Below are 113541 nucleotides of genomic sequence, written 5' to 3'. Positions count from 1 at the left end.
CGCGCATGAGGAACTCGACGTCACGGCCGAGCAGCTGGTTGAGCTGTCGCGCCATCCGCGCTGTGTCGCCATCGGTGAGGCCGGGCTCGACTACCATTACGACAAGAGCCCGCGCGAGGCGCAGGCTCAAGGCTTGCGCACCCATATCGCCGCTGCGCGCATCACGCAGCTGCCGCTCGTCATCCATGCCCGCCAGGCCGATGACGACATGATCGCGATCCTGCGCGAGGAGATGGGGAAGGGCGCCTTCCCCGCCATCCTGCACTGCTTCACGGCAGGCGAGGCGCTGGCGCTGGCCGGGGTCGAGATGGGGCTTTACGTGTCCTTCTCCGGCATCCTGACCTTCAAGACCTCGGAGGAGCTGCGCCGGATCGCGCGGCTCGTGCCGAGCGACCGCCTTCTGGTCGAGACGGATGCGCCTTACCTCGCGCCCGTCCCGTTCAGAGGCAAACGCAACGAACCATCCTATGTCGTTGAAACAGCGAAGGTTCTAGGTGAAGCGATTGGCGTCGGCTTCGACGAGATCGCTGCCCTGACCACGGCCAATGCGCGCCGTTGCTACTGGAAGATGGACCACTCCGCACCCCTGACCCAACGCTCATGAGACATCGCTTCGCATGGCGCTGACGGTCACCATCCTCGGCTGCGGCTCGTCTGGCGGTGTGCCGCGCCCCGGCTCCGGCTGGGGGGCCTGCGATCCCGCCGAGCCGAAGAACCGGCGGCGGCGCTGCTCGATCCTGGTCGAAAGCGTCGGCCCGAATGGAACGACCAGCCTGATCGTCGACACCTCGCCCGATCTGCGCGAGCAATTGATCGACGCCGGCGTGATGCATCTCGATGCGGTGCTGATCACGCATGACCATGCCGACCACACCCACGGCATCGACGACATGCGCGCGCTGGTCATGCATATGCGCCGCAGGCTGCCGGTCTACGCCGACGAGCGTACATCCGCGACGCTTGCCCTCCGCTTCGGCTATATCTTCGAGACACCGCCCGGCAGCACCTATCCGCCGATCCTGGACCTGAAGCCGATGCGGGTCGGCAGTCCCTTGACGATAGAGGGCGCCGGGAAGCCCCTGGAGGCGCTGCCTTTCGCCGTCGAGCATGGTCCGGGCTACGAATCGCTCGGCTTCCGGTTCGGCGACCTGGCCTATCTCCCGGATGTCAGCGTCCTGCCGGCGCAGGCCAAGGCTGCGATGGCCGGTCTCGACATCCTGATCCTCGATTGTCTGCGCGAGACACCGCATCCGAGCCATTTCAATCTGGAGCAGTCGCTGGCGGCGATCGCAGAACTCAAGCCGCGCCGCACGATCCTGACCAATCTGCATAGCGATCTCGACTATGCGGTACTGTCGCGGCGCTTGCCGGAGGGGATCGAGGCGGCCTTCGACGGTATGACGATCACGTCGAAGGCCGGGTAGGGCGCGTTGAAGCGTTTTCGAGCGAAGTTGAGGCTCGGGATCCGAAGCGCGTCCTATTCGGCGTTCTGCCGATGCCAGTCCTCGATCTGCGCCAGCACGGTTGCGAGATCCGATACGTCGACATAGCGGCGGCCGAGGTCGCGCAGATTGTCCTTGTGCGGCTGCTGCTCGATATCGCCGACGCAATCCTCCGGCACGATGGTGCGATAGCGGTAGCTGAAGCTGTCGATCGAGCTCGCGCGGATGCAGCCGCTGGTGTTGCAGCCGGTAACGATGACCGTGTCGACGCGTTCCTTGGTGAAATAGTCGCTGACACCGGTGTTGAAGAAGATCGACGGGCCCTTCTTGCACACTGTCAGATCATAGGCCGGATCATGGATTCGCGGATCGAGCGCGGCACTGGGGTGGTCGTGGCGGAAGGTCTCGCGCACCGCCGTGATCTTCCAATAGGGCATCTCGCGCTCGTTCAGATAGGCCGTATTGCAGACCGCGACGGGCACATTGTAGCGCCGCGCCACCTTGAGCAGCTGCTCGGTGTTATCGAGCGCCCGCATCACCAGAGGCGCGCCGCCGAGCGGGTATTGCGGGTCGGTGAAGCCGAGCTGGAAATCGACGACGACGATGCCCGGCTTCTTGCCGAAGCCGACGGGAATCTCGCCATAGCTGCGATTTGCATAGTCATCCGACATCATCTGGCTCCATCATGCGGGGATAGGAAGGTGTCCGCATGCCATCTTCCATTGCTATAAAAAAGCAAGCAAGATTGTTTTTTTAGCGGAACCCGCTATCCTGTCGCCCGGCGCATAGTGCGTGGCCGGTCATTGCAGTCGGATGGCGTCATGGAAAAATCGTCGAGACAACAGCAATTGCGTAGCGTCCTGACGCGGGAAAGGCTGATCCAGGCCACGCTCGACGAGATTTTCGAGGTCGGCTACCACGCCGCGACCACGCAAGAGATTGCCGTGCGCGCCAGCGTCTCGCGCGGCGCACTGCTGCATCACTTCCCGATGCGGGCCGACATCGTGCTCGCCGCGATGGAGGCCTTGCTCGAGGACGGCACCAGGCAGATCAAGGCCGTCGCCAGTGAGTTGCAGGACGGCAAGGTCTCGCTCGGCGATTTCGTCGAATTCCTGTGGCGGCTGTTTTCCGGCCGTTTCTTCTATCTGTCGCTGGAGATGATCACCGAGGCGCGCAACGACGCGAGCCTGCGCGAGCGCATGATCCCGGTGGTGAAGCGCTTCCACGATGCGCTGGACGAGATCTGGCTGGCATTCTGCGATCCGCAGCGCCGCTCGCCGCGCCAGGCGCGCATCGTCCTCAATCTGACCGTCTGCCTGATGCGCGGCATGGGCGTGCAAACCGTGCTGCGCCCCGAGCCCAGCTACTATCGTGAGATGATCGAATCCTGGAAAGCCATGCTGCCGCACATCATCGACGGCGCCGCGGGAGACGTCATGTTCGCCAGGCCGGTCGTCAAAGAAAGCAGGTGAGAGACATCCGGCAAGCTATTGGCAAATCGGTGCTACCAAGAGAAAGCTTGCTGCAATCGAGACTGAGCGAGCCCGGGCTCAGGATCAATTTAAGTTCCATAATATGTCTTATGCGAATCACACCAGTAGGGCTTCTTCCCTGGTATGGCCCGATCGCTGTCGTGTAGCGCGATTGATGGTTGTACGTGAGCGTTCATGGGCCGAGAAGCTGCGCCGCCCCTGCTCCGACTCGTCCGTCGCTTTTCCGCGGACGACGTCACAGCACGCCAAGGTTCGTCCGTTCGCGCTCAGCGCAACAGCGGAGCAGGCTCGCGATCACCGGCCAAGCAGCCGGCGTTCAAGCAAAGCCTGCATATCGCGGCGGCTGTCGGCGATGACGAAGATGACGACTTTGCCGCCAATCACGCGGTAGATTAGGCGATACGGATCGAGCAGAATCTGCCGGAATTCCCGAATACCTAACGCCTCAAGCTCCTTGGGAAAGCTGCCCCGTTCCGGGTAACGCTCCAGTGTGGAGATCTTCTCAATGAATGCACCGAGCAACGACTCGGCCGCTTCCATTGAACGGTGTTCGGCAAGGTAGTCGTGAATGGCTTCGAGATCATCCTCCGCGCCTTGCGTCAGCTCGACCTCAAAGCGGCCCTCCTTCATCGACTATCGGCCGCTTTTCCGCGCAGTCTTTCGACGACAGCGCGAGCTGGCTTGGTCTTGCCTGCATCGACATCCTGATTGCCGATAGCAAGCAGCTTCAACAGCGCGAGCGTCTCTTGCGTCTGTTCAAAGGAAGCAACATCCTGCAGCACCGCCTTAGCCTCGCCATTCTGCGTGATCACCAGAGGCTCTCGCCTTTCGGCGAGGTTGAGGAGGATGTCGGCTGCGTTGGCCTTCAGATAGCTGATCGGCTTGACTTGTGCAGAATACCGCAAAGGGACCTCCCGAACTAAATTCAGTCCGAATATAGTTCGGGCGTGAGCGCGCTGCAACTGCATAGGCAGCAGCCTCTATCGAAGCTGACCGTCGAGCGAGACGAACACGCCGCATCGGTACCGCCAGGATGCGATCTTCGCCCACGCCACCGCCTGCGCGCTCGTTCTCGATTGCATTGAGGAGGCGGCCATCGCCCGGCCCTCCCCCTCTTCCGAGAAACGAGCCGAATTGGCGGATCGGCCGTTACAGCATAGCGCAGCCGCGTTGCAGCGACGACACATCGGTCCTCGCCTGCGTGTCCGTTCGCTTCTGTCCCATTCAGTGTTCGCTCAAGTCCAAGTCTATCACCCGCGGACACCATAGAGAGCCGTTAGGGAATATGACGGAAATGCGGAAACAGAAGAAGACTATATCCAGTTTATTTTAATTCAAAACTGAAGACAAGGCCTCCACCCGGAGAATGACTCCGACATTGCTTTCCGCTCACAGCGACTTTCTAAAAGAGATTGACGGGCACCAAGATGACAAAGCTCCTTTCGTTCACGGCAAGCCTTGCGTTCACGGTAAGCCTCGCCGCCCTGTCAGCGGCCACCGCCGCCTTCGGCCAGGCCAGTCCGAGCCCCGTCATCAATCTCGACACGATCACCGTCACGGCGGCGCGCACCGAGCGCAGCACCGCGGAGACGCCGCAATCGGTCCAGGTCCTGGACCGGGCTCAGATAGAGGAGCAGCTCAAGTTCAGCCCGAGCGCCGCTGCCGCCCTCGGCAAGCTGGTACCCGGCTATTCGATGTCCACGCAGACGGTGTCCAGCGCCTCGGAAAACTATCGCGGGCGCGACCTGCTCGTGCTGGTCGATGGCGTACCGATGACCACGCCGTTGCGCGATGTCTCGCGCATCCTGTCGATGATCGATCTCAACTCGGTCGAGCGCATCGAGGTCGTGGCCGGAGCCTCGAGCCTCTACGGCGCCGGCGCGACCGGCGGCACGGTCAATTTCATCACCAAGAAGGCGGCGGAGGGCAAGCCGACCGTCACGGTCAACACCGCAATGCGCGCCTTCACGCAGAATATCGGCCGCTCGCTCGCTCCGGAGGCCTCCATCACGGTTTCCGGCAAGGTTCCCAACGGCTTCGACTACCTGGTCACGGCCAGCGGACGCGGCGCCGGACGCACCTATGACGGCGCCGGCCGTGAATTGCCCTCGGACGGCCTGCTCGGCCAGGGCGGCGGTGACCGCTACAAGGCCGGCAACCTGCTGGCCAAGCTCGGCTATGATTTCGACGCGAGCAAGCGCATCGAGATCAACGGCTCGCTGATCGCCCTCGACCAGGATCCCAAATATCTGACGAACTACGCCGCCTCCTACGCCCGCCCGGACCGGACGCGGCTTTATCCCGGCCAGAACGTCATCGAGGACACCAAGTCACTCTCGCTGCGCTACACCGACAAGGATTTCGCGCTCGGCAGCCTGAGCGTGCTCGGCTACTACAACGACATCAAGAAGCGCTTCAATTATTCCACCTTCGCATACCCTTACAACACGCAGGTCTACTACTCCTTCAACCCGCTTTCGCCGACGAGCCCGGACAATCAGACGACGCTCTACTCCCAGCGCGGCGGCGTGAACGTCACGATCGACACCTCGCTCGACCGGCTCCTGCCCGGCGCAAAGCTGACCTGGGGCGGCGACCTGATCCAGGACCGCACCTGGCAGACGCTGACCAACGGCCAGGACGTCTTCACGCCATTGAAGCAGACGACCACCGCGGGCTTCGGCCAGTTGCAGATCCCGATCGGGGAGCGGCTCGTGCTGCGCGGCGGCCTGCGTTACGAGCATTTCGCGCTCTCGGTCAGCGACTATGTCCGCCCGGCGGCCTATGCGGCCGTGGCCGCGAACAACGCGCTCGGCTATCAGAGCTTCGTTCTGCCCGCCCTCAATGTGACGGGCGGCAATTTCAACTATTCGGCACTGACCGGCAATCTCGGCGCGACGGTCAAGCTGTCTGACACGAGCGAAGTCTTCGGTGGCTGGTCGCAGGGCTTTGCGCTGCCCGATGTCGGCGCCTTCACCCGGCGCGCCGGTCTCTCGACCGCCTATGCCTGCACCCTGGCCAACATCAACTGCCTGCCGGCCAGCCGCCGCTCGATCAGCTTTGCCTCGATCGCGCCCGAGGCGCAGATCGTCAACAATTACGAGCTCGGGGTGCGCGGCAGCTACGGCGCCTTCAAGGGATCGCTGACCGGCTATATCAGCACCTCGGACGACGGGGTGACCTTCGATGCCGCCACCAACACGCTCTCGCAGCAGAAGGAGCGCATCTGGGGCGCGGAGGCGACGGCGGACTACGCCTTCACCGAGCAGTTCACCATGGGCTCGGTCGTGTCCTATCGCGAGGGCCGCTACGACACGAACAAGGATGGCAAGCTCGACAGCTATCTGCCCAACAACCGCATCGGCTCGCCCTGGCGCGGCATGCTCTATGGCAGCTATCGTTTCGTGAACGGCATGCAGCTGCGCCTCGAGGGCGAAGGCTTCTCGGACCGCGACGTCGCCATCGATCTCACGGGCACCCGCTACAAGCTGAAGGGCGCCGTGACGATGAACGCCGCCTTCACCGCGCCGGTCTGGGAGGGCGAGGCCTATGTCGCGGTCAACAACCTGTTCGACCGGGCCTATCAGAACCCGACCGCGACCTCGGTGCGCAACCTCGCCAACTATGCCTGGGGCCGCACCGTGACGGTCGGCTTCCGCAAAACCTTCTGACGCGCCATGGTCAGTCTCGACATCGGCGCCGACGCGATCCTGACGTTGCGTTATCTACCGCCCTATCTCGACAGCGATGAGCGCGCCTATCTCGACGCGCTCGCCAGGATCGGCGAGCGCGCCGAGCCCTACGTCCTGCTGACGATCTTCGGCGGCAGGCGGGCGCTTTCGCAGGCTGGCGAGCGCGAGCAGGCGCTCTGGTTCAAGGCGACGAAGGCACGCCTGAGCCAGTTCTGCCAGGCCTGCGCCATCATCCGGCCCGACGCGGACGAGAAGACGGCGGAGATCTTCCGCCGGCTCTGGCCCTTCCCGATCATCGCGGGGCGCGAGGAGGAGGCCGGCCGGGCCTTCCTGCTCCAGCATCAGGCGGCCGTGCCGTGACAGCAACCTCTCCGGCTGGTGCCACCGGCCTCGATGGGCGCGAGCCCATCGGGCGCTACCGCCTGTTCGGCGTTCTCGCCGGGCTCTATCTCGCCCAGTCGATCCCGTCCTATCTGTTCGTCGCGGCGATCCCGCCGATCCTGCGTGAAGCCGGCGTGTCGCGAACCGCGATCGGCTATATGAGCATCCTGCTCCTGCCGCTCGTCATCAAGCTGTTCTGGGCGCCCTGGGTCGATCGCGTCAGGCCCTTCGCGCGGGCGCACCGGGCCGGCTGGGTGCTGATCACGCAGAGCGCGACGATCCTCGCCATCCTCGCCCTGATCCCGATCGGCCCCACGAACATCGTCGGCATCGTCGCGGTCGGCTTCATCGCCTCACTGCTGATCTCGACGCAAGACATCGCCACGGACGGCTATGCCGCGAAATACCTGCCGGAGGCCGACCGTGCGATCGGCAATGCGATCCAGGGCGGCGCGATCGCCTTCGGCGTCGTCATCGGCGGCACGCTCGGCCTCGTGCTCTATCACCGCATCGGCTGGACCGGCATGCTTCTCGTCATCGCGGCCGTGTCGCTGCTGCCGCTGGCGGCCGCCGCGCTGATGCGCGAAAGCGACGCCGCCGCGCCGGCGCTGCAAAAGCCCTCATTGCGCGCCTTCCTGCGCCGCCCCGAGGCCCGCCAGATCCTCTGGATCGCGCTGATCTACCGGGCGAGCGAAGGCCTGGTGAAGGCGATGGAAGGTGCCTATCTCGTCGATGCCGGCATCCCGCTCGACCAGATCGGCTACCTCTCCGGCCTCTCGGCGACCACGGCGGGTCTCGCGGGCTCCTTCATCGCCGCATGGCTGGTGAAGCGGCGCGGCCTGTCCTTCGTGCTCGGCCTGCTCGGTGGCATGAGGACCCTGTGCTTCCTTCTCTTCACCTTTCACGCAGTCGGCGTCGTCAACGGCTCCTGGCCCTTGTTCGGCGCGGCCGGCTTCCAGACGTTGATCCGCTATATGGAGATCGTCGCGCTCTACTCGCTGTTCATGGCGGTGACGACCTCCGACCAGCCCGGCACGGATTTCACCATCCTGGCCTGCGCACAGCTGCTCGTCTATCTCGTCGGCTCGATGCTCGCCGGCAAGCTCGCCGACGCGCTCGGCTATGGCTGGCTCTTCGCGATCGCGACCGCGCTGTCGGCCATCGCCGTCCTGGCCACGCTGCGCATGCTGATGCTGTGGCGGCGGTCGAAAAGCGCGGGCGCCTGAGCAGCAGGGTCTCGGCGGCTTCTTGATCCTGCTTCGGCTCTAAGCCTGCACCGCGACGATGGCGCGCTGGTTTGCCCTGATGTCGCGCGGCGCGGCGCCGAAGCGGCGCCGGAAGGTGCGGTTGAAATAAGAGAGATCTCCGAAGCCGACGCCGAAGGCGATCTCGGTGATGCTGGTCTCCCAGGAACCGGCCGACTGCAGAAGGCGCAAGGCCCTGTCCAGCCTGCGCTGCAGCACGAATTCCGAGAAGGTCGTTCGTTCGTCCTCGAACAGCTTCTGGAGATAGCGCAGGCTGATGCCATGCCGCTCGGCGATCTCGCGCGCGGTCAGCCTGCGGTCCTCGAGCCTCGCCTCGATATCGGATTTGATCGCGTTCATCCGCTCGTCGGGGCGATGCCGAGGCTCGCGGCCCGGCAGGCTCTCCGGCGACATGATGTTGACGAGATCGAACATGAAATGCCTGGCGAGTTCGCGCAGTTCGGACGTCCTGATCGGTATCATCCCGCGCAGCAACGCCGCGCCATAGTTGCCGAGCATCTGCAAGGCGTCGTCGCCTGCCCCGAAAACGCGCAGCTCTTGCGCCGAGACACGCGCCCGCTCGCTGACCGCGTCAGTCGGGATGGTCAGGCAATCGAGACGCGAGATCTGCATCGGCAGCAGCGTTGCCTGGGCAGGCGCCATCAGGAGAATGGCCTCGCGGCCGCCGACCACGGCCCGGCGCGCGCCACAGGTCACGATCAGCGCGCCATCGGCCGGGCGCAGCAGCAGAGCCTCGCCCTCCGCGCCCAGATCCCGCACGGGCAATGAAACCGTCGCACTCGGCGCGAACAACGACATCAGGCCGATATCGGGCTCCAGCCGCAGCATGGCGCTGGCGCCGAACGGAGCCGGGCTCGCCCCATCGAAAACGAAACGCCGCTCCGCCCTCGCCCCGAGATGAAGGTCGATCTCGGATTGCGGCATCTCACTGGAGAGCAGCCAGAGCGGGCCAGGCTCCTCCACTGGGGAAGAGCGCCGCCCTCGCCCGGACACAGGAGCCGCCTCCTGAGCACTGCGTTTCAGTCCGCTAGGCATTTCGCACCAGTCCAAGAATTCATTTCCACCAGCATGCAAACAAAAGCTACAGAATTCAATTGTTACGAAAGCCGCAGAAGTCAAATATGCAGCCATTTCCTGTTTATTCTAATTTAAAACTAGCGAATACCTAAAAGTATAAATGCCTAGATACCCGAGGCTGATCCGCTTGACGGCCGATGTTTCCGCTGAATTATGAGAAATTTGGACGCGATATGCTTTCCGCAGCAATTCATCATTGCCTTTTTGCATTGGCGCGTTCCAGCGAAGCGGAGGCGGCTGGCGGCGCGCGAACTTATGGGGCCTCGCGATGATCGCGCGGCGGCTCGATATAAGCGAGCGCCAGGGCGATTGCGGCTCCGAGCCCCGCGCAGATGAGAAAGGGCGCGAGCGGCGACAGCGCGAAGGCGAGCCCGCCACTCAGCGCGCCCGCGCCCTGCCCCAGCACATGCACGCTGGCGAGCCAGCCCGCGGCGGCGGCCTGCTCCCGCGGCGCGATCCGGCCGACGAGCCAGGTCGTATAGGAGGGCGTCGCAAGCGCAATGCCGCCGCCGGCAATCATGGCGCCGAGCATGACGACGAACACCGAAGGGGCGAAGCCTGCTGCGGCGCTGCCGAGAGCGAAGACGACCAGGCCGATGCGCAAGCTGCGCAGGAGCCGGCCCCTGAGGCGCGGCACCAGAAGGAGCTGCACCACGATCATCGCCACAGCGACCAGCATGAAGGTCACGCCGCTCCAGCGGGCGGCGGCATGGGCGTCCAGGCCGAAGCGCGCCTGCAGGAAGAGACCGAGCGTGATCTGAATCTGGCCGAGGCCGAGCGTCAGAGCGAAGCCGACGCCCAGCAAGGGCAAGACGGCGCGTGCCACATCCCGCCGACGTGGAGCCTGCTCCACTTGTCGCTCGGCGGGCGCGATGTCCGGGCCGGCCAGCAGGGCGAGCGGCATGACCGTCATGACCGCGAGCGCCGGCAGCAGGCCCGCCGCACCAGGCAAGGTGACGAGCGGGCCGAGGACACGGCCAACGGACAGACCGGCGCTCAATCGCGCCAGGGCGGCATGGCGCTTCTCCGGGCTGCTCATCCGCACGATCGCGGCTTGCGCCTGCGGCATCACGCCTGCGGCCGCGGCGCTGTAGACGATGCGCGAACCAGCCAGCAGCGCGAAGGCGAGCACGGCAGGCATCGGTCCGGCCGTCAGCACGCCCAGGAACACGAGCTGCGCCCCGACCATCAGCCAGGCCAGCAGCCGGAAGCGGCTGCGCAGCCCGCCTTCGCGGTAGCCCCAGGCCGGCGCGGCGGCGAGGAAGGCGAGCGCACCGAGAAAGCCGATCGCGCCGATCGCCGGCGCATCGAGCCCCGTCGCCCCCGAGATGATCGGCACCAGCGCCAGCAGCGCCGACTGGCCGAAGCCGACGGTTGCCGCCATGAGCGAGAGTCGAGTCACATCCCTGGCCGCCATCGCAAATCCCTCGAAGCAATCAATCCAAATCACGCCGATACATGTGATGTCTTCGATATAAAAGCGAAATATACAATATAGACGAATTCTAATCTGAGAATTTGTCAGAATTATTGAGCCGTATACCTCGACAATGAAGGTCGAACCATGATCGAAACCAAACCCAGAACCCTGGAGCTCGCCAGCCGCATCTCGGCGCGCGCACTTCTCCTGAGCCTGATGCGGGATTGGCAAGGCTGGTCCATCGGGAACGGGGATGGCGCATCCGCTGCGGATTCCGGATCTCCGCGCCACGTTCTCAAGCTGCCGCTTGCCGGGCGCGAGATCCATGTTGCGCTCACCCATCTCTCCCAGGTCGGCGCCCATGGTCTGCGCCCGCCCTTCTACGAGATCGGACCCGAAGGCGCGATGCGCGTCGTCTCCTTCCCCGAGCTGTTGAACCTGATCACGGCAGAACCCGGCATTGCGGGCGCGGATTCCGACGTAAGAGGGCTCGTCTTCCTGCGTCGCGCGCTCGACAGCCTCGCCACCATCGAAGACGCCTTGCGCCATCCCTGCCTCGGCGAGGCGGTTTTCGCCGAACGCGATCCGAGCTTCATCGAGGCCGAGCAGGCCCTGCGCTTCGGCCATAACGTGCACCCGACACCGCGCAGCCGCGACCAGTTCACGCTGGAGGATACGCGCCGCTTCTCGCCCGAATACGGCCGGGGCTTCGCGCTGCACTGGTGGTCCGTCTCGCCGCAGATCGTGCTTCAGGGCAGCTCGCGCGGGCAGGCTGCCTCGGAGATGGCCGCCAGCCTCACCATTGACGATCCCGCCATGGAACCGGCCATTCGCCGGCAGGTGGACGAGGGGCGCGTGCTGCTGCCGATGCATCCCTGGCAAGCCTCGCAGCTCATGCTCGATCCCGCGATCACACGCCTGATGACGGCCGGCGACATCCGCGCACTCGGCCCGGCCGGTTCGAACTGGCACGCCACCTCGTCCCTGCGCAGCATCCATGCAGCGCATGCCGCCTGGATGCTGAAGATGTCGCTGAACCTGCGATTGACCAATTCGCAGCGCATCATCGAACCCTATGAATGCGAGCGCGGGCTTGAGATCGACAAGCTCCTGGCGGGGCCGGTGGGACAGCGGATCGCCGCGCGGTTTCCGAGCTTTCGGGTCATGGGGGAGCCAGGCTACCTCGCCTTGCGCGACGAGACCGGCGCGACGCTGCGCTCGACCATCGTCGTCTTCCGCGACAACCCGTTCAGCGGCGATCGCCAACACAGCCCCGTGGCGGTACTGGCGGCGCTCTGCGAGATCGGTCCGGATGGGCGCAGCAGCGCGCTCTCGACCACCATCGGACGCATCGCGTCGCGCCAGGGCAGCGCCCCTGCCGCGACGGCGCTGGCCTGGTTCGAACGCTTCCTGCACAACGTCGCCCTCCCCCTGCTCGGCATCCAGGCCGATCACGGTCTGCTCTTCGGCGCGCATCAGCAGAACATCGTCGTCGGCCTCGATGACGGCTGGCCCGTCACGCTGCATTTCCGCGACTGCCAGGGCACCGGCTATGTCCGCGAATTCCTGCCGGAGCTTGCGGCGCAGGCGCCGGATGTGCGGCTCGAGGCCGGGCATGTCTTCGACAGCGCCTATGCGGCCAGGCTCGCCGGCTACTACCTCATCGTGAACAGCGTTTTCTCGGTCATCGGCGCGCTCGCCCTTGCCGGTCTTGCCAGCGAAGAGCGTCTGCTCGCAGCGCTGCGCGCTGCGCTGTTGGCGCTCGCCGCGCAGCCGCTGCGCGACAGGACCTGCCTCGACTACCTCCTCACCTCGCCAACCCTCCTCAGCAAGGGGAATTTCATGATCTGTTTCCGCAACATCAACGAGAATACCGATGTGACGGACCCGCTCGCCGGCTATGTCGAGCTGCCCAATCCGATCGCGGGAGCGCGGTCATGACCATCGCTCCCAGGATCGACACTGCCGCCGTGACCCCGTTGACGAAGCGGGCAACCAGCCGGCACTTCCCGGCGCGCGGCGAGAGCGCGCTCGTCATCGAGGCCAGCGACAGCGCTGACGGCGTGCTGTTCACGGGGGGCGTGGAGCGCGGGATCGAAGCGCGGCTCACGACCGCAGTGGATGCAGCGAGCGGCCGCCTCGAGGTGACCCGGCCGGACGGCGACCATCCCGCCGATGCGGATGCGCTCGCAGCCCTGATCGAAGCGGCTTTCCAGAGTGCCCCGTCGCTGTCGCGGCTGGAGCTTCCCGGCTATGCCCGCAAGCCCGCGATCGTGGGGCTCTCGGTCGAGACCGGCCGGGCGGCTGATGGCCTGGACTGCGCGGTGATCGCCCGCAGCGTCTTCCAGCAGCTGCCGCTGCTCTGGCGGCAGGCCGGTGCGCATGCGGCCTATCCGGCGATCCGCTCCTCGCTTGGACCGGCGGAGCGCCTGCCGGTGCTGCGGCCGGCGCAGCCGAACGGGGTGATCTACCGGCGCTGGATGCCGCATCTGGGCATGACGCTCTCGCTGCGCACCATCGACCGCCGCCGCGACCTCGACCTGTTCCACCACTGGATGAACCAGCCGCGCGTCGCCTTCTTCTGGGAGCTGGCGCAATCGCGCGAGGAGCTCGACCGCTACCTCGCAGAGCAGGAGGCGGATCCGCATCTCTTCGGCGTGATCGGCAGCTTCGACGACGAGCCTGTCGGCTATTTCGAGTTCTACTGGGCCAAGGAGGACCGGCTCGGCCCGCATTACGAGGTGGAGGATTTCGACAGGGGCTGGCACGGCCTCATCGGCAATCCGCGTCATCTCGGCCGCGCCAAGACGCTGGCCTGGTTCCGCTCGCTCACGCATTATCTCTTCCTTGACGAGCCGCGCACCCAGCGCATCGTCGGAGAACCGCGCGCCTCGCATCACAAGATGCTGAGCTATTGCGCGGACGTGGCCTATGACAAGGTCAAGGAGTTCGACTTCCCGCATAAGCGCGCGGCTCTCGTCTGCTGCGAGCGCGAGCGCTTCTTCCGGGAGATCGCACTGTGACTCTCGGCCCCCTCCCCGGCGGCTGGCCGGTCGAGGCCAGGTTGTGGCGCGAGCTCAACCAGGCCCTCATCGCCCGGGCGATCAGCGAGCTTAGCTTCGAGGAAGGGCTGAAGCCCGAACCACTGGACGAGCAGCACGAGCTCTGGACGCTGCGGCTCGGCGAGACGGTGAGCTACCGCTTCAAGGCGAAGCGGCGCATCTGGGGCAATCTCGCGATCGAGCCCCGGAGCCTGTCGCGCCATGACGGCGCGCTCGCTGCCCCGGCGGACGATGTCGCCAGCTTCATGATCGATGCGAGCGCTGTGCTGGAGATCGAGCCCGACACGCTCGCCATCTACATCCGGGAATTGTCGAGCACATTGTCCTCGGATGCCAGGGTCGCGGCCATCAACGCCGCGATCGGCGAGGATGTGCTGATCACCCTGCCCGACCATCTGCTGCAGCAATATCTCGAAGGGCATCCGAAGGCGCCCGCCGCCAAGGGGCGCATCGGCTGGGGGCTCGGCGATGCCGAGGCCTATGCGCCGGAGTTCCAGGCCGAGCTGCAGCTCTTCTGGGTGGCGGCCGCGCGCGAGGCCTGCCAGATCTCGCATGATCCCGCGATCTTGGAGGAGGATCTCCTCGCCGCCTCGCTCGACCCCACTGAGCCGCGCCGGCTCGAAGAGGCTTGCCTGGAGGCCTGCCAGAAGCTTGGCCTGGACCGCTCGCGCTATCTGCTCATGCCCGTGCATCCCTGGCAGTGGGACAACATGGTCGCGCTGCAGTTCGCCGGCGAGATCGCGGCCGGCCGGCTCCTGCCGCTCGGCTCCTTCGGCAGCGGCTACCTGCCGCAGCAATCCTTGCGGACGCTCGCCAATGCCAGCGCCCCGCGTGCGCTGCACCTCAAGCTCTCGCTCAGCATCCTCAACACCTCGGCCTGGCGCGGCGTACCGGGGAAGTACATGGCGATTGGGCCGGCCTTCTCGGCCTGGCTCGCGGAGAAAGCAGCGACCGACCCGGCACTCGCTCCAGCCACCGTGCTGCGCGAACCGGCCGGCGCCTTCTATCCGCATCCGCTCTACGAGCGGATCGAGGGCGTGCCCTATCAGTTCCGCGAGATGCTCGGCGCGATCTGGCGCGAGTCGGTCGAGACCCATCTGGAACCCGGCCAGAACGCCATGATGCTGGGCGCGCTCACCAAGCTGACCGCGGCGGGGCGACCGATCGTGAGCGCGCTGATCGCCCGCTCTGGCCTGTCGCACGAGGCCTGGCTGGAGCGCTTCTTCGACGCGGTCGCCGTGCCGCTCTACCACTTCCTGTGCCGCTACGGCGTCGGCTTCATCGCCCATGGCCAGAACGTCACGCTGGTGCTGGAGCAATTCGCGCCCAAGGGTGTCGCGCTCAAGGATCTGCAGGGCGACGCCGACCTCGTCGATCAGGATTTCCCGGAGGCGGACGACCTCGCCCCGGAGATCAAGGCGGTACTGCAGCGCCGGCCCGCCGCCCATCTGCAGCAGCATCTTCAGACCGGCCACTTCGCCAGCGTCCTGCGCTTCCTCTCGGATGCGTTGGAGACGCATGACGGTTTCCCGGAGCTGCGCTTCTATGCCTGCCTCGCCCGCAGCCTGCGGCGCTATCAGGCGGCTCATCCGGAATTGGCCGCGCGCTTCGCCCTGTTCGACCTGTTCACCGCCAAGGTGCCGCGTATCTGCATCAACCGGGTGCGGCTGGCCATCGGCTATGGCGACGCCAATCGCCGTCCGGTCCCGAGCCTCGGCAGCAATCTCGACAACCCCCTTCATCTCGCCGAGCGCTCCGAAACGGAGCAGCCGCGCAGCCTCGTCGGAGCCTAGCCATGATGACAAACCACCCGCTCGACCTGGCCGGCATCGGCATCGGGCCGTTCAACCTCAGCCTCGCGGCGCATCTCGACGCGGTCGAAGGCGTCGAGGCGCTGTTCTTCGAGCGCCGCAACGCGTTCGATTGGCATCCCGGCATGATGCTGCCGGACGTGACGCTGCAGACCTCCTTCCTCAAGGATCTGGTGAGCGCCACCCATCCCTCGAGCCCCTGGAGCTTCCTCTCCTTCCTGGTGGCGAAGAAGCGCTTCTACGATTTCATGAACGCGGATTTTGCTGCAATTCCGCGGCGCGAATTCGCGCAATATCTCAGCTGGGCGGCACAGGGGCTGCCGACCCTGCGTTTCGGCGCCGGCATCGACGAGGTCGATTTCGATGGCCGCAACTTCATCCTGCGCAGCGGCAAGCGGGAGCAGCGCGCTCGCAACATCGCGCTCGGTGTCGGGCTGAAGCCGGCCTTGCCGGCCTTCGCCAACCGGCTGAGGGAGGATGACCATTTCCATTCCTCACAGGCGCGGTTCCGGCTGGGGGCCTGCGCCGGCAAGCGCGTGGCGGTCATCGGCGGCGGCCAGAGCGGCGCCGAAATCCTGCTGCACTTGCTGAACCAGACTGACAATGCGCCGAGCCATGTCGCCTGGATCAGCCAGCGTCCCAATTTCCTGCCGCTCGACGAGACGCCCTTCACCAACGAGCTCTTCACACCACCTTATGTCGCAAGCTTCCGCGATCTCCCGGAGCCGCGTCGCCACGCCACCGTGGAGCGCGAGAAGCTCGCCGGTGACGGGGTGTCGAGCGAGACGCTCACCGCCATCTATCGCCGTCTCTACGTATTGCGGCATCTGGAGCCATCTGGCCCGGAGGTCGAGCTCCTGCCGCATCGCGATGTCGTCAACGCCGAGCCGAGAGAGGGCGGCTACCAGCTCATCATGCGCAACGGCATGGACGGGATGATGGGGATCGGCCATGCGGAGATCGTCATTCTCGCGACCGGCTACCGCTACGAGCTGCCCGACTGTCTCGCCCCGCTGACTGGGCGCATCGTCATCGATCGCACGGGACGCCCCGTGCCTGACGCGGACTTCGCCGTCGCCTGGGACGGCCCAAGCGCGAACCGGATCTTTGCCCTGAATGCGGGCCTGATCAGCCATGGTATCGCCGAACCGCAGCTCAGCCTGATGGCCTGGCGCGGCGCGGTGATCGCCAATGCGCTGCTCGGCCGGCGCCAGTTCGATGTCGAGGTGCCGAATTCCATGGTGAACTGGCGCAGTCAGATGCACACAGACGCTCGCCTGGACACGGCGCGCTCGAATGGGCGGCTGTTCTCACCTTGAGCGGCTGCGGGGATCGGATGCGTTGCGCAGGGCGTCACCGAAGAGGTTGAGCGCAAGCACCGTCGCCAGATGCTCTCGTCGCGAACGTGGCAAGCAGCCTAGAGCCCATAGCAACCTCTAAGGCTGTGCCTTGCCCATGTTCCTGACGGGGATCGTGTCGAGGCCGGGGCGATACTGGCCCTCGCTGCGGACCGATAGGACGCCGTCCTTGAGCGAGAAGCTCCTGAGCAGGCCGCTGCCGTCGCGCCAGCCGGTGGTCTCGCCATCATCCTCGTAAAGCTCGCCGCGCGCATCCTTATCCGCACCGAAGGCAAGCAGTTCCCGCACCGGGCTCAACCGCTCGGCATCGCCGACCGGGATAATGGCTCCGGCACGGACGAAGACCGGCAGGCGCCCGAGCGGCGCTTCGACGCTGACCACGCCGCCACCGGGGTAATACTGGCCGCCATGCCAGTCATACCAGCCGCCGGGATGGCTGGGCAGGCTGACCTCGCGCTGTGTCGCGCCCTCCTCCAGCACCGGCGCAACCAGGATGTCGGGGCCGAGCATGAAGGCGTCATCGATGCTGCGCACCGCCGGATCATCGGGGAAATCGTAGAAGAGCGGGCGTACTGCGGGCTCATTGTCGCGGCTGGCGCGCCACATCTGGGTATAGAGATAGGGCATCAGCCGGTAGCGCAGGCCGATTGACTCGCGCACCTGCGGGATCACCTGCGGATACATCCAGGGCAGGTTGACGACGCCGTCATCGTTCCAGGAATTCATCACCATGCGCGGCCAGAGCGCGCAGAACTCGTTGAAGCGCACGAAGAGCTCGGGACCGGGCGTCGGCCCGTGGAAGCCGCCGACATCATGGCCGATGCTGAACAGGCCCGACAGGCTCATATTGAGCCCCTGGGTGAGGTTGTAGCGCAGGGTTTTCCAGGCGGTCTCGTTGTCGCCGGACCAGGTCTGGCTGTAGCGGGCAATACCGGCGCCGCCGCCGCGCGTGACCGAATATTGCCGCTTGCCGGGTTCCCGCGCGGCTTGCGCCTCATAGGAAAGCTTGGTCATCAGCAGCGCATGGGCCGGGCGCGCCAGGGCCTGCCGGAACGGGCGGCCATCGCCATGGCAGAGCGCGTCCTCATCCCAGATCTCGTATTCGTTGTTGTCGTTCCAGACGGTGCTGAAGCCGTAGTCGAGCAGTGCAGTCTCGATGCCGTTGCGCCACCAGGCCCGGCCAGCGGGATTGGTGAAGTCGATGTGGAAGCCGAGGCCATCCCAGAATTGCGCGACCGCCGGCTCCCCGGTCTTGCCGTCCTTCACCAGGATGTCCTGGTCCAGCGCCTCCTGGAGCCGTGGATGGTCGTCAAGCAGGCAGGGTTTTAGATTGGCGACCGGCTGCAGGCCCGCCTGTTTCAGCCGCGCCATCGTCGCGGCGGGATCGGGGAATTTGTCGCGGTTCCAATTGAAGGCGTAGCGGCGATGGCCAATCTGCGTGTAGCCCGAGCCGAAATGGAAGCTGTCGCAGGGAATGCGGTGTGTCTCGCATTTGCCGATGAAATCGCTGATGCGGGCATCGGCATCGGGCGCATCGGCGATCGCCATGGACGTCACGCCGAAGCCGAAGGACCAGCGCGGCGCAAAGGCCTGCCCGCCGGTGAGCCAGGAGAAGCGGCGCGTCACCGCAGGCACGGTCGGGCCAGCCAGGACGTAATAGTCGAGGTCGCCATCGTCGCCGCGCCAGGAGCGGAACAGGCCGTGATAATTGTCGAGCGTGCAGCCGAGATCGACCGAGCCGGTGGCGAGGTTGTCGTAGAACACGCCATGGGCGCCCTGCGGGCCGTCAACGATGAAGAAGGGCAGCATCTTGTAGAGCGGATCGCTCAGCTCGGCGTCGAAGCCGCAAGGGTCGACGGCATCGATGGCGAAGCGTCGGCCGGTGCGGTCGAGCGGGCCTGCCTTGTCGCCAAGGCCATAATGCCGCTCGTGATAATCCCGCGCCATATAATGCGCGACAGCGCCGGTACGCGGCGAGGTGAGATAGGCCTGGGTCGGTCGGTCGCGCAGGAACGGGGCCTCCTCGCCCTCGCGGCGCCAGGCGATGCCGAAGGGCTCGAGCGTGATCTCAGCGGAAAGGCCGCCGACTGACAGCACCACCCTACCCTCGCCCTCCGTGATGCTCGCCGTCGGGTTCGCGAAACCCGACAGATCGTCGCGCGGACGCCCCTCATAGGACGGCTCCAGTCCGCCGGGTGCGATCGACCAGCCGCGGTCGAGCCGATAGCCGTCCTGCGGCTTCAATGTGACCCTGCCAATGTCGCCTTCGAGAATGCGAACGGCGATGGTGTTGCCGAGCCCGACATCGAACAGGGCGGCTTCTCCATCGCGGCCGATATAGCGGCCTTGCGTCAGGGCTTTCATCACGGGGCTCCAGCAGGACAGATAAGAGAATGAAGGTTTGCGCGGCGGCGTTCAGGCTCGGTCGGGCCGCAGAGCTTTGCCGGCCGCATCGAACAGATGCAGATGCGCCGGCTGGAAACGCAGGGCGACGTGGTCGCCTCGGCCATGACTCGTCTGCCCGTCCAGCCGCACGGTGATCTGCGGCAGCCCGGGCGCGGAGCCGTAGAGATAGCTCTCCCCGCCGAGCCGTTCGACGAGATCGACCGTCATGGCGAGACCTGCCTCGCCCTCTCCCGCAAGAGCGATGTGCTCCGGCCTGATGCCGAGGGTCACAGAAGCTCCAGCCGCGAGCGCGGTTTCGCGACCCAGCTCCACCACTTGCCCGGTCTCCCCCACAGCGACGGTCCCCTGCCCTGCGGCGCGGGCCGGCAGCAGGTTCATGCGCGGCGAGCCGATGAAGCCCGCGACGAAGAGGTTGTCAGGCCTGTTGTAGAGCTCGAGCGGGGTGCCGATCTGCTCGATACGCCCGCTTTGGAGCACCACGATACGGTCAGCCAGCGTCATCGCCTCGACCTGATCATGCGTGACATAGATCATCGTGCCGCCGAGTTCTGCATGCAGGCCGGCGAGTTCCTTGCGCGTGGCGACGCGCAATTCGGCGTCGAGATTCGACAAGGGCTCGTCGAACAGGAAGATTTTTGGATCGCGCACGATGGCGCGGCCGATGGCGACGCGCTGGCGCTGCCCGCCCGAGAGCGCCTTTGGCTTGCGCTCGAGATAGTCGGTCAGGCGCAGCATGGTCGCGGCGCGGCGCACCCTGGCGTCGATCTCGGGCGCCTTCAGGCCCATATTCTCGAGCGCGAAGGCCATGTTCTTGTAGACGCTCATATGCGGATAGAGCGCATAGGATTGGAACACCATCGCAAGCCCGCGCTCGGAAGCCGGCCGCCCGGTGACGTCGGCGCCATCGATTACGATCGACCCCGTCGTGACCTCCTCCAGCCCGGCGATGATGCGCAGCAAGGTCGACTTGCCGCAGCCGGATGGGCCGACGAAGACGACGAATTCGCCATCCGCGACATGCAGGTCGACGGCATGGATCACCGTGGTCGCGCCGAAGGATTTGGTGATGCCGCTGAGCGTCAGTTCAGCCATGGAGAACCTGTTCCGGTCATTTCATTCCCGTATTGGCGATGCCGGTGGTGATGAAGCGCTGCAGGAAGACGAAGACCAGCGCGACAGGCGCCAGCGTCGCTACCGTCATCGCGAGCAGATAGTGCCATTGCGTCTGCAGCTCGCCCTGGAAGGCGTTGAGGCCGATCTGCAGCGTATGGACCTCGGTCTTGGTCAAGACCGCGAGCGGCCAGAGGAACTCGTTCCAGCGCCACATGATCGAGAAGATCGCGAGCACGGCGAGCGCCGGCATGGCGAGCGGCATCACGATGCGCCAATAGATCTGCCATTCCGAGGCCTTGTCCATGCGCGCTGCCTCGATCAGGTCGCGCGGCAGGGTCAGCATGTATTGCCGCAGGAGGAAGACGCCGGTCGGTGTCGCGGCGCCCGGCAGGATCACGGCCCAGAGCGAATTGACCAGGCCGAGTTCGGTGATCACCAGATAGACCGGCACCAGGATGATGGTGATCGGGATCATCAGCGTGCCGACCACCATCAGCATTGCGGCGTTCTTGCCCTTGAACTCGTAGATCGAGAGGGCATAGGCGGCCATCGAGTTGATCAGCAGCGTGATCAGCGTCGCCACCACCGTGACGAAGACCGAATTGCCGAGGAAGCGCGCGAAGGCGAAGCGTTCGAGCGGCTCGGTATAGTTCTCCATCGCCAGCTTGAATTCGCGCACCGGCGTGCGCTTGTCGATCGGTATCCGGAACTGCTGGGCCGGGTTCTCCGGATCGACCATCTGCGCGACGATGCCGATGCGCCGGACCTGGGCCAGAACCCTCGTCGAGCCGTCATCGAGCGTCGTGCTGAAGAGCGGCAAAGGCTGCGGAAAGCCCTGCACCATGACCTCGCGCTGTGACATCGGCAGCAGCGAGGGCGGGAACTCCAGCAGGCCGGCCTGCGTCTTGAAGGAGGACAGCACGAGCCAGAGCACGGGCCCGAACATCAGCACGACGCCGAGAGCCAGATAGGTGTAGGCGGCGATATCGGTCCAATGCCAGCGCCCGGATTTGCGCCGGACCAGGAGGAGGCGCGCGACACGATTCATGCCGACCTCCTGCGGCTGGCGGCCAATTGAGCCAGCGTCAGCCCGAACAGCACGATGCCGAGCACCACCGAGGCCGCTGCCGCCAGCCCGAAATTCTGCACCTGGTTGGAGAAGGCCGTCTCGTAGATGTACTGCACGACCATCAGCGTCGCCGTGCCCGGCCCGCCTCCCGTCAGCACGAAGACCTCATCGAAGGTCTGCACGCCGCGGATCAGCGCCAGCACGATGACGACGACGAGATTGGGCCAGAGCAGCGGCAAGGTGATGCGCCAGAAGGCGCGCCAGCGCGGCGTCGCATCCATTTCCGCCGCCTCGTAGAGATCCGCGGGAATCGCCTGGAGGCCGGCGAGCAGGATCAGCGTGTAGAAGCCCATATGGGCCCAGATCGAGACGAAGACTGCCCAGAACATCGCCCAGCCCGGATCGATGAAGAACAGGATCTTCTGGCCGCCCAGCGCGGTGAGACCGGCATTGAGCAGGCCGTCACGCTGCAGAATCCACTTCCAGATCAGCGCCACCACGACGGGCGAGAGCAGGACCGGGAAGAAATAGACGGCGCGAAAGAAGCCGCGGCCGCGGATGCGCATGTTGAGCACCACCGCGGTGACCAGCGAGAACAGCACCATGGCGACGACCTGGAAGGTCGTGAAGCGCAGCGTATTGGCGACGCCGCGCCAGAAATGGTCCTCCCGGCACGAGCCGGGATCGAGGAAGCTGTCGCAGTCGAAGAGATAGGCGTACTGCCCACCTCCGACATAGGGCCGCTCCGACGGGAACAGGGCCGCCCCGCCCGTCACCGAGAAGACGACGTTGATGATGAGCGGCAGGAAGACGAAGAGCGAGAAGAACACCAGGTTCGGCAGCAGGAAGACATAGGCCATCCGGCGCTCGCCGAGGAGCCGCTGCAGCCCCCGCATCGGCCAATCGATCAGCCGCATCAGCGCCGCGACGAACAGGCCGAGCCAGCGTGCGGCGCTGCGGCGGAGGGAAAGCGGAGGTGTCACCGGGCTACTTCTTGTTGCGCTCGGCGATCTGCTGCTCGACGTCGGAGGCGACCCGCTTATAGGCCTCGTCCAGCGTGGTTTCGCCCGAGATCGCCTGGCCGACACGGCTGATCACCGCATTGAAGATGATGCGGTTGTTGGCATAGCCCTGCAGCTTGTAGGCAACCGGCGACAGGCCCGCGACCTGATCGGAAAAGACCTTGAGCGAGGCCTTCGCCAACGGGCTCGCGTCCTTGTAGTCCAGCCCTTTCGCGGCGATGCCGATATGGCCGGGAACGAAGAGCGAGCGGCTGTAGAACTCGCTCAGCACTGGCTCGCTGGCGAGATATTCCATGACCCTGGCGACGGCCGCGGGATTCTTCGTCGTCTTGATGGCAACGAGCCCGGCGCCCCCGGGCATCGCCGTGCATCCGGCGGGGCCGCATGGCGTCGGCACCGCGACCCAGTCGAAAGCATTGCCGACCGTCTTGTCGAACTGGGCGATCTGCCAGGAGCCGGACATGTACATTACGACCTGGGCGTTCTTGAACTCGTCATTGGCGCCGCGATAGGCCGCCCCCGAGACCGAGCCCCAGAGCTCCTTGGCCATGACGCCGCTCTTGTGCCAGTCATAGACGAGCTGCGCCGCGCGCTTGAACCCGTCATCGATCACCGCGGGCTCACCCTTGGCGTCGAACAGCTTCGCGCCTTCCGAGATCGCCAGGCCGAAGAAGCGGTGGCCCGAACGGTCCATGGCGATGGGGAACGGCGCCTGCACCTTGGCGGCGACATCCTTCGTCGCCTTGGCCCAGTCTTCCCATGTCGCCTTGGCGCCGGGCAGTGCGATGCCGGCCTGCTCGAACAATGTCTTGTTGACGAAGGGGCCGGTGACGGTGAGCTGCGTCATGAAGCCGGGGATGGAGTTGGTGTCGCCCTGCGGACGCATCCACTCCAGGAACGGGCCAAAATTGGCGTCCCAATAAGCGGCGTCCTTCAGATAGGGCCGCAGATCGAGCGCATAGCGGGCGATGCCGCCGAGATCGACGACGCGGGCGATGTCCGGACCCTGCCCCGAGGCGAGCTGGACCGGCAGATTCTCGTTGATCGCCTTGTAGGGCACCTGATCGAGGACGATCTTGATGTCCTTGTTCTGGGCCTCGAAGCGTTTCAGGAGATCGGCGACGACCTCGCCTTCATTACCGTCGGAATACCAGCTCATGCGCACGGTGGTCTGCGCCTGAGCGACATCGACCGCCAGAAGCCCTGTCACGACGGCCAAGGCCGAAACCCACGCTCTCATTGTCATCTGCGCTCCATCCCGGGATCGTTCCTGGCATCTCAGCTGGATGCCTTGCACCTATTAGGCAAACGTTTGCCTAACTTGTCAACGGCGGCGTGACGAGGCATTGAAAGGCAGGCCTCGATGATAGCGAGAGACTGGCACATGCGCGTTTCGGCGCATCTCGCCGGCATGGAATCGATTGGAGCCCAGGAATCGATTGGAGCCGATGCAAAGACCCGTGTCTGCCGCCCAGGTTTCGCTTGCTACGGTTGCCGCCGAGGCAGGAGTTTCGGTCGCCACCGTCTCGCGGATCGTGAACGGCGAGACGCGGCGGGCCTCGGCGCAGACGGTGACGCGCGTGCAAGCCGCCGTCGTCGCGCTTGGCTACCAGCCCAACCATGTCGGGCGTGCGCTGCGTCGGCGCCAGAGCCGCGTTATCGCGATGCTCGCCCCCAACCTCGACAACCCGGCCATGGCGGCCATTGCGGTGTCGACGGAAGCGGCGCTGCGTGCGGCCGGCTACGTCATGATCCTGTGCGACACGCATGACCGCGCCGATCTGCAGGATGAATACCTGCAAGCCATGCGCTCGCAACGGGTGCAGGGCTATGTCCTGGTGAGCGCCGTCACGAGCCCAGCGCTAAGCGACGCGCTCGCACGCGGAGAGCCGATCGTCTTCGTCAGTCGCCGCAACCCCGAGGGCGGCGCCTATGTCGGCATCGACAACCACGCCGCGGGCGCTGCTGCCGCCGATTATTGCCTGGCGCGCGCGATCACCGAACCGGCCGTGATCTTTCCTGCGCAGGGCTCGTCATCGACGGCGGAGCGCGTTGCCGGTTTCGTCGAGCGGCTGATCGCGCGCGGTGTCGAGGCCGACCGCATCCGGCGCGCTTCGGCGCCTGGATTGTCGCATCTTCAGGTCGGCTATGACGCGGCGCGAACGCTCGTCTCGGCGAGCGCCGGGGGCTGGCCGAAAGGCCTGCTCTGCGTCAGCGACATGATGGCCTATGGCGCCTACAGATTGGCCGTCGAGCGTGGCGTCGCCATCCCCGAAACCTGTCTCCTCATCGGCATCGACAACAACCCGCTCAACGCCTGGATCGCGCCCTGGCTGACCTCGGTCCATATCCCCTACCCCGATTTCGGCGCGAAGGTCGTCGAGCAGCTCACCGCGCTCTGGGGCGGCACGATGCCGGAGGATATCCTGTTGCCGCATTCCCTGGAGCTCTGATCGGCAAGGAGACATGCGCCGGATCGATGGATCAGGCGCCCACGGCAACCGGCACGGAAACGGTGGTGCCCGCGGCAGCGCCTTCCTTCAGCGAGCGCCTCGCTGGCGCATGCAAGGGGGTATGCGACCTCGCCGAAAGCCCGGTATTCCTGTCTATTCGGAGCGCCCAGGAAAAGATCGCCGCGCCATGCTCATCTTCGAGACCATCCTTGCGCTCCTGCTGGGAGCGACGATCCTGTCGGCGGTGGCGAAGCGGCTGAACATCCCCTACCCGACGCTCCTCGCCTTGGCGGGCGCCGCGGTCGCGTTCCTGCCGGGCGCGCCGCGGCTCGATCTGCCGCCGGAACTCATCCTTGCCCTCTTCGTCGCGCCCGTGCTGCTCGATGCCGCCTATGACGCCTCGCTGCGCGATCTTCACGCCAACTGGGCGCCGATCCTGTCGCTCGTGCTGGCCGCAGTCGGCCTCACCACAGTGATCGTCGCGCTTGTCGCTCGCGCCATCTTCCCGGATTTTCCCTGGCCTGCAGCGATCGCGCTCGGCGCGCTGCTCGCGCCGCCCGACGCCGTCGCGGCGCTGGCCGTCCTGAAGCAAGTGGATCCGCCACACCGCATCAGGATGGTGCTGGAAGGCGAAAGCCTGCTCAACGATGCCTCGGCGCTGATGATCTACAAGCTGGCCGTGGCAGCCGTCGTGGCAGGCAGCTTCACCGTCACGGATGCTCTGCCGACCTTCGCCCTCGTCAGTTTCGGCAGTGTGCTGGTCGGCTGGGCGCTGGTGTGGCCGGTCGGCCGATTGATCGGGCTCATCGAGGATGCGCCGAGCTCCGTCATTTTTCAGTTCGTCACGACCTTCAGCATATGGCTCCTTGCCGAACATCTCGGACTTTCCGGGGTCGTGACCATCGTCGTCTATGGGCTGACGATGGCGTGGCGGTCAGGCCCGGCAATGCCGGCGCGGCTGCGCGTGCCGTCCTTCGCCATCTGGGAAACGGCGACAGTCGTGTTGAACGTATTGGCGTTCACGCTCATCGGCCTGCAGATCCGCCCCATCCTCGAGCCGCTCAGCGATGCCGAGCGCCTGCGCTATCTCGGCGCCTCGCTTGCCGTCCTGGCGACGGTGATCGTCGTTCGCATCGCCTGGGTAATGACGCATCACATGCTGGTGGAATGGAAGAACCACCTGTTCGGGGCGCCACCCCCCACATCCGCGATGCCGACGCCAAGTGCGAAGGGAGGTCTGGTGATCGGATGGTCGGGCATGCGCGGCATCGTCACCCTGGCGGCTGCCATGGCGCTCCCCGCCGGTTTTCCCTATCGCGACTTCATCCAGCTCGCCGCCTTCGTCGTGGTGCTGGGAACTCTCGTGATCCAGGGCATCACGCTGCGCCCGCTCCTCATCTTGTTGCGCCTGCCGAAGGATGCGGTCGTGGATACCGAGCTCCGCCTGGCACGGAAGGCGGCGCTCGGAGCTGCGATCACGGAGCTGGAGCGCGACGCCTCGCCTGCCGCCCGGCGCCTTGGCATTGAGTATGGCGAGGCTTTGAACCTCGCCCAGCGCGGACATGACCCGCTCGACACGCCGGAGAATGATTTGCGCCGCCGCGTTGTAGCGGTGGCGCGCGACGCGCTCGATGGGCTCCGCAACGCCGGAACCATCGGCGACGACGCCTATCGACGCGTCGAGGCGGAACTCGACTGGCTGGAGCTCAGCTCCCTACCCGCACAGGAGCGCCAATAGCGCGTGCAGCTGCCTGTTCGCCTCCTCGTCCGGGATGGCGAGACCGTCGAGGATGACGGGATCAGGGCAGATCGACGATTTCCACCCAGTTCGGGTTCTTGCCGAGCGGATATCGCTTCAACTCCTTCAATGCGCCGGATTCCGCATCGATCGCGTAGAGCGTTGCGGAATTGGATTTCTGCCCGGCGGCGATCAGGAAACGGCCCCGCGGATCGATATTGAAGCCCCGCGGCTGCGTCTCCGTCGCGAAGTTGCCGGCCGGCGTCAGCGCTCCCGTCTCGCCATTGACCCGAAAGGCGGCAATCGTGTTCGAAGTACGCTCCGAGGCGTAGAGCAAGCGACCATCCGGCGTGATCCGGATTTCGGCGCTGGCCGGCGCTCCGCCTGAGAATCCGGGCGGCATGATGCTCTGGCTGCCCGCGGCCGCGAGCGTGCCCTTGCTCGCATCGAAGCGATAGCTGTTCAGCGTGCCGTCGAGTTCGTTGACCAGATAGACGAACCGGTCATTCGGGTGGAAAACGAAATGGCGCGGACCGGCTCCCGGCTTGGTTTCGACGAAGGGCGGATCGTTCGGCGCAACCCGCCCGGTCGTGGCATCGAAGCGGTATTGCAGCAGGATATCGCCGCCGAGATTGCTGGCGAAGACATGGCTGTTGGAGCGGTCGGTCAGAATGGCGTGCGCGTTCTTGCGGGTCTGCACGACCTGCACCGGCTCGCTTTGGACGAAGCCCTGCGGGCCGATCGGGTTGATCGCGATCTTGTCGCCGGTATAGGAGGCGCTGAGCAGGAAGCGACCGCTCCGGTCGGTGGAAATATACGCCATGTTGTCGGGCAACGGCACGGTCGAGAGCAGAGCGAGCTTTCCGCTCTGCTGGTCGATGGCGAAGGAACTGACCGAGAAGGGCTGCGAGCGCAGCGAAACATAGAGCTGACGCCGGTCAGGCGAGATCGCCATCGGCATCGCGGTCCCCGTTACCGCGACCGTCTGCACGGGCTTCAACTCGCCGGCCTGCGCGTCGAGCTCCAGCACGCTGATCTCGCGGCTGTCGGCATTCGAGATGTAGACCATCGTCCTGGCGGATACGGGCCCCGCGGCCAGGATCGTGGCGAGCACGACTGCGGCGCCGATCGTTGTGCTTGGGCTCATTTCCATCCCCTGGACTTCTATGTTTTCGCCGGCCGTCTTCGCGGTGGCGGTCATTTGCCTGACCAGAGCAGCTTAAGGAGATGCGCAAGCTGCTGGACAGCTCAAAGCGCGCATCGATCGATCCAATCGGCGTATCGCGGGCACGGCATGGCCGCGTGCCGAAACGCAACGCCGCCACGCCCGGAGGAGCGTGGAGCGTTTTCGAGCGAAGTGGACACCGGTTCGCGTGAAGAAAACCCGCTAAAACAATGAACTAGGGCAATTTCCGATCCAACAGGATCGAAAATTGCCCTAGCGGCAAGCACTTCCGATAGCCGAGGACGATCAGGCGGCCGCGAGTTCGCGCGCCGCGAACTCGCCTTGGTCGAGCCGAGCGACGAGCGCGGCGAGTTCAGCCGTCTCGCTCTCGCTCAGATCGGTCAGCGGGCTGCGCACCGGGCCTGAATCGCGGCCGATCACCTTCATGCCCGCCTTGATGATCGAGACCGCATAGCCGCGCTTGCGGTTGCGGATCGCGATCAGCGGCAGGATGAAGTCGCGCAAGCCCGCCTGCACGGTTTCGCGGTCGCGGCGGCGCACGGCGGCATAGAACTTGGTCGAGAAATGCGGGACGAAGTTGAACACCGCCGAGGAATAGGTGGTCACGCCCATTTCGAGATAGGGCAGCGCGAAGGTCTCCGCCGTGGGCAGGCCGCCGATATAGGTCAGCCGGTCGCCCATGCGCAGATGGATGCGGGTCATCAGCTCGATATCGCCGATGCCGTCCTTGTAGCCTACCAGGTTCGGATTGCGCTCGCAGAGCTTCGCCAGCGTCTCCTCGCTGACGATGGCGTTGTCGCGGTTGTAGACGATGACGCCGAGCTTGGTCGCCTTGCAGACCGCATCGATATGGGCGGCGAGCCCCTCCTGCTCGGAAAAGACGAGATAGGGCGGCAGCAGCAGAATGCCGTCGGCGCCGGCCTGCTCGACACCAGCGGCGAGCTCTGTCGCGATCTGCGTGCCATAACCGACGCCTGCGAGCACCGGCACCCGGCCACTAGTCTCGGCGACGGCCGTCGCCACGACCTTCACGACCTCGGCCGGAGAGAGCGAGAAGAACTCGCCCGTGCCGCCGGCCGCGAACAGCCCGGCGACGTCGTAGCCGCAAAGCCAGTCGAGATTGGAGCGGTAGCGCGCCTCGTCGAAAACGTTGCTGGTCGTGAAGGGCGTGACGGGAAAGGACAGCAGGCCGTTGCCGATATGCCTTGCCATCTCCTGCGGGGTCATCTTGCTCATGGTCGCGTCCTTCGCTGAAATCAGACGAAGAAGTAGATCAAGAACGATGCCGATGGAGACCAATCACTGTATCGGTCGATCCATAGATTGGATCGTTCAGCCGGTCCTTGGCAGATCTTGCGCGAGCCCCTTCGCCAACGCGGCGATGATCGGCAGCAGCGGGTTGTCGTTGTCGTCGCGGCTGACGAAGAAGAGCTCGGCCGGCCGCTGCCGCGGCAATTCGATCCGGCGCAGCGCGACACCGCTGAAATGCAGGTTCATCGCCGTCTCCGGCACGAGCGCGACACCGACGCCGGAATGGACCATGGCCAGGATCGAGTGGATCTGGGCGAGATGCTGGACATAGTTCGGCACCAGGCCGGTGCGCGAGAACAGCTCGACCAGAAGATCGTGAAAATAGCGCGCCTCATAGGGCGCGTACATGATGAAGGGCTCGCGCACGAGGTCATCGAGCATAACCGTCTCGGCCCGCGCCAGCGCATGCCCCGACGGCACTGCCGCGATCAATGGCTCGGCCGTGACCCGAAAGGCGCGCAGGCCGTTGCGCGGAATCGGCGGGCGCAGCAGGCCGATGTCGATCTCACCGGAATCGAGCCGCTTGAGCTGATCGCCGCTGACCATCTCCTTGAGCGAGACCTCGACATCGGGCAATTCACGCCGGCAGGCGGCGACAAGCTCGGGCACATAGGAATAGGCCGAGGTCGCGGTGAAGCCGATATTGATCGAGCCGGCCTTGCCATTGGCGACGCGCTTGGCGAGCAGCGCCGCGCTCTCGGCGAGTTTGAGCAGGCGACGCGCCTCGGCCAGGAAGCTCTGGCCCGCCGGCGTCAGCTTCACCGTGCGGTTGCTGCGTTCCAGCAGCACCACGTCGAGCACCCGCTCGAGGATCTGGATCTGGCGGCTGAGCGGCGGCTGCGTCATGTTCAGCCGCACCGCGGCGCGGCCGAAATGCAACTCCTCCGCGACCGCGACGAAGCAGCGTAGCTGGCTCAGCTCGAACATGCTCCGCCTCTCCCAAGACTGCCCGTGTCGCATCGGCGCCAGTGCCGCATCCCGGGCGAGGCTCGGCGTCAGTTCTGGATGCTAATCCCGGCCTTTTCAATGATGTCCTTGAACTTGGCGATCTCGGCGGTCGATTTCGCCCTGGCCTCTTCTGCGCTGGAAGGCGTCGCTGCTGCTCCGAGCTCCTCGAAGCGCGAGGTCACGGAAGGGTCTTTCAGCACAGCCTGCAGCTCGGCGACGAGCCTGTCGCAGATCTCCTTGGGCGTCCCTTTCGGAGCAAGGAAGCCGTTCCAGGAGGCGATGTCGAAGCCCGGCAGCGTCTCGGAGAGGGCTGGAATCTCGGGCGCGATCTTGGCCCGCTGCATCGTGGTGACGGCGAGCCCACGCACGGTGCCGGCCTTGTAGTGCGGATAGGGCGAGGTGAAATTGTCGAAGGTGATCTTGACGTTGCCGGAGATGACATCCTGCATCAAGGCGCCGGAGGATCGATAGGTGACGTGCTGCATCTTCACGCCGGCGAGCTGCATGAACAGCTCGCCGCAGAGGTGGATGGAGGTGCCCAGCCCCGAGGACGCGAATGTCTCCTTGCCGGGATTGGCCTTCAGATAAGCGATGAACTCCGCGACGTTCTGCGCAGGCAAAGAGGGGTGGCAGCACATGAAATTCGGCTGTGAGGAGGCCAGCGACAGGAACTCGAAATCCTCGAGCGCCTTGAAGGGCAGCTTGTCCTTGAAGAGGTTCGGATTGATGCCGTGCGTGGCGACCGTCGTCATGCCGATGGTGTAGCCGTCGGGCGTGGCATGGGCGAGAGCCGCGACGCCGGTGTTGCCGCCGGCCCCGGCCCGGTTCTCGATGACGAAGGATTTGCCCATGCGCTGCGAGAGCTTCTCGCAAATGATGCGCCCGATCAGATCGGTGGTGCCGCCGGCGCCGAAGGGGATGATCACCGTCACGGGTTTCGTGGGATAGGCCTGCGCCCAGCCGCTACGTGCGATGAGGGGTGTGGCGAATGCGCCGCCAACCAGGCCGAGCGCCGCCCGGCGCGTGATCGATCGTTTCATGTTTCCCTCCCAGGACAGGCAGCGCGGCTTTTGCCGTCTGCTCCCGAGAGTAGGCGAGGTCGAAGGACCCGCAAGCCCATTCGCGCTATCGTGCGATCCAAAAAAGATATCGTTCCATTGCCAATCTAACTCATTGGCGCATCGTGCCTGACCTATCCTCCAGGCTGACAAGGCAGCTTCCCAAGACTGCCTGCACGCTCGCTGCCCGGCTGGTCCGGGCCGGTCTGCACCCCACCGGAGGAAATCATGTCCATGTCCATATCCAGATCTATATTCAGATCATCTCCCCGCCGATACGCGATCGCCGCAAAAGGCCTTGCCCTGGCAGCACTTGCGAGTGTCGCATTGGCAATCCAACCTGCCGCGGCCCAGAATTTCGAGCGCCCCGTCCGCCTCATCGTGCCCTTCGCACCCGGCGGAACCTCGGACATCCTGGCGCGCCTGATCGGTCCCAAGCTCTCGGCCGCGATCGGCCAAACCGTGGTGATCGAGAACAAGCCCGGCGCCGCCGGCAATCTCGGCGCCGATGCCGTCGCCAAGGCGCCGGCCGACGGCCACACCTTGCTGCTGATGGATGTCGGTTCGCTCGCGACGGCGCCGAGCCTGTTCTCCGACCTGACCTATGATCCCAACAAGGACCTGGCGCCGGTCTCGATGGTGATGTTCGGCCCTTATGTCCTGGCGGTGCACGAATCCATTCCGGCAAAGACCGCGCAGGAGCTGATCGCCTACGCCAAGGCCAATCCAAACAAGCTCGCCGTCGCCAATTCCGGCGTCGGTGCCGCCAACCACATCACCGCCGTCTCGATGGCGAAGGAACTCGGCATCCAGTGGAAGAACGTGCCCTATAAGGGCGGGGCTGCGGCCTCGCGCGCCGTGGTCTCCGGCGAAAGCGGCGTCATCATCAACGGCTCGACCGCGACACTGCCCTTCGTCGCCAACAAGCAGCTCGTCGGTCTCGCCGTGACCGGCGAGGAGCGCGTCGCGGGGCTGCCGACCTTCAAGGAGGCCGGGCTGCCCGGCGGCGACGCCGGTACCTGGCAAGGCATCCTGACCACGGCCGGCACCCCGCCTGCGATGATCACGCGCCTCAACGCGGAGATCGGCAAGATCCTCGAGACACCCGACATCAAGGCCAAGATCGCCGAACAGGGCGGCGTCGTCCGGGCCGGCTCGCCTGCCGATTTCTCCGCCTGGCTGAAGGATGCGACCACCCGCTGGGGCGGCATCATCCGTGAAGCCGGCATCAAAGGTAGCTAGGGCCTTGCGCGAAAAAGTGGGAACCGGTTTTTCGCAGACAGCAATGCCCTCAACTTCTGGAAACTATCACGCTTTTTGCCTTCGGACAGAATTGTCCGAAGGCAACGTGATCCAGCCGGAGCCTGGCCGATGACCCGTTCCCGGATCGCCTGGCAGGATCTGCTCTTCGGCCTGTTCCTCGTCGCAGTGGCGGCGGCCGCGCTGATCGCGACCCGCCACCTCGTGGTCGGCAACGCCGCGGATATGGGGCCAGGCTACATGCCGCGCGTCGTCTCGTTCGGGCTGCTCGGCTTCGGCCTGTTCTTCTGCGCTCGCGGTGCGAGACGGGCAGGCCCGGCGATCGTGCCCGTGCAGATCCGCCCGCTGCTCGCCGTGCTTGGCGCCGTCGGCGTCTTCGCGCTGACGGCGGAGCGGCTGGGGCTCGCCATCGCCTCGGTCGTCACCGTGATCCTCGCCGGTTTCGCTACCCGCGAAGGACGCCTTCGCGAGACGGTTCCCTTCGCGCTGCTGCTCTCCTGCGCGGCGGCCATCCTCTTCATCAAGGTTCTGGCCCTGCCGGTTCCGCTCTGGCCGCGCTGAAGGCTCACCGATCGATGGAACTCTTCGACAATCTGCTGATGGGGCTCCAGACGGCGCTCGAGCTCAACAATCTCGGCCTGTGCCTGATCGGGGTGGTGATCGGAACGGCGATCGGCGTGCTGCCTGGCATCGGGCCGATCCCGACGATCGCGTTGCTGCTGCCCTTCACATTCGGGCTGACCCCGGCCGGCTCCATGATCATGCTGGCCGGCATCTTCTACGGCGCGCAATATGGCGGCTCGACCACCGCCATCCTCGTCAATGTGCCGGGCGAAACCTCCTCCGTGGTGACCTGCATCGATGGCCACGAGATGGCCAAGCAGGGCAAGGCCGGAACGGCGCTCGCGATCGCCGCGATCGCCTCTTTCTTCGCCGGCACGGTGGCGACCGTCATCATCGCGGTGCTGAGCGTTCCGCTCTCGGTGCTGGCGCTGAAATTCACCGCGGTCGAGTATTTCAGCCTGCTCGTGCTCGGGCTGATCGCCGCCGTCGTGCTGGCGCATGGCTCGGTCGCAAAGTCGCTGGCGATGGTGCTGCTCGGCCTCCTGCTCGGCCTCATCGGCATCGATGTCTCGTCGGGCGCTGCGCGCATGACCTTCGGCGTCGCCGAATTGTCTGATGGAATCGATTTCGTGCCCGTGGCGATGGGGCTGTTCGGCCTCGGCGAGATCATCGCCAATCTGGAACGGCCGGCGGAGCGGCGCGTCGTCAGCCAGTCGATCCGCGATCTGATCCCGAGCCGGGCCGATCTGCGGGCTGCTTTTCCGGCGATGGTTCGCGGCACGCTGCTGGGCTCGGTGCTGGGCGTATTGCCGGGCGGTGGCGCGGCGTTGCCGCCCTTCTCCTCCTATGCGCTGGAGAAGAAGCTCGCCAAGGATCCCTCCCGCTTCGGCAAGGGCGCCATCGAGGGCGTCGCCGGGCCCGAGGCCGCCAACAACGCCGGCGCGCAGACGAGCTTCATCCCTTTGCTGACGCTCGGCATTCCCGCCAATGCGCTGATGGCGCTGATGATCGGCGCCCTGATGATGCAAGGTATCCAGCCCGGCCCGCAGATCATGACCGAACAGCCCAAACTGGTCTGGGGCGTCATCGCCTCGATGTGGGTCGGCAATCTGATGCTGCTGGTGATCAACCTGCCGCTGATCGGCCTCTGGGTCTCGATGCTGAAGATCCCCTATCGCCTGCTGTTCCCGGCGATCGTGCTGTTCTGCTGCATCGGCACCTATGGCATCGCCAACAGCCTGTTCAATGTCTGGCTGATGCTGGCATGCGCCGGTATCGGATACTTCTTCATCAAGGTCGGGGTCGAGCCCGCACCGCTGCTGCTGGGCCTGGTGCTGGGCCCGCAGCTCGAGGAGAATTTCCGCCGCGCCATGCTGTTGTCGGAGGGGGATTTCTCGGTGTTCCTGTCGCGGCCGATCAGCGCCGTACTGCTCACCGTCGTCGCCGTCCTGCTGCTGGCGCTGTTGTCGCCTACGATCCTGCGGACGCGCAAGGAAGCGCTCGCCGAATGACAGATAGCTGGCAAAATTAAGAGCGGAGCAATCAGCTGATCTTCTGCAAGGCTCCTGCCGCAACGAGGGCATTCACAGCGTTCTGCAACCCTGCCTCTCCAGCAAGGGACATTTCGCCTACCGGCGGCGAGGACCGGCCGATCGGCAGCGCTCTTGTCTACATGCGCGGCAAGGCGCGCCATGGCCTGCTATGCCTGAACCATCTTGACCAATTGTCGCCGAAAAGGGGCTGCTCAGGCCTTCGCCCTGCGCCGATAGGCGAAGTAGCGTCCGAGCGGCACGCCCTCGGGCAAAGGTGTCACCAGCAGCGCCTCGTCGATCAATTCCGATCCGCTGATGATGAGCGCGTCGTCCGCGGCGAGCGCCGCGACGTGCCCTGGCAGCCAGGCCAATGCCACGGCGTCGCGCTCGGGCACACCGGTCGTAGCGTCGACATGGAGCAGAACCGCGCAGCGACCATGCGTGGCGGCGAAAACCGGCAGCGTCTGCGCCATATCGCCCAGCACCAGCGCCTCGGGCGGCGGCAGCGAACGCGGATTGGCCCTGGCCTCACGATCGAAGGCGTAGATCACGCGTTCCGGCAGAATCTCGCGCAAATGGTCGTAAGTCCGGCCATTGCCGAGGCCGAGCTCGAGCACGAGCCCGTCACGACCCGTGATGGCGGCGGCAGCCCAGTCCAGAACCCGGCGCTGGGCCTCAAGACGGCGGATGAAACTGTCGAGGCGGCTCATGACGTTCCTGATCGGTGGCAAGGCGAAGGAAGTCAATCACCTGATGCCTGCACTCCCGGGCCATGTACTTGCTAAAGCAACAGTCTAATGCCCTAATCCGCGAGATAGCGGACGCGATCGCAGCGCTTTTCATCAGAAATGGCCGAAAAGAGCCTGATTTCACAATTCACGGGAGGTCTCTCATCATGTTCATCTCACGCCGAATCCTGCTGCTGCTCACCGCGGCCGGGCTCGCAACGACAGCGACGGCTCCAACCGTCGCGCAGACCTGGCCGACGAAATCGATCACCTTCATCGTGCCTTTCCCCGCCGGCGGCGGCACGGATACCTTCGCCCGGCCGATCGCGGCGCAGCTGGAGCAGCAGCTCGGTCAGCGCATCATCATCGACAACCGCGGCGGCGCAGGCGGCACGGTCGGCGCCTCGGCTGCCTCGAAAGCCGCGCCCGATGGCTACACCTTCTTCGTTGGCGCCGCCCATCACGCTATCGCGCCGGCGCTCTATCCGAGGCTCGACTATAACATCGAGAAGGATTTCATCCCTGTCGCCGTGATCGCGCAACCGCCGCAGGTCATCGTCGTCAATCCCAAGAAGGTCGAGGCCAAGACTCTTGCCGAGCTGATCGCCTTCGCCAAGGCCAACCCCGACAAGCTGAACTATGCGTCGGCCGGCAACGGCACGACGCATCACCTCGCCGGCGAGCTGTTCAAGCTGCTGGCGAAGGCGCCACTCACCCATGTGCCTTATCGCGGTGCCGGCCCAGCCATGCAGGATCTCGTCGCCGGTCAGGTCGATGTGATGTTCGACGGGCTCGGCTCCTCCGCGGCACAGATTTCAGGCGGCACGCTGCGTGCGCTGGCTGTTGCTGCTCCGACGCGCTCCGAGGTGATCGCTACAGTCCCGACAGCCAAGGAAGCCGGGCTCGACGGCTACGAGGTTGCGACCTGGTACGCGCTCTGGGCGACCAAAGGCACGCCGCCGGAGATCGTCGCGCGCATGCGCAGCGAAGTCGCCAAGGCGTTGAAGGCCCAGCTGATCGTCGATGTCTGGCAGAAGAACGGATCGCCTATCCCGGACATTGCTGGCGACGAATTCGGCAAATTCGTGAAGGCGGAGGTCGCGCGCTGGGGTGCCGTCGTGAAGGACGCCAACGTCAAGCTCGAGTGACGGCATTCTCCGGATAGGCCGGTAGGGCGGCGCACCGCCCTACCGGCTCCATCGGCTTCATGAGAGTCAGAAGAACGGTGCCTGCTGTATTCGGCAAGCGTCATATCCAATGCCCGGCATTCTCGTGCAGTGAGCCCATCATAATGCAGGAAATTGCAGTTTTCCGTCATAGCTGCACCCGATCAGCGTCTTACCCGGAAAAGCCGAATTTGTTGTGATCTGCAGGGCTGACCGGTTCTTGAAGCCAAATCCGGTTTCCTTGTCCACTCGGGTCGATTGATCTACGAGGCGCTCGCCCATGAATTGCCCGGAACCCTCAAGGATATTGGTGACACCCTGCGCCAGTCCGAGTGCGGTGGGGTTCTGCAAATCCAGGACCGCAAACATCGCAGAACTGGTGAAGGCGACGGTACTGGTGGTGTAGCCAAAGACGCCAAGCGGTTTGGGAAGGCGGTATGATGAGAACATCAGGCTCTTGGTCGGAATCTTCACCCAGCCACGCGCCTTGGCGCTACCCGGACTGCCATTATCGCTGATCGATACCGCAAAGCCGACATAATGACCTCCATCGATCTTGCAAGCCAGGACGTCGGCCAGATCGACCCTGGCCGGATCGAATGGCGCGGCTCGGGCCGCATCCGCGAAGAAGCATGACAACAGTGCGGCCAGCGCAAATTTATATGTGGCCCGCATCATTCTCTCCGTCACTCATGGCTGGCTTAAGAATCAAGCCTTCGAAGACGATGCCACGCCGGCCTCGACAACAGCGAACAACGCCATGCCCTGACGCAGGCGATCTACACTTTCCGTCAGGGAGGCATCATCAACCACCGCCATCGTCGATCACGGTGCGGGCGATCGTCATCGAGAAACCGGCGCGGGCCAGCGCTGCGATTTCCTTCTGCCGCTCGAAAGGGCGGTCGGGGCGTCGCCAGGGGCCGATCCGCTTGCGTTTCGCGGCGATGCGCGCCGCGGCCAATTCGTCATCCGGCTCAACGGCACTTGCCTCGGCCGCGAGATCACGCGTCACGCCCTTTGCCGTCAGCTTCGCCGCCACCGCCCGCGTGGACTGGCCTCGCCGGCGCAAGCTCGCCGCGCGCGCCTCGGCGAAACGACGGTCATCGACCAGTCCGGAGGCGACGCAGCGCGCCACCACTTCATCGAGCAAGCTTGAGAACCGGCCGGGCTCGTCGCCGTGGTGGCGGCAGCTCAGCACGACCTTGCGCTCCAGCACGCGGCGAAGCTGCGCTGCGGGCGCCGCATAGCGTTCGAGATAATGCATGGCGGCGCGCTGCAGATAGTCGGGGGTGATGCGACGTGGTGGCTTGCGCTCATGCCGCTTGTCGACCTGCCGCTTCTCGCGCGGCACGCCCGAAGCTTCACCCGCCACTAATCCGCCCCCGGCTTGGAGCGGCCGGCCTTGATCGAGGCGCGCTTGTCCTTGGAGACCAGCCGCCTCTCCTTAGAGGCCTTTGTCGGTTTCGTCGGCCGGCGCGTCTGCGGGCGGACCGCCGCCGCCCGGATCAGCTCAAGCAGGCGTTCCCGCGCCTCCTCGCGGTTGCGCTTCTGGCTGCGCTGCGCCTGCGCCACGATGACGATGACGCCATCCTGCGTCAGCCGGCTGCCGGCGAGCTTCATCAGGCGCACCGCGACGTCGTTGGGCAGTGAGGGCGAGCGCCGGATGTCGAATTTGAGCTGGACTGCGCTCGACACCTTGTTGACGTGCTGGCCGCCTGGGCCAGAGGCGCGCACGAAGCTTTCCTCGAGCTCGCTCTCGTCGATCGCGATGGACGGGGTCACTTGAATCATGGGACGAGGCTATCTCACTTCACGGAGATTTGCAGCGTTGAAGCCTTCTCGCGACATCGCCCGCCTGATCGAGATCATGGCGGCGCTCCGCACGTCCGGCACGGGCTGCCCCTGGGATCTGGAGCAGGACTTCGCCTCGATCGCGCCCTATACGGTCGAGGAGGCCTATGAGGTCGCCGACGCGATCGCTCGCGGCGACAGGCTCGACCTCAAGGACGAGCTCGGCGATCTGCTGCTGCAGGTGGTCTACCACGCGCAGATGGCGGAGGAGGAAGGCGCTTTCGCCTTTCCCGACGTGGTCGAGGCCGTCACCACCAAGATGATCCGCCGCCACCCGCATGTCTTCGGCGATGCGCGCGATCTGTCTCCCGCCGAGGTCAAGGCGCTCTGGCACAGCATCAAGGCGCAGGAGAAGGCCGAGAAGGCAGCCGTGCGGCAAGCGGCGGGGCTACCCGAGCAGGGCGAGGACAAGGGCGTGCTGGCCGGCGTCACCCAGAGCCTGCCCGCGCTCAGCCGCGCCTGGAAACTCCAGGCCAAAGCCTCGACCGTCGGTTTCGATTGGAACGACGCCAGGCTCGTGCTCGACAAGGTTCGGGAAGAGACCGCCGAGATCGAGGAGGCGCTTACGCTGGGCGACAAGGCGGCGATCCGCGAGGAAATCGGCGATCTGCTCTTCGTCGTCGCCAATCTCGCCCGCCATGTCGATGCCGACCCGGAAGGCTGCCTCCATGCCGCCAACGCCAAGTTCGAGCGCCGCTTCAAGGGCATCGAGGCCGCGCTGGAGGCTCAGGGGCGCTCGGCGAAGGACGCTACGCTCGACGAGATGGAAGCGCTTTGGCAAGCAGTCAAGCGAGCCGAACGTAGAGCCTCCTCGGCAGCAGACAGCTAGGACGCCAGACCAGCCTTGATCCGCGCAATGAATGCGTGCTTCAGCGCGTTGTACTTTGCCCGTCCTTCCGGCGCGGCCGTGATGGCGCGCTCCTTCTCGGCGAGATAGGCCAAGCGCAACGCAGAATCCGTCCGGAGCGCATCCCTGAAGGCAAGGTTCGGCCTCCAGTGTTCGCCGAGATACTCCACCACATGGACGAGATGCGTTCGCTCGGTTAGATCCCGGCCACGCCAAACATGTGGTTTCCGGGAACGCCCGCATTCGGCGCGTAGTCGTAGCCGAGCTGTTCCAGCGGAGCCCGGCATTTCGCCCAATCGTCGAACGGCGCGACGCCGACGAGAATATCCAGAATGGGTTTGGCCCGCATCCCGATTATCGATGTCGAACCGTAGTGTTCGACGCCCTTGGCCGAGTCGCCGAGGGCATCCTCGATCCGCTTGCGCTCCTCGCGAAATGCAATTTCCCAATCAGAGTCGTAGTCGACCAGGACGTTCACATTGTGCTTGAGTCCGAGCATCGCTCTAGCCTCGATCAAACCTGCGCATCGAACAGACGAATCGGCAGGCGCGAGCTGTCACCTCAATTTTGCCGTTCCGCCTCCGGGAACCGCGCGCCAAAGGCCCCTTCCCGCTCCGGCGGCAGCCGCACGGTGAGGCTCAGCGCCCCGTCCTCGGCATCCGCCCGCTCCAGGATTTCACCATTGGCGTGCAGCCAGGCAAGCGATTTGCCGTCGCCGGGCGCCAGCACCAGCCGATAGACCGGTCGGCTCCTGGCAATGCGCGTTTCGATCGCATCCGTCAGCCGGGCAACGCCATCGCCGGTCAGCGCCGAGACCAGCACCGGCCGCGAGGCCTCGGGCTTCAACGTGACGAGGCCAAGCTGGCGCTCGCGTTCCGACCCATCGAGCAGGTCCGACTTGTTCCAGACCTCGACCACACGCTGGCCGTCATCGGGATCGATGCCGAGATCGCGCAGGATGCCTTGCACGTCGGCCGCCTGCGCCTGCGTGTCCTCATGCGCCATATCGCGGATATGCAGCAGCACATCGGCCTCGATTGCATCTTCCAGCGTCGCGCGGAAGGCCGCGACGAGCTGCGTCGGCAGGTCCGAGATGAAGCCGACCGTGTCCGAGAGCATGATCCGCGCGCCGTGCGGCAGCTTGATCGCGCGTGCGGTCGGGTCCAGCGTGGCAAACAGCATGTCCTGCGCCAGCACCTCGGCCGAGGTCAGCCGGTTGAACAGCGTCGATTTTCCAGCATTGGTATAACCGACTAACGCAACCACAGGATAAGGCACACGTTTACGGCTGACGCGATGGAGCGAGCGCGTCCGTTTCACGCTCTCGAGATCGCGCTCGATCTTGGTCATGCGCTCCTGGATGATGCGCCGGTCCGCCTCGATCTGCGTCTCGCCGGGGCCGCCGAGGAAGCCGAAGCCGCCGCGCTGGCGCTCGAGATGGGTCCAGGACCGCACCAGTCGGCTCTTCTGGTAGTTGAGATGTGCAAGCTCGACCTGCAGCGTGCCTTCACGTGTGCGCGCCCGCCGACCGAAGATCTCGAGGATCAGGCCGGTGCGGTCGATCACCTTGCAGCCGAAAGCTTTCTCGAGATTGCGCTGCTGCACCGGCGACAACCCGCAATCCATCACGACGAGGCCGATTTCCTCGATCTTGATGCGCTCGGCCAGCTCCTCGACCTTGCCCTTGCCGAGATAGGTCGCAGGACGAAACGCCGTGAGCAGAACCTGGATCGGCTCGATGACGGTCAGGTCGATGGCGGCGGCGAGGCCGACGGCCTCATCGAGCCGTGCCGCGAAGGAGCGCTGATTCGTGTCAGCGCTGCCCGCGCCGCCGCGGCGCTGCGAATACGGGCCGACGACATAGGCGCGTGTATTGGCAGCGATATCGCGTTCGATCTCGTCAAGCGGCTTGACGGTCTTTTCGATCTCGTCTGCCCCGTCGCGACCGGCCATGAGGCTCAGGCCTTGTCCACTTCCTCGGGCTCGAACAGCTGCACGGGGTGGCCCGGCATGATCGTCGAGATCGCATGCTTGTAAACGAGCTGCGAATGTCCGTCGCGCCGCAGCAGCACGCAGAAATTGTCGAACCAGGTGACGACGCCCTGCAGCTTCACGCCGTTGACGAGGAAGATCGTCAGAGGAATCTTCTGCTTGCGAACGTGATTGAGGAAAGTGTCCTGAAGGTTTTGTGCCCGCTCTGCGGCCATGGGTAGCCCCTATTGTTGGGATCTCTCATCGGGTTGCACCCGCGATCCATTTCGTTTCGTTCGCGGTCACGCGCGAGCGCACCGCTTCGAAACACCGATCCTGCATTAGATCGTCGTGTTCTATGACAAAGCAAGGGCGATGCCGCATCCTATTTGCGCATGACGCCTGCGTATCGTGCAGACGGATATGCAATCAGCGCTTAGCCGCCGTTCAACCGACCCCGAGCGACTTCAGCTTGCGATGCAAGGCCGAGCGCTCCATCCCGATGAACTCGGCGGTTCGCGAGATATTGCCGGAAAAGCGGGCGATCTGGGCGATGAGATATTCGCGCTCGAAGATCTCACGCGCGTCGCGCAGCGGCAGGCTCATCAGCCGTTCGCCGCCCGAGCCGGACGGCGTCGTCGGCACCATGGCGCCGACCTCGGCCGGCAGCATCTCGACCGTGACATCCGCCGTCGGATCGCCCTTGGTCAGGATCATCAGTCGCTCGACATTGTTGCGCAGCTCGCGGACATTGCCGGGCCATTCATGCGACTGCAGCACGGCCATCGCGTCCGAGCCGATGCGCCGCTTCGGCAGCCCGGTCGCGACCGAGATCTGGTCCATGAAGAACTCGATCAATTCCGGTACGTCCTCGCGCCGCTCCGACAGCGCCGGCACCTTGACCGGCACGACGCTGAGGCGGTGATAGAGGTCCTCGCGGAACAGCCCTTCGCTGATCAGCTGCGCCAGGTCGCGGCTGGTCGAGGAAATGATCCGCACATCGACATGCACGCGCGTTGCGCCGCCGACACGCTGGAAATTCTGATCGACCAGCACGCGCAGGATGCGGTTTTGCGTCTCGCGCGGCATATCGCCGATCTCGTCGATATAGAGCGAGCCGCCATGGGCTTCCTCGAGCGCGCCGACGCGGCGCGTCCGGCCCTCTCCGCCCTCGACGCCGAACAGCTCCTCTTCCATCGTGTCGGGCGTGATCGTCGCCGCATTGATGACGATGAAGGGCGCCGAGGAGCGGCTCGACGCCTCGTGCAGCGTGCGGGCCGTCAATTCCTTGCCGCAGCCCGGCTCGCCGCTGATCAGCACGCGGGCATTGGTGGGTGCGACGCGTTCGATCGTCTGGCGCAACTGATTGACCACAGTCGAGCGGCCGACGATGCGGCTGGCCTGCACCGAGCCCTTCTTCAGCTCGCGGACCTCGCGCCTGAGGCGTGAAGCCTCCAGCGCCCGCTCGGCCACGAGCACGAGGCGGTCCGCCTTGAACGGCTTCTCGATGAAGTCATAGGCGCCACTCTTGATCGCAGAGACGGCCGTCTCGATGTTGCCATGGCCCGAGATCATCACCACCGCGAGGTCGGGATGGCTCTCCTTGATCAGTTCGAGCACCTGCAGACCGTCGAGCCGGCTGCCCTGCAGCCAGATGTCGAGGAAGACGAGGTTGGGCCGGCGCGCAGCGATCGCCGCCAGCGCCTCATCGGCGGAGCCCGCCTTGCGCGTGCGGTAGCCCTCATCCTCCAGCAGGCCGGCCACCAGCTCGCGAATATCGACTTCGTCATCAACGACCAGAATATCGGCGCTCATACGGCAATTCCATTTCGCTTGTCTCGGGCGTCAGACGCGCTCACGTCGCGGCCATTCGCAGTCTCGTTGTCCGGATCCTCAGTGGGGCCGGTTTCGGGGAACCAGAGCCGGACCCGCGCCCCGCGCCGCCCCTCCGCGGCGTCGGGTCGGTCTAGAAGCTCGATCCCGCCGCCATGGTCCTCGAGAATCTTGCCGACGATCGCCAGTCCCAGACCGGTGCCGCCCTCGCGCGTCGTCATATAGGGCTCCAGCAGCTTCTGGCGCTGGTCGGCGGGCAGGCCTTTGCCGTTGTCGATCACGTCGATGACGATCCGACCATCCTCATAGCGCGCGAACGCGACCTCGATCTGGCCGGGTCCACGCGTCTCCATCGGCACCGCCTCGATCGCCTCCGTCGCGTTCTTGATCACATTGGTCAGTGCCTGCGAGATCAATCGGCGGTCGAACTGGGCTAACACCGGCGCCGCCGGCAAGTTCTCCGAGATCGTCAGCTCTGGGTTGCCGACCCGCATCAGGAAGATGATCTGGCGCACCGTCTCGACGATGTCGTCGCGAGACAGCGACGGCTTGGGCATGCGGGCGAAAGAGGAGAATTCATCGACCATGCGCCGGATATCCTCGACCTGGCGGACGATGGTGGCGGTACACTGGTCGAAGATCTCCTTGTCCTCGACGATGACGCGACCGAACTTGCGACGGATGCGCTCGGCCGAGAGCTGGATCGGCGTCAGCGGGTTCTTGATTTCATGGGCGATACGGCGCGCGACATCGGCCCAGGCGGCCGTGCGCTGCGCCGAGACCAGATCGGTGATGTCGTCGAGCGTCACCACGAGCCCGGCGCCCGCCCCCTCGCCTTCGCGAACGGCGCGGACATTGACCATGCGGTCGCGCCCGGCTCGGGTGATCGCGACCTGGCCGGCGCTCTGCCGCTGACGGCCATGCAGCGCATCGCCGACGAAGGCGGCGATCTCGGGGGCGACCTGTGCGATCGGCTCGCCAAAGACCCGCCCGCCAGTGCCGAGCAGCCCCTCGGCGGAGCGATTGATGATGGTGATATGGCCGTCGCCATCGAGACCAACGACGCCCGAAGAGACGCCCGACAGAACCGTCTCGGTGAAGCGCCGTCGTCGGTCGATCACTTCGCTTGCGGTCACCAAGCCATCGCGCTGCCGGCGCAACTCCGCCGTCATCTTGTTGAAGGTCTCGCCGAGATGGGCAAGATCCCCCTCCGATCGTCGGATCGGCACCTGGACGTAGAAATTGCCGCTGGAGACCTGGTCGGTCGCATGGATCATCCGCCGGATCGGTGCGACGAGGCCGTTGGCGAAGCTGAGACCGAGCCAGATCGCCGAGAGCAGCAGGATCACCGCGATCAGCCCGTACATCGAGGCGAAGGCGATCTGCACGCCCTTTCGCCGGGCGTCGATGGCGAGATATTCGACCGCCGCTCCGCGCGCGACGGCGGGAAACTCGACCGCAAGCGGATCAACCTCGCGAGCGATGTAGAGAAACCCGTTGTCGTAGGTCGGCAGTTTGACGAGCGCGCCAAAGATCCGGTTGGTCTCGGGCACGACGCAGATCGGCTCCGGGGCTGATTGCGCATCGTCGAACGCAGCCTGGTCCGGCTTGGGTGCATCGCGCAGAATATCGATATTCGCCCGCACCAGCACCTTGTCGGGCGGGCTCATGATCGCCGCCACCGGCACGCCGAGAGCTGTCGCGCGCGCCGTCAGGAAGTTCTCGAACCATTTGCGGTCGACATCGAAGGCAGGCTTCGCGCGTGCCAGATCGTCAGCGAAGATCCGGATCTCGCGCCCGAGCGACTTGCACTGTCCCGCGGCATAGGCATCGGCGACCTCGACCGATTTGAAGATCGCGTCGCGCATCCGGTCGGAGAACCAGGGCTCCAGCCCGCGCTCGATGGTCACGGTCGCGATCACCGCGACCAGAATCGCAGGCAATGTCGCGATGATGCTGAAAAGACCGACGATTCTGACATGAAGGCCGGCCGCAGCGGCGCCGGCTCGCCGCGCCCGGATCAGTACCGCCGTCTCGAAAGCGACGATGACAAGCAGCAGCAGGATCAGCAGGGCGTTGAGGATGAAGACGCCGACGACCACCTCATGGACCGGGGCGATCGGCGTGACGCCTGACAGCACCAGGAAGGTGACGAGCGCCGAGACAAGTGCGAAAACGACGACGATTGCGCCGAGCCAGCCCGACACACGGCGTGGCGGATCCTCCCCACGCGGCATGATTCTGACATCGCTGATCGAGGCTGACACGGTTCTTCGACAACTCCGGTGCAGCAAGCGCGGACGGACGTCCAAGCTTGCGGGCGGCATAGATGCGCCGCCGCAACGGTGTTGTCAAAATGCGACATATGAAAGGCGGCGGGCCGGCCCCCGGCAGAAGCCTCAGAGCCGGATGATTTCAGTCGGGATCACCAAGTGATCCCGACTGAAATCTGAATCCGTCTCTCATCAAAGAGTTAGAGCAGGATCGATTGCGAAAAACCGGTTCCCACTTTTTCGCATCCTGCTCTAGCGCGGCGAGCGCACGACCTGCATGTCCAATTCGCGAATCTTCTTGCGCAGCGTGTTGCGATTCAGGCCGAGCAATTCGGCGGCGCGGATCTGATTGCCCCGCGTCGCGGCCAGGGCTGCAGCAATCAAAGGCGGCTCGACCTCGCGCAGAATGCGGTGATACAGGCCAGGCGGCGGGATATTATCGCCGAAGCCGCCGAAATACTGGTTGAGATGGCGCTCGACCGAGCCCGACAGCGTTTCGGCCCGCTCGGGCGCCGATCCGCCCGAAAAACTCGTCGTCGGCGAAGCCGGCTGGAGCTCCGCATCGACGATCGGCGCCGTGATGGTCTCCTGCGGATAGAGCGCCGCGAGCCTGCGGACGAGATTTTCGAGCTCGCGGACGTTGCCGGGCCAGCGATAGCGCCGCATCACGTCCATCGCTTCCGAATCGATCTGCTTGTGCGGCAGCCCCTCCTTCTCGACCAGCGCGAAGAAATGGCGCGCCAGATCCGGAATGTCCTCGACGCGCTCGCGCAAGGGCGGCAGGCGGATCGGCACCACATTGAGCCGGAAGAACAGATCCTCGCGGAACAACCCCTGCGCGATGGAGATGCGCAGATCCTTGTTGGTCGCGGCTACGATGCGGACATTGGTCTTGATCGGCGTCCGGCCGCCGACGGTGGTGTATTCGCCCTGCTGCAGCACGCGCAGCAGGCGCGTCTGAGCCTCCATCGGCATGTCCCCGATCTCGTCGAGGAAGAGCGTGCCGCCCTCGGCCTGCTCGAAGCGGCCCGACGAGCGCGTCAGCGCACCGGTGAAGGCGCCCTTCTCATGGCCGAACAGCTCGGATTCGATCAGGTCCTTCGGGATCGCGGCCATGTTGATCGCCACGAATGGACCGTTCTTGCGCTTGCCGTAATCGTGCAGCGCCCGCGCGACCAGCTCCTTGCCGGTGCCGGACTCGCCGTTGATCATCACGGTGAGATCGATCGGCATCAACCGGGCAAGCGCGCGGTAGACGTCCTGCATCGCCGGCGAGCGGCCGATCAGGGGAATATCGTCAGGCTCGGCCGCATTGGCCCTGCCACCATCGCCGCGCGGCCGCGACAGGGCGCGGCCGACGATGGCGACGAGCTCCTTCAGGTCGAAGGGCTTGGGCAGATACTCGTAGGCGCCGCGCTCGGAGGCCTTGATCGCCGTCATGAAGGTATTCTGCGCGCTCATCACGATGATCGGCAGCTCGGGGCGCACCCGCTTGATGCGCGGCAACAGGTCGAAGGCGTTGCCGTCGGGCATCACCACATCGGTGATGATGAGGTCGCCGAGGCCCTGCGCGGCCCAGGTCCAGAGCGTCGCCGCCTGGCCCGTGGTCCGCACCTCATATCCGGCCCGGGCAAGGGCTTGATTGAGGACGGTGCGGATCGCGGCGTCGTCGTCCGCGACGAGAATGTTACCGGTCGGCATTCACTGTGGTCCTGTAGGCCTTAAACTGTCTGCCGCGCCCGGGGCTGGTGCAGAGGCAGCAGAATTCGAAACGTCGTACGGCGAGGAACGGATTCGCATTCGACGATTCCGCCGTGATCGCCGATCACCTTGGCAACGAGTGCAAGTCCAAGGCCACTGCCTTGCGCCTTGGTGGTGACGAAGGGATCGAACAGGTGCGGCAGCAGGTCCGAGGGCACGCCCGGCCCATTGTCGCGGATGCCGATCTCGAGCGGCAGGGCGATCCGGCCCGGCGAGCCGGCGAGCTGCATACGGATGCCTGGCCGGTAAGCGGTCGTCAGTGTGATCTCGCCATCGATCGATTGCATTCCAATGGCTTCGGCCGCGTTCTTCATCAAATTCAGCAAGACCTGAACGAGCTGGTCGCGATTGCCGGCGACCGGCGGCAACGACGGATCGTAGACCTCGTTGAAGCGGATGTGGCGCGCAAAGCCCGATTGCGCCAGTCGTTTCACATGGTCGAGCACGTCATGCACATTGACGGCATCGCGCTCGCTCGGGCGCTCGTCGCCGAAGAGTTCGACCCGTTCCACGAGCTTCACGATCCGGTCGGTCTCGTCGCAGATCAACTGCGTCAGCATGCGGTCGCTGTCGGGGACCGAGGCCTCAAGCAGCTGCGCCGCACCGCGAATGCCCGATAGCGGGTTCTTGATCTCATGGGCCAGCATGGCCCCCAGCGCTGTGATCGAACGCGCAGCTCCTCTATGGGTCAGCTGCCTGTCCATTTTTTCAGCAATTGTCCGTTCTTGCAGCATAAGCACGACGGCATCGCTCTGGCTGGACAAAGGAGAGGCAAAGACATCGACCACGCGATCGACGCCGAGACGGGGAGAGCCGAGGTCAAGCCGATATTCGCTGACGCTCGCGCCGCGCCGCTGCACCTCCTCCACCAGCGCCAGCACCGGCGAGCCAAAGGCGATCAGATCGTCGATGCGCTGCCGCTTCAACACGACGGCGCTGGACTGGAAGAAGTCCTCGGCGGCCGTGTTGGCGTAGAGGATACCATGGCCCTCGCCGATCACGACGACCGGCATCGGCAGCACGTTGAGGGCCTGCATCTCGATCGGATCGAGCAGGAAATCATCCCTGCCCCGTCCGCCGCCATCAAAAAACGCCATCGCCATACGCAACACCTTTCCGTCAGGCCGCAGCGCGGCTGAGCTCCGGAGAAAACAGTCGCGTCAATGCGCCGAGCACCAGATGCGGATCGTCAGAAGTCAGGAGCGTGCGCCGCTGTTCGGGATCGGGCATGCCGCCGCTCGCCACGGCCTCATCGGCATAGGCCGCCAGATGCTTGCGGGCATGGCGCACACCATGGGCGATGCCCATCAGGCTGAGCAGCCCCTCATAGTGGTCGCGCGCGATGGCGAATTTCTGGCCAAGGCCGAGCTGTGGGGACGCCCGCCCGGCAAGCGCAGCGCCGATCTCGCCGACCAGCCATGGTCTGCCGAGTGCGGCGCGGCCGACCATCACGAAATCTGCACCCGATTGGGCAAGGCAATTGCGCGCATCATCCTCGTCATGGATGTCGCCATTGGCGACGAGCGGAAAATCTCCCTGCTCGCGCACGGCCCGGATCGCGCCCCAATCGGCGACGCCCTTGTAGAATTGCTGCCGGGTCCGGCCATGCACCGTGATCATCGACGCGCCCGAGGCGACGGCGCGGCGCGCCAGTTCCGGCGCGTTGCGCGAGGCCTCATCCCAGCCCAATCGCATCTTGACGGTGACAGGCACGCTCACGGCCTTCACCGCGGCTTCGACGAGCCCGATCGCATGGTTGAGATCGCGCATCAGCGCCGAGCCTGCCCAGCCACCTGTGACCTTCTTGGCCGGGCAGCCCATGTTGATGTCGACGATCGCCGCGCCATTGGCTTCGGCCAGCCGTGCCGCCTCGCCTAGCCAATGCGGATCACAGCCGGCAAGCTGGACGACATGGGGCGAGACGCCGGCTCCCTCGGCGCGGATGCGCGCCTCCTCGCTGCCCCTGACGAACTCGTCGGAAGCAACCATCTCGGAGACGACGAGGCCTGCACCATGGCGCGCTGCGATCCGACGCATCACGATGTCGGTGACACCCGACATCGGCGCCAGGAAAGCGCGCGAAACGGGAGCGACGTCCGGCAGGATCGCTACGTCGGCGCTCGAATTTGAGGCAACTTCCATTATGCATATTTATTGGACATTGCTGCGAGAGCGCAAGAGGCCTCGGAACATATTGCAGTGCATCATCGCCGCACCCCTGCCGCATGGCTTGCCGAGCGTCTCGCCTGCGGACTTGGCGATCGCACGCCGTGCCACTATCACCCAATCCCTGCTGGACTATTGCCCCTGCTGGACCATTGCCCGTGCTCACAGAAACAAGCAGCCGCCGCGCAGCCATCGCTGCCCTGATCGTCGCCGCCGGGCGCGGGCTGCGCGCCGGCGGAGACCTGCCCAAGCAATATCGCGCCCTCGCGGGCCGGCCAGTTCTTGCGCAGGCCCTGACGCCTTTTTTAGCTGACGCTGCGATCGATCATGTCATGGTCGTCATCGGGCCAGGCGACAACGCACGCTATGCCCACGCCGTCGCCGACCTGCCGACAGGGAAGCTGCTCTCGCCGGCGCAAGGCGGCGCAACGCGGCAGGATTCCGTGCGCCTGGGCCTGCAAGCACTTGCCGCCACCGGCTTCGACGGCATCGTGCTGGTTCATGACGCCGCCCGCCCTTTCGTCACCGCTGCGCTTATGCGCCGCACGGTCGACGCGCTCCAAAGCGAGATCGCCGCCATCCCCGCTTTACCGGTGACGGACACGATCAAGCGCCTCGGTAGCGATGGTCGCGTCGCCGAGACACCGCCCCGTGATACGCTCGTCAGCGTGCAAACGCCTCAGGGGTTCCACTTCAAGGCCTTGCTCGCGGCTCATGAAGCCGCAGTCGCTGCCGGCCTGTCGGGCTTCACCGACGATGCGGCTTTGATGGAATGGGCCGGGCATCCTGTGAAAACCTTTCCCGGAGACCCAGCCAACGTGAAGCTCACCCATCCGCAGGACTTCGATCGCTCCCAGGGCGCGCCGCTTCATGTGCGCGTTGCGACCGGCTATGACGTCCACGCCTTCGGCGATGGCGACCATGTCTGGCTCGGCGGCACCCGCATCGCGCATGATCGCGGCGTGGTGGCGCATTCCGATGGCGATGTCGCCCTGCATGCCTTGACGGATGCGCTTCTCGGCGCGCTGACTGAGGGCGATATCGGCACGCATTTCCCGCCCAGCGACCCGCAATGGAAGGACGCGGCCTCCGCGCAGTTCCTGGCCTTCGCGGCAGAGCGCGTCAGGCAGCGCGGCGGGCGCATCGACTTCCTTGATCTCACTATCGTCTGCGAGGCGCCCAAGATCGGCCCGCATCGCGAAGCGATCCGTGCTGCGATCGCCGCCGCTGCCGCGATCCGCATCGATCAGGTCGCCATCAAGGCGACCACCTCCGAGCGGATGGGCTTCACCGGGCGCGGAGAAGGCCTGGCTGCCCTTGCGACCGCCACAATCCGCTTGCCGGAACCGGAGTAAAGCCATGTTCGATGCCGAGATCACCGAGCTGGCAACCGAGGTGCTGGATGCCTGCCGCAAGGCTGGGCTCACCGTCGCGACCGTCGAATCCTGCACCGGCGGCCTCATCGCCGGCGCGCTGACCGCGATCCCCGGTTCTTCCGATGTCGTCAATGGTGGGCTGGTGACCTATTCCAACGCGGCCAAGAGCGCGCTCGCTGGCGTGCCGGCCGAACTGATCGAAGCCCATGGCGCGGTCAGCGAGCCGGTTGCGCGCGCCATGGCCGAGGGCGGCTGGATGCGGCTTGCCGCCAACCTTGCCATCGCCGTCACGGGCGTGGCCGGGCCCGGCGGCGGCAGCGCGGAAAAGCCCGTGGGGCTGGTGCATTTCGCTTGTGCCGGAGGCCACGCGACCGTTCATCGCGAACAGCGCTTCGGGCCTCTGTCACGCGACGAGGTTCGCCGTCTGACGGTCGTCACCGCGCTTGAGATACTGCGTGAAGCCGCGCGCGACGCGGTCTGACGCGATCGTCAGGCCTGCTCAATCCGAGAGCTTGCGCCAGATTGCACTGACGATATCGGCGTAGTCGTCGCGCCAAGGCCGAGCCGTATCGGGACCGTCCTGCCTGATCCAGGCCTTGTCGCCGGCAAGCGGGCCGACATCCACCTGTTGGCGCGCAACGATAGCGACCTGAGGCGAACTCTTCATTTGCACAGCCAGCTCGTTTGTCTGCTGTGGTTCGCGGATCCAGGTCGTCAGCCCCTGCCCGCGCGCCGTTGCCGTTACCACAGGGCCCAGCTCCATGTTGCGATTGGAGATGTGGAACAGCACGGCGCCGTTTGGCTTCAGCTTGGTGATGTACAGCGCAAGCGCCTCCCGCGTCAGCAAATGAAGCGGGATGGCATCCGAGGAAAAGGCATCGACCACGAGCAAGTCGAGCGAACCATTCGGAGCGTCTGCGAGAGTGAGCCGCGCATCGCCCAGGACAAAGGCAGTCGCCGGCGCGCAGGCGTTGAAGAAACTGAAGCGCGTGGGGTCGGTCGCGATCCGCACGACATGGGGATCGATCTCGTAAAAATTCCAGTCTTCTCCGGAGCGTATCTGGCAGGCGAGAGACCCAGTTCCCACCCCGATCACCGAAACCTTGGCGAGCGTCCCGCCGCGCGCCTGACGCACGGAGTCAATTCCGTCCGCAATGGCGCCGCCGCTGAAATAATATGTCAGGGGCTCAGGCCTGCCGACGGCCATGGTTCCATCCGGCTCACGCAGCTTCTGTGCCCCATGCATCGTGCTTCCGTGGAACAGCATGCGGAAGCGGCCGTCATCGCTGTCTACGATGCGATTCACGCCGAAGAAGGACCGCACCGAGTCGGTGCGCTGCTGCTCGCGCAGCACGATCCCGACAAAGCCTAGTGAGACGAGCGCAGCGATTGCGCCGCGCATCCAGCCGGACAGCTTGATTGCCGTAAAGCCGGGCCGGCAGAGCAGGCCGGCGACGAGCAGCACTGGATATTCGATGACGGAGTTGAAAATGATCGGCGCCAGCAGCCCACTGAACAGCCCGCCGAGCACGCCGCCAATCGACATCCAGAGATAGAACTGCGTGAGATTGGCTGGATCTGGCCGGAGTTTCGCCAATTCCCCATGCGCCACCATCGCCGTCAGGAAAAACAGGCCGAGATGCAATGCGAGGTAGAACCACCAACCGAAATCCGGCTTGAACGCGATCAACACGACAAATGCCGCCACCAGAGCGAGTTGGGCATTGAGCATCCAGGCATGAGGCAGGATCGGCTTGCGCTGGAAAACGATGACGAAAGTCAGTAGAAAGAGCGCGAGCGGCACCACCCAGAGCAGCGGAGCTGCAGCGACATCAGTCGAAACATGCGCCGTCACAGCAACGAGCAGCCCGGACGGCACGAAGGCCAGCGCGACCCAGGCCAGTTTCTCCTGCATGGCAATCACCGTTTGCGGCAGCTTTGTTTGGATGCCTGTGGTCCCGGGGACGGACTGACCGAGACCCAAACCCGCGCAGGCTGCGATACCGGCGAGCAATAGCCCAAATCCCCAAGTCCATAACGTAGCCTGACCGGACAAGGCCAAGAAGGGTTCGATCGCAAAGGGATAGGCGATCAGCGCAAGGAAACTGCCGACATTCGAGGCTGCGTAGAGAAAATACGGATCTTTCGCATGAGCGTGTCCCGTGCGGGCAAACCAGGCCTGCAGGAGCGGGCCATTGGCCGAGACGGCGAAGAAAGGCAGGCCAACGGACATGCCGAACAACGCAACGAGCCAGGGAATCTCGCCATCCGGGGGCGGCCGATCGAAGCCCGCTGCGATGCCGATCGGCAACGCGATCAGCAGCACGACAATCATGAGGCTGATGTGGATCAGCGCCGCGTGACGGATGGCGAAGCGACTGACGAGCCAATGCGCATAGCCATAGCCGGCAAGCAGCACGGCCTGGAAGAAGACCATAGCCACAGACCAGACCCCCGGGGAGCCACCAAGTCGCGGCAGCACCATCTTGGCGAACATCGGCTGGATGCCGAAGAGCAGAAAGGCCGAGAGGAAGATCGTACCGAGGTAGATCGGCAGGGTCGTCGCCAGGCGCCGAGCTTCAACTTGGCTCCCGGCCTGCGTCTGCGGCGCGTCCATCATGGTTCCCCTCAGAAATATAGGGCAACAATGACGCAAACTGTTTAAGGCCCGGTGATCGCAGCCGCGGCCGTGCCGCGCCCATAGACGACGTCGGCCCGGCGTTCGAAAGCTTCCGCGAACTTGCGGAAGGCCTTGTCGAACATCGCGCCCATCAGCAGGCCGAGCATGCGGCTGGCGAATTCGTAGGAGATGAAGAAGCCGATCTCGCAGCCGCCCTGGCTTGGCTTGAAGGTCCAGCGGTTCTCCAGATAACGGAACGGCCCGTCGACATATTCGACCAGGATCTTGAGATTGGCCGGGTCGAGCGTCACCCTGCTAGTGAAGGTTTCGCGGATCGCCTTATAGCCGACGCTCATATCGGCGAGCAGAACCTCGCCGCCGCCCTCGCGCGGCGTCCGCTTGCGCACTGTCAGCCCCTCACAGAGCGGCAGGAACTCCGGATACTTTTCGACATCGGCGACGAGCGCGAACATCTGCTCGGGCGAATGCCTCACCCGGCGGGCGTTGTTGAACATCGGCATGACGGTCTGGGCGTCCTCAGCCGAGCTTCGCGGAGCGCGCGGCGCGCAACTTGGCGAAATCCTCGCCGGCATGATGCGAGGAGCGCGTCAGCGGCGTCGAGGACACCATCAGGAAGCCCTTCACATAGGCGATCGCCTCGAACCCCTTGAACTCCTCGGGCGTGACGAAGCGGATCACCGCATGGTGCTTGCGCGACGGCGCGAGGTACTGGCCGATGGTGATGAAATCGACATCGGCCGAGCGCAGATCGTCCATCAGCTGGAGGATCTCGTTCCGCTCCTCGCCCAGGCCGACCATGATGCCGGATTTGGTGAAGATCGTCGGGTCGAGCTCCTTCACCCGCTGGAGCAGGCGCAGTGAATGGAAATAGCGCGCGCCGGGCCGCACGGTCAGGTATTTGCCGGGCACCGTCTCGAGATTGTGGTTGAAGACATCGGGTTTGGCCGCGACGACGACCTCCAGCGCGCCGGGCTTGCGCAGGAAGTCCGGCGTCAGGATTTCGATCGTCGTACCCGGCGAAGCCTCGCGGATCGCGCGGATGACGCGGGCGAAATGCTCGGCGCCGCCATCCTTGAGATCGTCGCGGTCGACCGAAGTGATGACGACATGCTCCAGCCCGAGCTTGGCGACGGCCTGCGCCACTTTATGCGGCTCATCCTGGTCGAGAGGCTGCGGCACGCCGGTCTTGACGTTGCAGAAAGCGCAGGCCCGCGTGCAGGTGTCGCCCATGATCATGAAGGTGGCGTGCTTCTTCTCCCAGCACTCGCCGATATTGGGGCAGCCCGCCTCCTCGCAGACCGTGACGAGCTTGTTCTCCTTGACGATCTTCTGGGTCTCAGCCCATTTCGGCGAGCCCGGCGCCTTGACCCTGATCCAGTCCGGCTTGCGCAGGATCGGATTCTCGGGCCGCTTCTGCTTCTCGGGATGGCGCAGTTCCGCGGCCGGCGCCGGGGCTTCAGCCTTGGGATTGCCGATATTGGGTCGCGGATCGCGGTTCAGCAGATCGAGAACGAGCGCCATGCTCAAAAACTTCCATATATGTGGCAGACCGGGGCCAGCGCCCCCGCCTGCCCTCTAGCTAATCCGCCTTGAGGCGGACGACAACAGGAGCCGATGTCGCGTCAGGCAACAGGCTTGCGGAAGGCGTTCCAGACCACGATGACGATGACTGCGCCCGCGATCGCAGCGACCAGGGTGCGAACGAAGCCGAAGATCGGGATATCGAGCAATTCCGCCAGCCGGCTGCCAAGGAAAGAGCCTGCGACGCCAACCAGCATATTGGTCAGGATGCCATGGTTGGAAGACGTGATGCGCTCCGCGATCCAGCCGGCAAGAAGACCGATAAAGATCGTCGCGAAGAAGCCGTAGCCCGGCTGCGCCGACATGGCGGCATTGATGGAGTCCATCGTCCTTGATCTTTCAGCTCATTGTGAAACAGGGAGGAAACGGAACCAGCCTAGGTTGGTAGAGCATTTCTGCGTTTCTCCGAATCGCAGAAATGCTCTACCTCCTTGTTTTATCGCATTTTCTTCACGCGAACCGGTGCCCACTTCGCTCGAAAAAGCTCTAGGTGCAGTCACGCGATAAAGCGCGCCAGAAGAACCACAAGAATTGCGCCCAATACAGCCATCGCCATCTCGTCGAGAAAACCATGGCCGGTGCGCACACGCCAGCCGGTCAACCGCACAAGCCCCTGCCCGACCAGCATGCCGAGCACGCCGACGACGGCGTGGCGGACCAGCCCGCCACCGCCCACGATCAGACTGGCGACGAACCCCGTCACGGTGCCCAACGCGATCGTCGGTGCCAGCACGCGCCAATCCACCGGCAAACCGCGACCTGGCGGCAGAATCTCGACCTTGTCGTCGGGGACGATCCGTTCGGGATCACGGGGTTTGCGGCTGCGTGCGGTCATCGCTGCGATAGGCCGTCCCGTGTCGAGCGGATTGCGGAATCGAGCCTGATATCAGGCGATCAGCCGGGCCAGCAGGACCACGACGATCGCGCCGATCGTCGCCGTGATGATCTGCGAGACGAGCGGATTGCCGATGCCGAGATTGATGCCCAGAGCCGAGAGCAGGAAACTGCCGACAAAGGCGCCGATCAAGCCGGTGATGATGTAGCGGATCAGCCCGCCACCGCCCACGACGATGCTGGCGAGCCAGCCCGCGACAAGACCGATGACGATGGCGACGATGATCGAACGCGTGTCCATGACGAGTTCCCTGCCCCTACCGGTCCGTTATTGGCCGGCGTCTCCACAAAATGCGTGAACGCGCGCTTCGATCTTCGGTTCGGTCAGGCGTTCAGCACTTTCCCATAGGCGTCGAGCACGCTCTCCTTCATCGTCTCCGAGATCGTCGGATGCGGGAAGATGCTGTGCATCAATTCTTCCTCGGTGGTCTCGAGGTTCATGGCCACAACGAAGCCCTGGATCAGTTCGGTCACTTCAGCGCCGACCATATGGGCGCCGAGGAGCTTGCCGGTCTTGGCGTCGAAGATCGTCTTGACCAGTCCGCTATCCTCGCCCAGCGCCACCGCCTTGCCGTTGGCGACGAAGGGGAAGCGCCCGACCTTGAGCTCGTAGCCGGCTGCCTTCGCCTTGGCTTCGGTCAGGCCGACGCTGGCGATCTGCGGATGGCAATAGGTGCAGCCCGGGATCATCAGCTTGTCCATCGCATGCGGATGCAGCCCCTTGATCGCCTCGACGCAAATCACCGCCTCATGCTCGGCCTTATGCGCCAGCATCGGCGGCCCGGCGACATCGCCGATCGCGTAGACGCCCTTCACATTGGTGCGGCAGAAATCATCGATGACGATGCAGCCGCGATCGGTCTTCACGCCGAGTGCTTCCAGGCCCAGATTCTCGATATTGCCGACGACGCCGACGGCCGAGATCATCCGATCTGCGGTGATGGTCTGCTTGCCGCCCTTCTCGTCCTCGATATGGGCCGTGACACTGTCGGCGCCCTTCTCGACCTTGGTGACCTTGGCCCCGGTCAGGATCTTCATGCCCTGCTTCTCGAAGGCTTTGCGCGCGAAGGCGCCGATCTCGGCATCTTCGATCGGCACGACCTGGGGCATCACCTCGACGACCGTGACCTCGACGCCCATCGTCCGGTAGAACGAGGCGAATTCGATGCCGATCGCGCCCGAGCCCATCACGAGCAGCGATTTCGGCATTTTCGCCGGCACCATCGACTCGAAATAGGTCCAGATCAGCTTGCCGTCGGGCTCGATGCCGGGCAGAGCGCGTGGCCGCGCGCCGGTCGCGATGACGATATGGTCGGCAGTGTAGGTGCCCTCGCCCTTGGCCCCCTTGGGCGGCGGCACCTGCGGCTGCATGGCAGGCTTCTTCGTCGGCGCGACCGCGATCGTGCCGGGCTTGGTGAGCTTTGCCTCACCCCAGATCACATCGACCTTGTTCTTCTTCATCAGGAACTGGACGCCGTTGTTCATCCGCGCCGCAATGCCGCGCGAACGCGCCACCACGGCAGCGAGATCGGCCGTGAACGTGCCTTCCAGCTTCAGCCCGTAATCCTTGGCGTGCTGGCCGTAATGCAGGATCTCGGCTGAGCGCAGCAGCGCCTTGGTCGGGATGCAGCCCCAGTTCGAGCAGATACCGGCAAGATGCTCGCGCTCGACGATCGCCGTCTTGAAGCCGAGCTGCGCCGCACGGATGGCGGCGACATAGCCGCCGGGGCCGGAGCCGATGATGATGACGTCGTAGTCAGCCATGGTCAGGCTCCCATCAAACCAGCATCGCCATGGGCTTCTCGATATAGCCCTTGAACGCCTGCATCAGTTCGGCCCCGAGCGCGCCATCGACGGCGCGGTGGTCGGTCGAGAGCGTCACCGACATCACGGTCGCGACCGCGAGCTGTCCGCCCTTGACGACAGCGCGCTGCTCGCCGGCGCCGACCGCCAGGATCGTCGCATGCGGCGGATTGACGATCGCGGCGAAGTCCTTGACGCCGAACATGCCGAGGTTCGAGACCGCCGTGGTGCCGCCCTGATACTCCTCGGGCTTCAGCTTGCGGTTCTTGGCGCGGGCTGCCAGGTCTTTCATCTCGTTGGAGATCTGCGAGAGCGTCTTGTGGCAGGCGTCCCTGATCACCGGCGTGATCAGACCGCCCGGGATCGAGACCGCGACGCCGACATCGGCATGCTTGTGCTTGAGCATGGTGTTCTCGGTCCAGCTCACATTAGCCTCTGGCACCGCGCGCAGCGAAAGCGCCAATGCCTTGATCACGAGGTCGTTGACCGAGAGCTTGTAGGCCGGCTTGCCGTCCTTCTCGGGCGCGGCGGCATTGAGTTCCGCACGCAGCTTGAGCAGCGCGTCGAGCTCGCAATCGATCGTCAGATAGAAATGCGGGATCGTCTGCTTGGATTCGAGCAGGCGGCGCGCAATCGTCTTGCGCATGCCGTCATGCGGCACTTCCTCGTAGGAACCCGGCGCGAACAGCTTCTTGACCGCCTCGTCGGACATGCCGGCGGCGAGCGGCGCTGCAGCCGGCTTGGGCGCGGCCGCGGGAGCAGCGGACGGCGCGGCCTTGGCGGCTCCGCCGGCCTTCGCAGCCTCGATGTCCTTCTCGACGATGCGGCCATGCGGGCCCGAGCCCTGAATCTTTCCGAGGTCGAGGCCCGCTTCCTTGGCCAGACGCTTGGCGAGCGGCGAGGCGAAGGCGCGCTCGCCGCTGGCCGAGGCCACAGGAGCGGCAGCCTTGGGAGCAGCTTCAGCCTTGGGAGCCTCGCTCGCGACGGCTGGGGCGGGCGCCGCCGCCTTGGGCGCAGCCTCGGCCTTGGGAGCCTCGGCCTTGGCCGGAGCGGCAGCCGCCTTCACATCCTCTCCCTCGGCAGCGATCACGCCGATGATCTCGTTAACGGCGACATCGGCCGTGCCGTCCGGCACCAGGATCTTGGCCAGGATGCCTTCATCGACGGCCTCGACCTCCATGGTCGCCTTGTCGGTCTCGATCTCGGCGATGATGTCGCCGGACTTGATCGTGTCGCCTTCCTTCTTCAGCCATTTGGCGAGATTGCCCTTCTCCATGGTGGGAGAGAGCGCGGGCATCAGGATGTTGGTTGGCATCGGTCAGCCCCTTCTCAGCGGTAGCAAACGGCTTTGGCCGCAGCGACGACCTCGCCGATATTCGGCAAGGCGAGCTTCTCGAGGTTCGCCGCGTAAGGCATCGGCACGTCCTTGCCGGTGACGCGGGCGACCGGCGCGTCGAGATAGTCGAACGCCGCCTCCATGATGCGCATGCCGATCTCGGCGGTGACGCCCGACTGCGGGAACCCCTCCTCGACCGCGACGCAGCGATTGGTCTTCTGCACGGAGGCGATGACCGTCTCGATGTCCATCGGCCGGATCGTGCGCAGATCGATGACTTCGGCCTCGATGCCCTCCTTGGCGAGCGCTTCGGCCGCACCCAGCGCGTAGGTCATGCCTATGCCGAAGGAGACGATCGTGACGTCCGTGCCCGGACGCACGATCTTGGCCTTGCCGATGGGGACCAGGAAATCATCGCTCTTGGGAACCTCGAAGGTCCGGCCGTAGAGGATCTCGTTCTCGAGGAAGATGACCGGGTTCGGATCGCGAATGGCGCTCTTGAGCAGGCCCTTGGCATCCGAGGCGCTGTAGGGAACGACGACCTTCAGGCCCGGCACATTGGAATACCAGGCGGCGTAGTCGTGGCTGTGCTGCGCGCCGACGCGCGCCGCAGCGCCGTTGGGGCCGCGGAAGACGATCGGACAACCCATCTGGCCGCCCGACATGTAGAGCGTCTTGGCGGCGGAGTTGATGATATGGTCGATCGCCTGCATGGCGAAGTTGAAGGTCATGAACTCGACGATCGGCTTCAGGCCGGTCAGCGCCGCGCCAACGCCGATACCGGCGAAGCCGTGCTCGGTGATCGGCGTATCGATGACGCGCTTGGCGCCGAATTCCTGCAGCAGCCCCTGGGTGACCTTGTAAGCGCCCTGATATTCCGCGACCTCCTCGCCCATGACGAAGACATCACCGTCGCGGCGCATTTCCTCGGCCATGGCGTCGCGCAAGGCTTCGCGCACCGTGATGGTCGCGACCTCGGCGCCTGCCGGAAATTCGGAGGACGCGTCATAGGACTTCGCCTGAGCCGGGACGCTTGGCGGCGCGGAGGCTGCTGGCGTGGGCTCGGCCTTGGCTTCCGGCTCGGCCGGCTTCTCAGCCGGCTTGGCGGCTGCCGGCTTGCTCGCCGCGCTGACATCCTCGCCCTCGGCCGCAATCACGCCGATCGGCGTGTTGACCGCGACATTGTCGGTGCCGTCGGCGATCAGGATCTTGGCCAGGATGCCTTCATCGACGGCCTCGACCTCCATGGTCGCCTTGTCGGTCTCGATCTCGGCGATAATGTCGCCGGCCTTGACCGTATCGCCTTCGGCTTTCAGCCATTTGGAGAGCTTGCCCTGCTCCATCGTCGGCGAAAGAGCAGGCATGAGAATGTCGATCGGCATGAACGCACCCGGATTTCTGAAAGACGCGGGGATTGGGATTAAGGCCGCAAGGCCTGCGGAAGCGGGCGCGCCGCTCAGGCGCGCGCCGTCTCCAGCGTGATGTCGGTCCAGAGCTCAGAGACATCGGGCTCGGGATCGTGCGTCGCGAATTCCGCCGCGTCGTTGACGATCTCGCGGACTTTGGCGTCGATCGCCTTGAGCTCGTCCTCGCTCACCTTGAAGTCGCGGGTCAGACGGCCCCTCACCTGCTCGATCGGATCGTGCTCCTCGCGCATGCGCTGGACCTCGTCCTTGGAGCGGTACTTCGCCGGGTCGGACATCGAATGACCGCGATAGCGATAGGTCTGCATTTCCAGGATATAGGGCCCCTGGCCGGAGCGGGCGTGCTCGATGGCGCGCTCGGCGGCGGCGCGCACGGCGCGCACATCCATGCCGTCGACCTGCTCGCCGGGGATGCCGAAGGAGAGGCCGCGCCGCGAGAAATCGGTCTGCGCCGAGGCGCGGCTGACCGAGGTGCCCATGGCGTAACGGTTGTTCTCGATCACATACACGACCGGCAGCTTCCAGAGCTGGGCCATGTTGAAGCTCTCATAGACCTGGCCCTGATTGGCCGCACCGTCACCGAAATAGGCGAACGAGACCCGCCCGTCATTGCGATACCAGTTGGCGAATCCCAGGCCGGTGCCGAGCGAGACCTGCGCGCCGACGATGCCGTGCCCGCCATAAAAGTTCTTCTCGCGGGAGAACATATGCATCGAGCCGCCCTTGCCGCGGGAATAGCCGCCCTGGCGCCCGGTCAACTCCGCCATCACGCCGCGCGATTCCATGCCGCATGCCAGCATATGGCCGTGGTCGCGATAGCCGGTGATGACCTGATCGCCATCCTTGGAGGCCATCTGCATGCCGATGACGACGGCTTCCTGCCCGATATAGAGGTGGCAGAAGCCGCCGATCAGGCCCATGCCGTACATCTGGCCGGCCTTTTCCTCGAAGCGGCGGATCAGCAGCATCTCGCGATAGGCGTGAAGCTCCTCTGCCTTGTCGAAGGTCGGCATGTTGCTGAGCGCCTTGGACGCCCCCTTGTCGGCTCCAGTCTTGGCGGAGCCCGTCTTGGTCGCCGTCTTCGCGGCGGCCTTGGATTGAGCGGGAGCTTTTGTCTTACGCGCGGCAACGGCCATCAGCGGTCCTCCAGGGTCATTCGACCTTGGTTGTAGAGGATCGCAAAACCCTTGGCGAGAGAGCCATCTCGCACTGCAGCATTTGTTAAACCATTGTAATTGCAGCACTTTCCATAATTAACTGGAATCCAGTTAATCGGTGTGCCGGGGACTATTTGCCGGCATCCGCGGCGCTCAACGCCCCATCAGGATGACGTCATTCTTGTGAATGCGACCAAGCGTGTTGCGCGCCATCTCTTCGAGCAGGTCGCGATCGACCGCCTCGTCACGCACCAGCGACAGGCGCTGTTCCCAGCTCTTGCGCTCGACGGTCAGGGCGGCGAGCTCGGTCTCCATCTCGCGCAACGTTCCCTGCAAGGTGTCGCGCGCTTCCAGCCCACGCGTGCCATGCTGGGCGTGGAACAGGAAATAGCTCACCACCGCGCCCGAGACGAGGTAGAGCGCGAGCGTGACGAGGACGGATCTGACACCGCGACGAATAACCATTCCGGCAGGCTAGGCCGGGTTGGTTTCCGGCGGGTTAACGCGAAGGCCGCACGAGCCGGGCGACGCCATCGGGCGCAGGAGCCTCGCCATGCGAGACGGCTGCCAGATCGGCCTCGACGCGCCGAGCGATCGGCAGCCTGAAATGCAAGGGGTCCCAGTAATTCTCGTCGACCTCAGTCACTGCCGAGCCATGCGCATAATCGACGATGGTCGCGCCCTGGCGCGCCGCGAGCCCACGCAAGGCGGCCTTGCAAGCGCTGTAGCGCTGCGCCGCGACAGAGCCTTCGCGCGGCTGCGCGGCGACATGCGTCGGCGGCAGCACGATCAGCTTCGAGGTCTCGGCGGGAAACGAGGACAAGGCCTGGTCGAGCCAGGCCAGGGCCGGAAAGCGCCAGCCCAGACGCTCGGCTTCACTGACGGGCGCAGGCGGCGACAGCGGCGTCAAATCCGGCGCAAAACCGTGATTGTCGGCATAAAGATGGCTTCGCGCCCGCGCCAGATCATAGCTGGCCTCGGGTGGCGTGAAGACCTCATAGCCGTCTCCACGGATACGCGCAGGCAGGTAACCGAGCCTGTGCGCGAGCAACCGCGCCGAGATCTCGAGCGTCGTCAGGTTCAGCTGCCTCAGTGCGTCGGCCCAGCTTGCGCCATCATAGAGCCAGGGCGGAAACGGTCGTGGCGTCAGGCGTTTGGCCGGCGTGGTCGCGTCGCCTTCGCACCAGGTCAGGTCGAGCCCCCAGATCACGGCTTTCGGCGCAGCAACGGTGCGCGCAAACAGGTCAGCCATTTGCACCTGCTCCCAGGGCGTGGCTGCATTCATCGCGAGATTGGCGAAGCGCCCGCCGATCGAGCGCGATAGAATCGCAGGATCGAGCAAGCGCATCGTCGAGGTGCCGAAGACCCCCGAATCGAACGCACCCGAGCGCACGAGCTGCGGATACATATAGCGCTGGTTGAGATCCATGAGCGGCCGCGCCGGCACGCCGGCCCGCACCCGCAACCCAAACGGATCGAGCGCCACGACGAATCCGAACAACACCCCGCCCAGCACGAGCGCCGAAACCAGAAACGCCATCGTCCAGGCCAGCCAGACCTGGCGTCGCGCTCCAGGCGCAGCAGCCATCGTCGGATCAATCCCGAACGGCATCGAGACCGGCGGCTCCTGCTGCGGCGGACCTGGGCAAAACGAACATCGCGAACCTCCGGCGCGCTTCTGCCACAGAAGCGGCCTTACGAACAATGTTGACCCGCGCGCGACGCCTGCCTATGTCAGCGCACCGGTGAGGGCGGGTAGCTCAGTGGTAGAGCACGTGACTTTTAATCATGTGGTCGAGGGTTCGATCCCCTCCCCGCTCACCAGCACCTTCAGCAACGTTGTGATTGAAGGCGCAAACGGCCTCCCGCTCGGGCGCTGGGAAACAGGTTTCCAAGGTTGAGAATCTCGCGGAACCCGCGCTAACGCCTCGTGGTATGAGGGTTTCTGCGCTTCTATCCACTGAGCCAAGCCGGGAAAATTGACACGCAACGCCGAATTCCACAGATTTACACACGCATGTCGTCGATTGGGGCGACACCTCGCTACAGCGGCGGGGAGATATAGCAGGAAGGGGCGACGATGATGACCATCAATTGCCGCGCAACTGCGGCGTGCCTGACGAGTCTGGCTCTGGCGGGATGCATGGGACAAACGATTCCGGCAGCGGAATCGATCACCAAGCCGACCATGGAGGCCTTCACGCAATTGAGCGCCTGGCGGCCTTGGCAACCCAAGGTGCAAGAGACCAAGGTGCAAGAGAGGCCCAAAGAGGAAGAGAGGCCGCAGCAGCCTCAGATCGCTCGCGTGGAAACGGTGCCGGCGACAGAGCCTCAGCCGATAACCACGCCATCGACCAAAATTCTGCAACCGAGCAAACCACAGCCCGTTCCAACACGCCTCGCCACACCAAGGCCAGTCGCGCCCCAGCCAAAGCTCATTCCAGCCTCGGCCACAGAGACCCCGGCACCCCTGCCGACCGCAGTGTCCTGCCAGACATTCGCGCAGCCCGGCCAGCGGGTGCGAATGGAGTGCAGCCCGCTCAACTGAGATTGCAGGGCCATCTGCTCCACAGGATGCTCGCCAAAGATGCTCGCCAAGAGCGCATAGTCTCCGCTGGCGCGGCTCAAATCACATATGACATAGGCGTTCTCGGCGGATCGGAATTGAGGCAAAATATGGGCAATCGAATCGCATCGGGATGATTTCGCGCCTGCAACACGCGGTTGCCGGCGCGCAGAAGCCGAATTCAGGCGCGTCTCCGCCAGGAAAAACAAATTCATCTGCCTGCGCCCTGAACAAATGCGCTGCCTGCGCGTTGCTCCTGCGTGCCGCTACTTGCGGTTACTGACAGGAGGCTCACATGTTCAAGCGTCGTATCGCTCTGACGTCCATCGGCTTCGCCATGCTCGCGGCGACCGCCATTGCGCAGACCAGTGCTCCGAGCCCGAGCGCGCCGTCGCCCTCCACTTCCGCGCCGGCCGCGTCCGACAGTAGCACTAAGGCTCCGGAGCAGAATCTCGCCGGCCAGGGGAAGTGGCGCGCCTCGAAATTGATCGGCGTCAATATCTACGGCCCCGATGACAAGAAGGTCGGGGGCGTAACGGAAGTACTGTTCGACAAGACCGGTAAGGTCGAGATGATTACCGTCGGCGTCGGCGGTTTCCTCGGCATCGGCTCCAAGGACGTCGCCATTCCTTTTGAGCAGGTAAGCTGGAGTGACCAGCCCATGGTCGCGGCGACACCCGCACCGGCCCCGAGCGGTGGCTCGGGCTCTGGAGCAGCCGGCGGCGGCATCGCCTCGGCACCGCCTGCGCCCAAGGCTCCGGCGATGTATCCCGACCATGGCAAGATCAAGCTGACCAAGGATCAGCTCAATGCTGCGCCGGCCGTCACCTATGCCGGTACCTGACCGAACCTAGGGACTGACCGGCATCGGGTTTTATCCTGCCTGATGATCAGGAAATAGCTGAGCAGGCCCGCCTTCCTCGGAGGGTGGGCCTGAAGGCTTGAGGCCCTTCAGGCATCATTATCATCAGCCAAGGCAGGCGCGACCAGAGGCGGGATCGCCTCCGGCAGATCGTCGGCGATCAGGCCCGGACCGAGCGCCTCGCCCGCCTTGCCGTGCAGCCAGACCGCCGCGCAGGCCGCCTCGAAAGCCAGCATGCCTTGCGCCAGCAATCCGGCGATGAGGCCGCCGAGCACATCGCCCGACCCTGCCGTCGCCAGCGCCCAGGAGCCGGTCGCGTTGATCGCCGTCCTGCCATCGGGATCGGCGATCACGGTATCGGGCCCCTTCAGCACGACGACCGCGCCCGAGGCAGCAGCGGCCAGCCTCGCCCGTTCCAGCTTTGATGCCTGCGCGACGATTCGCTCGTTATCGCCGAACAGGCGCGCGAACTCGCCTTCATGCGGCGTCAGCACGCAAGGCTTGAGCAGGCGAGACTTGAGCAGGCGAGACTTGCCGCGCTGGCGCAACCATCCCGGCCGCGAGGCGAGCAGCGTCAATGCATCGGCATCGAACACCGCCGGAATATCGGCGCGCAACACTGCCATCACGGCAGCCCTCGCCTCGGCATCGAGCCCCAGAGCCGGCCCGATCAGGACGGCGCCAAGACGCTGGTCGTCGAGCAGGGCCTGAAGCGTGGCCTCCGTCGCGATCGGCCTCTGCATCAAGGCGTCGGGCCCGCGCGCGGCATGAGCCGCCAGGGCTTCGGGACGGCAAGCAACCGTGACAAGGCCGGCGCCGATGCGCAGCGCCGCCCGCGCGCCGAGCCGTGGCGCGCCGACGCCTGCGAGCCCACCAGCCACGACGAGAACGGCGCCGCGGCGGTATTTATGGGTATCGCGTCGATGCCTCGGCCAGAGTTCGCGCCACAAGGCGGGGCCGTTGCGGAACATGGCAGGCCGCAATCCGCCCGCGCCGAAGACGGTCTCCGCACTCAGGCCGATCTGAGCGAGCGTGACGACCCCGCACAGCCCACGCCCGGGCTCGAGCAGATGGCCGGGCTTCAGCCGAAAGAAGGTCACGGTCTCGTCGGCCTGCACGACTGCCCCCTCGGCCCGGCCGCTATCGCCCGACAGCCCGCTGGGCACATCGACAGCGATCACCGGCCTGTCCGCCGTATTGGTTGCTGAGACGAGCCCGGCAATATCTCCGACCAGGGGCCGGTTGAGCCCTGCGCCATAAAGCGCGTCGACGATCAAGGCGTGATCGTGCGGCACGACGGTCGCGATCGGCGCGATCGCCCCGGTCCAGCGCGCGGCCATGGCAGCGGCATCGCCCGTCAGGGCCGAGCGTTCGCCGGCCAGCGCGACGGTGACGCCAAAGCCGCGCTCGCGCAGCAGGCGCGCCGCGACGAAGCCGTCGCCGCCATTGTTTCCCGGGCCGCAGAGAACAAGCACGCCGTCGCCGGGACGAGCGCGCCGGCTGACCGCATCGGCGACCGCCCGCCCTGCCCGCTCCATCAGCGCGAGACCCGGCGTGCCGGCCGCGATCGTTGCGCGATCGGCCGCAGCCATATCGGCCACGTTCAGCAGCGCCAGCCCGGTTTTGTCAGCTCTATCCACGAAGCCATCATCCAGAAGCCGCTCATCTCCGGCAAGCACGGAGTGGCGCAAAGGTGATTGCTCTTAAATTAAGCAAATGATCAATTTATGTGCTATTTTTTGCCCTATCATCAGGCGTCGGGAGGCTTTCTTCCACGTGGCGGGGGGCATACGCCGATGCTATGAGCAAGAAGAGCGGGTGTTTCGCTCGCCTGACGAGACGCTGGGGCCGTGACTGACGGAACCTTTGCTGTTCTCGGCGGCGAGCAGGCGGTTCGCAAGCCTGGAGGGAAGTCCAGGTCTGATCACGCGCGAGGGAGGCCGGTCGGCGCATGAAGAAGATCGAGGCGATCATCAAGCCGTTCAAATTGGACGAGGTGAAAGAGGCGCTTCAGGAGGTCGGCCTGCAGGGCATCACCGTTTTGGAGGCCAAGGGCTTCGGGCGCCAGAAGGGCCATACCGAGCTCTATCGCGGCGCCGAATACGTCGTCGATTTTCTCCCCAAGGTGAAGATCGAGATCGTGCTCGCCGACGAGATGGTCGAGGCCGCCATCGAAGCCATCAAGAAGGCGGCCCAGACGGGCCGCATCGGCGATGGCAAGATTTTTGTATCGACGGTGGAGGGGGCGATCCGCATCCGCACCGGAGAGACCGGCGCGGACGCTATCTAAGGGCTTCAATCCCGACCCGAAGGTTCTGCGTCCCGGTGGTTTTGGACACACCGCGGATCAGTCAATGTTGAGAAACTGCTTTCAAGAGGAATGCTGAGATGAAGAGCGCCAAGGATGTCCTCAAGGCGATCAAGGACAACGACGTCAAGTATGTCGACTTCCGCTTCACCGACCCGCGCGGCAAGTGGCAGCATGTGACGTTCGACATCACGATGATCGATGAGGACATCTTCGCCGAGGGCACGATGTTCGACGGGTCCTCGATCGCCGGCTGGAAGGCCATCAACGAGTCCGACATGCTGCTGATGCCGGATCCGACGACGGCCGTCATGGACCCGTTCTTCTCCGCCGCGACCATGGTCATCACCTGCGACGTGCTCGAGCCCGCCACCGGCGAGCCCTATAACCGCGACCCGCGCGGCATCGCCAAGAAGGCCGAGGCCTATCTGAAGTCGACCGGCATCGGCGACACCATCTATGTCGGCCCCGAGGCCGAGTTCTTCGTCTTCGACGACGTCAAGATCTCCGCCGACCCGTACAATACCGGCTTCAAGCTCGACAACGTCGAACTGCCGATCAACGGCATGACCGACTATGAAGGCGGCAATCTCGGCCACCGCATCGCCACCAAGGGCGGCTACTTCCCCGTTCCGCCGCAGGATTCGGCGCAGGACATGCGCGGCGAAATGCTGGCAGCCATGGCGGCCATGGGCGCCAAGGTCGAGAAGCACCACCACGAGGTCGCCTCGGCCCAGCACGAGCTCGGCCTGAAGTTCGACACCCTGACCCACATGGCCGACACCATGCAGGTCTATAAGTATGCGATCCACAACGTCGCGCAGAGCTACGGCAAGACCGCGACCTTCATGCCGAAGCCGATCTATGGCGACAACGGCTCGGGCATGCATGTCCACCAGTCGATCTGGAAGGGCGGCAAGCCCATCATGGCCGGCAACAAGTATGCCGACCTGTCGCAGGAGTGCCTCTGGTACATCGGCGGCATCATCAAGCACGCCAAGTCCCTGAACGCCTTCACCAACCCCTCGACCAACTCCTATAAGCGCCTCGTCCCGGGCTATGAAGCCCCGGTTCTGCTCGCCTATTCCGCGCGCAACCGCTCGGCCTCCTGCCGTATTCCGTGGACGACCTCGCCCAAGGCCAAGCGCGTCGAGGTCCGCTTCCCCGATCCGATGGCGAACCCCTATCTCGCCTTTGCCGCGATGCTGATGGCCGGTCTTGACGGCATCATCAACAAGATCGATCCGGGCCCGGCGATGGACAAGGACCTCTACGACCTGCCGCCGCGCGAGTTGAAGAAGATCCCGACCGTCTGCGGTTCGCTGCGCGAAGCGCTCGATTGCCTGAAGAAGGACAACGCCTTCCTTAAGGCCGGCGGCGTCTTCAACGACGACTTCATCGAGAGCTATATCGAGCTCAAGATGCAGGATGTGATGCGCTTCGAGATGACGCCGCACCCGGTCGAGTTCGCGATGTACTACTCCTACTGAGCCGTCAGGTTCAGGCGGAATCACGCTTCCTCCCGACCGCGCGTCTCGCGGTCCACCTGTGAAACCGGGGCAGAAATGCCCCGGTTTTTTTGTGCTTGGGCGCAAGGGCGCCAGTCGCAACTTGCATGATGAAAGCCAATGCAAATCGGCTATCGTTGTGCAAGTCACTGAACGGGAGTCGCCTGATGCGACGCAAGGATTTCGGCGCGATGGCCTGCCCGGTCGCGCGCAGCCTGGAGCGCGTCGGGGAATGGTGGAGCATCCTGATCCTGAGGGACGCCCTCGCCGGCATCACGCGCTTCGACGGCTTCCAGGCCAGCCTCGGCATCGCGCCGAACATGCTGACGCGGCGGCTCAATGGTCTCATCGAGAGCGGCCTGCTGGAAAAGCGCCCCTATAGCGATCATCCGAAGCGCTTCGACTACCTGCTGACCGAGCGAGGGCGTGATTTCCGCCCCGTGCTGCAGGCGCTGCTGACCTGGGGCAATCGTCATTTCGCGCCGGAAGGTGCGAGCATCATCATTCTGAACGGCGAAACCGGCACTGCGGCCGAGCCGATCCTGGTTGATCGCGTCAGCGGCCGGCCACTCTCGGACCCGGTCTTCCGCAATGCGCCCGGTCCTGCCGCTACGGCAGCGATCAGCCAGCGCTACGCCGCCGCAGCGGAGACGAGCGCATGAGCGCGGTTGACGCCCCAACGACCGCCATGCCGCCGGCCCATAGCGCGCGCACCTTGCGGCTGCTCCAGGATCCGGTCCTGCCGATGCTGCTGCGCATGGCCTGGCCCAATATCCTGATCATGCTGGCGCAATCGGCAACGGGGCTGATCGAGACCTGGTGGATCTCGCGGCTCGGGACCGACGCGCTTGCCGGCATGGCGCTGGTCTTTCCCCCGGTCATGCTGATGCAGATGATCTCCGCCGGCGCGATGGGGGGCGGTATCTCGTCCGCTGTGGCGCGCGCGCTTGGTGCCGGTCGCCGCATCGAGGCCGACGCCATCGTTTTGCATGCGATCCTGATCAATCTCGCGCTCGGTCTGTTCTTCTCGATCGTGATGCTGGCCTTCGGCCGGCCGATCTACCAGGCGCTCGGCGGCACGGGCGGCGAACTCGATGCGGCGCTAGCCTATTCCGACGTGGTCTTTGCCGGCACCGCCCTCCTTTGGATCATGAATGGGCTCGCCAGCGTCATCCGTGGCACCGGCAACATGCTGGTTCCGGCGCTGGTGATCTGCGTCGGCGTCGCGCTGCTGGTGCCTCTCTCGCCACTGCTGATCTTCGGCTATGGGCCGGTTCCCGCGCTCGGCATCGCCGGCGGCGGGGCTGCGCTGGTACTTTTCTATCTCGGCGGCGTGCTTGTGCTGGGCTGGTATATCCTGTCCGGCCGCAATGTCGTGCGCTTCGCCTGGATTCGTCTGCGCTGGGCGATCTTCGCCGACATCCTGCGCATCGGCGCCGTCGGCTCCATCACCTCGCTCTTCACAAACGTCACCATCGCGCTGTCGACGGCGATGGTCGCGGCCCATGCCGGGGTCGATGCGGTGGCAGGCTTCGGCACCGCGGCGCGGCTGGAATATCTCCTGATCCCGCTGGTCTTCGGCCTCGGCGCGCCGCTGGTCGCACTCGTCGGCACCAATATCGGTGCCGACCAGCCGGGGCGGGCGATGCGGGTTGCGATGATCGGCGGTGGCATCGCCTTCGCCATGACCGAGGCGGTCGGACTGGCGGCGGCGCTCTGGCCCGCCGCCTGGCTCGGCCTGTTCACGACGGCTCCGGGCGCGATCGAGACGGGCAGCCAGTATCTGCGCTATGTCGGCCCGACCTACGGCTTCTTCGGGTTGGGGCTCGCTCTCTATTTTGCGTCCCAGGGCGCTGGCCGGTTGCTGTGGCCCGTGACGGCGGGCTTCGTGCGCTTCGCCATCGCGCTCGGCGGCGGCTGGCTCGTACTGCGCCTGAGCGGTTCCCTTCAGGCACTGTTTGCAGCGTTGGGCCTGGCGCTCGTGGTCTACGGCATGATGCTGTTGGCCGCGGTCCGGTCGGGAGCCTGGTTCCGCAAGCCGGCCTGACCTCAGGCCGCGATCATGCGTGCGCCGTGTCCGCCGGTGACGCTGCGATAAGCTGCCGCGGTGCGCTCGACTCGCTCAAGAAGGACAACGCCTTCCTCAAGGCCGGCGGCGTCTTCAACGACGACTTCATCGAGAGCTATATCGAGCAAGCCGGCTTGTAAGCGCCAATTGGCTCGCTGCCGGTCTTGACCGTGTTGCGGAACGTGCAGCCCAGAAGATCGTGTCCTTGGCATTGTCGAGTGTCACCAAGCCAGCGGCGGCCGTGATCACGCCCGGCGCGCTATAGGATGGCAGAGCGAAGTTCTGGCCATCGAACGTCAGATTTCGAAAGCGCATTCCGCTCTGACCGCTGATGCGCAGACCATAATTGCCGCCGGTCAGACGCAAGGTCGCGGTCCCAGCCTGACAGGCAACCTCAATGCCGCGACCGGCCCCGTTCGTTGTCAGAATATCAATGTTGGCGATGTCATAGGTGCCGGGCCTCGCCTGAAGGGGCTTCCCCACGGTTCGGGCTGCATCGATTGCAGCACCAATCGCCGCACTGGTGAAACCTCAGGGCGGAGGCGTAGTGGGATCAGCAATCACGATGTCGTTTTCGTGGGACTCCGGAGCACGAGGATAAGTATGGGTGCGCTGTTTCGATTGAGGGATCTGGCCATCAAAGCACTGGTTCGCAGCCAGTGGAAAAGCTTGCGCTCAACCTCCCCTCGCCTCGCAGTGGTACCGCACGAGCATGTCGGTTTGGCTGTGCTCACCAACGGCCTCTATGAGCGCGAAGAGCTCGACTGCCTGAGCCTCATGCTCCGTAAACAGGGTCTCACGAGCGGAGTTTGCCTGGATATCGGCGCCAATATCGGCAATCACGCCGTGATCTGGTCTCGCTTGTTCGAGCAAGTGGTTTGCTTCGAACCCAATCCGCATATGGGCGCGATCCTCAGAGCCAACCTCGCCTTGAACGCCTGCGCGAATGTCCGCGTGATCGATGCCGGCCTTGGAACGGAGGATGCGGAGCTCCCCTTTTCCTTCCATGAGGACGGCAATGACGGCACCGGCACTTTCGCGAGGGGCAAGGGCGATCTGACCTTGCCGGTTCGGCAGGGCGACGCTCTCCTGGACGAGCTTGGTCTCGCCGATAGTCGGATTACCTTCGTAAAATGTGATGTCGAAGGGTTCGAACCCGCCGTATTCAAGGGACTGGAGCGGACCCTGAAAAAACATCGGCCGGTCGTCGCCTTCGAGAGCAACGCGCAGCAACTCGGCGATCAAACCTGGAGCACCTTGCGTGGCTGCGGCTACGAGCGGCTCTATGAGCTCCGCCATAACGCTGCCCAAGCTTCACCGGCTCTGCGCGAGATCATTCGATTCGCCCAGGGCCATCGCTGTACGATCGAGCCGATCAGCGCTCCCCCGCCCTATGCGGCCAATCTGTTGGCCTCCCCGCGCGATCTCGGCTGAGCCTCAGGCGGCAATCGCTCTCAGCGGGCCATAGGCGGCGAGAAGGCACTGTACATGATGCTCAAGCGTCAGAGGATTGCGCCAATAGGCGTCATAGCCGGCTCGCCCGAACTGCTCGGCCCGCGTATCGTCGGAGAGAGCCTCCAGGGCGCCACGCAATAGCGACGTCTCGGCGGCCGCGACGACGATGCCGCCACCACTTTCAGATACACGCTGCGCCGCGCCCATGTTGCGGCACAGTACAACCGGCACGCCTTGCGCCATAGCTTCGATCACCGTCAACGGCCCGGTCTCGTACCAGAGTGAAGGCGCAACAAGGCAGCGGGCTGCGCGTATTTCTTCGATGGCCGCCTCGGGCGGGACCCAGCCGGCGAAAACCGCATTTGGGTGGAGCCGCGCAATTTCGGCCTTGATGGTATCATCGCCATCGCCGACGAGCCGCAATGGCATGCCCGCCTCTCGCGCCGCCTGCGCCAGGACAAGAACCCCTTTCTCCTGCGTGAAACGCCCCAGAAACAGCGCATGCCGGTTGTTCGCAACGTCCGCCGGCGGGCGCCTCGAGGCTTCGATCATGTTTTCGACCACGGCACGGCGCGCGCTCTTCGGCAGGAACGGCTCGGCGAAGCGCCGGGCGAAATCGCTGACATGGATGAAGAGCGGCGCCTTGAGGCTGCGCATCGCCTCGTCCGAGCGCCATTGCCGGGCGACGCGCACCAGCTTGTGGACGTAAGAGGCGCGGTCGCAATTGCTGGCGATGCAGCTGACCGACATCGGCTCGCGCGTACAGGGCGCGCCGGCCTTGAAGTCGAAATAGCCGCCGACGGGGCAAAACGAGAAATAGTCGTGCATGGTGATTGCGACTGGCAGCCCGCTTTCGCCTGCCGCCGCAATCGCGGCCGGGCTGAACGCCTTGGTCCATTGGTGCAGATGCACCAGCGTCCCAGCCGGCTGGCGCGACAGCAGTGCGCTCAGGAAGGCATGGGCCGGCGCATTCCAGATGCCCTGACGTGCGGCGGCAAGCTTGCTGCCGACCTTCCAGATCTCCTCGCCCCGGAACATCTCGACCTGGATGCGGGGATGATCGAGCCGCTCGGAGACGGGGCCGATGGCGCAGGCGAAGACGATCTCGACGCCGGCCTCGGCCAGCCCTCGCGCGCTCTCGATCGCGACCTTGGCGGCACCGCCATTGACCGAACCGAAATCGCTGATGATCACGCTGCGCATGCCGACACCCCCGCGACCTTCGCCCGAATGATCCTTGGGAGAAGCAAACCCCGCCGACGCGACAATGCGTCGAAACGAAAAGCCTGAACGCTTCCCGAAACCCAGGGATCGCAGAGCACCCTACGCTGGGAAAGGTTGATATTTCGTCGGAGGAAGCCGGGCGCGTCGTTTTAGCGCCAAGGATGTCAGCGCCAAGGACGCCAGCGCAAAGGATGTCAGCGCAGGATGAGAGCCGCGAAACCGGCGACCGCCGCGAGCGCGGCAAGCAGCCAGACAAGATGCGAGGTCTGCGCTGCCTGGGAGGAGAACCTGGGAAGCGGGCCGAGATCCTCGTGGCCAAAAGCCTCGCCGGCCATGCGGGCCGCCCGTTCGAGCCCCACGACCCTGATGTTTGGCACAGACTGACGCAACGTCACGATAACCTCCCCTATCCGGAACCCTATCGCCTTGCGGCAATCCGCAGAGCCCCGGTAACCATTTAATGATCCTCGTCCCGGTGTGGTTAACGCAGGCTGAATAGGTCCGGTTCCAGGCTCATTTACCGAGTCTCGTGACGGCTGCGCGACACTCTGTCCACAGCGCCACAGCCTATGATGCGCCCTGTCGCATTTTTCCTCAAACCATTTGCGCCTATAGGCAGTGTCGCAGCGCGGTTTGCGTCCGCCTGCGCTATCATTCGCAGTTGCGAATCAGGGAATCGACCACGACCATGACGGAGAACGGCGATCTTTTCGGCGGGGATGGCGACCGGCAGCCACCGGCGCAGCCAAAGCCGGAGCCGCGCGCCATGGCTTCCGCACCAGCCAATCCCGCCAATCCCGCAAAGCCCTCTCCGGCCTCGGCGCCGCCACGCAACGGCACCTTGTCCGAAGCCGGCTATGACGCCTCCGCGATCGAGGTGCTCGAAGGGCTGGAGCCTGTGCGGCGCCGGCCCGGCATGTATATCGGCGGCACGGATGAGCGCGCCCTGCACCACCTCTTCGCCGAGGTGATCGACAATGCCATGGACGAAGCCGTGGCGGGACACGCCAGCTTCATCGATGTCGAGGTGCTGGAAGACGGCTCGATCGCCGTGACCGACAACGGCCGCGGCATTCCCGTCGACCCGCATCCGAAATTCCCGGGCAAATCGGCGCTCGAAGTCATCATGACGACGCTGCATGCCGGCGGAAAATTCGACTCCAAGGCCTATGAGACCTCCGGCGGCCTGCACGGCGTCGGCGTCTCCGTGGTCAATGCGCTGTCCGACCGGCTCGAGGTCGAGGTCGCGCGCGGCAAGACACTCTATCGCCAGCACTTCTCGCGCGGCTTGCCGCAGGGTCCATTGGAGACGATCGGCCCGGTCGCCAACCGGCGCGGCACGCGCGTGCGCTTCCACCCCGATGCGCAGATCTTTGGCGAGGGCGCGCATTTCGTACCCGCGCGCCTGTTCCGCATGGCCCGCTCGAAGGCCTATCTCTTCGGCGGCGTCGAGATCCGCTGGCGCTGCGCGCCCTCGCTGTTGCAGCCGGAAGGCGATGTCGCGGCAGAAGCCGTCTTTCGCTTCCCCGGCGGCTTGCGCGACTATCTCGGCCGCGAGATCGAGGGCAAGGACCTCGTCGCCGAGCCGATCTTCTCCGGCAAGATCACCAAAGATGGCGGCCATGGCTCGCTCGAATGGGCGATCGCCTGGCTCGCAACCGGCGAGGACGGCTTCTCCTCCTCCTATTGCAACACGATCCCGACGCCCGAGGGCGGCACGCATGAGCAGGGCCTGCGCGTCGCGTTGCTGCGCGGTCTGCGCGACCATGCCGAGCGCATCGGCCAGTCCAAGCGCATGGCCCAGGTCACCTCCGACGACGTGATGGCGACCTGCGCCGCCATGCTTTCGGTCTTCATTCGGGAGCCGGAGTTCCAGGGCCAGACCAAGGACAAGCTGGCGACGCTGGAGGCTGCCCGCATCGTCGAGAACGCGGTGCGCGACGCCTTCGACCATTGGCTCGCCGCCGCGCCGCAGCAGGCCTTGCGCCTGCTCGACTGGTCGGTCGATCGTGCCGAGGAGCGCCTTCGCCGTCGTCTCGAAAAGGAAGTCTCGCGCAAGACCGCGACCCGCAAGCTGCGCCTGCCCGGCAAGCTTGCGGATTGTTCGAACGCGGGTGCTGCCGGCTCAGAGCTCTTCATTGTCGAGGGCGATTCCGCCGGCGGCTCGGCCAAGCAGGCGCGCAACCGTGCGACGCAGGCCATTCTGCCGTTGCGAGGCAAGATCCTGAACGTCGCCAATGCCACGCGCGACAAGCTCAATGCCAATCAGCAGCTCGCCGATCTGATCCTCGCTCTGGGCTGCGGCATCGGCCTCCAGTTCCGCGAGGATGATCTGCGCTATGAGAAGGTCATCGTGATGACCGACGCCGATGTCGACGGCGCCCATATCGCCTCGCTGCTGGTGACCTTCTTCTGGCGGCAGATGCCGCGCCTGATCGAAAAGGGCCATCTCTATCTCGCCGTGCCACCGCTTTATCGGCTCCAGCATGGCGGCAAGTCGGTCTATGCCCGCAACGACGCCCATAAGGACGAACTGATCGAAAGCATCTTCAAGGGCAGGAAGCCCGAGATCAGCCGGTTCAAGGGCCTGGGCGAAATGATGCCGGCCCAGCTCAAGGAAACCACCATGGACCCGGCCAAGCGCATCCTGCTCAAGGTCATGGTCGAGCACGAGGCCCGCGACGAGACCTCGGAAACGGTCGAGCGCTTGATGGGCAACAAGCCGGAGGCCCGCTTCATCTTCATCCAGGAGCGCGCGGCCTTCGCCGGCGAGCTGATCGACCTGTGAGGCGTCTGGCCTGGCAAGCGTGGCCAGGCCATTGGCACCCCGTCGTTTTTGGAGGCCTGCCCGTCACGGCTACAGGGCTGCCAAGACGGATCGGAGCCGGCACCCTGCCGGCATGTCGAACAAGCCCTCCCGCGATCCCCGTCACGTCTTCGCGAGCCATGTCGCTCGCTCCCCGCAAGCCTGGCCAGTGACCGCATGGGGCAGCCTCCTTCCTCTCAAACTCGACGCCACGGCGATCTGGTTTCCCCCGGCTGGGACGACATCGGAATCTTCCACACCATCGCCACGAGCGGGGCGCTGGCCGTGGCGGCGGCGCAGCTCGGACTGAGCGAAGCGACGGTCGCCCGGAGGCTGAAGGCTTTCGAGGCAAGGCTCGGGCTGCAACTGTTCCGGCGCGCGGCCAATCGCCTGATCCTGACCGAGCTCGGCCAGGCCCTGGCGCAGGATGCAAGCGAGGTCGCCGCCACCGCCGAGCGTTTCGCCAGCCGGGCGCGGGCAGCACGCGCCTCGGATAACGCGCCGGTCAGGGTCACAGCCACGACCTCGATCAGCCTGTTCCTGACCATGCATGCGACGACGATTTCCGCCGCTGCTGGAGGGATCGAAATCGTCATCATCAGCACCCGCGACAAGCTCGACCTCGCGCGCGGCGATGCCGACATCGCGTTGCGCATGAGCAATGTGCCGGAACAGCAAGGCTATTTTGCCCAGAAAATCGGGTGGCTCGTGCAGGCGCTCTACGTCCGGCGGGATATCGACCCTGCGACGGCGCCGATCATCTCGGTCAGCCGGGACGTGTCGTCGCGGATCGAGGAGCACATCCTCGAATGGGCTGCGGGCCGCCCTGTCGCGGCGCGCGTCGGCGATTCAGCGGCGCGCTACGAAAGCGTCCGTTCGGCCGGCGCGGTCTCCATGGTGCCTTGTTTCATGGGCGATGCCGATGAGACTCTGATCCGACTGCAGCCGCCGCCGGACAGGACGGCCGACGAGATATTCCTGGTCTCGCATGAGGTCTCGCGGCAACGACCCGCCGTCCTTGCCGTGCTGGGCGCCTTGCGGGAGCTGTTTCGCAACAACCGCGCCAAGCTCAATGGCCAGCCGGCCCCGGACCTCGACGGCGCGCGGCTTCCATAACAATCCCGTGAATAACGCCGGGTCGCGGCAAGGATTTGCTAACCGTCTTTTTACCGCTGATGGCGCAAGGTCATAGCGAGGGGTGCCTTGGCGCTCGAATGGGCGGAGCAGGCCAGATGCGGCTGATCGAACTCTTCTGGAAGAACGACCGCGGCACTATGGTCGCCGACGTTGCCAAGGCCGCCGTCGCGATCGGCTTCCTGTCGGTCGTCGCGGTGAATTTCGTCTCGACCCAGACTGCCAAGCTCGACACCGAACGCCTGACGCAGGTCGCCTCCGCCGCCTCGAAAGGCAAGCCGGTCGATCCGATGATCACGGGTTCGCTTCAGAAAACGGCGAACCAGACCCGTCTCGACCCCTGCGTGGTCCCGCGCTGAGACTTGAGAGAAATTTCCGATCTGATTGGATCGGATAATTGCTCCAGGCCTTTGTTTTGACGGGTTTTCTTCACGCGATCCGATATCCGCTTCGCTCGAAAACGCTTTAGCCGAGCCAGGCCAGCAGCTCGCCGGTCACGACGTCCGGCGCCTCGAGCGTCGAGAGATGGCCGCAGCCCGGCACCACCACCAGCTTGGCGTTGGCGCCGATTCCGGCCGCGATCTCCTGTGCCTCGGCCGGCGGCGTGATCAAATCCTCCTCGCCGACCAATGCGAGCGTCGGCACGCCAATCGCCGCCAGTCCGAGCCGCGAGTCGGGCCGCGTCATGATCGCGCGCTGCTGCCGGATAAAACCTTCCGCGCCGATCTCGTCCGCCATTCGCCTGACGAGCAACCGCATGGGCTCATCGACAAGGTGCACTGGGGCGACCAAGCGCTGCCAGAGCAAGGTCGTGACATTGTCGAAGGCCCCCTTCTGCGCCAGGGCGATCATCTGTTCGCGCGGTGTGTTTGTCTCCGGCGTCGCCGGCTTGGCGCTGGTGTCGAGAAGCGCCAGTCGCGTGACGCGCCCCGGCGCCTGCCGCATCACTTCGAAAGCGATATAGCCGCCCATGGACAGGCCGCAGAGCGCGAAGCGCGGCGGGGCCACAGCGAGCAGGCGTCGCGCGATGGCGTCCAGAGTTTCGTCCTGTGCATGCTCGGCGACGAGGATCGGCCTACCCCCAGTGGCCAGAGCCGGCCATTGCGGCGCATAGAGAGAGGCGTCGCAGCTCAGCCCCGGGATCAGAACAAGCGGTTCCTGCATGGCGTCGATCATATCCGTGATGGTCTCGTTACAAATTCAAAGCGCGATGTCGGCTAAAGCCGTGTCGCATTTATGGAGATCGCTCTCTAGTTTATTGACTTCGCCGCGCTTTTTCTGCATTGCACGGAAGTCCGAAGGCGCGCTGGAAAGAGATGTCGCGCCACCGTCGCGGTTGATAGGTCATCCCGCCTCGAGTAACCGACCCTGAAGAAGCGCAACATTCGATGTCATTTGCCGAACTCGGCCTGAGTGAAAAGGTTCTGACTGCGGTCACGACTGCAGGCTACACCACGCCGACCCCGATCCAAGCCCAGGCCATCCCCCACGTCCTCGCCCGCCGCGACGTTCTCGGCATCGCCCAGACCGGCACGGGCAAGACGGCAGCCTTCACCCTGCCGATGCTGACCATCCTGGAAACCGGCCGCGCCCGGGCCCGGATGCCGCGCACCCTGATCCTGGAACCGACGCGCGAGCTCGCCGCCCAGGTCGAGGAGAACTTCTCCCGCTACGGCGTCAACCAGAAGCTCTCCGTCGCGCTGCTGATCGGCGGCGTCTCTTTCGGCGACCAGGACGCGAAGATCACCCGCGGCGTCGACGTGCTGATCGCGACGCCCGGCCGCCTGCTCGATCATGTCGAGCGCGGCAAGCTGCTGCTCACCGGCGTCGAGCTCCTCGTCATCGACGAGGCCGACCGCATGCTCGACATGGGCTTCATCCCCGACATCGAGCGTGTCTGCAAGCTTGTGCCCTTTACGCGCCAGACGCTGTTCTTCACCGCGACGATGCCGCCCGAAATCACGCGCATCAGCGAGCAGTTCCTGCACAATCCGGTGCGCATCGAGGCCTCGCGCCCCGCAACCGCGGCCACCACGATCACGCAACGCCTGATCGCCTCGAACGGGCAGGATTTCGAGAAGCGCGAGACTTTGCGCAAGCTGATCAAGGAAGCCAAGGACCTGCAGAACGCGATCGTGTTCTGCAATCGCAAGCGCGATGTAGCCACGCTGCATAAATCCTTGCAGAAGCACGGTTTCCCTGCGGTCTCGCTGCATGGCGACATGGACCAGTACGCCCGCATGGCGGCGCTGGAATCCTTCCGCATCGGCGAGAACCCGATCCTGGTCGCCAGCGACGTCGCCGCTCGCGGGCTCGACATTCCCGCGGTCAGCCATGTCTTCAATTACGACGTGCCGACCCATGCCGAGGACTACGTCCACCGCATCGGCCGCACCGGCCGCGCCGGCCGCGAGGGTGCCTCCTTCACCATCGTGACGCGCCATGACGAAAAGCTCGTCACCGCGATCGAGAAATTGATGGGCCAGCCCATCGCCTGGGAAGGCGGCGGTGTCGATACGTTGCCGCCCGGCGCTCCGCGCGAGGAGCGCCATGGCGGTCGCGGCGGACGTGGAGAGGATCGCCGCCCAGTGCGCGGCGGTGGCCGTGGCCGCCCGGAGCGCGGCCCCCGCGCCGAGCCCGAGACGACGCCGCGCCCGATCCGGGTGGAACGCCCCGCCTCCGACGAGGAAGCGGCGCCGCGCCGCCGCCGTCCCGAGGCGGACGGGCCGACCAAGACCAAGATCCGCGGCGAGAGCCCCGCTCCTCAGGCCGCCAAGCCGGAGCGGGCGCCGGAACCTCGTTCAGCCAAGCCGGAGCGCGGCCCCGAGCCTCGCGCCGCCAGGCCTGAGCGCACAGCCGAGCCGCGTCGGCGCGACGATGATGATGGCCCGAAGGTCAAGGGGCTCGGCGATCATGTGCCGGCCTTCCTGATGCGTCCCGTCAAGGTCGGCTAATTCTAAGAACTGACCTTAGGGCATAACCTCGCATTAACTCAGAGGCGTCATGTTTCCTGAATGGCTGCTGCTAGCGCAGTGGCCATGAACGGGCGCATGCCGCCGTTGTGACGGACAGGATGTCCCGCTTCGATGTTCAATCGAGGCTGTCATGGTCGAAAGCCATGAACCGGCTTCATGTCCGGGCTATCGGCAATGAGCGATCACGCGCAGATTTCGGCTCAATCCTGTGATCTCGCCGATCAGGTCGTCGCGGCGATGCGCGAGCATGGCTCTCCGGGTTATCCGCGCGCTTTTGAGGTCTGGTACGCCCATCTTAGCGGCGAAATGCCGGCCGTGAGCATGGCGATGAGCGCGATCCTCGCCAGTAGCGAGGGCAAGGTCGGTGTCGCCGACATCGACAATCTCTATGATCGCTTCATCGGCAATGACCGGCTCGCGAAACAGGCGGAGCGCACGAGCCTCCAGGTCCTGGGCGAGATCGACGGGCTGATGTCGCTGGTCGACAAGACGCTCGTGTCCAGCGAGCGCTATCATGGCCGCCTTTCCGCCATGTCCGAGGACGTGCCGCCGCCGGCGGACCGGCAGCGGCTGCGCGAATGGGTCGAGGCGCTCGTGCTGTCGACACGCGAAGAGGTCACCCGCAAGACCCAGCTCGAAGCCCAGCTCCGCAACAGCTCCAACGAGATCCGCAATCTTCGCGAGGCGCTGGAGATGACCCGCGCCGAGGCTTTGACAGATCCGCTGACTGGCCTCGCCAACCGCCGCCATTTCGAGGAAATGCTGCAGAAATCGATCGATCAGGCGACTTTGCGCCGCGAGCCCTTCGCGCTGGTCATGGCCGATATCGATTATTTCAAGAAATTCAACGACGCCCATGGCCATCTCACCGGCGACCAGGTGCTGCGCCTCGTCGCTCGCACCATGAAGGACAAGTTCAAGGAAAAAGCGGTTATCACCCGCTTCGGCGGCGAGGAATTCGCGATCATCCTGCCGGAGTCCGATCTTGTCGCCGGCAAGTTCGGCGCCGAGACCGTGCGCCAGGCCCTGCTGACGCGCGAATTGGTGAAGCGCTCGACCAACGAGAATCTCGGCCGCATCACCATCTCGCTCGGCGTTGCAGGCTATCGTCGCGGCGACACCGCCGGTTCGCTGGTCGACCGCGCCGACCAGGCCCTGATGCAGGCCAAGCGCGACGGCCGCAACCGTACCGTCACGGAAGAGGCGGTCGAAGCCTTGAGCCGCGTGGCTTGAGGCGGGAGGCCTTCTGCCGCGCCGCCTCGCGCGCCAGATTCGTCCAGATTCTCAACGTGTCGGTGTCATCCAGCGCGGCATCCGGCAGGCTCCAATAGCCGAGCGCGCGCTCCCGGCTGCGCGCTTCATAGGTAAAAGGCCGGCAGCCGGCGGCAACGAAGTGCTCCAGCGTCGCGGGCGAGGTCTTGAGATAAATGTCGCCCTTGAAGACCAGGGCGAAGATCATCTCACCGTCATAGACGCCGAGACCGCCGAACAGCCTGCGCACCCGCACCGGCAGAATATCCGCAAAGAGTTCGCGGATGCCTTCGGCATCCATCGCGGCGGGCTCAGTGCGCCGCGAGCACGCTCTCGGCGCGCGGCTTGATCTCGACCGATTCGCCGCAGCCGCAGGCCGAGACCTGGTTCGGGTTGTTGAATACGAAGGTCGAGGAGAAGCGATCGGTTTTGAAGTCGAGTTCGGTGCCGAGCAGGAACAGCACGGCCTTGGCGTCGACGATCACGGTCGCGTCCTTCTCGGAGACGACCTCGTCGCCTTTGTCGAGCACGCTGGCAACTTCAAAAGTGTATTCCATGCCGGCGCAGCCGCCCTTCTTGACGCCGACCCGCAGGCCGAGCGCCGGAGCGTCAGGATTGTCGAGCGCCGATTGCGCCATGATCTCGCGGATGCGCGAGGCGGCGGCATCTGTCAGCGAAACGACCTTCAGGCCGGGAATCGAAAACATCAGAGTGTCCCTCCTCGATCAGGTTCAAGGCCTGATGAAGCAAGATTGCAGTCCACAACATAAGGATTGGTGAGCGCAACGTCGAGATGCCGGAGTGCACGGCCGTCCTTTCACTGCGCGCATTGCGTGGAGCGCTCGCTCATGCACTGTGACCGCCTCGAAAAAGGGACGAAGACGACAGACGATGACCTACCGCACGCACCGCCCCGAAGCGCTCCGCGCCCTCGTCCGCGACATGGTCACCAAGGCCGGCTGGACGGAAGCCGAGGCGCGCGAGACCGCCGACCATCTCGTCCTCGCCAATCTGAGCGGCCATGACAGCCATGGCGTCGGCATGATTCCGCTCTATTTCCAGTCGTTGGCGGACGGCAATCTGAAGCCACAATCCAGGCCGCATGCCCGGCTCGACGCCGCCCCCTTCCTGATCGTCGATGCGCAGGTCTCACTCGGCCAGCCCGCCGCCCGCAACGCAGTCGAGCAGGCCGGCGCCATGGCGAAGGCCGGCGGTGTCGCGATCCTGAACCTGCTCGATTCCCACCATATCGGCCGCATCGGCCATTATGCCGAGATCGCCGCCGAGGCTGGATTGATCTCGCTGTTCTGGGTCAACGTCGCCGGGCGCGCACCGATCGTCGCCCCCTTCGCCGCCAAGGAAGCGCGCTTCGGCACCAACCCGCACGCGATCGGCATTCCGGTGCCGGAGGGCGATCCTATCATCCTCGATTTCGCCACCAGCCGCATGGCCCATGGCAAGGCCCGCGTCGCGCTGAACAAGGGCGTGCCGGTGCCACCGGGCTACATCATCGACGGCGAGGGCCGGCCGACCACCGACCCCAAGCACGTCTTCCAGCACGCCATCCCGGACCTGCCGCTGGGCGCGCTCCTGCCTTTCGGCGACCATAAGGGTGCAGGCCTCTCACTGATCGCGGAACTGCTCTCGGCCGGATTGATGGGCGCCGCCCGCATCGACCAGAAACCGCAGAAGAGCTGGATCATCAATTCGCTTTTCGGCGTGCTGATCGACCCTGCCCGGCTGGAGCCCGACGCCTCGCTCCGCAAGGGCCGGATCGAGAGCTATCTCGCCTTTGTGCGCGCCGCCAAACCGCAGGACGAGGCCAATCCCGTCCTCGCACCAGGCGACAAGGAGCGTGCGACGCGGATCGAACGGGCCGAGGCCGGCATTCCGCTCGACGACGAGACCTGGTCGCAGATCGGCGCGGCGGCGAAGCGCTTCGGCATCGACGCCGAGAGCTACTGAGCAGGGCGCGACGATGACCCTCGCCGAATACGACGCCTTCTGCGCCGCCCTTCCCGCCACGAGCCATGTCGTGCAGTGGGGCGACGCCCATGTCTGGAAGGTCGGCGGCAAGGTCTTCGCGATCGCCAGGGAAAGCGCGGACGAGCCCTTCGCCGTGACCTTCAAATGCTCCTGGGCGAGCTACGACATCCTGAAAGAACAGCCGGGCCTGCGCCCTGCCCCCTATCTCGCCTCACGCGGCATGAGCTGGATCCAGCGTCGAACCGATGAGGGGATGCCGGACGAAGCCTTGCTGGACTATCTGCGCGAGAGCCATCGATTGATCGCCAACAAGCTGAGCAAACGCGTCCGTGCGGAGCTGGGCTTCGAAGCTTGAAGCGCACGGTATCCCGCCGCCATTCCGGACCAGGCGCCCCCCTAAAGCAGCGCCTCGCCGCGCAGTACCGGCACGCAGGAACCGCCGACTGTGGCGCGGATACCGTCGGGCGCACGCCAGGCCTTGAGCTTGAGCAGGCTCGGCCGCCCCATCTCGACGCCCTGCGTCAGCGTGAACTCCGCCATCTCGCCGCCCTGAAGGGATAGCAGGAGCGCGGCCGTGGTGGCGCTGGCGCTGCCGGTTGCGGGATCTTCCCAGGTATCGCTGAGCGGCGCAAACATCCGCGCCCGGATCGCGGCACCGTCGCGGGCATAGATGAACAGCGAGAGCCGGCCCTCGAGCGCGGGCGTGGCTTCCCGCAAGGCGCGGAAGGCCGCAATGTCGGGCTGCGCCTTCGACAATGCCTCCGCTACGACCTCGGCAAGGACGAAGTACACGCCGACCGAAGCGTGGACAGGGCGATGGTTGGCGACCACGATATCGGCCGGCTGGAGACCGGCACAAGCCGCGATGCCCGCGACCGGCAGCTCGATCCCCGTGGAGAGAGCCTGAGGCGCGGCGATGGTGGCGCCCTGAACCTCACCTTGCGCATTGCTGGCGATCCTGACCTCGACCAGTCCGGCCAGCTCCTCGAAGCGCAGCACACCGTCGCGATCCCGCCCATGACGGGCCAGGACGAAGGCGGTGCCGACATTGGGATGGCCGGCGAACGGCATCTCATGCTTGCGCGTGAAGATGCGCACGCGGGCGTCGTTGGCGGCATCGCTCGGCGGCAGGACGAAGGTCGTCTCGCTATAGTTCATCTCCGCCGCAAGCGACTGCATCTCGGTGTCCGAGAGACCGCGCGCATCGGTGAAGACGGCGAGCTGGTTCCCCCCGAAACGGGTCTCCGTAAAGACGTCGACGGTCTCATAGACGTATTTGCGCATGGCTGGCTCCGGCGGGGGGCAGGATCACGCCCCGGCTTCAGATGCCATCGTTTCGCGGCTCGCAGAAATGAACAAAGCGAATGCGATCGATCAGAGCAGGAAATGCAGCCCAAAACCGAGAATGATGAAACCGGTCGCGACGATCTGCGCCACGAAAAGCGGCTTCAACCGGAAGCTTTGCTCCGCCTGCAAGCCGGCACGCTCCGCGCGGGACATGTGCTGACGCGCCTTGAACTGCTCGGCAAGCGTCGTGGGATCGCTGCTGCCGGCGCCGTCGCGCTCCAGCTCCATCCGCACCGCGATGAAGCCGATGACCAGGCCCAGAACGCCAAGTCCAAAGAAACCGACAAGCCGCAAGGCACCATAGGTCACACCGAGCAGCAGCGCCGCCAGGATCGGAAAAGCGACGTAATCCCACTTCGTCATACGCATGACCTCATCATGCGTGCGCAGCGGGAGAGCGTCCAGCACCCTATCTAGCCAGCCTCGTCATAGCTCAGACACCAGCCCTCGCCGCGCAGCCAACAGCGTTCGATAGGCGTCTCTTCGCCTCGGCATAGGCTGCGCACCGATGTAGCACCATCGCGCTCGAATGCCGCTGCCAATGCCGCTCGCTCCCCTTCCGAACCCGCTAGCAACCCTTCGGCGCTCACGAAGGAGGGCTCGCCCAGCCAGGATGCGGTGAACCTGCCCGCACGGCGTTCGACCAGGAAGCTTGCCCCCTGCAATGCACGTCGATTGCGCTTTCCGCCCCAGCCAGCGGGCAAGCCGAGCGGAAAGATCAGCCGGCCGCCCTGCACGAGCTGGTCGAGCCAAGCCTCGGCCGGCCGCACGACGGCGAAATTGACATAGACGCAATCGGCGGGCTCGCGCGGCCATTCAGCCCCGTCGCCTTGAACGACGGTGACGTGCTTCATATCAGCCAGGTTCTCTGCAGCCCGCTCGGCAAGCGCGGGGTCGAACTCGACGGCAACGACATGGCCGCGGGGACCGACAAGCCGAGCCAGAATTGCGCTGTAGTAGCCGGTTCCTGCCCCGATATGGACGACGCGCTCGCCCTCGCGCGGGTTGAGCGCATTCAGCCAGAGCGCGTGCAGCGAGGGGCTGCCATTGTTGACGCCACGCTCCGGCACGAGGGCGATCAGCACATCCTGATAGAGAACAGCGGGGTCATCGGAAGCGAGGGCATCATAACGTCTGCGGCCTTGCGAAAGCTGCCACGGCGGCTCTCCGACAAAACGCTCGCGCGGAGTCGTGGCGAAAGCGTCTTCCAGGCTGTGATTGCCGGCGATGCCGGTACGGGCCAGAATCTGCCGCGCATAGGCCCGTCTAACGACCGCCAACTGCTCTTCATCGAAGCGCATGCCGAGCGGTCCTCGAAACCCGCGCTCACCACATATCGAGCGCGACTCTCGCTTCGTCGGACATGCGCGACTGGTCCCAGGGCGGATCGAAGGTCATGTTGACGGTCACGCCCGAGACGCCCGGCACGGTGCTGACGGCGTTCTCGACCCAGCCCGGCATCTCGCCGGCGACAGGGCAGCCCGGCGCGGTCAGCGTCATGTCGATCGCGACCTGGCGATCATCGGCGATATCGACGCGGTAGATCAGGCCGAGCTCGTAGATGTCGGACGGGATTTCGGGATCGTAGACCGTCTTCAGCGCGGCGACGATGTCGTCGGTGAGCCGATCGATCTCCTCGGGCGGCAGGCCGGAACTCGCGCCCATGGTCGGCGCATTCGGCTTCAGTTCCTCGGCGGTATCGGTCATCGCTAATTCCAGTTCAGGCGAGCGGCGTCACGCAAACAGCGTTTCGGCCTTCCGCAGGGCTTCGACCAGTTTATCGACTTCCTCGAGCGTGTTGTAGAGCCCGAATGAAGCGCGGCAGGTCGATGTCACTCCATATCGGGCTAGAAGCGGCATGGCGCAATGGGTGCCGGCCCGAACCGCGACACCGGCCCGGTCGATCACGGTCGCGACGTCATGGGCATGGGCACCCTTCATCTCGAAGGCGACGATCGCGCCCTTCTGCCGGGCCTTGCCGAAGATGCGGATCGAGTTCATCTCGCCGAGTCGCTTCATGGCGTAGTCGGTGAGGCTCGCCTCATGCGCCGCGATGTTCTCGCGGCCGAGCGCCATCATGTAGTCGAGCGCCGCGCCCAGCCCGACCGCCTCGATGATCGCCGGCGTGCCGGATTCGAAGCGATGCGGCGGATCGTTATAGGTGATCGCGTCCTCGCTGACGGTGACGATCATCTCGCCACCGCCTTCATAGGGCGGCAGCTTTTCCAGCCATTCACGCTTGCCCCAGAGCACGCCGGAGCCCGTCGGCCCATAGGTCTTGTGGCCGGTGAAGCAGTAGAAATCGCAGCCCAGCGCCTGCACATCGACAGGCAGATGCACTGCGCCCTGGCTGCCGTCGACGACCAGCGGGATCTTGTAGGCCCGGCAGATCGCCGCGACCTCCGCGATCGGCACGATCGTGCCGATCGCGTTCGACATATGCGTCAGCGAGACCACCTTGGTGCGCGGCGTGATCAGCTTCTCGAACTCCTCGACGAGGAAATTGCCGTCCTCGTCGACCGGAGCCCATTTGATCACGGCGCCTTGCCGCTCGCGCCAATAGTGCCAGGGCACGATGTTGGAGTGGTGCTCCAGGATCGAGAGGATGATCTCGTCACCCTCCTGGATCTTCAGATAGCGCCCGAGCGAGGAAGCGACCGTGTTCAGCGAGCCCGTCGAGGAGCGCGTGAAGATGATCTCCTCCTGATGCGCCGCGTTGAGGAAGCGCCGGACGCTCTCGCGGGCCGCCTCATAGGCTTCGGTCGAGGCGTTGGCGAGATAGTGCAGGCCGCGATGGACATTGGCGTAGTCCTCGCGCATCAGCTTCGTCATCGCCTCGATCACGACCTCGGGCTTCTGCGCCGAGGCCGCATTATCGAGATAGACCAATGGCTTGCCGTAGACTTCTCGCGACAGGATGGTGAAATCCTTGCGGACCGCCTCGACGTCGTAAGGTTTCGCCATCAAGTTCATGTCACGCCTTTCCCGGCTCGCGCGGCTTGTCGGCGAGGGCGCCGGCATGGCCCCAGTTCTCGCGCTCGATCTCCTGGATCACGATATGCGTGTTCGCCGGATTCTTGCCGAGCACGCGCACCAACGTGTCGGTGAACTCCTTGACGATCTCCGCCTTCTGCTCGCGGGTCGCGCCCTTGGTGATCTGGAGATTGATGTAGGGCATCAGACCGTGCTCACCACCGAGGAGGCTTCACGCAGGGAAAGCCAGGCTTGGATCTCGGCCATGACGAAGGCGCGCAAATCCTCATCGACCACGAACTCGACCGCCTCGCCGGCGAAGGCCTGCAGCACCAGCGCCTCGGCCTGCGGCCGCGGCAGGCCGCGCGCCATCAGGTAGAAGAGCTGCTCGCCATCCATCTGCGCGACCGTCGCGCCATGGCCGCAGACCACGTCGTCGGCGAAGATTTCGAGCTCCGGCTTGTTGAACATCGAGGCGCCGTCGTTCAGCAGCAGCGTGTTGCTCTTCATGCCGCCATCGGTCTTCTGGGCATGGGGGCGCACGATGACCTTGCCCTGGAAAACGCCGGTGGCCTCGCCGCCGATGATGTTCTTGAACAGCTCGCGGCTGACGCCGTGAGGCACTGCATGGTCCATCACCAAAGTGACGTCGGAATGCTCGGCTCCGCCAAGCAGATTGACGCCTCGCAGGCCGATCTCGCTATGCTCGCCGGCATATTTCACGAAATATTGCTGGCGCAGCGTGGCCGCCTTGCAGACCAGCGCAAAGCTCTCGAACTTGGCGTGAGCGCCGACTGTCGCAAGCAGGCTCTGCACCTGCACGGTCTCCGGAACCTGGCGCGTGACGAGGCGCAGATGCTGCACATCGCTTTCGTCGCCGGTCTCGAAAACGATCGCGCCGTTGATCTGGGACGCCTTGGGCCCAGTGCTTTCGCTGACCTCGACGATCGTCGCCTTGACACCCTTGGCCGCGAGCACGACCGAGCGATGGAAGATCGCGGTCTCCTCCTCGCCCGAAGCCAGCGAGACGATCGCGATCGGCGCGGCAAGCGCCGTGCCTTCGGTGATCTCGACGAAGACGCCGTCGCGCATCAGCGCGGTATTGAGCATCAGGCCGGTATCGCTATCGGCGATGCTCGGCCCCGACAGGATGCGGGCCAGATCCTCGCGGGCCGAGACCAGCGCCTCGGTCAGCGGCTGAACGCTCACGCCTTCGGGCAGGCCTTCAAGCGTCGAGAGTTCGGGCGCGAAGGCGCCATCGACCACCACGAGCCGGACGCCGTCGAATGGCAGCGCCGCGAGCCGGGCGGTGACCGCCGGCGTGACACTGGCGGCGGTCGCCAGCGGCTTTGCCTCGCGCAGCAGGCCGCGCAGATCGGTATAGCGCCAGGATTCGAGCCGGCGATGCGGCAGGCCCTTGGCCTCGAAGCCGGCGAAGGCATCCTCGCGCAGCTTGCGCACCGGCAGCGTGCCGGGCAATTCAGCCTTCACATTGGCGAATTGCTGCGACAGGGCCTGCTCGGCCGCCGTCTTCAGCGGGGTGACGATGGCCATCACGCCGCCTCCGCATAGGCCGCATAGCCGCTCTTCTCGAGCTCCAACGCCAGTTCCTTGCCGCCGCTCTTCACGATGCGGCCCTTCGACATGACATGCACCGTGTCGGGCACGATATGCTCGAGCAGGCGCTGATAATGGGTGATGACGAGGAAGCCGCGGCTCTTGTCGCGGAGCGCGTTGACGCCCTCGGCGACGATGCGCAGCGCGTCGATGTCGAGGCCGGAATCGGTCTCGTCGAGGATGCACATCGAGGGCGAGAGCAGCGCCATCTGCAGGATTTCCATGCGCTTCTTCTCGCCGCCGGAGAAACCGACATTGAGCGGCCGGCGCAGCATGGCCTTGTCGATGCTGAGCGCATCGGCTGCGCTGTTGACGCGCTTGATGAAGTCGGGCGTCAGCAATTCGGCCTCGCCGCGCGCCTTGCGCTGCGCATTCATCGCAGCCTTCAGGAAGGTCATGGTGGCGACGCCGGGGATCTCCAGCGGGTACTGGAAGGCGAGGAAGATGCCGGCGGCGGCGCGCGCATCGGCCTCCATCTCCAGTACGTTCTCGCCGTTCAGCAGGATCTCGCCGTCGAGAACCTCATAGTCCTCCTTGCCGGCGATGACATAGGAGAGCGTCGACTTGCCGGAGCCGTTGGGCCCCATGATCGCGGCGGCCTCACCGTCATTGACGGTCAGGTTGAGGCCATTGATGATCTGCTTGTCTTCGTCAGCGATCTTGACGACGAGATTGCGAATTTCGAGCATTGTTTCGTTCCGAATATGCGAATGGCGAATGACGAGTAGCGAATGGAAAAGCGGCGATCGGCGGCGGCGAAAGCGAAACCTATTCGCCACTCGCCATTCGCCTATCCAACCGAGCCTTCGAGCGAGATCGTGATCAGCTTCTGCGCCTCGACGGCGAACTCCATCGGGAGTTGCTGCAGCACCTCCTTGACGAAGCCGTTGACGATCAGCGCCACCGCATCCTCGGCGGAGAGGCCGCGCTGCTGGCAGTAGAACAGCTGGTCCTCGCCGATCTTCGAGGTTGTCGCCTCATGCTCGAAGATCGCGGTCGCAGTCTTGGCCTCGATATAGGGGATGGTGTGCGCGCCGCACTGGTCGCCGATCAGCAGCGAGTCGCAATTGGTGAAGTTGCGCGCGCCCGTCGCCTTGCGGTGGGCCGAGACCATGCCGCGATAGGTCGAGTCGGATTTGCCCGCCGCGATGCCCTTGGCGATGATCTTCGACGTGGTGTTCTTGCCGAGATGGATCATCTTGGTGCCGGAATCGACCTGCTGCGCGCCGTTCGACACCGCGATCGAGTAGAACTCGCCGCGCGAGCCGTCGCCGCGCAGGATGCAGGACGGGTATTTCCAGGTGATCGCCGAACCGGTCTCGACCTGCGTCCAGGAGATCTTCGAGTTCTTGCCCCGGCAGTCGCCTCGCTTGGTGACGAAGTTGTAGATGCCGCCCTTGCCCTCGGCATCGCCCGGATACCAGTTCTGCACGGTCGAGTATTTGATCTCGGCATCGTCGAGCGCGATCAGTTCGACCACGGCGGCATGAAGCTGGTTCTCGTCGCGCTTGGGCGCGGTGCAGCCTTCGAGATAGCTCACATAGGAGCCCTCATCTGCAATGATCAGCGTGCGCTCGAACTGGCCGGTGTTCTGTTCGTTGATCCGGAAATAGGTCGACAATTCCATCGGGCAGCGCACGCCCTTGGGGATGTAGACGAAGGAGCCGTCGGTGAAGACGGCGCAGTTCAGCGTCGCGAAATAATTGTCGGTCACCGGCACGACGGTGGCGAGGTATTTCCGCACCAGCTCGGGATGCTCCTGGATCGCGTCCGAGATCGAGCAGAAGATCACGCCGGCCTCGGCCAGTTCCTTCTTGAAGGTGGTGACGACCGAAATCGAGTCGAACACGGCATCGACCGCGACCCGGTTCTCCGGCGCGACGCCGGCCAGGATTTCCTGCTCGCGCAGCGGGATGCCGAGTTTCTTGTAGGTCTCCAGGATCGCCGGATCGACCTCGTCGAGCGATTTCGGATCGGCGCCCTTCTTCGGCGCGGCGTAATAGTAGATATCCTGATAGTCGATCGGCGGGTACTGCACGCGCGACCAGGCCGGCTCGGTCATCGTCTTCCAGCGACGGAAGGCGTCGAGCCGCCATTCCAGCATCCATTCCGGCTCGTTCTTGCGCGCCGAGATGTAGCGCACCGTGTCCTCGGTCAGGCCCTTGGCGGGCTTGTCCACCTCGATCTCGGTGATGAAACCGTATTTGTATTCGGTCACGTCGATCGACTTGACCTGATCAATGGTCTCTTGGACCGCTGCCATTGCCTACTCTCCAGTCGCGGGTTCAAGGCCCGCCGGTTTGGTCATCCATCGGGACATTCAGGCCGCCGCCTGAACCTCCCGGCCCTTGGTCGCGACCAGTGCTTTCGCATAGGCCGCCAAAAACTGATCGATCTGTGCCTCGCAGGTGGTCCATCCGAGGCTCGCCCGCAAGGCCCCTGCGCTCATGGCAGGGTCGACGCCCATGGCGTCCAGCACATGCGAGCGCTTGACCTTGCCCGAGGAGCAGGCCGAGCCGGAAGACAGCGCGACGCCGTTCAAGTCGAGCATGATCAGCGCCGTCTCCGCCCGGATTCCGGGCGTGGCGAAGGCGCTGGTGTTGGGCAGGCGCGGCGCAGAGCGGCCGAAAATCACAGTATCGGGCGCGAGAGCCAACAGCCGGGCCTCCAGCCTGTCGCGCAAGGTAGAAAGCCGATCGGCCTCCGTCTCGATGGCCCTGGCTGCGATCTCTGCTGCCGCCCCGAAGCCGACAATGCCGGCGACATTTTCGGTGCCGGCGCGCCAGCCGCGCTCCTGCCCGCCACCGCGTATCGGCTTGTCGGCAAGCTCCAGCGCCCCGGTGCGGAAGACGATCGCGCCAATACCCTTCGGTCCGGCGAGCTTATGGGCGGACAGCGTCAGAACATCGACGCCTAACATATTGATATCGATGGCGATCTTACCGGCGGCCTGGACCGCGTCGCAATGCATCAGCGCCCCGAAATGCTTGGCGATGGCAGCAATCCCGGCAATCGGTTGAAGCACGCCGGTCTCATTATTGGCGAGGTGCAGCGAGACCAGCGCTCGCGCGCCCGGCTGCTCCGCGGCAAGCCGCTCCAGCCGCCCCGCGAGCCAGTCCTTGTCGACCAGCCCGTCCGCATCGACAGGGATCGCCTCGGCCGCGCTGGTCGGGAAGCGATGCCCGTCGCGAATGCAGGCATGCTCGGTCGCGCCATGGAGCAGCAGCGAAGCCGGCGTCCTGACGCAGTCGCGCCCGCCGCTGCAATCCATCAACCCAGGCGAGAGCACGGTCGCATTGGCCTCGGTGCCGCCGCTGGTGAAGACGACATTGGCGGCCTTCGCCCCGACGAGCGCGGCGACCTGCGCCCGCGCCTGCTCAAGCGCGGCGCGGGCCGCCCTGCCCTCATGATGGACCGATGACGGGTTTCCGGGCAGCATCAGCGCGCACGCCATCGCCTGCGCCACGTCCGGCCGCACCGGCGTGGTCGCATTGTGGTCGAGATAGGCGCGGGTCGCTCCTGTCACGATCTCACTGGCTCCGATCCTGCCTCGCGGAAGACGGTCGGCACGAAATGCTTGAAACTGCACCCATGCGCCGTGCTATAGCCGCCCGTCCGAACCGGCCGTGGCTGGGACGACGGCTGCGCCGAAATGATGCGCTACCCGTCGGTTCCCGTATTGTTCACGGCTGTTAGAACTATTCTAAGCGCTTGATGTAGGGCGCGAGCGGCGGGGTCGTCAAGGGCGATCGGGCATTTTCGGCGGCATTTGCGCGCTGTTTTGCCCGGCGCGCGCGGCCTTGGCCCAACAAAAGGCGAGACGACAATGCCAGAGGTGATTTTCAACGGACCGGCCGGCCGGATCGAGGGCCGTTACCAGCCCGCCAAGAAGCGCGGCGCGCCGCTCGCGATCATCCTGCATCCGCACCCGCAGTTCGGCGGGACGATGAACAACCAGATCGTCTACAACCTGTTTTACACTTTCGTGAACCGGGGCTTCTCGGCGCTGCGCTTCAATTTCCGCGGCGTCGGCCGCAGCCAGGGCCATTTCGACCATGGCGCAGGCGAATTGTCTGATGCCGCCGCCGCGCTCGACTGGATGCAGGCGCTGAATCCCGAGGCCAAGAGCTGCTGGATCACCGGCGTCTCCTTCGGTGCCTGGATCGGAATGCAACTCCTGATGCGCCGCCCGGAGATCGAAGGCTTCATGTCGATCGCGGCGATGGCCAACCGCTATGACTTCTCCTTCCTGGCGCCCTGCCCCTCCTCCGGCCTGTTCGTGCATGGCTCGGAAGACCGCGTCGCGCCGGTCAAGGAGGTCATGGCGGTGATCGAGAAGGTGAAGACCCAGAAGGGCATCCTGATCGAACATGCGGTGGTCGAGGGCGCCAACCACTTTTTCGACGGCCGTGTCGACCAGCTGATGGAGCAAGTCAGCGCCTATCTCGACCGCAATGTCGGCCCCGAGATCCCCAAGGAAGAGCGCGAAGCCCAAGAGCAGGAATAGACCGGCAGGAATAGACCGGCAGCTCATCGATCCGGGGCGGCGACGCCCCGGTTTATCACTGGCAGCGCCATGCAGGCCGCACTGGCTTCGGCTAGCGCCCAGTCGCGAAATAGCCTGATCTTGGGCTCTCGCGCGCGCTCGCGAGGGTACACGACCCAATAGGCCCATTTGTCGCGCACGACATGGTCGACCGCGAAGACCAGATTGCCCGCCGCAATATCGTAAGCGAAGAGCTCCGGTATCGCCATGGCGACGCCATGTCCCCGCAGAGCCGCCTGGATGCTCATGGCCTGCATCTGCAGGGTCATGGTCGAGCGCCCGCCGAGCTGCGCATCCGCGATCCCGACATCGTCAAACCAGGTTTTCCACCAAGGATCATTTGCGCTCAGCAGAGGCGCGCTGAGCAGGTCGGCGGGGACGCGCAATTGCAGGCTTTCGCGCAGTTCCGGCGAACATAAGGGCGCGTAATGGCAGGCAAACAGCTTGTCTGCTGCGAGCCCGGGCCATGAGCCCTCGCCGTAACGCAGGGCGAGATCGACCGTTTCCGTGGCGAAGTCGACCAGATGCTCCGAGGTCTTCACCTGGACCGCGAATTGCGGGTTTCCGGCATGGAACTGCGCCAGGCGCGGCGATAGCCAGGTGATCGCCATCGTCTGCAGTGCCGAGATCGTCAGGACCATCTGGTTCTGCTCGCAGACCTCATGAAACACCATGCCGATATCGGCCAGCGCCTTGGCCACGGGGGCCGCCAGCCGTTGCCCGAGCGGTGTCAGGACCACCTGCCGCGGCTGCCGCACGAACAGCGCTGCACCGACGCGGTCTTCGAGCAGGCGGACCTGATAGCTCACCGCCGCCTGGGTCATGCCCAGCTCCTCGGCGGCGCGCGTAAAATTCTGGTGGCGCGCCGCGGCTTCGAAAACGCGCACGGCGGCGAGCGGCGGGAGCTTATGAGGCGGTGGGCTCGAGGGCATCGCCAAACATAAGCTGTCCTTATGGCAGATCGCAATCTTCCGCTTTGTGGCGTGTCGCCATCTCGCTCAGTCTGACCCTCGACGCGCACGGACCCTGTGCGCTATTTTGGGAGATCAGATCATGGCATGCCTATCCGAAGTTTCCGCGATAGCGAGTGCTCCACAAGGCTTCTCCTGGACCTCGCTGGCACGGCAGCTCGACAGCTGGTGGCAACGGCCTGTGCTGCGCGGCCACGAGCGGGACATCGCGCTGCTCAACGACCGCGAATTGCGCGATCTCGGGATCCAGCGGGGCTGGGTCGTGCCGCACGATCGCTCTGAGCTCGAAATCCTCTGCACGCAGCGCGGGATCGCCTGAGGCGCGTCCGACCGGTATCGGCATAGAAAAACGGCCGGCGCCCTCGCATTATCCGGAGGAAACGCTTAGACGACGGCGGAACGACAACCTCAGATCGCGCCTGCCATGACCAGCTTCAAATCAGATCTCCTCCGCGTGCTCTCCGAGCGCGGCTATGTCCACCAGATTTCGGATCCCGAGGGCCTGGACGCTGCTGCGCTCAAAGGGCCGATCAGCGCCTATATCGGCTTCGACGCGACAGCGACCTCGCTGCATGCCGGTTCGCTGATCCAGATCATGATGCTGCACTGGATGCAGGCGACCGGCCACAAGCCCATCGCGCTGATGGGCGGCGGCACTTCGATGGTCGGCGACCCCTCCTTCAAGGAGGAGTCGCGCAAGCTACTGACGGTCGAGGACATCGAGCGCAACCTCACCGGTATCAAGCGCGTCTTCGCCAACTACCTGGATTTTAGTGGCCCGGCGACCATGATGAACAACGCCGACTGGCTGCTAGGGCTGAACTATCTCGAATTCCTACGCGATGTCGGCCGGCACTTCTCGGTCAACCGCATGCTGTCCTTCGACAGCGTCAAGACACGGCTGGAGCGCGAGCAATCGCTGTCCTTCCTCGAATTCAACTACATGATCCTGCAGGCCTACGACTTCGTCGAGCTGAACAAGCGCACGGGCTGCATCCTGCAGATGGGCGGCTCCGACCAGTGGGGCAATATCGTCAACGGCATCGACCTCGGGCACCGCATGAGCAACGTCCAGCTCTATGCCCTGACCTCGCCGCTGCTGACGACATCGTCCGGCGGCAAGATGGGCAAGACGGCCTCGGGCGCCGTCTGGCTCAACGCCGAACTCATGGGCGCCTACGATTTCTGGCAGTTCTGGCGCAACACCGAGGACGCCGATGTCGAGCGTTTCCTGAAGCTCTACACCACGATGCCGATGGCCGAGATCGCCCGGCTTGCGGCGCTGGGCGGTGCCGAGATCAATGAGGCCAAGAAGATCCTCGCGACCGAGGTCACAGCCATGCTGCATGGCCGGGAGGCTGCCGATGCGGCCTCCGAGACTGCGCGCAAGACCTTCGAGGATGGGGCGCTTGCAGACGATCTTCCCAGCGTCGCCGTGGCAAGGTCCGAGCTTGAGACCGGTCTCGGCGTGCTGACCGCCTTCGTCAAGGCCGGCCTCGTGCCCTCGACCGGCGAAGCGCGACGGCAGGTCAAGGCGGGCGGCCTTCGGGTCAATGACGCCGCCGTCACGGACGAACGCGCAACGCTGACGCTCTCGGAGCTCTCAGGCGAAGGGGTGATCAAGCTGTCCTTCGGCAGGAAGAAGCACGTCCTGCTGCGGGCGCAGTAACAGATCGGCCCGAAAAGCGGGCGCTGGTTTCCAAAGAAGGCGCCGCAATACCGGAAACGACAACGCCGGTGCCGGCCTATGCCCGCTCCGACATCGTCGTGGCTTCAGCGCCTTGGCACTGGTGCGGCCTGCGGCTGCTGGAGCGGCGAGCCGCCGAGCGGATCGACGAAGCGGCGCAGGATGCCGGGCGCGAGCGCCGAGAGCGGATTGATCGTCATGGTCGGCGCGCTCGCCGCGCCCGATATCCGGAAGTTCACCGCAAACAGCCCGCCATACTGGCTGCCGCCGCCGAGCAATGCGCCGACGACCGGCACCTGGGCGAAGGCATTGTTGAGGGCATAGCCCGGCACGAAAGTGCCCGCGATATCGACCCGATCCCGGCCATAATCGACATTGCCCTGCAAGGTGAAGCCGAGCTGCTGTCCCCAGATCACCATGTCGGACACATCGAACCGGCTGGCCGAGCGGCTGAAGACGGCCCTCAGCTTGGTGAAGGCGACCTCGCTGACGTCGATCCGCAGTGGGGCCGGCGCTGGCCCCGCGCCACCGGTTCGATCCCCGGCCGGAGCCGCGCCGGACTGCTCGCCGACGACCCGGCGCAGAGCCGGCTCGTCACGCACGATGAAGTCGCGGAACAGCAATTCACCGCTCTGGCGCGTATCGCTCGGCCCCATGCTCAGGATGAGGTCGCCACCATAGGCGCGCCGGTAAAGATCGGCGAAACGCAACAGCGCGCCACCATTCTCGGACTGGATGACGATCGCGCCGGGCGTATCGCCTTGTCGCCCCTGCTTGGCCGTGACGTCGGCCCGGCCGATCCGGCCCTGGAAGGCAAATGCGCGCATCTCGCCGCCGCGCTTCGACAATTTGAGCGAGGCATTGCTGATCGCCTCGTTGTTGAATCCTGTCAGAATCGGGACGTCGAGGTCGATATCGAGATCGCCGCCTTTGGCCGCGTTCTTGTCGCCGCGCGCAGTTGGCCCCGACGCGCTCTGCAGGTCGCGGATGAAGGGGCGCACATCCGCCACCGCGCCGCGAATGACGAGCTTGGTCACATTGCCGTCGCGCTTGGCATCGACCTTGAGGTTATCGCCCGGCGAGATCTTGAGCTGGGACAGCGTCGCGCTCTCGAAACCGTTCTGCTTGTTCAGTTCGATCCGGCCCTTGATCAGCGCCGGCGCCGCGTCCAGCACGAAATCCTCGAGGTCGGGGCCATTGGCGTCGGCGGCATAGCTGAAGCTCACGCGCCCTGCCCGGCCTGCAGCCTTGTTGAGGCCAGGAATGACGCCATCGAGCGTCGCCTTGGTCAGGTCGATCTCGACGCGCGGCAGCGCGTCGACGCCCTTGCCCAGCGCCTTCGCCACCTTGACGTGAACCGGGCCGCCGATGCCGCTCTCCGGTCCCAACCCGCGCCGCTGTCGCGCCGCGCTGTCGAGTAGCAGGGACAAGGTCGCCTCGCCCTTGCCGTGATTGTCCTGTCGAACCTCGATCTGCCCGCGATCACCACTGATGCGAGCCTCTCCCTTTATCAGCAAGCCGGCCTTGTCGAAGTTCCAGCTCAGATTGCCGCCTTCGAGCTTTTCGCTGCCGAGCATCACATCGGACGAAATATTGGACAGCGTACCGACGCTCTGCACCACGACCTCGCTGGGTTTGGAGTCGTCGGCCAATGGCAAGTTGATGACGGTCTTGAGGTCGGTCATGCCCTTGATCGCGGCAGGGTCGAGCGGTCCCGATGAGAAATCCTTCAGGGCCGGGAAGGTGAACAGCGCCATCAGCGCCTCCATCGGTCCCGTCGAGCGGAAGGCCACGCGCGCCGGCGCTCGCTGCACCCAGGTCTCGGCGATGCTGAAGCTGCCCTCGCTCAGCATGAGTTGCCTGCCGCCGCCCAGGTCAGCCGCAGCCTTGGCGATCTGCAGCTGCACCGTTCGCCCTGTCGTCTTGCCTGAGACGACGCCGTCGACCAGCGGCGGCAGCCCCGGCCCGGGCAGAAAGCGTACCTGACTGGCCTCGAGGACAACGCTGAGCGCGCCATCGGGCAAGCCAGCCCCCCGCAGCAAGCGGGCGTGATCCTCGGCCGGCAAATCGAGTTCGACGGCGAGACTGCCGACCCGGCCCGCCACGAACTGCCGCGACAACGCGGTATGGACATCGGGCGAGGTCCAGCGCGGCCACAGTGCCAGCACGGCCCGGACATCCGAATCGGTCGCCTTGATCGAGAAGCGTTGCGTCGGCGATTCGCCGGTCTTCTGCACCAGTCCCGTCATGTCGGCCGTGATCGCGGGCCCCTTCAACGACATGGCGTCGATCCGCACCTCGTTCGAGCGCGGATCGAGCAGCAGATTGGCCTTCATGCTGTCGACGGCGACAGGCGGCTCCTGATCGACCCCGGGAATCTGGCCGGCAGCGTCCAGATTCAGCCTCCAGGCGCCATTCTCCTCGCGCAACGTACCAGCGCCCTTGAGCCGGGTCGCACCGGCGTTCAACTCGCCCATCGACAGCTGGAGCACAGAGAAATCGTTCTCGCTCGCGACCTCGATATGGGCTGATTCGATGGTGATCGGCGCCAATGGCCCGCCCGGAAACTGGATGGTGCCTGGCAGCACGTCGAGCCGGGCCGTGATCGCCTTCTGGCCGCTCGGCTTCTGGGTCAGCGTCGCGCGGCCCTTCAGCGGCAGGCCCTCGATGGTGATCCCGCCGCTGCCGAAGGCGAGCGCCACGACCTCGGCGGGCTCGAAGCGGACGATATCGATATCGGCGCGCTGCGTACCGTCGGCCTCGCTCGACAGATCGATCGCGAGTTCCTTCCAACGCTGCCCGGTGCGGCCCTTCGCGCTCAGGCGTGTCGTCCGCTCGCCCGTGCGTGACAGGCTGATCTCGACATCCTCGAAACTGGCGCGTTGGCGTCCGTCAGGGTCGATCAGAGACAGGCGGGCGCCATGCATACCCGCCGTCTGCAGCGCGCCAAGCAGGCCCTCGCCCTGCGCCAGCGTTGCGACCGCTCCCATGATGCCGGTGAAGGCGTTCCACTGGCCGGCATCGGGCAGCGTCGAGGCCGGTTGCGCCTCCGCGGGAGCCGAATCGGCATTGACGATCAGCGCCCCGTTCTTGTCGACGCCGAGGCGGACATTCACGCCGCGCAGATCGACCGAAACCAGCTTGATCTCCCCCAGCAACAGGGGAAGCGGCTCGTAGCCGAGCACGGCCTCCGGCGCGCGGATGACCGCGCCGCTGGTGTGACGAAACGAGACCTGCCTGACGCGCAGCTGCGAGTGGCCGTCGATGCGGCCAAGTTCCGCAGCCGCCGCCTCGACTGTCCAGCCCGCGCCGAGCCTTTCCTCGATCGCGCCCGCGATGCGCCCCTCGAGGCCCGATAGCGGGATCAAGCCCGTGACCAGAAGGGTCACGCCGGCGCCCGCCAGGGTCAGAACGGCGACGATGACTGCGACCGCGATCGTGACCAACCCGGCCTTCGCCCGCTTCTTCACAGCCGCGATGTCGCAGGCCTCCTGCGCGGCGGCGGTTGCCTCCGCCGGCGGGGTGCTCCTGTTCGCGTACTGCTCTTGCAATGCCTGCGTCGTCCTGCGTTCGGAAAAGGCGTTTTCACGGGGGTCGGCCGTCAGCATTCGGACGTCAACGCCCGAATCCGGACGATGTTTCGGCGTCGCGCTCGAATCGGCATCGATGCGAATAAAAACATACTAGCGGCTGCGCCTGCGCGCGCCATATTGAAGCCAAGTGGCGGACAAGTGGCGAAGCGCTGCTCTTGCAGACCGAAGGCGACGAAAAGAAGGCGAAACATGGCATTGAAGCAAGGCGACGAGGCCCCCGATTTCACGCTCGCGCGGGATGGCGGCGGCACGCTTTCGCTCGCTGGCCTCAAGGGACGAAAGGTCGTCCTCTACGCCTATCCCAAGGACGATACACCGGGCTGCACCCTGGAGGCGATCGCGTTCAACGGCCTGCGCAAGGCCTTCACTGACGCCGGCACGGAGATTATCGGCATTTCGCCCGATCCGGTGAAGAGCCACGACAAGTTCAAGAAGAAGCACGGACTCGATTTTGCGCTTGCTGCCGACGAAACGCTGACCGCGCTGCAGGCCTATGGCATCTGGGTCGAGAAGAGCATGTATGGCCGCACTTATATGGGCGTCGAGCGCACGACCTTTCTGATCGACCAGAATGGCAAGATCGCTCGCATCTGGCCCAAGGTGAAGGTCGCCGGCCATGCCGACGAAGTCCTCGCCGCTGCTCAGGCGCTATGACGCGGAACCGGCGGGCCCGCCTTCGAAAAGCAAGGCAATTTGCGAAAGATTAACCTTAACCAACCCTAATAGCGGGATCGGCAGCGTAACATCCGGTCCCGCGTATGACACAGTCCTCCTCCGCCCCCGCCCTTCCCGTCACTGGGCTCTTCACCCACAAGACCTACACGATGCGCCGCGCGACGGTGTTTGCCGGCCTTGCCTGGCTGACCGTCACCACGGCGTGCACCGGGGCGGGCGGCTGGTACATTCTCAGCAAGGACGACCTGGCGGCGCGATTGATCACGCGCGAAACCACCCGCCAATACGCCTATGAGGATCGGATCACCGCCCTGCGGGCGGATATCGACCGCCTGGCCAGCCGCGCGCTTCTCGACCAGGACGGCGTCGAGGCCCGCGTCGACGAGCTCGCGACCCGGCAGGCCGAGGTCGAATCGCGCCAGGCGCTCGTCACCGCGCTCGCCGACACGCTCCAGACCGGCGGCATTACCTCAAGCATCAAGGCCCCGCTGCGGCCCCGGATACTCAAGCCGGAGGAGCCGATTCGCGCCTCCGGCATCACCAGCTTCGCGCCGATCATGCCGGCCAAGCCGATGCCGGCGCCGGACACCCCGCCCCTGCGCGGCGCCGAGACCGGCAAGGCGGACACCAACAAGGCGGACGCCAACAAGGCCGCTTCCTGGTTGTCGGGAGCGGATGAGTCCGAGCCCCAGCCCCCTGCCCAGCGGGTCACGGCGGCCCTGACACGGCTGAACCGCGCCATCACGACAACGGCAGGCGCGCAACTTGCGGCTCTGAAGGACATGGATGAGAGCCTGGCCGATTCGCAGAAGCGCATGCGCGGCGCGCTCGCTGAAATCGGTATCGACACCGACAAGATGAACCCGGTCGGCCCCGTGGCGGGCGGCACCGGCGGCCCCTTCGTGCCCTTCAAGGTCGACCCGTCCAAGGGGCCGTTCGAGGCGACGCTGGATGCGCTGCAGCCACGCATTGCCGCGGTTTTCCGCCTGCGCGGTCTCACCGAACAATTGCCGCTTGCTCGCCCCATGGCAGGCGATGCCGATTTCACCTCGAATTACGGCTATCGCGTCGACCCCTTCACGCGCGGCCCGGCGATGCATACCGGCGTCGATTTCCGCGCCGAGGCTGGTTCGCCGATCCGCGCCACCGCGCCGGGCAAGGTCATCGTCGCCGAGTATAACGGCGGCTACGGCAATATGGTCGAGATCGAGCACAGCAACGGCGTCAGCACGCGCTATGCTCATATGTCGGCGATCCTGGCCTCGGTCGGCCAGGTCGTGACGACGGGCACGGTGATCGGTCGTGTCGGCACCACCGGCCGCTCGACAGGCCCGCATCTGCATTACGAGACCCGGATCAACGAAGAACCGATGGACCCGACCCGCTTCCTGCGCGCCGGCGCCAAGCTCGCCGGGCGGGCGTCGCTCTAGAGCCGGATGATTTCAGATCGGATCACCAGTGATCCGATCTGAAATCTGAATCCGCCTCTCATTAAAGAGTTAGAGCAGGATCGACGCGAAAAACCGGTTCCCACTTTTTCGCATCCTGCTCTAGGATTTCTCGAGCCGAAGCCAGACGAAAACAAAATGGCCGACCCTGCCGGGCCGGCCATTTTGTTTATTGGAGCGAAGCGGATACCGGTTCGCGTGAAGAAAACGCTTTAAGACAATGACCCAGAGCAATTGAACGACCCACCTGGTCGGAAGTTGTCTAGTCGATGTCTTCGACCTCGACCTCGGTGCCATAGACCCGCTGCGCCAGCGAGGCTTCCATGAAGGGATCGAGCGCGCCGTCGAGCACGTCGCTCGGGGCCGTCGAACTCACCCCGGTGCGCAGATCCTTCACCAGCTGATAGGGCTGCAGCACATAGGAACGGATCTGATGGCCCCAGCCGATATCGGTCTTCGAGGCCTGCTCGGCATTGGCCTTGTCTTCGCGCTTCTTCAGCTCGACCTCATAGAGGCGCGCGCGGAGCATGTCCCAGGCCTTGGCCTTGTTCTTGTGCTGCGATCGCTCCTGCTGGCACGAGACCGCGATGCCTGACGGGATATGGGTGATGCGCACGGCCGAATCGGTCGTATTGATGTGCTGGCCGCCCGCGCCTTGCGCCCGGTAGGTGTCGATCCGGCAATCGGATTCGTTGATGTCGATGACGATGCGGTCGTCGACAACGGGATAGACCCAGACTGAGGCGAAGGAGGTCTGGCGTCTCGCATTGGAATCAAACGGCGAGATGCGCACGAGCCGGTGCACGCCTGATTCTGTCTTCAGCCAGCCATAGGCGTTGTGCCCCTTGAACTGCAGGGTCGCCGATTTGATGCCCGCGGTGTCGCCGTCCTGGTATTCCAGCGTCTCGACCTTGAGCTTGCGCCGCTCGCCCCAGCGTCGATACATCCGCAGCAGCATCTCTGCCCAGTCCTGGCTTTCGGTGCCGCCCGCGCCGGGATGGATCTCGAGATAGGTGTCGAGCATGTCGGCTTCGCCCGACAGCAGCGTCTCGACCTGCCGACGCGCCGCCTCGACTTCGACGGCCTTGATCGCCCCCTCGCCCTCGGTGATGGAGGCTTCGTCCTCCTCCATCTCGCCGAGCTCGATCAGCGTCATCGCGTCGTCGAGATCACGTTCGAGCTTGACGATGCCGTTGATCTGCTCCTCGAGCGATGTGCGCTCGCGCATCAGCTTCTGCGCGGCGTCGGCATCGTTCCAGAAATCGGGCCCCTCAGAGAGGGCGTTCAGTTCGGCGAGACGGCGTTGTGCTGGATCCCAGTCAAAGATGCCTCCTCAGCAGTCCAATCGACTGCTTGGCGTTGTCGAGCTGGGTCTGGATTTCAGGACGCATGGGCGTGTCAGAACTTTCGCTGAAGCTTCTTGAAGTGAAGCGCTGAGATAGGGGTGAAAACGCCGGCTGTAAACGCTTGGTGATGTCATAGTCGGCCTCGGGCCGACCGCCTCCCGCACGAGGTTCCCGGGCTTGTGCGGAGTTTACCCTTGGGTCGATCGAGGATCGGACCCGAGGGCTTCGCCTGGGAATGACGTGTCCGGGTCAGTACAATCCGCCCGTCCCGGAGCCGACCGAGCGTCCACCGCCGGGCGAGACGCTGAGCGGGGTCGAGCCGTCGCCGGCGGCTCCGATGACGGAATAGCTGTCGGGCGGCGCGGTGCCGGGCTTGAACGCCTCCAGGATGCCGCCCTCGCCGCCGGAGCGCATGCCGGTTTTGGAGTCGACCCGAATCAGCTTGATGCCGGCGGGCACGCGGAACGGCGTCGCCGGCTTGTCCTTGAGCGCCGCCATCATGAAATCGCGGAAGATCGGCGCGGCGTACTGGCCGGCGGTCGCCGAGGTGCCGAGCGATTTCGGCTTGTCGAAGCCCATATAGACGCCGACGGCGAGGTCCGGCGAGAAACCGACGAACCAGACGTCCTTGGCCTCGTTGGTCGTGCCGGTCTTGCCGCCGAGCGGCTTGCCGACGGACTTCACCACCGTTGCCGTGCCCGCATTGACCACGCCTTCGAGGATCGAGACCATCTGATAGGCGGTCAGCGGGTCGAGAACCTGGTCGCGGTTGTCGACGAGCCGCGGCTCGCGCTGATTGTTCCACTTGTCGGCGTCGCAGCCTTCGCAGACGCGCTGGTCGTGCCGGAAGATGGTCGCGCCCCAGCGGTCCTGGATGCGGTCGATCAAGGTCGGGCGGATGCGCTTGCCGCCATTGACGAGCATGGCGTAGCCGGCGGTCATCCGCATCACCGTGGTCTCGCCGGCGCCCAGCGCCATCGAGAGCACGGGCAGCATGTCGTCATAGACGCCGAAACGGCGGGCATATTCCGCGATCAGCGGCATGCCGACATCCTTGGCGAGCCTGACCGTCATCAGGTTCTTGGAGAACTGGATGCCATAGCGAAGGGTGTGAGGCCCGGTCGACTTGCCGTCGTAGTTTTCCGGCCGCCACATGCCGAGCCCGCCGCCCTGGTCGATCTCGATGGGGCCATCGAGCACGATGCTCGACGGCGTATAGCCGTTGTCGAGCGCGGTGGCGTAGACGAAGGGCTTGAACGAGGAGCCGGGCTGGCGCAACGCCTGCGTCGCGCGGTTGAACTCCGACTGATCATGCGAGAAGCCGCCGACCATGGCGAGCACGCGGCCGGAGAACGGATCCATCACGGTGATGGCGCCGTTGACCTCGGGCAATTGCCGCAGGCGGACCTGGCCCGGCCGATTGTCGATGGGCTCGACATAGACGACATCGCCGACCGATACGGCCTGCGACACGCGTGCACGCCGCGTCCATTTGATGCCGTCGGCGCCGAGCGTCACGGTTGTCCGTTCGCTGCGCAGCGCCCCCGAGGTCTCGTTGAGCGGGTGGAGGCCGATGCGAGCCGTGTCGCCGGTGACATCAAGAACGACACCGAGACGCCAGGGCGCGACATCGCCGAGCACTTTCAGCTCGCCGATCGCCAGCCCCCAGTCGCGCGCGCTCAGGTCGATCTTCTGGATCGCGCCGCGCCAGCCGCGAGCCTCATCGAAACGCACCAGCCCGTCGACCAGCGCCTTGCGCGCCATCAGCTGCATCTTCGGGTCGACGGTCGAGCGCACGGAGAGGCCGCCTTCGAGCAACTTCTTCTCGCCATAGCGATCCTGCAATTCGCGGCGAATTTCTTCGGCGAAATAGCCGGCGGCGATGTTGTTGGGCGAAACCGTGCGCGGATTGACGCCGAGCGGCTGCTTCTTGGCGGTGTCGCCGGCTTCGCGCGTGACGTAGCCGTTCTCGACCATACGATCGATCACATAGTTGCGCCGCTCGATCGCGCGCTCGCGGTTGCGGAAGGGGTGCAGGTCGGTCGGCGCCTTGGGCAAGGCGGCCAGATATGCCACCTCCTGCAGGTTCAGTTCATGCACCGACTTGCCGAAATAGTTCAGCGCCGCCGCGCCGATGCCATAGCTGCCCTGCCCCGGAGCCGGCGCGCCGAGATAGATCTCGTTGAGATAGAGTTCGAGGATCTTGTCCTTCGAATAGGTCGCCTCGATGCGCAGCGCGACGAGCGCCTCGCGGATCTTGCGCTCGTAGTTCTGCTCCGAACCGACGAGGAAGTTCTTCGCGACCTGCTGGGTGATGGTGGAGGCGCCCTGCGGCCTGCGATTCGAGCCGCGGCTGCGAAAATTGGTGATCGCGGCGCGCACGAGCCCTTCGGGATCGACGCCGACATGCTTGTAGAAATTCTTGTCCTCGGCGGAGAGATAGGCCTGGACGACGAGCTTGGGCACGGCCTGGATCGGCATGTAGAGCCGGCGCTCCCGTGCAAATTCCGCAATCAGGCTGCCGTCGCCGGCATGGACGCGCGTCATCACCGGCGGCTCATAGTTCCTGAGCTGGGCCGAATCGGGGAGATCCTTCGAGTAATGCCAGACGAGGCCGGCCGCGCCCACGGCGCCAATCACGAAGACGATCGTGCCGGCGGCAAAAAGCCACCCGAAGAGTCGCAGAACAAACCGCATAGGAGGCCCTGGCCCTCACTGTCATGGCTAGCCGGCCCGAAAAACGGGCAGCGTGAATCAATTCTATAGCATAGCAGAGATGGCGGAACCGTGGCCTCAGGACCACAATTTCACGCCAAAGCCTTTTGGCTCAGCGAAAGCCTCCTGGCTCAGCGCCGGTTCTCCGCAGCCTTGCCGGCAGGCGGGCGAGCCTGCGCGAAATACCCTTCAATCGCGGCATGCACGGCCGCCACGGCCTGCGTCCGCCAGGCCGCCGAATTGAGCAATTCCGCATCCTTCGGGCTCGACATGTAGCCGAGTTCGATCAGCACGGAAGGAACATCAGGCGCACTCAGCACACGGAACCCCGCCGAGCGGAGCGGCACCTTGTGCATCTTCACCGAGCCGCCCAGCGTCGCGACGAGATTGCGCGCGAACACCGAGGAAAAGGTCCGCGTCTCGCGCTTGGCCAGATCCATCAGGATGCCGGCGACGTCCTGCGTATCCTCGCTCGAATCGAGGCCCGCGACCGTGTCGGCCTGGTTTTCCTTGGCCGCCAGCCGGGCTGCTTCCGCATCGGTCGCGCGCTCGGAGCCCGTATAGACCGTAGCGCCGCGCACGTCCTGCGCCTGCGTCAGCGAATCCGCATGGATCGAGATGAACAGGTCAGCCCCCGCCTCCCGCGCGATCTTCACCCGTTCGCCCAGCGGCACGAAGCGATCTTCATCACGGGTCATCAGGATGCGATAGCGCCCCGACGCCTCCAAGCTTTCCTTCAGCGTCATGCCGAAAGCCAGAACGACGGTCTTTTCCGCAATCGACGCCACCACCGTGCCGGGGTCGATGCCGCCATGGCCCGGGTCGATGACCACGACCTGGCGGGTATCTCCGGCAGGCTTGACGATCTCGACCGGCGACATGGCCGCCTCGGGGCGGTTTTTCGAGGCCTCATTCGCCGCCGCCTGGAACTCCACCCGTGAGGAGCGCTTCAGCTCGATCACGAGCTCGCCGAATCCGCCGCGTCGGTTGCGCATCTCGGCGCGCGCGACGAGAGCGGGCTGCGCCAGGTCGATGATGATGCGCGAGCGCTCGGCCGTGAACAGGCCGAAACGGAAGGCGCTGACGAAGCCCGCGCCATTGCGCCCGGTCGCGGGCTGCATCTGGAAATTGACGGACGGCAGATCGACGATCACACGGTCGGGCGAGGCCATCACCGATGTGCTGACCGAAACGGGCCGCGAAAGCGCCACGGTCAGGCGTATGATCTCTCCGGCCTGCTCGATTTTGGCGTCGGTCGCGACCGGAAAGTCATTGGCGGGCCCGGGATTGGCGTCGCCTGCGCCTACGCAGACAACGGCAAGCCATGAGCCGAGAAGCACGCGCGAAAGCAAGCTGGCGCTGCGACGGACAAGGCCGGCGCGAAGGCTGCGGAAAGCTGGGCTGCGAAAGCGGAGCAAAGGGGTAATTGATCCCTGTCTGCGTCACCGACGCTTAACCATAAGGGCGCGAGGCGTTAACAGGGCGTTACCATGCCCGCCCCCGAGCGTGAACCATGCTTACCCGCCTCACTGTTACGATGGCTGGATGATGTGACTTGCAAATCACTGTCACCTGTCTGTAATGGGGATGGTTGCATTGCGAAGCCGCCCATGGTGCGCATCCGGGTCCGAGGATCCGTCGGCGTCCGGGGTCTGGCTTAAGGCGGCCGACCCTTCCGGGTTCGGCCGCAGCAGCGCAACCGCCAACGGATCGTCCGCGGACGGCCGGCGTCAGCCACGAAAGTTCGGCGCCTGGCTAGGTCTCGCGAGCGTGCAAACGCGGCGTGCTTCGTCTTTAGGCGAATGCGTCGCAGGTCAGGACAGATGTCGGGGCATACGACGCCGCATTTTTCATCGGTGATTCGTCCATACCTGCGGGACTGTGCCGGGGCGTTTGCCCGGCCGGGTTTCCCGAGCCGCTATCCTGTCTCGATCGAACACTTCCCCGTCCCAGATGCCGGCTCGCGCCGGCTTTTGCTCCTGCAACATGCCGGCTTTCGCCGGTCTTCACGCGGCGCCCCTGCCCGCGGCAGCGGATTCTCATCCGCAGCCCGGCGGGTTTTGATGGCGGCCGCGCCCATGGAAAATTCATATGGCCAACAAGATGCTCATCGACGCCACCCACCCGGAGGAGACCCGGGTCGTGGTGGTTCGCGGATCCCGCGTCGAGGAATTTGATTTCGAGTCCGCCAGCCGCAAACCGTTGCGGGGCAACATCTACCTGGCGAAGGTGACGCGCGTGGAGCCCTCGCTCCAGGCCGCCTTCGTCGAGTATGGCGGCAACCGCCACGGCTTCCTCGCCTTCTCCGAAATCCACCCGGATTACTACCAGATCCCGGTCGCCGACCGTCAGGCGCTGATCGCCGAAGAGGCGCGCGCCGACCGTGAGGAAGAGCGCGACGAGGAGAAGCGCGAAAAGCGCGGCGGCGGTCGTCGCGACCGTGGCCGCCGAGGCGATCGCGATGGGCGCGCCAAGAAGGCGTCGCATGACGAGACCGTCACCTCCGAGATCGAGGCCGACGGCAAGGGCGCTGCGATGGTCAACGAAGGCGGACCTGCCTTCGGAGAGGAATTCGCGCCCTCCATCACCGAATCCGCGACCGAGGACGCCATCGAGAATGCGCCGTCGCTGACCTACGAGACGGAAACGGTCGAGGCCACCGCCACGGACGAAGCCGCGCCGGAAGGCGAAGAGGCCCGCAAGCCGGCCGAGGACGAAGAGGACGGCGAAGAGCAGGCTCACGAGGACGCCGAGCATGAAGAGCCCGAGCAGCTCGGTGGCGGCGACGCGCTCGACGACATCTCCGAGCGGCCCCAGCGCCATCATCGCCGCCAGTACAAGATCCAGGAGGTGATCAAGCGCCGCCAGATCATCCTGGTCCAGGTCGTCAAGGAAGAGCGCGGCAACAAGGGCGCGGCGCTTACCACTTATCTCTCGCTCGCCGGCCGCTACTCGGTGCTGATGCCCAATACCGGCAAGGGCGGCGGCATCTCGCGCAAGATCACCAATGCCGAGGATCGCAAGCGCCTGAAGGAAGTCGCCTCCGAGCTCGAGGTTCCGGAGGGGATGGGCATCATCCTGCGCACCGCCGGCGCCTCGCGCACCAAGGTCGAGATCAAGCGCGACTACGAATATCTGATGCGGATGTGGGAGAGCGTGCGCGAATTGACGCTCGCCTCGGTCGCGCCGGCGCTGGTCTATGAGGAGGGCAACCTCGTCAAGCGCTCGATCCGTGACCTCTACAACAAGGACATCGACGAGGTTCACGTCGCTGGCGAAGAGGCCTATCGCGAGGCCAAGGACTTCATGCGCATGCTCATGCCGAGCCATGCCAAGAGCGTGAAGGCCTATCGCGAGCAGACGCCGCTCTTCGCCGGTTTCGGCGTCGAGAGCCAGCTCGACGCGATGTTCTCCAACAATGTGACGCTGAAATCCGGCGGCTATATCGTCATCAACCAGACCGAGGCGCTGGTCGCCATCGACATCAACTCCGGGCGTTCGACCCGCGAGCACAATATCGAGGACACCGCCCTCAAGACCAATCTCGAAGCGGCGGAGGAGATTTCCCGCCAGCTCCGCCTGCGCGACTTGGCCGGCCTCATCGTGATCGATTTCATCGACATGGAGGAGAACCGCAACAACCGCGCCGTCGAGAAGAAGCTGAAGGATTGCCTCAAGGACGACCGCGCCCGCATCCAGGTCGGCCGCATCTCGGCCTTCGGCCTGCTCGAAATGTCGCGCCAGCGCATCCGCACCGGCGTGCTCGAGAGTTCGTCCGTGCCCTGCCCGCATTGCGCCGGCGCCGGCATGATGCGCTCGGCGGCTTCCGTCTCGCTGCAGATCCTGCGCGCGCTCGAAGAGAACCTGATCAAGAGCGCCTCGCATAACCTCACCGTCCGCACCCGGCCGGAGGTCGCGCTCTATGTGCTGAACCAGAAGCGCGCCCATCTCACCGATCTGGAAACCCGCTTCGCCATCGCAATCAGCATCACGGTCGACGCAACCCTGCTCGGCACGCGCTATTTCGAGGTCGAGCGCGGCGAGTTCGTCGGCAATGAAGGTCGCATCGTTCCGACCTCGTTCAAGGCCGAGGCGATCCCCGCCGATATCGACGATGACGCGCTCGACGCCGCCGCCGAAGCCGAGGCGCTCGGCGCCGAAGACGAGGTCATCGAAGCAGGCGAGGCCACGACAGCCGCGGCCGCCAATGACGACAAGCCGGACCGTGGCGAGGGCGAAGCACGCGGCGAAGGCGGCCGCAAGCGCAGGCGCCGTCGCCGGCGGCGGCGTGGCGGCGAGCGTGACGCCAATGGCGTGCGTCTCGACGGCGGCACGGATGCCGAGGGCGATGAGGATGGTCAGGACGACGACGAGGATGGCGATGAGAACGCCGCCGAATCGCAGGAGACCGAGATCGTCGCTGCGGCTGCCGAGCCGGTCGTGACCGAAGTGGCAGCAGAGCCGGAAGCCGAGGCGGACGCCAAGCCGCGCCGTGGCCGCCGTGGCGGCGGACGCAAGCCCAAGGCTGACGCCGAGACTCTTGCTGACGCCGAGACCCTCGCTAACGCCGAGGCTCCGGCCAAGGCCACCAAGCGCGTAGAGGCCGCCGCGGCGGTGACTGAGGCCATCGCGATTGAGGCGGAAGCGGCCGTGGCCGAGAAGCCCAAGCGCAGCCGCGCCCGCAAGAAGGTCGTGCCGATCACGGAAGACGGTGAAGCGGCGCCGGTCGTCGCCGTGACCCCGGCGGCTGAGCCCGTCGCCGCAGAGCCGGTCGCTGACGCGCCTGCTCCGGAACCAGAGCCCGTCCCCGTTCCCCGCGTGGTGGAGGAGCCGGTCGCGGTGGTGCTGACCCCGCCCGACCCGGACCGCCCCAAGCGCGGCGGCTGGTGGAACAAGCTGGCCGGCAGGAACTGAATAAAAAGGCCGCTGCGGGACACCGCAGCGGCCTTTTTCATGAGACGAGATGCTTGCGATGCCGCCGCCCCGCAATCGTGAAAGACAGGTGCTGACCGCGATCTGCGTCGTGGCGCTCCTCGGCTTGGCCTGGATGGGATGGCAAGCGCTCGGAGGGCTTGGCGTCGGAATCCTCGGCCTTCTCGTGTTGTTCGTCGCAGTCAGGGTAGAGCTTGAAGGCAACGGGCCCGTCGGCGCGCAATCGACCCCGGAGTTTTATGCCAGACAAGTGCGTGCCGAACGCGAGCAGCCTCACATCGATCGGGTGAGTCGCCGGGCGGAAAATGCGGCATTCCTTTCATCAGCACGCGTCGGCGTGGTGGCGGGTATGGCCCTAACTGTAATCGGCTTCGGGCTGCTGTTTTCCGGAGCCGTTCCCAATGGGCCGATCGGCCTTTTTGAGCTTGGCGATATTTTTGCGAGTCTGTTTTTGAAAGGGCGGCCTTGGTAAAATTTTGAAAGGGCGGCCTTGGTAAAACGCCTCGGCCGCTCAGCACGTACTGTTTGAGCGCGAGCACGACCCAACCTGACACCACTCGCGCTGGCGACGCGCAAATCACCCAGCCGCCGGCGCGAGCGGGCTCGGCGGCGGTACGGCGCTGATCGCTGCCGCCGCGCCGGCTTGCGAGGCCGCCTCCCCGCCACGCACCGTCACAGCGTTCGAGGCGAAGGGCACACCTGCCTCGTTGAGCGCGCGATAGACCCGCTTCAACGCCTCGCGCTGGAGCGAGGAGGCCTGGTTCGGCTTGGCGGTGAATTTCAACCGGATGACGATGGCGCTGTCGGTGATATCGGCGACGCCCTGCATCTTCAGCGGCGCGATGAAATGCGGTGCGAATTCCGGATCTTCGAGCAGGGCCAGGCCCGTCTTCTTGATCGCCTTGCGCGCCTTTTCGATATCCGCCGAGTGATCGAGCCGAACGTTGAACTTCAGCGTCGCCCAGTCGCGGCTGGCATTGGTGAGGGAGGGAATCTGGCCGAAGGGCACGGTATGGATCTGCCCGCTCTGGTGGCGCAGTTGCATCGAGCGCAGCGATATCTTCTCGACCGTGCCCTTGAGCCGCCCGGTATCGACATATTCGCCGACGCGGAAAGCATCCTCGATCATGAAGAAGAAGCCGGAGACGATGTCGCGCACCAGCGCCTGCGAGCCGAAGGAGATGGCGAGCCCCAGAATGCCGAAGCCGGCGAGCAAGGGGCCGATATCGACGCCGAGCCGCGACAGCACGACGAGCCCGGTCAGGCCGACGACTGCGCCCAGCACCACCCCGCGCAGAACCGGAAGAACGGTCGCGAGTCGCGAAGGGATGCTCTCTTCATGCGCGGCGTCCTCGTCGACAGGCCCGGTCGCACCGCGCTTGGGCGCATAGGCGTCGAAGAAGGCCCGCAGGAAAACGAGCGCGACCCAGCCCGCGAAGGCGAGCATGGCGATGCCCGCCGCCCGCTGCGAGAAGGCGGAGAACTCCGCCGAGCTGACGCCGAAGAGGAAGCCGCCCCAGAGCCGCGCCAGCAGATAGAAGCCGCCGGCCCAGATCACGCCCCCGGCAGCCGCCCGCGCCGCATGGCCGAGCGCGAGCGTAAGCGGAGCACGCTCGCCCAGGGCGGCGGCATGCGCCTGCCGGCAGGCCATCAGGCTGGTGATGCCGACCGCCAGGATCGGCACCAGCACGATGATGAGCTGCGTCAATCCGGCAGCCTCGGTCCAGCGTGCTCCCCCATCCATCATCGCCGCTGCATTGCCGACCATCCAGATCGCTACGGCCGCGGCGGCGTAGAACCAGCCGGCCCCGGCCGCGATCACCCGCCGGCTTGGCCCCGGCTCATGCGATGATCCGAGGATGAGCGCTGCAAGATCGTGGCGCGCATCGATGAACCACCACGCCTTGAACAGCGTCACGGCAATGCCGACCAGCGCGAACAGCCCCACGACCGAGCCAGGGCCGGCTGCGTGTTGCCCTGCGACCGCGGTCGTCAGCAGGATCGGCGAGGCGATGCCGAAGAAGGCGAGCAGGCGGAAATGCCGATCGGCCCGCGGCAGCGGCATGATCCGCCGCTCCG

Annotated in this window: 100 protein-coding genes, 1 tRNA gene and 1 pseudogene (2 of these 102 only partly in view); 41 read left to right on the top strand and 61 right to left on the bottom strand. The window is 65.1% G+C overall.

Going from position 1 to position 113541, the window contains the following annotated elements; translation table 11 throughout:
- Together BHK69_RS19735 and BHK69_RS19730 are read left to right on the top strand one after the other, a co-directional pair.
- Positions 1–604, top strand: the 3' portion of a protein-coding gene (locus BHK69_RS19735; RefSeq protein WP_069691583.1) for a TatD family hydrolase. It extends 197 nt beyond the left edge of the window; 604 of the gene's 801 nt are visible here — the last part of the coding sequence; its start codon lies off the left edge, out of view; its stop codon occupies positions 602–604.
- A gap of 13 nt (positions 605–617) precedes the next feature.
- Positions 618–1424 carry an MBL fold metallo-hydrolase gene (locus BHK69_RS19730; RefSeq protein WP_069691582.1) on the top strand — a complete coding sequence of 269 codons (807 nt, stop codon included), beginning with the start codon at positions 618–620 and terminating at the stop codon, positions 1422–1424.
- 53 nt (positions 1425–1477) lie between these two features.
- On the opposite strand, the gene BHK69_RS19725 is transcribed toward BHK69_RS19730, so the two are convergent.
- Positions 1478–2113 (bottom strand): isochorismatase family protein, encoded by a 636-nt coding sequence (locus BHK69_RS19725; protein WP_069693815.1) that lies wholly within the window; start codon positions 2111–2113, stop codon positions 1478–1480.
- Positions 2114–2263: 150 nt separating this feature from the next.
- Between BHK69_RS19725 and BHK69_RS19720 the strand changes: the two genes are divergently transcribed.
- Positions 2264–2914 carry a TetR/AcrR family transcriptional regulator gene (locus BHK69_RS19720; protein ID WP_069691581.1) on the top strand — a complete coding sequence of 217 codons (651 nt, stop codon included), beginning with the start codon at positions 2264–2266 and terminating at the stop codon, positions 2912–2914.
- Between the two features lie 315 nt (positions 2915–3229).
- On the opposite strand, the gene BHK69_RS19715 is transcribed toward BHK69_RS19720, so the two are convergent.
- Both BHK69_RS19715 and BHK69_RS19710 read right to left on the bottom strand, forming a co-directional pair.
- Positions 3230–3565: a type II toxin-antitoxin system RelE/ParE family toxin gene (locus tag BHK69_RS19715; protein WP_069691580.1), complete on the bottom strand. Its 336-nt coding sequence runs from the start codon at positions 3563–3565 to the stop codon at positions 3230–3232.
- Positions 3562–3840 (bottom strand): type II toxin-antitoxin system Phd/YefM family antitoxin, encoded by a 279-nt coding sequence (locus BHK69_RS19710; RefSeq protein ID WP_069691579.1) that lies wholly within the window; start codon positions 3838–3840, stop codon positions 3562–3564. Before BHK69_RS19710 ends, BHK69_RS19715 begins: the two co-directional genes overlap by 4 nt.
- A gap of 522 nt (positions 3841–4362) precedes the next feature.
- On the opposite strand from BHK69_RS19710, the gene BHK69_RS19705 reads away from it, so the two are divergent.
- From BHK69_RS19705 to BHK69_RS19695, 3 genes are read left to right on the top strand one after another with little or no spacing between them, the layout of a single operon-like run.
- The gene (locus BHK69_RS19705; protein ID WP_069693814.1) at positions 4363–6606 is read left to right on the top strand and encodes a TonB-dependent receptor; all 2244 of its coding nucleotides are present in this window, start codon (positions 4363–4365) and stop codon (positions 6604–6606) included.
- Between the two features lie 6 nt (positions 6607–6612).
- Positions 6613–6987 (top strand): hypothetical protein, encoded by a 375-nt coding sequence (locus BHK69_RS19700; protein WP_069691578.1) that lies wholly within the window; start codon positions 6613–6615, stop codon positions 6985–6987.
- Entirely contained in the window at positions 6984–8234 is a 1251-nt protein-coding gene (locus BHK69_RS19695) for an MFS transporter (RefSeq protein WP_069691577.1), read from the top strand. Before BHK69_RS19700 ends, BHK69_RS19695 begins: the two co-directional genes overlap by 4 nt.
- Before the next feature lie 39 nt (positions 8235–8273).
- Here BHK69_RS19695 and BHK69_RS19690 read toward each other — a convergent pair whose 3' ends face one another.
- Positions 8274–9266, bottom strand: a complete 993-nt coding sequence (locus BHK69_RS19690; protein ID WP_158516244.1) for a helix-turn-helix transcriptional regulator — start codon at positions 9264–9266, stop codon at positions 8274–8276.
- 337 nt (positions 9267–9603) lie between these two features.
- Entirely contained in the window at positions 9604–10734 is a 1131-nt protein-coding gene (locus BHK69_RS19685; protein ID WP_244548255.1) for an MFS transporter, read from the bottom strand.
- A gap of 180 nt (positions 10735–10914) precedes the next feature.
- Between BHK69_RS19685 and BHK69_RS19680 the strand changes: the two genes are divergently transcribed.
- From BHK69_RS19680 to BHK69_RS19665, 4 genes are read left to right on the top strand one after another with little or no spacing between them, the layout of a single operon-like run.
- Positions 10915–12711 carry an IucA/IucC family protein gene (locus BHK69_RS19680; protein ID WP_069691574.1) on the top strand — a complete coding sequence of 599 codons (1797 nt, stop codon included), beginning with the start codon at positions 10915–10917 and terminating at the stop codon, positions 12709–12711.
- Positions 12708–13793 carry a GNAT family N-acetyltransferase gene (locus BHK69_RS19675; protein WP_069691573.1) on the top strand — a complete coding sequence of 362 codons (1086 nt, stop codon included), beginning with the start codon at positions 12708–12710 and terminating at the stop codon, positions 13791–13793. The genes BHK69_RS19680 and BHK69_RS19675 overlap by 4 nt, the downstream gene beginning before the upstream one ends.
- Positions 13790–15625 carry an IucA/IucC family protein gene (locus tag BHK69_RS19670; protein ID WP_069691572.1) on the top strand — a complete coding sequence of 612 codons (1836 nt, stop codon included), beginning with the start codon at positions 13790–13792 and terminating at the stop codon, positions 15623–15625. The genes BHK69_RS19675 and BHK69_RS19670 overlap by 4 nt, the downstream gene beginning before the upstream one ends.
- A 5-nt stretch (positions 15626–15630) precedes the next feature.
- Positions 15631–16962 carry a lysine N(6)-hydroxylase/L-ornithine N(5)-oxygenase family protein gene (locus tag BHK69_RS19665; RefSeq protein WP_069693813.1) on the top strand — a complete coding sequence of 444 codons (1332 nt, stop codon included), beginning with the start codon at positions 15631–15633 and terminating at the stop codon, positions 16960–16962.
- Between the two features lie 117 nt (positions 16963–17079).
- On the opposite strand, the gene BHK69_RS19660 is transcribed toward BHK69_RS19665, so the two are convergent.
- From BHK69_RS19660 to BHK69_RS19640, 5 genes are all read right to left on the bottom strand, one after another.
- Positions 17080–19365, bottom strand: coding sequence for a glycoside hydrolase family 31 protein (locus BHK69_RS19660; RefSeq protein WP_069691571.1), 2286 nt, complete (start codon positions 19363–19365; stop codon positions 17080–17082).
- 51 nt (positions 19366–19416) lie between these two features.
- Entirely contained in the window at positions 19417–20499 is a 1083-nt protein-coding gene (locus BHK69_RS19655) for an ABC transporter ATP-binding protein (protein ID WP_069691570.1), read from the bottom strand.
- 16 nt (positions 20500–20515) lie between these two features.
- Entirely contained in the window at positions 20516–21568 is a 1053-nt protein-coding gene (locus BHK69_RS19650; protein ID WP_069691569.1) for a carbohydrate ABC transporter permease, read from the bottom strand.
- Entirely contained in the window at positions 21565–22506 is a 942-nt protein-coding gene (locus BHK69_RS19645) for a carbohydrate ABC transporter permease (RefSeq protein WP_083269876.1), read from the bottom strand. The genes BHK69_RS19650 and BHK69_RS19645 overlap by 4 nt, the downstream gene beginning before the upstream one ends.
- A gap of 70 nt (positions 22507–22576) precedes the next feature.
- Entirely contained in the window at positions 22577–23857 is a 1281-nt protein-coding gene (locus BHK69_RS19640; RefSeq protein WP_069691567.1) for an ABC transporter substrate-binding protein, read from the bottom strand.
- Between the two features lie 214 nt (positions 23858–24071).
- Here BHK69_RS19640 and BHK69_RS19635 point away from each other — a divergent pair, with 214 nt between their 5' ends.
- Positions 24072–25064 carry a LacI family DNA-binding transcriptional regulator gene (locus BHK69_RS19635; RefSeq protein ID WP_244548254.1) on the top strand — a complete coding sequence of 331 codons (993 nt, stop codon included), beginning with the start codon at positions 24072–24074 and terminating at the stop codon, positions 25062–25064.
- Between the two features lie 187 nt (positions 25065–25251).
- The gene (locus tag BHK69_RS19630) at positions 25252–26802 is read left to right on the top strand and encodes a cation:proton antiporter (protein WP_069691566.1); all 1551 of its coding nucleotides are present in this window, start codon (positions 25252–25254) and stop codon (positions 26800–26802) included.
- 61 nt (positions 26803–26863) lie between these two features.
- Here BHK69_RS19630 and BHK69_RS19625 read toward each other — a convergent pair whose 3' ends face one another.
- The 4 genes from BHK69_RS19625 to BHK69_RS19610 form a co-directional block, all read right to left on the bottom strand.
- Positions 26864–27949, bottom strand: a complete 1086-nt coding sequence (locus BHK69_RS19625; protein ID WP_069693811.1) for a lactonase family protein — start codon at positions 27947–27949, stop codon at positions 26864–26866.
- A 324-nt stretch (positions 27950–28273) separates the two neighbouring features.
- Positions 28274–29224 carry a 5-dehydro-4-deoxyglucarate dehydratase gene (kdgD, locus tag BHK69_RS19620; protein WP_069693810.1) on the bottom strand — a complete coding sequence of 317 codons (951 nt, stop codon included), beginning with the start codon at positions 29222–29224 and terminating at the stop codon, positions 28274–28276.
- Between the two features lie 96 nt (positions 29225–29320).
- Complete coding sequence (locus BHK69_RS19615; RefSeq protein ID WP_069691565.1) at positions 29321–30226, bottom strand: LysR family transcriptional regulator; 906 nt, start codon at positions 30224–30226, stop codon at positions 29321–29323.
- 68 nt (positions 30227–30294) lie between these two features.
- Positions 30295–31287, bottom strand: coding sequence for a Bug family tripartite tricarboxylate transporter substrate binding protein (locus BHK69_RS19610; RefSeq protein WP_069691564.1), 993 nt, complete (start codon positions 31285–31287; stop codon positions 30295–30297).
- Positions 31288–31632: 345 nt separating this feature from the next.
- Here BHK69_RS19610 and BHK69_RS19605 point away from each other — a divergent pair, with 345 nt between their 5' ends.
- From BHK69_RS19605 to BHK69_RS19595, 3 genes are all read left to right on the top strand, one after another.
- Entirely contained in the window at positions 31633–32547 is a 915-nt protein-coding gene (locus tag BHK69_RS19605; RefSeq protein WP_244548253.1) for a Bug family tripartite tricarboxylate transporter substrate binding protein, read from the top strand.
- Positions 32548–32676: 129 nt separating this feature from the next.
- Positions 32677–33126, top strand: a complete 450-nt coding sequence (locus BHK69_RS19600) for a tripartite tricarboxylate transporter TctB family protein (protein WP_069691562.1) — start codon at positions 32677–32679, stop codon at positions 33124–33126.
- A 14-nt stretch (positions 33127–33140) separates the two neighbouring features.
- A complete protein-coding gene (locus tag BHK69_RS19595) occupies positions 33141–34640 on the top strand; it encodes a tripartite tricarboxylate transporter permease (protein ID WP_069691561.1) in 1500 nt (499 codons plus the stop codon).
- 233 nt (positions 34641–34873) lie between these two features.
- On the opposite strand, the gene BHK69_RS19590 is transcribed toward BHK69_RS19595, so the two are convergent.
- Positions 34874–35371, bottom strand: a complete 498-nt coding sequence (locus BHK69_RS19590; RefSeq protein WP_069691560.1) for a class I SAM-dependent methyltransferase — start codon at positions 35369–35371, stop codon at positions 34874–34876.
- A gap of 185 nt (positions 35372–35556) precedes the next feature.
- Here BHK69_RS19590 and BHK69_RS19585 point away from each other — a divergent pair, with 185 nt between their 5' ends.
- Positions 35557–36537 (top strand): Bug family tripartite tricarboxylate transporter substrate binding protein, encoded by a 981-nt coding sequence (locus BHK69_RS19585; RefSeq protein ID WP_069691559.1) that lies wholly within the window; start codon positions 35557–35559, stop codon positions 36535–36537.
- Between the two features lie 138 nt (positions 36538–36675).
- Here BHK69_RS19585 and BHK69_RS19580 read toward each other — a convergent pair whose 3' ends face one another.
- From BHK69_RS19580 to arfB, 3 genes are all read right to left on the bottom strand, one after another.
- Positions 36676–37230 carry a hypothetical protein gene (locus tag BHK69_RS19580; RefSeq protein ID WP_069691558.1) on the bottom strand — a complete coding sequence of 185 codons (555 nt, stop codon included), beginning with the start codon at positions 37228–37230 and terminating at the stop codon, positions 36676–36678.
- A gap of 130 nt (positions 37231–37360) precedes the next feature.
- Positions 37361–37927 (bottom strand): regulatory protein RecX, encoded by a 567-nt coding sequence (locus BHK69_RS19575; RefSeq protein WP_244548252.1) that lies wholly within the window; start codon positions 37925–37927, stop codon positions 37361–37363.
- Positions 37927–38346, bottom strand: coding sequence for an alternative ribosome rescue aminoacyl-tRNA hydrolase ArfB (gene arfB, locus BHK69_RS19570; protein ID WP_069691557.1), 420 nt, complete (start codon positions 38344–38346; stop codon positions 37927–37929). The genes BHK69_RS19575 and arfB overlap by 1 nt, the downstream gene beginning before the upstream one ends.
- Positions 38347–38383: 37 nt before the next feature.
- On the opposite strand from arfB, the gene mazG reads away from it, so the two are divergent.
- Positions 38384–39235, top strand: coding sequence for a nucleoside triphosphate pyrophosphohydrolase (gene mazG / locus BHK69_RS19565; RefSeq protein WP_069691556.1), 852 nt, complete (start codon positions 38384–38386; stop codon positions 39233–39235).
- Here the strand turns inward: mazG and BHK69_RS33215 are convergent.
- The 8 genes and pseudogenes from BHK69_RS33215 to dusB form a co-directional block, all read right to left on the bottom strand.
- Positions 39232–39752: pseudogene (locus BHK69_RS33215) on the bottom strand (GrpB family protein). The gene mazG and the pseudogene BHK69_RS33215 sit on opposite strands and share 4 nt — an antisense overlap.
- Positions 39753–39814: 62 nt before the next feature.
- Positions 39815–41206 (bottom strand): GTPase HflX, encoded by a 1392-nt coding sequence (gene hflX / locus BHK69_RS19555; protein ID WP_069691555.1) that lies wholly within the window; start codon positions 41204–41206, stop codon positions 39815–39817.
- A gap of 5 nt (positions 41207–41211) precedes the next feature.
- The gene (hfq, locus tag BHK69_RS19550; protein WP_069691554.1) at positions 41212–41460 is read right to left on the bottom strand and encodes an RNA chaperone Hfq; all 249 of its coding nucleotides are present in this window, start codon (positions 41458–41460) and stop codon (positions 41212–41214) included.
- Positions 41461–41671: 211 nt separating this feature from the next.
- Positions 41672–43039, bottom strand: a complete 1368-nt coding sequence (gene ntrX / locus BHK69_RS19545; RefSeq protein WP_069691553.1) for a nitrogen assimilation response regulator NtrX — start codon at positions 43037–43039, stop codon at positions 41672–41674.
- On the bottom strand, positions 43036–45384 hold the full coding sequence (locus BHK69_RS19540; protein ID WP_244548251.1) for a sensor histidine kinase NtrY-like: 2349 nt from the start codon (positions 45382–45384) through the stop codon (positions 43036–43038). Before BHK69_RS19540 ends, ntrX begins: the two co-directional genes overlap by 4 nt.
- 198 nt (positions 45385–45582) lie before the next feature.
- Complete coding sequence (gene ntrC / locus BHK69_RS19535) at positions 45583–47031, bottom strand: nitrogen regulation protein NR(I) (protein ID WP_069691551.1); 1449 nt, start codon at positions 47029–47031, stop codon at positions 45583–45585.
- Between the two features lie 20 nt (positions 47032–47051).
- Positions 47052–48128 (bottom strand): two-component system sensor histidine kinase NtrB, encoded by a 1077-nt coding sequence (locus tag BHK69_RS19530; protein WP_069693808.1) that lies wholly within the window; start codon positions 48126–48128, stop codon positions 47052–47054.
- A gap of 82 nt (positions 48129–48210) precedes the next feature.
- Positions 48211–49233: a tRNA dihydrouridine synthase DusB gene (gene dusB, locus BHK69_RS19525; protein WP_069691550.1), complete on the bottom strand. Its 1023-nt coding sequence runs from the start codon at positions 49231–49233 to the stop codon at positions 48211–48213.
- A 182-nt stretch (positions 49234–49415) separates the two neighbouring features.
- Between dusB and BHK69_RS19520 the strand changes: the two genes are divergently transcribed.
- Both BHK69_RS19520 and BHK69_RS19515 read left to right on the top strand, forming a co-directional pair.
- A complete protein-coding gene (locus BHK69_RS19520; RefSeq protein WP_244548250.1) occupies positions 49416–50612 on the top strand; it encodes a bifunctional 2-C-methyl-D-erythritol 4-phosphate cytidylyltransferase/2-C-methyl-D-erythritol 2,4-cyclodiphosphate synthase in 1197 nt (398 codons plus the stop codon).
- A 4-nt stretch (positions 50613–50616) separates the two neighbouring features.
- A complete protein-coding gene (locus tag BHK69_RS19515) occupies positions 50617–51114 on the top strand; it encodes a CinA family protein (protein ID WP_069691549.1) in 498 nt (165 codons plus the stop codon).
- Positions 51115–51132: 18 nt separating this feature from the next.
- On the opposite strand, the gene BHK69_RS19510 is transcribed toward BHK69_RS19515, so the two are convergent.
- From BHK69_RS19510 to BHK69_RS19455, 12 genes are all read right to left on the bottom strand, one after another.
- A complete protein-coding gene (locus BHK69_RS19510) occupies positions 51133–53250 on the bottom strand; it encodes a fused MFS/spermidine synthase (RefSeq protein WP_069693806.1) in 2118 nt (705 codons plus the stop codon).
- A 44-nt stretch (positions 53251–53294) separates the two neighbouring features.
- Positions 53295–53774, bottom strand: coding sequence for a type II toxin-antitoxin system RatA family toxin (locus BHK69_RS19505; RefSeq protein ID WP_069691548.1), 480 nt, complete (start codon positions 53772–53774; stop codon positions 53295–53297).
- A 16-nt stretch (positions 53775–53790) separates the two neighbouring features.
- A complete protein-coding gene (gene lipA / locus BHK69_RS19500; protein ID WP_069691547.1) occupies positions 53791–54795 on the bottom strand; it encodes a lipoyl synthase in 1005 nt (334 codons plus the stop codon).
- A 101-nt stretch (positions 54796–54896) separates the two neighbouring features.
- Positions 54897–55181: a GlsB/YeaQ/YmgE family stress response membrane protein gene (locus BHK69_RS19495; protein ID WP_069691546.1), complete on the bottom strand. Its 285-nt coding sequence runs from the start codon at positions 55179–55181 to the stop codon at positions 54897–54899.
- A 170-nt stretch (positions 55182–55351) separates the two neighbouring features.
- Positions 55352–55690, bottom strand: a complete 339-nt coding sequence (locus BHK69_RS19490) for a GlsB/YeaQ/YmgE family stress response membrane protein (RefSeq protein ID WP_083269559.1) — start codon at positions 55688–55690, stop codon at positions 55352–55354.
- A 51-nt stretch (positions 55691–55741) separates the two neighbouring features.
- On the bottom strand, positions 55742–55990 hold the full coding sequence (locus tag BHK69_RS19485) for a GlsB/YeaQ/YmgE family stress response membrane protein (protein WP_069691545.1): 249 nt from the start codon (positions 55988–55990) through the stop codon (positions 55742–55744).
- Between the two features lie 83 nt (positions 55991–56073).
- Positions 56074–57513, bottom strand: coding sequence for a dihydrolipoyl dehydrogenase (gene lpdA, locus BHK69_RS19480; RefSeq protein WP_069691544.1), 1440 nt, complete (start codon positions 57511–57513; stop codon positions 56074–56076).
- Between the two features lie 13 nt (positions 57514–57526).
- The gene (locus tag BHK69_RS19475) at positions 57527–58867 is read right to left on the bottom strand and encodes a pyruvate dehydrogenase complex dihydrolipoamide acetyltransferase (protein ID WP_069691543.1); all 1341 of its coding nucleotides are present in this window, start codon (positions 58865–58867) and stop codon (positions 57527–57529) included.
- A gap of 14 nt (positions 58868–58881) precedes the next feature.
- Positions 58882–60270, bottom strand: coding sequence for a pyruvate dehydrogenase complex E1 component subunit beta (locus BHK69_RS19470; protein ID WP_069691542.1), 1389 nt, complete (start codon positions 60268–60270; stop codon positions 58882–58884).
- 74 nt (positions 60271–60344) lie between these two features.
- Positions 60345–61325 (bottom strand): pyruvate dehydrogenase (acetyl-transferring) E1 component subunit alpha, encoded by a 981-nt coding sequence (pdhA, locus tag BHK69_RS19465; protein WP_069693804.1) that lies wholly within the window; start codon positions 61323–61325, stop codon positions 60345–60347.
- A gap of 297 nt (positions 61326–61622) precedes the next feature.
- Positions 61623–61934 (bottom strand): FtsB family cell division protein, encoded by a 312-nt coding sequence (locus tag BHK69_RS19460; RefSeq protein ID WP_069691541.1) that lies wholly within the window; start codon positions 61932–61934, stop codon positions 61623–61625.
- Positions 61935–61968: 34 nt separating this feature from the next.
- Positions 61969–63057 (bottom strand): hypothetical protein, encoded by a 1089-nt coding sequence (locus BHK69_RS19455; protein WP_069693803.1) that lies wholly within the window; start codon positions 63055–63057, stop codon positions 61969–61971.
- A gap of 161 nt (positions 63058–63218) precedes the next feature.
- On the opposite strand from BHK69_RS19455, the gene BHK69_RS19450 reads away from it, so the two are divergent.
- Positions 63219–63293 (top strand) — tRNA-Lys (locus BHK69_RS19450).
- A 507-nt stretch (positions 63294–63800) separates the two neighbouring features.
- On the opposite strand, the gene BHK69_RS19445 is transcribed toward BHK69_RS19450, so the two are convergent.
- Positions 63801–64250: a hypothetical protein gene (locus tag BHK69_RS19445; protein ID WP_148663509.1), complete on the bottom strand. Its 450-nt coding sequence runs from the start codon at positions 64248–64250 to the stop codon at positions 63801–63803.
- 80 nt (positions 64251–64330) lie between these two features.
- Here BHK69_RS19445 and BHK69_RS19440 point away from each other — a divergent pair, with 80 nt between their 5' ends.
- Positions 64331–64879 carry a PRC-barrel domain-containing protein gene (locus tag BHK69_RS19440; RefSeq protein ID WP_069691539.1) on the top strand — a complete coding sequence of 183 codons (549 nt, stop codon included), beginning with the start codon at positions 64331–64333 and terminating at the stop codon, positions 64877–64879.
- 107 nt (positions 64880–64986) lie between these two features.
- Here BHK69_RS19440 and BHK69_RS19435 read toward each other — a convergent pair whose 3' ends face one another.
- Complete coding sequence (locus BHK69_RS19435; protein WP_083269872.1) at positions 64987–66489, bottom strand: NAD(P)H-hydrate dehydratase; 1503 nt, start codon at positions 66487–66489, stop codon at positions 64987–64989.
- A 359-nt stretch (positions 66490–66848) separates the two neighbouring features.
- On the opposite strand from BHK69_RS19435, the gene BHK69_RS19430 reads away from it, so the two are divergent.
- The 6 genes from BHK69_RS19430 to BHK69_RS31575 all read left to right on the top strand — a co-directional run bounded on the left by BHK69_RS19430 (position 66849) and on the right by BHK69_RS31575 (position 72215).
- Positions 66849–67187, top strand: a complete 339-nt coding sequence (locus tag BHK69_RS19430; protein WP_066620066.1) for a P-II family nitrogen regulator — start codon at positions 66849–66851, stop codon at positions 67185–67187.
- A 98-nt stretch (positions 67188–67285) separates the two neighbouring features.
- Positions 67286–68695 (top strand): type I glutamate--ammonia ligase, encoded by a 1410-nt coding sequence (glnA, locus tag BHK69_RS19425; protein WP_069691538.1) that lies wholly within the window; start codon positions 67286–67288, stop codon positions 68693–68695.
- 185 nt (positions 68696–68880) lie between these two features.
- Complete coding sequence (locus BHK69_RS19420) at positions 68881–69375, top strand: winged helix-turn-helix transcriptional regulator (RefSeq protein WP_069691537.1); 495 nt, start codon at positions 68881–68883, stop codon at positions 69373–69375.
- Positions 69372–70760 (top strand): MATE family efflux transporter, encoded by a 1389-nt coding sequence (locus BHK69_RS19415; protein ID WP_069691536.1) that lies wholly within the window; start codon positions 69372–69374, stop codon positions 70758–70760. Before BHK69_RS19420 ends, BHK69_RS19415 begins: the two co-directional genes overlap by 4 nt.
- A gap of 26 nt (positions 70761–70786) precedes the next feature.
- Positions 70787–70921, top strand: a complete 135-nt coding sequence (locus BHK69_RS33210; RefSeq protein ID WP_244548249.1) for a glutamine synthetase — start codon at positions 70787–70789, stop codon at positions 70919–70921.
- A gap of 463 nt (positions 70922–71384) precedes the next feature.
- Entirely contained in the window at positions 71385–72215 is an 831-nt protein-coding gene (locus BHK69_RS31575) for an FkbM family methyltransferase (protein WP_083269557.1), read from the top strand.
- Positions 72216–72218: 3 nt separating this feature from the next.
- Here the strand turns inward: BHK69_RS31575 and BHK69_RS19400 are convergent, their stop codons facing one another.
- Both BHK69_RS19400 and BHK69_RS32235 read right to left on the bottom strand, forming a co-directional pair.
- On the bottom strand, positions 72219–73439 hold the full coding sequence (locus BHK69_RS19400; RefSeq protein ID WP_069691533.1) for a glycosyltransferase family 4 protein: 1221 nt from the start codon (positions 73437–73439) through the stop codon (positions 72219–72221).
- Positions 73440–73654: 215 nt separating this feature from the next.
- The gene (locus tag BHK69_RS32235) at positions 73655–73855 is read right to left on the bottom strand and encodes a hypothetical protein (RefSeq protein ID WP_148663508.1); all 201 of its coding nucleotides are present in this window, start codon (positions 73853–73855) and stop codon (positions 73655–73657) included.
- A gap of 293 nt (positions 73856–74148) precedes the next feature.
- Between BHK69_RS32235 and parE the strand changes: the two genes are divergently transcribed.
- The 3 genes from parE (at position 74149) to BHK69_RS19385 (ending at position 77759) form a co-directional block, all read left to right on the top strand.
- Positions 74149–76248, top strand: a complete 2100-nt coding sequence (gene parE, locus BHK69_RS19395) for a DNA topoisomerase IV subunit B (protein WP_069691532.1) — start codon at positions 74149–74151, stop codon at positions 76246–76248.
- Positions 76249–76443: 195 nt separating this feature from the next.
- Positions 76444–77382: a LysR family transcriptional regulator gene (locus BHK69_RS19390; protein WP_083269556.1), complete on the top strand. Its 939-nt coding sequence runs from the start codon at positions 76444–76446 to the stop codon at positions 77380–77382.
- A 116-nt stretch (positions 77383–77498) separates the two neighbouring features.
- Entirely contained in the window at positions 77499–77759 is a 261-nt protein-coding gene (locus BHK69_RS19385) for a hypothetical protein (protein ID WP_069691530.1), read from the top strand.
- A 106-nt stretch (positions 77760–77865) separates the two neighbouring features.
- Here BHK69_RS19385 and BHK69_RS19380 read toward each other — a convergent pair whose 3' ends face one another.
- Positions 77866–78564 carry an alpha/beta fold hydrolase gene (locus tag BHK69_RS19380; RefSeq protein ID WP_069693801.1) on the bottom strand — a complete coding sequence of 233 codons (699 nt, stop codon included), beginning with the start codon at positions 78562–78564 and terminating at the stop codon, positions 77866–77868.
- A gap of 224 nt (positions 78565–78788) precedes the next feature.
- On the opposite strand from BHK69_RS19380, the gene BHK69_RS19375 reads away from it, so the two are divergent.
- Positions 78789–80354, top strand: a complete 1566-nt coding sequence (locus BHK69_RS19375; RefSeq protein ID WP_069691529.1) for a DEAD/DEAH box helicase — start codon at positions 78789–78791, stop codon at positions 80352–80354.
- Positions 80355–80549: 195 nt separating this feature from the next.
- A complete protein-coding gene (locus tag BHK69_RS19370; RefSeq protein ID WP_069691528.1) occupies positions 80550–81608 on the top strand; it encodes a GGDEF domain-containing protein in 1059 nt (352 codons plus the stop codon).
- On the opposite strand, the gene BHK69_RS19365 is transcribed toward BHK69_RS19370, so the two are convergent.
- Positions 81568–81927: a TfoX/Sxy family protein gene (locus BHK69_RS19365; RefSeq protein WP_069691527.1), complete on the bottom strand. Its 360-nt coding sequence runs from the start codon at positions 81925–81927 to the stop codon at positions 81568–81570. The genes BHK69_RS19370 and BHK69_RS19365 overlap by 41 nt on opposite strands.
- A gap of 10 nt (positions 81928–81937) precedes the next feature.
- Positions 81938–82333 carry a HesB/IscA family protein gene (locus BHK69_RS19360; protein WP_069691526.1) on the bottom strand — a complete coding sequence of 132 codons (396 nt, stop codon included), beginning with the start codon at positions 82331–82333 and terminating at the stop codon, positions 81938–81940.
- A gap of 184 nt (positions 82334–82517) precedes the next feature.
- Between BHK69_RS19360 and BHK69_RS19355 the strand changes: the two genes are divergently transcribed.
- Positions 82518–83591 carry a malate/lactate/ureidoglycolate dehydrogenase gene (locus tag BHK69_RS19355; protein ID WP_069691525.1) on the top strand — a complete coding sequence of 358 codons (1074 nt, stop codon included), beginning with the start codon at positions 82518–82520 and terminating at the stop codon, positions 83589–83591.
- A 13-nt stretch (positions 83592–83604) separates the two neighbouring features.
- Positions 83605–83967, top strand: a complete 363-nt coding sequence (locus BHK69_RS19350) for an MmcQ/YjbR family DNA-binding protein (protein WP_069691524.1) — start codon at positions 83605–83607, stop codon at positions 83965–83967.
- Positions 83968–84008: 41 nt separating this feature from the next.
- Here BHK69_RS19350 and BHK69_RS19345 read toward each other — a convergent pair whose 3' ends face one another.
- From BHK69_RS19345 to BHK69_RS19300, 10 genes are all read right to left on the bottom strand, one after another.
- A complete protein-coding gene (locus BHK69_RS19345; RefSeq protein WP_069691523.1) occupies positions 84009–84896 on the bottom strand; it encodes a PhzF family phenazine biosynthesis protein in 888 nt (295 codons plus the stop codon).
- A gap of 90 nt (positions 84897–84986) precedes the next feature.
- Positions 84987–85328, bottom strand: a complete 342-nt coding sequence (locus BHK69_RS19340) for a hypothetical protein (RefSeq protein WP_148663507.1) — start codon at positions 85326–85328, stop codon at positions 84987–84989.
- Between the two features lie 44 nt (positions 85329–85372).
- Positions 85373–86260: a protein-L-isoaspartate O-methyltransferase family protein gene (locus tag BHK69_RS19335; protein ID WP_069691521.1), complete on the bottom strand. Its 888-nt coding sequence runs from the start codon at positions 86258–86260 to the stop codon at positions 85373–85375.
- Between the two features lie 25 nt (positions 86261–86285).
- Positions 86286–86624, bottom strand: a complete 339-nt coding sequence (locus BHK69_RS19330; RefSeq protein WP_244548537.1) for an SUF system Fe-S cluster assembly protein — start codon at positions 86622–86624, stop codon at positions 86286–86288.
- Positions 86625–86693: 69 nt separating this feature from the next.
- Positions 86694–87932: a cysteine desulfurase gene (locus tag BHK69_RS19325; RefSeq protein ID WP_069691519.1), complete on the bottom strand. Its 1239-nt coding sequence runs from the start codon at positions 87930–87932 to the stop codon at positions 86694–86696.
- 1 nt (position 87933) lies between these two features.
- Positions 87934–88137: a tautomerase family protein gene (locus BHK69_RS19320; RefSeq protein WP_069691518.1), complete on the bottom strand. Its 204-nt coding sequence runs from the start codon at positions 88135–88137 to the stop codon at positions 87934–87936.
- On the bottom strand, positions 88137–89486 hold the full coding sequence (locus BHK69_RS19315) for a SufB/SufD family protein (RefSeq protein WP_069691517.1): 1350 nt from the start codon (positions 89484–89486) through the stop codon (positions 88137–88139). The genes BHK69_RS19320 and BHK69_RS19315 overlap by 1 nt, the downstream gene beginning before the upstream one ends.
- Entirely contained in the window at positions 89486–90238 is a 753-nt protein-coding gene (gene sufC / locus BHK69_RS19310) for a Fe-S cluster assembly ATPase SufC (protein ID WP_069691516.1), read from the bottom strand. Before sufC ends, BHK69_RS19315 begins: the two co-directional genes overlap by 1 nt.
- A 101-nt stretch (positions 90239–90339) precedes the next feature.
- The gene (sufB, locus tag BHK69_RS19305; RefSeq protein ID WP_069691515.1) at positions 90340–91812 is read right to left on the bottom strand and encodes a Fe-S cluster assembly protein SufB; all 1473 of its coding nucleotides are present in this window, start codon (positions 91810–91812) and stop codon (positions 90340–90342) included.
- Positions 91813–91869: 57 nt separating this feature from the next.
- Positions 91870–93075, bottom strand: coding sequence for a cysteine desulfurase family protein (locus BHK69_RS19300; protein WP_069691514.1), 1206 nt, complete (start codon positions 93073–93075; stop codon positions 91870–91872).
- A 300-nt stretch (positions 93076–93375) separates the two neighbouring features.
- Here BHK69_RS19300 and BHK69_RS19295 point away from each other — a divergent pair, with 300 nt between their 5' ends.
- Positions 93376–94056: an alpha/beta hydrolase gene (locus tag BHK69_RS19295; RefSeq protein WP_069691513.1), complete on the top strand. Its 681-nt coding sequence runs from the start codon at positions 93376–93378 to the stop codon at positions 94054–94056.
- Between the two features lie 23 nt (positions 94057–94079).
- Here the strand turns inward: BHK69_RS19295 and gcvA are convergent, their stop codons facing one another.
- The gene (gene gcvA / locus BHK69_RS19290) at positions 94080–95027 is read right to left on the bottom strand and encodes a transcriptional regulator GcvA (RefSeq protein ID WP_069691512.1); all 948 of its coding nucleotides are present in this window, start codon (positions 95025–95027) and stop codon (positions 94080–94082) included.
- A gap of 121 nt (positions 95028–95148) precedes the next feature.
- Here gcvA and BHK69_RS32230 point away from each other — a divergent pair, with 121 nt between their 5' ends.
- Positions 95149–95385, top strand: a complete 237-nt coding sequence (locus BHK69_RS32230) for a hypothetical protein (protein WP_148663506.1) — start codon at positions 95149–95151, stop codon at positions 95383–95385.
- A gap of 105 nt (positions 95386–95490) precedes the next feature.
- Positions 95491–96735: a tyrosine--tRNA ligase gene (tyrS, locus tag BHK69_RS19285; protein WP_069691511.1), complete on the top strand. Its 1245-nt coding sequence runs from the start codon at positions 95491–95493 to the stop codon at positions 96733–96735.
- Between the two features lie 104 nt (positions 96736–96839).
- Here the strand turns inward: tyrS and BHK69_RS19280 are convergent, their stop codons facing one another.
- Entirely contained in the window at positions 96840–100361 is a 3522-nt protein-coding gene (locus tag BHK69_RS19280; RefSeq protein ID WP_069691510.1) for a hypothetical protein, read from the bottom strand.
- 174 nt (positions 100362–100535) lie between these two features.
- Here BHK69_RS19280 and BHK69_RS19275 point away from each other — a divergent pair, with 174 nt between their 5' ends.
- Positions 100536–101000, top strand: coding sequence for a peroxiredoxin (locus BHK69_RS19275; protein WP_069691509.1), 465 nt, complete (start codon positions 100536–100538; stop codon positions 100998–101000).
- Positions 101001–101104: 104 nt separating this feature from the next.
- Positions 101105–102451, top strand: a complete 1347-nt coding sequence (locus BHK69_RS19270) for a M23 family metallopeptidase (RefSeq protein WP_069691508.1) — start codon at positions 101105–101107, stop codon at positions 102449–102451.
- A gap of 280 nt (positions 102452–102731) precedes the next feature.
- On the opposite strand, the gene prfB is transcribed toward BHK69_RS19270, so the two are convergent.
- From prfB to BHK69_RS19255, 3 genes are all read right to left on the bottom strand, one after another.
- A protein-coding gene (gene prfB / locus BHK69_RS19265; RefSeq protein ID WP_148663505.1) for a peptide chain release factor 2 occupies positions 102732–103860 on the bottom strand; the annotation gives its coding sequence in 2 pieces (ribosomal slippage) (positions 102732–103790 and positions 103792–103860; 1128 coding nt in all).
- Between the two features lie 204 nt (positions 103861–104064).
- Positions 104065–106512 carry a penicillin-binding protein 1A gene (locus BHK69_RS19260; RefSeq protein WP_069691506.1) on the bottom strand — a complete coding sequence of 816 codons (2448 nt, stop codon included), beginning with the start codon at positions 106510–106512 and terminating at the stop codon, positions 104065–104067.
- Positions 106513–106661: 149 nt separating this feature from the next.
- A complete protein-coding gene (locus tag BHK69_RS19255) occupies positions 106662–107882 on the bottom strand; it encodes an N-acetylmuramoyl-L-alanine amidase (RefSeq protein WP_069693800.1) in 1221 nt (406 codons plus the stop codon).
- A 739-nt stretch (positions 107883–108621) separates the two neighbouring features.
- Between BHK69_RS19255 and BHK69_RS19250 the strand changes: the two genes are divergently transcribed.
- Together BHK69_RS19250 and BHK69_RS19245 are read left to right on the top strand one after the other, a co-directional pair.
- A complete protein-coding gene (locus BHK69_RS19250) occupies positions 108622–111444 on the top strand; it encodes a ribonuclease E/G (protein WP_069691505.1) in 2823 nt (940 codons plus the stop codon).
- Positions 111445–111493: 49 nt separating this feature from the next.
- A complete protein-coding gene (locus tag BHK69_RS19245) occupies positions 111494–111934 on the top strand; it encodes a hypothetical protein (RefSeq protein WP_069691504.1) in 441 nt (146 codons plus the stop codon).
- Positions 111935–112039: 105 nt separating this feature from the next.
- Here BHK69_RS19245 and BHK69_RS19240 read toward each other — a convergent pair whose 3' ends face one another.
- Positions 112040–113541 carry the 3' portion of a mechanosensitive ion channel family protein gene (locus BHK69_RS19240; protein WP_069691503.1) on the bottom strand. The gene runs 805 nt beyond the window's last position, so 1502 of the gene's 2307 nt are visible here — the last part of the coding sequence; its start codon lies off the right edge, out of view — the gene reads right to left on this strand; the stop codon is at positions 112040–112042.

It is taken from the genome of Bosea vaviloviae (assembly GCF_001741865.1).
In the GTDB taxonomy this organism is placed as follows: Bacteria; Pseudomonadota; Alphaproteobacteria; order Rhizobiales; family Beijerinckiaceae; genus Allobosea; species Allobosea vaviloviae.
This window is presented reverse-complemented; position numbering and strand designations above follow the sequence as displayed.

What these genes read in the sequence shown, in the direction of transcription:
- BHK69_RS19730 (WP_069691582.1), top strand. Translation starts at nt 618, where the DNA reads ATGGCGCTGACGGTCACCATCCTCGGCTGCGGCTCGTCTGGCGGTGTG.
- BHK69_RS19725 (WP_069693815.1), bottom strand. Translation starts at nt 2,113, where the DNA reads ATGTCGGATGACTATGCAAATCGCAGCTATGGCGAGATTCCCGTCGGC.
- BHK69_RS19720 (WP_069691581.1), top strand. Translation starts at nt 2,264, where the DNA reads ATGGAAAAATCGTCGAGACAACAGCAATTGCGTAGCGTCCTGACGCGG.
- BHK69_RS19715 (WP_069691580.1), bottom strand. Translation starts at nt 3,565, where the DNA reads ATGAAGGAGGGCCGCTTTGAGGTCGAGCTGACGCAAGGCGCGGAGGAT.
- BHK69_RS19705 (WP_069693814.1), top strand. Translation starts at nt 4,363, where the DNA reads ATGACAAAGCTCCTTTCGTTCACGGCAAGCCTTGCGTTCACGGTAAGC.
- BHK69_RS19700 (WP_069691578.1), top strand. Translation starts at nt 6,613, where the DNA reads ATGGTCAGTCTCGACATCGGCGCCGACGCGATCCTGACGTTGCGTTAT.
- BHK69_RS19685 (WP_244548255.1), bottom strand. Translation starts at nt 10,734, where the DNA reads ATGGCGGCAACCGTCGGCTTCGGCCAGTCGGCGCTGCTGGCGCTGGTG.
- BHK69_RS19680 (WP_069691574.1), top strand. Translation starts at nt 10,915, where the DNA reads ATGATCGAAACCAAACCCAGAACCCTGGAGCTCGCCAGCCGCATCTCG.
- BHK69_RS19675 (WP_069691573.1), top strand. Translation starts at nt 12,708, where the DNA reads ATGACCATCGCTCCCAGGATCGACACTGCCGCCGTGACCCCGTTGACG.
- BHK69_RS19665 (WP_069693813.1), top strand. Translation starts at nt 15,631, where the DNA reads ATGACAAACCACCCGCTCGACCTGGCCGGCATCGGCATCGGGCCGTTC.
- BHK69_RS19660 (WP_069691571.1), bottom strand. Translation starts at nt 19,365, where the DNA reads ATGAAAGCCCTGACGCAAGGCCGCTATATCGGCCGCGATGGAGAAGCC.
- BHK69_RS19655 (WP_069691570.1), bottom strand. Translation starts at nt 20,499, where the DNA reads ATGGCTGAACTGACGCTCAGCGGCATCACCAAATCCTTCGGCGCGACC.
- BHK69_RS19650 (WP_069691569.1), bottom strand. Translation starts at nt 21,568, where the DNA reads ATGAATCGTGTCGCGCGCCTCCTCCTGGTCCGGCGCAAATCCGGGCGC.
- BHK69_RS19645 (WP_083269876.1), bottom strand. Translation starts at nt 22,506, where the DNA reads ATGCGGCTGATCGATTGGCCGATGCGGGGGCTGCAGCGGCTCCTCGGC.
- BHK69_RS19640 (WP_069691567.1), bottom strand. Translation starts at nt 23,857, where the DNA reads ATGACAATGAGAGCGTGGGTTTCGGCCTTGGCCGTCGTGACAGGGCTT.
- BHK69_RS19630 (WP_069691566.1), top strand. Translation starts at nt 25,252, where the DNA reads ATGCTCATCTTCGAGACCATCCTTGCGCTCCTGCTGGGAGCGACGATC.
- BHK69_RS19625 (WP_069693811.1), bottom strand. Translation starts at nt 27,949, where the DNA reads ATGAGCCCAAGCACAACGATCGGCGCCGCAGTCGTGCTCGCCACGATC.
- kdgD (WP_069693810.1), bottom strand. Translation starts at nt 29,224, where the DNA reads ATGAGCAAGATGACCCCGCAGGAGATGGCAAGGCATATCGGCAACGGC.
- BHK69_RS19615 (WP_069691565.1), bottom strand. Translation starts at nt 30,226, where the DNA reads ATGTTCGAGCTGAGCCAGCTACGCTGCTTCGTCGCGGTCGCGGAGGAG.
- BHK69_RS19610 (WP_069691564.1), bottom strand. Translation starts at nt 31,287, where the DNA reads ATGAAACGATCGATCACGCGCCGGGCGGCGCTCGGCCTGGTTGGCGGC.
- BHK69_RS19600 (WP_069691562.1), top strand. Translation starts at nt 32,677, where the DNA reads ATGACCCGTTCCCGGATCGCCTGGCAGGATCTGCTCTTCGGCCTGTTC.
- BHK69_RS19595 (WP_069691561.1), top strand. Translation starts at nt 33,141, where the DNA reads ATGGAACTCTTCGACAATCTGCTGATGGGGCTCCAGACGGCGCTCGAG.
- BHK69_RS19590 (WP_069691560.1), bottom strand. Translation starts at nt 35,371, where the DNA reads ATGAGCCGCCTCGACAGTTTCATCCGCCGTCTTGAGGCCCAGCGCCGG.
- BHK69_RS19585 (WP_069691559.1), top strand. Translation starts at nt 35,557, where the DNA reads ATGTTCATCTCACGCCGAATCCTGCTGCTGCTCACCGCGGCCGGGCTC.
- BHK69_RS19580 (WP_069691558.1), bottom strand. Translation starts at nt 37,230, where the DNA reads ATGCGGGCCACATATAAATTTGCGCTGGCCGCACTGTTGTCATGCTTC.
- arfB (WP_069691557.1), bottom strand. Translation starts at nt 38,346, where the DNA reads ATGATTCAAGTGACCCCGTCCATCGCGATCGACGAGAGCGAGCTCGAG.
- hflX (WP_069691555.1), bottom strand. Translation starts at nt 41,206, where the DNA reads ATGGCCGGTCGCGACGGGGCAGACGAGATCGAAAAGACCGTCAAGCCG.
- hfq (WP_069691554.1), bottom strand. Translation starts at nt 41,460, where the DNA reads ATGGCCGCAGAGCGGGCACAAAACCTTCAGGACACTTTCCTCAATCAC.
- ntrX (WP_069691553.1), bottom strand. Translation starts at nt 43,039, where the DNA reads ATGAGCGCCGATATTCTGGTCGTTGATGACGAAGTCGATATTCGCGAG.
- BHK69_RS19540 (WP_244548251.1), bottom strand. Translation starts at nt 45,384, where the DNA reads ATGCCGCCCGCAAGCTTGGACGTCCGTCCGCGCTTGCTGCACCGGAGT.
- ntrC (WP_069691551.1), bottom strand. Translation starts at nt 47,031, where the DNA reads ATGCCGACCGGTAACATTCTCGTCGCGGACGACGACGCCGCGATCCGC.
- BHK69_RS19530 (WP_069693808.1), bottom strand. Translation starts at nt 48,128, where the DNA reads ATGCAGGCCCTCAACGTGCTGCCGATGCCGGTCGTCGTGATCGGCGAG.
- dusB (WP_069691550.1), bottom strand. Translation starts at nt 49,233, where the DNA reads ATGGAAGTTGCCTCAAATTCGAGCGCCGACGTAGCGATCCTGCCGGAC.
- BHK69_RS19515 (WP_069691549.1), top strand. Translation starts at nt 50,617, where the DNA reads ATGTTCGATGCCGAGATCACCGAGCTGGCAACCGAGGTGCTGGATGCC.
- BHK69_RS19510 (WP_069693806.1), bottom strand. Translation starts at nt 53,250, where the DNA reads ATGGACGCGCCGCAGACGCAGGCCGGGAGCCAAGTTGAAGCTCGGCGC.
- BHK69_RS19505 (WP_069691548.1), bottom strand. Translation starts at nt 53,774, where the DNA reads ATGCCGATGTTCAACAACGCCCGCCGGGTGAGGCATTCGCCCGAGCAG.
- lipA (WP_069691547.1), bottom strand. Translation starts at nt 54,795, where the DNA reads ATGGCGCTCGTTCTCGATCTGCTGAACCGCGATCCGCGACCCAATATC.
- BHK69_RS19495 (WP_069691546.1), bottom strand. Translation starts at nt 55,181, where the DNA reads ATGGACTCCATCAATGCCGCCATGTCGGCGCAGCCGGGCTACGGCTTC.
- BHK69_RS19490 (WP_083269559.1), bottom strand. Translation starts at nt 55,690, where the DNA reads ATGACCGCACGCAGCCGCAAACCCCGTGATCCCGAACGGATCGTCCCC.
- BHK69_RS19485 (WP_069691545.1), bottom strand. Translation starts at nt 55,990, where the DNA reads ATGGACACGCGTTCGATCATCGTCGCCATCGTCATCGGTCTTGTCGCG.
- lpdA (WP_069691544.1), bottom strand. Translation starts at nt 57,513, where the DNA reads ATGGCTGACTACGACGTCATCATCATCGGCTCCGGCCCCGGCGGCTAT.
- BHK69_RS19475 (WP_069691543.1), bottom strand. Translation starts at nt 58,867, where the DNA reads ATGCCAACCAACATCCTGATGCCCGCGCTCTCTCCCACCATGGAGAAG.
- BHK69_RS19470 (WP_069691542.1), bottom strand. Translation starts at nt 60,270, where the DNA reads ATGCCGATCGACATTCTCATGCCTGCTCTTTCGCCGACGATGGAGCAG.
- pdhA (WP_069693804.1), bottom strand. Translation starts at nt 61,325, where the DNA reads ATGCCGACCTTCGACAAGGCAGAGGAGCTTCACGCCTATCGCGAGATG.
- BHK69_RS19460 (WP_069691541.1), bottom strand. Translation starts at nt 61,934, where the DNA reads ATGGTTATTCGTCGCGGTGTCAGATCCGTCCTCGTCACGCTCGCGCTC.
- BHK69_RS19455 (WP_069693803.1), bottom strand. Translation starts at nt 63,057, where the DNA reads ATGGCTGCTGCGCCTGGAGCGCGACGCCAGGTCTGGCTGGCCTGGACG.
- BHK69_RS19445 (WP_148663509.1), bottom strand. Translation starts at nt 64,250, where the DNA reads ATGAATTTGTTTTTCCTGGCGGAGACGCGCCTGAATTCGGCTTCTGCG.
- BHK69_RS19440 (WP_069691539.1), top strand. Translation starts at nt 64,331, where the DNA reads ATGTTCAAGCGTCGTATCGCTCTGACGTCCATCGGCTTCGCCATGCTC.
- BHK69_RS19435 (WP_083269872.1), bottom strand. Translation starts at nt 66,489, where the DNA reads ATGGCTGCGGCCGATCGCGCAACGATCGCGGCCGGCACGCCGGGTCTC.
- BHK69_RS19430 (WP_066620066.1), top strand. Translation starts at nt 66,849, where the DNA reads ATGAAGAAGATCGAGGCGATCATCAAGCCGTTCAAATTGGACGAGGTG.
- glnA (WP_069691538.1), top strand. Translation starts at nt 67,286, where the DNA reads ATGAAGAGCGCCAAGGATGTCCTCAAGGCGATCAAGGACAACGACGTC.
- BHK69_RS19420 (WP_069691537.1), top strand. Translation starts at nt 68,881, where the DNA reads ATGCGACGCAAGGATTTCGGCGCGATGGCCTGCCCGGTCGCGCGCAGC.
- BHK69_RS19415 (WP_069691536.1), top strand. Translation starts at nt 69,372, where the DNA reads ATGAGCGCGGTTGACGCCCCAACGACCGCCATGCCGCCGGCCCATAGC.
- BHK69_RS31575 (WP_083269557.1), top strand. Translation starts at nt 71,385, where the DNA reads ATGGGTGCGCTGTTTCGATTGAGGGATCTGGCCATCAAAGCACTGGTT.
- BHK69_RS19400 (WP_069691533.1), bottom strand. Translation starts at nt 73,439, where the DNA reads ATGCGCAGCGTGATCATCAGCGATTTCGGTTCGGTCAATGGCGGTGCC.
- parE (WP_069691532.1), top strand. Translation starts at nt 74,149, where the DNA reads ATGACGGAGAACGGCGATCTTTTCGGCGGGGATGGCGACCGGCAGCCA.
- BHK69_RS19390 (WP_083269556.1), top strand. Translation starts at nt 76,444, where the DNA reads ATGGGGCAGCCTCCTTCCTCTCAAACTCGACGCCACGGCGATCTGGTT.
- BHK69_RS19385 (WP_069691530.1), top strand. Translation starts at nt 77,499, where the DNA reads ATGCGGCTGATCGAACTCTTCTGGAAGAACGACCGCGGCACTATGGTC.
- BHK69_RS19380 (WP_069693801.1), bottom strand. Translation starts at nt 78,564, where the DNA reads ATGCAGGAACCGCTTGTTCTGATCCCGGGGCTGAGCTGCGACGCCTCT.
- BHK69_RS19375 (WP_069691529.1), top strand. Translation starts at nt 78,789, where the DNA reads ATGTCATTTGCCGAACTCGGCCTGAGTGAAAAGGTTCTGACTGCGGTC.
- BHK69_RS19370 (WP_069691528.1), top strand. Translation starts at nt 80,550, where the DNA reads ATGAGCGATCACGCGCAGATTTCGGCTCAATCCTGTGATCTCGCCGAT.
- BHK69_RS19365 (WP_069691527.1), bottom strand. Translation starts at nt 81,927, where the DNA reads ATGGATGCCGAAGGCATCCGCGAACTCTTTGCGGATATTCTGCCGGTG.
- BHK69_RS19360 (WP_069691526.1), bottom strand. Translation starts at nt 82,333, where the DNA reads ATGTTTTCGATTCCCGGCCTGAAGGTCGTTTCGCTGACAGATGCCGCC.
- BHK69_RS19355 (WP_069691525.1), top strand. Translation starts at nt 82,518, where the DNA reads ATGACCTACCGCACGCACCGCCCCGAAGCGCTCCGCGCCCTCGTCCGC.
- BHK69_RS19350 (WP_069691524.1), top strand. Translation starts at nt 83,605, where the DNA reads ATGACCCTCGCCGAATACGACGCCTTCTGCGCCGCCCTTCCCGCCACG.
- BHK69_RS19345 (WP_069691523.1), bottom strand. Translation starts at nt 84,896, where the DNA reads ATGCGCAAATACGTCTATGAGACCGTCGACGTCTTTACGGAGACCCGT.
- BHK69_RS19340 (WP_148663507.1), bottom strand. Translation starts at nt 85,328, where the DNA reads ATGCGTATGACGAAGTGGGATTACGTCGCTTTTCCGATCCTGGCGGCG.
- BHK69_RS19335 (WP_069691521.1), bottom strand. Translation starts at nt 86,260, where the DNA reads ATGCGCTTCGATGAAGAGCAGTTGGCGGTCGTTAGACGGGCCTATGCG.
- BHK69_RS19330 (WP_244548537.1), bottom strand. Translation starts at nt 86,624, where the DNA reads ATGGGCGCGAGTTCCGGCCTGCCGCCCGAGGAGATCGATCGGCTCACC.
- BHK69_RS19325 (WP_069691519.1), bottom strand. Translation starts at nt 87,932, where the DNA reads ATGAACTTGATGGCGAAACCTTACGACGTCGAGGCGGTCCGCAAGGAT.
- BHK69_RS19320 (WP_069691518.1), bottom strand. Translation starts at nt 88,137, where the DNA reads ATGCCCTACATCAATCTCCAGATCACCAAGGGCGCGACCCGCGAGCAG.
- BHK69_RS19315 (WP_069691517.1), bottom strand. Translation starts at nt 89,486, where the DNA reads ATGGCCATCGTCACCCCGCTGAAGACGGCGGCCGAGCAGGCCCTGTCG.
- sufC (WP_069691516.1), bottom strand. Translation starts at nt 90,238, where the DNA reads ATGCTCGAAATTCGCAATCTCGTCGTCAAGATCGCTGACGAAGACAAG.
- sufB (WP_069691515.1), bottom strand. Translation starts at nt 91,812, where the DNA reads ATGGCAGCGGTCCAAGAGACCATTGATCAGGTCAAGTCGATCGACGTG.
- BHK69_RS19295 (WP_069691513.1), top strand. Translation starts at nt 93,376, where the DNA reads ATGCCAGAGGTGATTTTCAACGGACCGGCCGGCCGGATCGAGGGCCGT.
- gcvA (WP_069691512.1), bottom strand. Translation starts at nt 95,027, where the DNA reads ATGCCCTCGAGCCCACCGCCTCATAAGCTCCCGCCGCTCGCCGCCGTG.
- BHK69_RS32230 (WP_148663506.1), top strand. Translation starts at nt 95,149, where the DNA reads ATGGCATGCCTATCCGAAGTTTCCGCGATAGCGAGTGCTCCACAAGGC.
- tyrS (WP_069691511.1), top strand. Translation starts at nt 95,491, where the DNA reads ATGACCAGCTTCAAATCAGATCTCCTCCGCGTGCTCTCCGAGCGCGGC.
- BHK69_RS19280 (WP_069691510.1), bottom strand. Translation starts at nt 100,361, where the DNA reads ATGCTGACGGCCGACCCCCGTGAAAACGCCTTTTCCGAACGCAGGACG.
- BHK69_RS19275 (WP_069691509.1), top strand. Translation starts at nt 100,536, where the DNA reads ATGGCATTGAAGCAAGGCGACGAGGCCCCCGATTTCACGCTCGCGCGG.
- BHK69_RS19270 (WP_069691508.1), top strand. Translation starts at nt 101,105, where the DNA reads ATGACACAGTCCTCCTCCGCCCCCGCCCTTCCCGTCACTGGGCTCTTC.
- BHK69_RS19260 (WP_069691506.1), bottom strand. Translation starts at nt 106,512, where the DNA reads ATGCGGTTTGTTCTGCGACTCTTCGGGTGGCTTTTTGCCGCCGGCACG.
- BHK69_RS19250 (WP_069691505.1), top strand. Translation starts at nt 108,622, where the DNA reads ATGGCCAACAAGATGCTCATCGACGCCACCCACCCGGAGGAGACCCGG.
- BHK69_RS19245 (WP_069691504.1), top strand. Translation starts at nt 111,494, where the DNA reads ATGCTTGCGATGCCGCCGCCCCGCAATCGTGAAAGACAGGTGCTGACC.